Here is a 112,200-nt window from a genome sequence, read left to right on the forward strand (position 1 = left end):
TGCCCGAGGACGTGACGGGTCTGCTGCGGGACCTGCTGGGCGTACGCCCGGCCGAGGCCCCGGCGAAGGAGCTGGCGGCCGTCGCCCCCGGCCCCTCCCGGCTGACCGACGCGGCCAGGGCCGCTCTCCACGCGGCGGTCGGCGAGGCGCACGTCCGCGGCGACGACGAGACGCGGGTGCGCCACACCCGCGGCAAGTCCACCCCCGACCTGCTGCGCATCCGCTCCGGCGAGGTCACCGACGCACCCGACGCCGTGGTGCTTCCCGCGGACCACGACGAGGTCCTGGCCGCCCTCGCGGCCTGCACCGAGCACCGCGTGGCCGTCGTCCCCTTCGGCGGCGGCACCTCCGTCGTGGGCGGACTGGCCCCCCGGGCCCCCGGCGGCGACGGTGGACACACCGCGTTCGTCGCGCTCGACCTGCGCCGCATGAACCGCCTGCTCGATCTCGACGAGGTCTCGCGCACCGCCACCCTCCAACCCGGCCTGCGCGGCCCCGAGGTGGAGGCGCTGCTCGCCGAACGGGGCTACACGCTCGGCCACTTCCCCCAGTCCTTCGAGTGGGCGACGGTCGGCGGGTTCGCGGCCGCCCGCTCCAGCGGCCAGGCCTCGGCAGGCTTCGGGCGCTTCGACGACATGGTGACGGCTCTCCAGGTGGCCACCCCGCGCGGCACCCTGGACCTCGGCCGGGCCCCGCGCTCGGCGGCCGGACCGGATCTGCGCCAGCTCGTCCTCGGCTCCGAGGGGGCGTTCGGCGTCATCACCTCGGTGACCGTACGGATCCACCCCACGGCCGCGACGAAAATCTACGAGGGCTGGCGCTTCGCGTCCTTCGCCGAGGGCCGGGCCGCCCTGCGCACCCTCGCCCAGGACGGACCGCTGCCCACCGTGCTGCGGCTCTCCGACGAGACCGAGACCATGATCGGCCTGGCCAAGCCGGACGCCATCGGCGGCGGCCTCTCCTCCGACGCCGGCTGCCTGGCGATCGTCGGGTACGAGGGCACCGCCGAGGAGGTCGCCCACCGCAGGACGCGCGTGCACGCGGCCCTGGGCGCGGCGCGGGGCGAACCGCTCGGCGAGGACCCCGGCACCGGCTGGGCCCACGGCCGCTACAACGCGCCCTATCTGCGTGACGCGCTCCTGGACGCGGGCGCGTTCGCCGAGACGCTGGAGACTGCCGCGTTCTGGTCGGACATCCCGGCCCTCTACGAGGCCGTGCGCACCGCCCTGACCACCACCCTCACCGAGGCGGGCACCCCGCCGCTGGTGATGTGCCACGTCTCGCACGTCTACCCGGCGGGCGCCTCCCTGTACTTCACGGTGGTCAGCGCCCAGGGCGAGGACGCGGTGGCGCACTGGGCCCCGGCCAAGCGGGCCGCCAACGACGCCATCCTCGCCGCGGGCGGCACCATCAGCCACCACCACGGCGTCGGCACCGACCACCGCGACTGGTACGCGCGGGAGATCGGCCCGCTCGGCGTCGAGGTGCTGCACGCGGTCAAGGACCGGCTCGACCCGGCCGGCATCCTCAACCCCGGCATCCTCCTGCCGCCGCTGCCCGCCCGCTGAGGCGCGCGGCCTCCCACTCCCCCGCCCGCAAGCACACCGTCGTCGCCCATCGGAGCGTAGCCATGCGACAGTTCACGGCCGTCGTCAACCCCACCGCGGGCGGGTCGCAGGGCGCCGCCGCCCTGATCCCGCTGGCCCGGCTGCTGCGCGAAGGAGGAGCCGGGCTGGAGGTCGAGTACAGCCGCGGCCTCGACCACGCGCGCACCCTCGCCCGCCGGGCCGCCGAGCAGGGCCGGGTGGTGCTCGGGGTCGGCGGCGACGGCATGGCGGGATGCGTGGCGGGGGCCCTGGCCGGAACGGACGCCCTGGTGGGCATCGTGCCGGCCGGGCGCGGCAACGACTTCGCCCGCGCCCTCGGACTGCCCTCCGAGCCCGCCGCGCTGGCCGGGATCCTGCTGCGCGGCGAGCCGAGGAAGGTCGACGCCATCGAGGTCGAGTCGGCCGCGCACGACAGGATCGCCGTCCTCGGCAGCGTCTACGCCGGGGTCGACGCGGTGGCCAACCGCCACGCCAACGCCTCGCGGCTGCTGCGCGGCGCCGCCTCGTACTACATGGGCGGACTTCGCGCGGTGGCCGGCTGGCGCACCGCCCACTACCGCGTGACCATCGACGGCACGGTCCACGAGCGCAGCGGCTACACCGTCGTCGCCGCCAACTCCGGGTACTACGGTTTCGGCCGGCACATCGCGCCGGGCGCGGCCGTCGACGACGGGCTGCTGGACGTGGTCATCCTCCACGACTCGCCCCGCCGGCTGTTCTTCACCGTCATGCGGGAGCTGGAGGACGGCAGCCACGTCCGCCGCCCGCAGGTGGAGGTCCTGCGCGGGCGCGAGGTGCGCATCGAGGCGGACCGACCGCTGCCGTACGGGGCGGACGGCGAGGTCGAGGCCGTCCTGCCGGTCACCGCGCGCGTCCTGCCGGGAGCCCTCACCCTGCTCGCGTGAGGCGTGCCCGCACGCCGGGGCGTACCGTCCGCGTTACGGGGAATCCGCTCGGCATGACCACTCGAGCCGATCGGGCACAGACACGAACGGACAGGCGGGTCACGGCAGTTCGGGTCCTGATCATGCTGGTGGCGTTCGCGGCGCTGGTGGCCTTCTCCGTCGTGCTCGCCGAGCTGACCCTGACCCCCTCGCCCGCCTCACGGGACATCGCGGGAGCCAACCTGCGGCCGGGGCACTCGCTGCGCGAGTACGCCGACGACTACACCTTCCTCGCCGCCTGCCGGCAGGTCGGCGGCAACCTGCTGCTGGGCGTGCCCTTCGGGCTGATCCTGCCGGTGCTGGTGCGCCGGCGGCTGCGGGCGGTGCGCGTCCTGCTGTACACGGTCGCCGTGATGGTCTTCGTCGAGCTGGTGCAGGGGGCGCTCGTCGAGGGGCGCGCCTTCGACGTGGACGACGTCATCCTCAACACCACCGGGGCGCTGCTCGGCTATCTGCTGCTGGGCCGCCGGATGGGGCGCGGCTTCCACCACCTCGGGGAGCCGCGGCAGGAGGACGAGAAGCCGGTCCGCACGCGCCGCCCGTGGCACTTCGGCGAGCGGCGGGCCGCGGCACCGCGCCGTTGAGCGGCGCGGCCCCGTACGGGCGCGCGGCCCGTCCGCCCCGTGTCCGTTCGGGGCCGCTCCCCGGGGCCGTCACCCGTTCCGCCCTTCCGCGTGCCCGACGCGCGGCCCTGTCACTACGATCCGATAGGGGCTGGTTCGTCCCGGGAGGACACCGGCCCGGCCGCGGACTCCCCCGCCCGTACGGCCGGATCCGCGAGAGGCAGGCACGCACCCATGCTCAGTACCGACTTCGTCACCGGCGCACCCAACTGGCTCGACCTGGGCAGCCCCGACACAGCCGCCTCCGCCGATTTCTACAGCGGTGTCTTCCGTTGGGACTTCCAGTCGGCCGGCCCCGACGCCGGCGGCTACGGCTTCTTCCAGAAGGGCGGCAGAACCGTCGCCGCGCTGGGCCCGCTCACCGAGGAGGGCGCGCAGCCGGCCTGGACGGTGTACTTCCTGACCCCGGACGCGGACGCCACCGCGAAGGCGGTCGAGCAGGCCGGCGGGACGGTACGGGCGGAGCCCTTCGACGTCATGGACGTGGGCCGGATGGCGTGCCTGACCGACCCGGGCGGCGCCGAGTTCTCCGTCTGGCAGCCCGCCGCCACCCGGGGCCTGGAGCAGACGTCCCAGGAGGACGCGCTGTGCTGGGCCGAGCTGCACGCCAGGGACGTACCGGCCGCGCTCTCCTTCTACCGCTCGCTGTTCGGCTGGCGCTCCCAGGAGATGGAGGCGCCGGGCATGACCTACACCGTGCTCTCCACCGCCGAGGGCGACCAGCAGGACGCCACGTTCGGCGGCGTCGCCACGGCCCAGGAGGGCATGGAGCCGCGGTGGATCCCGTACTTCGCGGTGGCCGACGCGGATGCCACCACCGGCCGGGCGCGGGAGCGCGGCGGCTCGGTGCTCATGCCCCCGGCCGACGTGCCGGGCGTCGGGCGGATCGCCTGGCTGTCCGACCCCCACGGCGCGCCCTTCGCCATCCTCAAGCCCGCTCCCCAGCACGGCTGACTCCGCCCCCGGTCCTCACATCGGGTACGAGAGCAGCCGCACCGGGCCGTCGGGCCAGGGCTCGTCGTCGTGCAGCGGTGTCCACATGGTCCGCAGGGGCATGACGACGGGTCCCACGGGCTGCTCCACCTCGACGGGCCGGTCCAGGGCGCGCCAGCCAAGGCGTTCGTAGAAGGCGGCGAGCGGCGGCCGGCAGAACAGGAGCGCGTGCCGCGGCCCCCTGGTGCGCGCGTGGTCCAGCGCCGCGCCCACGACCAGCCGCGCCAGGCCGTGTCCGCGCAGACCGGGGGCGACCGCCACCCCGCCGACGCCCATCACCGGTGTGGTGGCACCGCCGATCGACATCCGCAGCGGCAGCAGTCCCGCGTGCGCCACCAGGCGGCCCTCGTGGCGTATGCCGAAGTGGTCCTCCTTGGGCAGCCAGGTCAGGCCGGTGTGAGCGACCCCGAACGGGTCGGCGCCGTCACCCAGGATCTCGCGCTGGTCCGCCGGGGTGTAACCAGCCAGCCGCTCCACGGCGGACGGCGAGAACAGCGGGGCGGGCGACGGGGAATGGGGGCCATCAGTCATCTCGACATGATCCACTACGGGCCGGCTCCTGGCCAGGGCCGCTCGGGACGGGCCCGGCCGCGGCCGTTCCCGCCTGCTCGGGGCGGCGCGCGCGGACCGGGGTGAACAGCGCGAGGACCGCGACGAGCAGACAGCACACCCCGGCGAGGAAGCACACCGGGCCCGTGCCGTACCGCTGCGCGGCCCAGGTGAGCACGGCCGCGCCGATGGGCGCCGCCGAGTAGTGGATGGTCCAGAAGGCCGAGGTGACCCGGCCGAGCAGATGGTCCGGGGTCACCTCCTGCCGCAGCGACATCGAGCAGGTCCCCGACACGCTCACACAGCCGAGGAATACGGCGGTCAGGGCCGCGATCCCCGCCACGCTCCCGGCCGACCCCACCGCCGCCAGGGCGAGCCCGCAGACCGCGACCCCGCCGGTCCAGGTCACACCGAAGCCGAGCCGGTGGCGGATCGGGGCGACGAACAGCGCCCCGGCGACCGTGCCCAGCGCGCCGACCGCGAAGACGGTGCCGACCGCGCCGTCGCCCTGCTCCAGATCGTGCTTGAGGTGATAGATGATCAGGTCGTTGAGGCCGAGCGTCAGGAAGCTGAAGACGGACAGCAGGATCGTCAGGCTGCGCAGCACCGGATGGCTCCGCAGGAACGACACCCCGGCGGCCAGCTCCTTGCCGATCGGCTCGCGCCGCCGCTCCCGCACCCCCGCGTCGCCGGACCCGGCGCGCCCGGTGAACCGTACGAAGGTCAGGCAGGCGGCCGACACCCCGAAGCTCGCCGCGTCCACCGCGACGGCCGCCGCCGGGCCCAGCCAGGCCGCCACGACCCCCGCGAGCAGCGGCCCGACGACACCGGCCGCCGCGGCCGTGGCGTTCAGCCGCCCGTTGGCCTCGGTGATGCGGTCGCCCGGTACGAGGGACCGGACGACGGTGACGTAGGTGACGGAGAAGAACATGACGACGGCCTCGGCCAGCGGGAGGACCACGTACAGGAGCCAGATCCGCGGGCCGAACGCCCAGGCCACCGGGATCAGCGCGTACAGCACCAGCCGCACCAGGTCGGACGCGATGAGCAGTTTCCTGCGGTCCAGCCGGTCGACCACGACCCCGGCGAACACCCCCGTGCCGACCGCGGCCACTCCCGCCGCGCCCGTCAGCAACCCCATCTGCGCGACGGAGCCGGTCGCGTGCAGCACCAGGAGCGGGAGCGCGACCAGGGCGAACGAGTCACCGACGACGGAGAGGGTCTGCGTGGCCCAGAAGACACCGAAGTCACGGTCACGCCACAGGGAACGCGAACGGGCCGACACGGACTCGTCACCGATGAGTTCAGGCATCCGGGGAGGGTAGTACGGGTGCGCACACCGGGTCCCCTCAATTTCCGTGCGCCCCGCAGGACTCGGGCCCCCCGTGCGGCGGCGCCACGACACCGCGGGCCGCGCGGCGCCTCACAGGTCGTGGACCGCCGTGCGGGCGGCGGAGACGAAGGCCAGGACCGACTCCCAGAACGGGTCGTAGCACTGGTCGAAGTGCGCCGCGGCGTCCGGCTCGCCCCCGATCGACGCCCCAAGTGCCCGGTGCGGAGGGCGCGTCGCGAGCCGGAGCCTCTCGGCGGCGGCGGCCACGTTGTCCGGACCCTCCAGGTTGATCACCCAGATGAAGTGGCGGAGCCTGCCGTACTCCACCCGCAGACTGGCCTGCACCTCCCGCAGCGCGGGCAGCTGTTCGGCGTGCGTGCCGCCCGACTTGTGGATGTCCGACACCGTCCAGTACAGCTCCGCCATCTTGTGCGCCTGCTCGATCAGGCTCACGTACGCCGACCGACGCGCCTCGCCGACGCGGAGGGTGCGCTGGGTCCGTTCGGCAGCGGCGGCCTGGATCTGGGCCGCGCGGGCCGTACCGCGGCTGGTGACCCAGCTGGCGAGCACCGCCGTGCCCGCGGTCAGCGACGAGATCCAGAGGGCGGAGTCGGTCACGCCCGGGACCCTTCCCCCGCGCGCTCCCCCCGATGCGCCCGCGGCCTCACGAGGCCACCCCGCCGTTGACCCACGGCTGCGCGTGCCGGGCGGTACACGCGCCCCATCCCTCCGGAACCGAGCCTTCCGACGAGCGGGAACGAGCCGATCCGTCGAGGGTCGTCCGGCGCGAGCGGCTCCGCCCCGCTGCCGCTCAGATCGACCCCACGCTCCCCGCCCACCGGCGTGCCCCCTTCACTCGTCCACCCCTGGTGCCCCACCCGTCACTCCGGGGAGATCGACACCTTCCCATGGAGGACAGGCTCGCGCAGGGAAAGGTTCCCGTGAGCAGGGAAAGGGCGCACCAGAAAAAGTGTCAAGTGGGCGTGTCCGTAGGCCATTTCAGGACGGCCTCCCCCCCCCTCGGGGCACGGGCCGACGGCCTCTTCTGCCGGAACCCCTCCTACCGGTGCCCCTCCCTCCGCTCGTCCGCCGACCGCACCGCGCAGTCGGGGCCCGGCGACATGATCGACTCATGTCCGTCGGGGAAGCGGACCCGGTAGGGCGGTGTGCCGCCCTCCCCCAGGATCTGGACGATCTCGCCCGTTCGGTCGTGCTGGCCCACGACCCTGCCGTGCTGCACCAGCTGGTCACCCTCGGTCGCTCGCATCGAGGCCTCCCTCGGAAGCGGACTGGTCGGTACCTGCATTTTATGACCGTTTATGACCTATGGCCCTGATAAACCCGTTCTTGCCTCCTTGCCCTGTCGGAAATCTCCGCCCAAACTGCTCCCGACCGAGGAGGACGCGGATGACCACCCTGGTGATCGGAGCACGCGGCAGCGTCGGACGGCAGGTGCTCGACCAGCTCCTCGCCCTGGGCGAGCCGGTCCGGGCCTCGGCACGCGACCCGCGGAGGGCGGACCTGCCGCCCGGGGTGCCGGTGGTCGCGGCCGACCTCGACAGGCCCTCGACGCTTGCGGCCGCGCTCCGGGGCGTACGCCAGGTGTTCGTGTACGCGACCGGGGCGGGCATGGCGGACTTCGCGGCGGCCGCCCGCACCGCGGGCGTCGAGCACGTGGTGGCCCTCTCCTCCGGGAGCGTCCTCCTGCCGTACGCCCACGGCAACGCGATCGCCGAGGAGCACCGGGCGATGGAGGCGGCACTGGCCGCCTCGGGGGTGCGCTGGACCCCCATCCGGCCGCTCGTGCTCGCCAACAACGCGCTGACCTGGTCGTCCTCGATCCATACCGAGGGGGTGGTCCGGCTCCTGCACCCGGACGCGGTGACGGCGCCCATCCATGAGCGCGATGTGGCGGCCACCGCCGTCGCGGCGCTGACCGGGGTCCCCGCGACCGGGCTCAGCGATCTGCTCACGGGTGGCGAGCTGCTGTCGCAGCGCCGCCAGGTGGAGCTGATCGGCGAGGCCGCGGGCCGGCGCATCCGCGTCGAGGAGCTCAGCGAGGCGCGGGCACGACGCGAGTTCGCGCGGTTCGGGTCGCCCGAGGCGGCCTCGATCGTGCAGTTCCTCACCGCCGCCGCCCGGGGCGGCTCCCCGGCGACCGGGACCGCGCGCCGGGTGCTGGGCCGGCCCCCGCTGCCGTTCGCGCGATGGGCGGCCGACCACGCGGCGAGGTTCATCTGACGGCGGCGGGCCGCAGGTACCGCGCCACCTGTCCGCCCCTCGTCGTCGCCATCACCACCGTCGGCGTCGACGACGGCAGGCTCGGCACCGGCGAGGGCGCGGCACTCGTCGGCGCGGCCATCCTGTCCGTACCTCTCCTGCCGCTCACTGCCCTGCGCCTGCGGCCGACGGGCGAAGCCTTGGAGCGAGAACGCGGCGAGGCGGCGGAGTCCTGGTGCCGGCCCCCTTCCACCGTCCTCACCGTCTCGCGGCACACCCCGCGGTTGTCCGGGGCCAGGCGGGGTTGTCCGGCGCGGCCCGGGGCACCCGCACTTCGGGAGGTGGGCCGTGGAGGTGGGAACGGTGGCGGGGTCCGGTCGGATGCGGGCGCGGCGGGCGGCGCGGGGTCCGGTGGTGGAGGGCGCCGCGCGGGCCGGGTTCGTGGCGCGGGGCGTCATCTACATGCTGGTGGGGCTGCTGGCCGCCCGGGTGGCCACGGGCAGCGACCGCGGCCGGCAGGCCGACCGGGAGGGGGCGCTCGCGGAGATAGGGCAGCGGCCCATGGGGACGTTCGTCCTGTGGGCGCTGGCGGTGGCGCTCGCCGGTATGGCGCTGTGGCGCCTGTCGGAGGCGGTCTTCGGGGCCGCCGGGACCGACGGACGCAAGGCGCGCAAGCGTCTGCTCTCCGCGGCGCGCTGTGTCTTCTACGGTTTCGTCGCGTACACCGTCTCGACGTACGCGCTCGGCGACCGCCGGAGCGAGGGCGGCTCCAGCGACCGCGCGTCCCAGGACGTCACGGCCCGGCTGCTCGACCTGCCGGGCGGGCGCTGGATGGTCGGCGCGGCCGGGGTCGTCGCGATCGGGGTCGGGGTGTGGATCGCGGCCCGCGCCGCGCTGCGCAAGTACCACGACCGGATGCGGCTGGACGAGATGTCGGAGCGCACCCGCCGACTGGTGGACTGCACGGGCGTGGCCGGCGGGATCGCGCGGGGCGCCGTCTTCACCACCGCGGGCGGCTTCGCCCTGTGGGCGGCGGTCGGCTTCGACCCGAACCGGGCCAAGGGCATGGACGACACCCTGCGCTCCTTCACCCACACCCCCGTCGGGCCGTGGCTGCTGATGGCGGTGGCCGCGGGCCTGGTGCTCTTCGGGCTGTTCTCCTTCGCGATGGCCCGCTGGCGCAAGTTCTGAGCCGACGGACCGCGCCGAGCGGGGCTCGGGCGCACTTTGCGGGTCGGCACCGCGCGCGAGGCGCCTACGGCGAGGAGCGACAGGCCGCTCTCGACATACGCGTAGCCGAAGTCGTACAGCGCGCGATCGCCGTCGGGGCGGGCCGCCACCGCCGCGGCCGCCCGGTCGAGGTCGTGGACCCGGCCGCCCGCGCGGCGCGGCGGGCCACGAGCGCCGCCTCGTCCGCGCGCAGGTCCTCCCCCGGGTTCCACAGCCTCCGCACGGCGTGGCTCGCGTGAGACCATGGTCATGATCTTCCCCGCGGGGGGCGCCGCTCTGAACGGGATTCCCATCGGATCGAAAATTCACCGTGTGGGATGTGGGTTCGCGGGTACACGCTCCTCGCGTTGGTACGCGTTGGAAGCTTGTACAGGTCGATCGAGGGAGAGATCATGACGACGGTCGAGGTCAGCACCATGGCGGGTCCGCGGAGCCAGGTGGCGCCCGAGCTGCCCCTGGTGGAGTGCCCCGACAAGCTCGCGCCGCGGGACGCACGGGAGCTGTCGCGCCTCTTCTTCGAGCAGCTCGCGGTTCTGGAGGAGGGCACGCCCGCCTACCAGTACGCGCGCAACACGCTTATTGAGATGAACATGTCGCTCGTGCGCTTCGCTGCCCGGCGGTTCCGCCAGTACGCGGACGAGATCGAGGACGTCGTCCAGGTGGGCATGATCGGTCTGATCAAGGCGATCGACCGGTTCGAGCTGTCGCGCGAGACGCAGTTCGCCACGTTCGCCGTGCCGTACGTCGTCGGCGAGATGAAGCGCTTCTTCCGCGACACCACCTGGGCCGTGCACGTTCCGCGCCGCCTCCAGGAGCGCCGGACGGAGCTGGGGAAGGCGCGGGCCGAGCTGGAGAGCCGTCTCGACCGCTCCCCCACGGTCAAGGAACTGGCCGCCCTGATGGACATCAGCGAGGAAGAGGTCCTGGAGGCCCAGCTGGCCGCCAACGGCTACCACTCCTCGTCCCTCGACGCCGCCCTGTCCGGCAACGAGGAGGAGGGTGAGGCGGCGCTCGCCGACATCATCGGCTGGGAGGACCCGGCCATGGAACTGGTCGAGGACTTCCAGGCCCTCGCACCCGCGATGGACACCCTGACCGAGCGCGAGCGGTTCGTCGTGCATCTGCGGTTCGTGGAGGAGCGCACCCAGGCGGAGATCGGTGAGACGCTCGGTGTCTCGCAGATGCAGGTGTCCCGCATCCTGCGCCGGATCCTCACCAAGCTCCGCACCGGTATGGGCGTCGTCGCGGAATGAGCCGGCCGGCGCCCCGGCGCCGTAGTCCTTCACCGACGTAAGAACGTCATAGCGCGAGCGAGCCGGCGTCAGGACGCACACCAGCGTCCTGGCACCGGCTCGCTCGCGCCTGTGCCCGCGTCGCTCGGAGCACCAGCACTCACGGAGAGAATCGCTCGGGAAAGGAAGAGGGCGGCGGCACCGGGCCCGTGGAGGTCACCGCCCATGACAAGTCACCGGGGAAGAGCAGAGGGAACCACCTCGGCAGGGCGCCTGAAGCGCCGCTCACAGCGGCAGGAAGACCTGGATGCGCTTGCCTCCGGCAGGCAGCAGGCTCACGGTGACGCTGGTCGCCAGGCGACAGATCATCGGCCAGCCGTAACCGCCGGGGGTGAAGTCCGCGGTGGGCTCCTTCGTGGTGGGAAGCGCGTCGCTCGCGTCCTCGACCACCAGCCGCAGCCCCACCCGGTCCGCCATCGCCTCGAAGGCGGTCACACCGCCGGCGTGCCGCAGCGCGTTCGTCACCAGCTCCGAAGTCACCAGGAGAGCGTCCGCGACCTCGGGGGCCTGCGTCGACGGCCGCTCCAGCGCGGCGCCCAGCAGGTCCGTCACACGCCTGCGCGCCTCCGCGGCGTCGACCGGTACCAGACCGGTCCTCCACATCGGAGCCGTTTCCTCACTCACGTCACTGCCCCCGTCCTGCATGCGCAACCGCCCGCACTAGCCCCTGCGCACCTGCCCAGGGTTCCCACACGTCAATCCCCTCGCTCTCGCCAGGGGCGGCCCCGTCGCGACGGGGGACGCGACGGGGCCTTGGGTTCCAGGTGCCCTGAGGTACCGGGATCATGCTCGTGATGCCCGTCACACCGGCGTGACAAGGCGGCGGCCGTTATGAGGACGGTGCCAGCATCCGCTTGCTGATCCACTCCAGAGGACCGTCGCCGAGGGACTTCGCGTACTGCCGTCCGCTGTGGTGACCGTTCTGGATCATATACAGATTCGTTCTGACCGGTCCCTTGCCGTACTTGGCGAGGAAGTCCTTCACCTTGGCCTGGCCCGATTCCTTGGTGCCCAGCATGATCGAGAGGTTCACCGTGGGGCCGCCCTTGTTGATCAGATCCTGGGCGAGCTGCTCCGGGTTGTTGGCCTGCTGCTCCTTCTCGTGGCCCTTCCACAGCGGGGAGTCCGGGCGGGTGTCGGGGCCGCCGGCGATCGCGGCGCCGAACCGGCGGGGGTATTGCAGCATCATCTTCATCCCGACATAGCCACCGGAGGAGGACCCGAAGAAACCCCAGCCCCGGGGATCCTTGAACGTACGGAAGTTCTCCCGCACCAGGTCCGGGACGTCGTCCGACATCCAGGTGCCCATCTTCGGCTGGCCGGGTATGTCACTGCCGTCGTAGTAGTTCTTCTTGTCCGCGTTCAGCACCGGCATGACCACCACGAACGGCAGGCTCCTGCCCCGCCGCGCCTGTTCCGCGATGGTTTCCTGGAGCTTGAGGTCGGCGCCGTACCAGTAGTTGGTGGGATACCCGTTGCTGCCGGGGAGTGCGATCAGTACCGGAAAGGCGCTGTTCTTGTACTTCTCCTCGAAGTACTGCTTCGGGGCCCACGCCCACACCTTCCCCTCGAAGCCCGACTTCCGGCCCTTCAGCGTCGTGCGCACCACCTTGGTGCCGTCGGCGAGTTCCCGCTGCACACTCCACTCGCGCGGATTGGTCGGCAACTGCACCTTGCTGTTCCCGGGCGCCCGGCTGCGGCTCGCCGGCTTCGCGGCCTGGTCGCCGAAGCTCACCGGGTCGCTGCCTTCGGAACACCCGGCGACCAGCAGGGCCGAGCAGAGAGCGAGCACCGCAACCGGTGCCGTGGACGGGCGCTTCATACACCAACTCCGAATTCGATGGGCGGTGCGCCGCGCAGGACGGCACCGGACGGGAAAGGGCCACCCGCGCCGTACCTCCGCACACACGCCGATCGAAATCCCCGTTCCGGGCGAACAGATGCGCCCGGGGCCCTCGGCGTTCCCCGGAACACCCTGTGATCCCACTCACCCGTGTCCGTGGACGACGTCGACGGCGGCCACCGCACCGGGTTCCAGGGGGATATGGGGGTTTCTCTCATCAACTCTTTAGTGTGCAGGCGAATCAGACGGGCTGCGGTTGTTTGGGTAAGGTGTGTATCTTTTGCCTACTCGCCTGTGCTGTGCCCGCAGCAAGGGCCGGCATCCGGCGGCATCATTCAGCACGAGGAAAGCGACATCCCATGGCGGACGAGCCGGACACCACCACACTCAAGGACCAGTACGCGGCGCGGGTCACCGCCGATCTGGAAGCCAACCAGCAGGACCAGTCACGTATCCGCGCCGAACTCGACGCCCTCAAGGGCCGGCTCGAAGCCCTGGAGCGGGACCACGGTCTGCTCCAGACCATGCACCACACCCTCACCGGTGCCGCCGCCGCGGCGGGCAGGACGGCCACCGCCGTCCAGCGCACCCCCGCGAAGAACGCCACCCCGAAGGCCGACACCCCGAAGGCCGGCAAGGCCGACACCGCGAAGGTCGTCACCGCGAAGACCGCGACGACGAAGACCGCGACGTCGAAGAGCGCCTCCGGCAAGTCGGTGAAGACGGCCGCCCCGGCCAAGGTGCCCACCCCCCGCTCCAAGAAGACCGAGGTCACCTCCGAGGTCACGGCCACGGTCAAGTCCCCGGCCAAGTCGGCGGTCAAGTCCGCGGCGAAGCCCGCCCGCACCCTCCGCAAGAACACCGCTCCGGCGAAGACCGCTTCCCGGGGCAAGGCGGAGACCTCCGGCCCCACCCTGCGGGAAGTCGTCCTCGGCCTCTTCGCCGGTCACCAGGAGCCGCGTACGGTCGCCGACATCCTCACCGAGCTGACCACCGCCCACCCGGACCGCGCCACCAGCCCCCAGGTGGTCCGCAACACCCTCGAAGCACTCGTTGCCAAGGGCGAGTTGGAGCGCGAGCGCAAGCAGGGCTCCGTCTTCTACACCGCTCCCGACAAGGGCACCACCGGGACGGCCGGTACACCCACCGCCGACGCCGTCCCCGTGAAGGCCTGACACTCCTCGTCCACCGGGGTCGGATCGGGTCGACGACCTTCCCCCGGGTCGACGGCCTTCCCCGGGTCTACGACCTTCCCGGGCCGACGACTTTCCCGCCGTACGGCATCAGCCACGCAGAGCCCGGCGGACAGCACCCTGTCCGCCGAGCCCCGTGCCCCGAGTCCCGAGCCCGTGCCCCTATCCACCCCTCGTCGGCTCCGGCCGGGAAGTCGAGCCGCAGCGGGAGGAAAGAACCTCCGCGGTTTTCGTTATCCGCCACTCCCCCGTCCGTCTCCCACCGTGGAGAAGCAGTCGGTGGAGGCCCCGGGACCGCCCGGGCCCGGGGAGAGTGGACGAGGCGTGGATATGGAGTACGGGACGGCGACGGTCGCGGCGGCGCGAGCCGGTGACCAGCAGGCCCAGGACGAGCTCGTCGCGGCCTGTCTGCCGCTGGTCTACAACATCGTCGGGCGGGCGCTGAACGGTCACGCCGACGTCGACGACGTGGTCCAGGAGAGCGTGCTGCGGATGCTCGACGGCCTGCCGGGGCTGCGCGACCCGGCCAGCTTCCGGTCATGGGTGGTGGCCATCACCATGAACCAGCTGCGCGCGTACTGGCAGCGCGCCCGCACCCGGCCGGACGGCACCGGCATCCAGGAGACGAGCGACCTGCCCGACCCGGGCGCCGACTTCGTCGACCTCACGATCCTGCGGCTCGGGCTCTCCGGGCAGCGCAGGGAGGCCGCCGAGGCCACCCGCTGGCTGGAGCCCGAGGACCGGGGGCTGCTCTCGCTGTGGTGGCTGGAGACGGCCGGACAGCTGACCCGGGCCGAGGTGGCCGCGTCCCTGGAACTGTCCCACCAGCACACCGCCGTACGCGTCCAGCGCATGAAGGAGCGGCTCGACGCCTCGCGCCAGGTGTGCGGACGTTGGCGGGTGCCTCGCACTGCCACGAGCTGACCGGGCTCCTGTCGCTGTGGGACGGAGTGCCCTGCGCGCTGTGGCGCAAGCGCATCACCCGGCACACACGTGCGTGCCCGGTCTGCTCGGGGCTCGGCAGCGGACTCGTACCGCCGGAGGGGTTGCTCGCGGGGCTCGCGCTGGTGCCGGTGGTCTCGGCGGCCGGTCTGTTCGCCGCCCTGTCCGCACACCGGGCGGCGGCCCCCGCCCCCATGGCGCACACCGACGCGCCCTCCACGGACCCCGGCCCGGCACCGCGACCGCAGGCACGCGGCCGCCACCGGCAGGCTCCCCGGGGCCGGAACGCCCCGGCCGAACCGGTCACCCGCGGCGAGCTGCGCCGTGACCGGGACCGGGCCCGACGGCGCCGCCGTGCCGCCGCAGTGCTCGCCGGCGCCACCGCGATAGGCGGTCTGGCCGTGGCCATCCACCTCTCGACCGAGCCGTCGGCCCCCGGCCACACCGTCGCCGACGCCCCGGCCGGCACCACGGTCACGGCCGGGAGCCCCCAAGGCGCCACCACCACCGCGCCCGCCCCCACCCGCTCGGCCACCTCACCCTCGCCGAAGGCCAGTGCGTCGCCGTCGCCCAGCCGCTCGGCCACCTCGTCCACACCGGCCGCGCACCGCCCCGCGCCGCACAGCGCCGCCGCACGGCCCCCCGCCCCGCACACCCCCGCCGTACCGAAGAACGGTCTCGCCCGGCAGGGCTCGGACGCCCAGCAGGTGATCGCCCTCGTCAACAGCGAGCGGGCCAAGAACGGCTGCGGTCCCGTGACCGACAACGCCCAGCTCGCCACCGCCGCCCAGCGCCACTCCGACAACATGGCGGCCCAGGGTTTCTTCGACCACACCGACCCGAGCGGGGCGGGCCCCGGCGAGCGCGTCCACGCCGCCGGCTACCAGTGGTCCACCTACGGCGAGAACATCGCGCGGGGCCAGCAGAGCCCGGCCGACGTGATGACATCCTGGATGAACAGCCCCGGCCACCGCGCGAACATCCTCAACTGCGCCTTCAAGGAGCTGGGGGTGGGGATCCACAGCGGTCCCGGCGGCCCGTGGTGGACCCAGGACTTCGGCACCCGGATGTGAGACCCCGCCGCCCGCGTGCTCAGGCGGGCCCGAGCGCGCGGGCCCGGGCGATGAGCAGGGCCACGTCGTCATGGGTGTCCGGGCGGCGCAGGGCGGCGAGCAGGAAGTCGCAGGCGTCCTCCAGCGGGCGGCTCGGGCCGGTCAGCAGGTCGGTGAGGGTGGCCAGCCGGGTGTCGATGTCCTGGTCCCGGGTCTCGATCAGACCGTCGGTGTACAGGACGAGGTCGTCCCCCGGGTCGAGGCTGACGGCGGTGGTCGAGAACGGGACACCGCCCACGCCCAGCGGCGCTCCGGTGGGCAGGTCGAGCAGCCGGGGCGGGCGGCCGGGCCGCAGGTGCACCGGCGGCGGGTGCCCGGCGACGGCGATGTGGCACAGGTGGGTGTGCGGGTCGTACAGGGCGTACACACAGGTCGCCGTGGCGTCTCCCAGGTCGGCGGTGGCGGCGTCCAGATGGGTCAGCACGGTGGCCGGGTCCAGGTCGAGGCGGGCCAAGGCGCGGGCCGTGGCGCGCAGTTGGCCCATGGTGGCGGCGGCGTTGATGCCGCTGCCCATCACATCGCCGACGACCAGCGCCGTACGGTCGCCGCTGAGGGCGATGACGTCGAACCAGTCGCCGCCGGTCTCGTCGTCGGCGGCGGCCGGCTGGTAGCGGTAGGCGATGTCCAGCCCGCTGGGGTCGGCGGGGCGCTGGGGCAGCAGATGGCGTTGGAGCATCAGCGCGGTGTCACGCTGGCGCTGGTACCAGCGGGCGTTGTCGATGGACACCGCCGCGCGGGCGGCGAGTTCGGTGGCGAGCAGGACGTCGTCCTTGCTGAAGGGGGCGGGGTTGCGGGCCCGCTTGAGGTCGAGCGCGCCGAGGACCTGGCCGCGGGCGATGAGGGGGACGGCCAGGTAGGAATGGACTCCCGCGGCGGCGAGGAGGTGCACGGCGTCCTCGTTGCGCGCGATGCGCGGCAGGTCCTCGGGGCGCACCTTGGGGACCAGGACCGGGCGGCCGGTGCGGGCGCACTGGGTGACCAGCCGGGTGGGACCGTACAGGGCGACGTCGCCGACCGGGTCGGCGGCGGAGGTGGCCTCGGTGGGGTAGGCGGCATTCAGCGCCAGCGCGCGGAACCGCACGGCGCCGTTGTCCGCCTCCCCCGGCCGGGGCCCCGCGAGGACGGTGTCGAGCACGTCCACGGCCGCGATGTCGGCGACTTCGGGGACGGCGACCTCGGCCAGCTCGCGGGCGGTCACCTCCAGGTCGAGGGTGGTGCCGATCCGCACCGAGGCGTCCGCGATCAGGGAGAGGCGGCGCCGGGCCTGGGCCGCGGAGACGGCGGCCTCGTGCTGCTCGGTCACGTCGACCACGGACACCGCGGCGCCGAGGACGTGCCCTGCCTGGTCGTCGAGCCGGTACACCGACACCAGCCAGGCGTGGTCGCGCTCGGGGTCGGCGGCGGTGCGCCCGGTGGTGAACTCGTCCAGTACCGGCCGCCCCGTCGCCATCACCTCGCGCATCCGCTCCTCCACGGCGGCCCCGTCCAGGAACGGCAGCACCTCGACGATGCGGCGCCCGAGGTGCTCCTCGGCCGAGATGCCGTTGATGCGTTCGAGAGCGGGGTTGACCAGCACGTACCGCAGGTCGGTGTTGAGGACCGCTAGGCCGATGGGCGACTGGTCCACGAGCCGCAGCGACAGCGCGAGGTCGCGCTCCACCCGCCGTACGGTCGCCTGTTCGGAGGCCAGGCCGAGCGCGAACATCCGGCCGTTGTCGGCCTCCAGGCGTACGTTGCGGAACTCGACGAGCTGCGTACTGCCGTCCTTGTGCCGTACGGGGAAGACCCCCGCCCAGGTGCCGTCGCCGGACATGACCTGGGCGAACAGCTCCAGCACCACATGGCGGTGCTCCTCGGCGACCAGGAGCTTGGCGGCGTACTGCCCCAGCGCCTCCGCGGCGGTGTATCCGTACACCCGTCTCGCCTCGGGACTCCACAGCCGGATACGGCCCTCGTCGTCCAGGACGACCGCGGCCACCCCGAGCACGTCCAGGAGGCCGCCCGCCACCAGCGACGGGTCTCTCGCCCCCGAACGGGCCGGGAAGGACTGCGCATCAGCCATCACCGGCCTCCTCACCCGTACGCCCCTGCGCGGGACACGCCCGCTGACCAGGTCCAGGCCGATCGGCACGACTTTCCGCCTTCCATGCTGCGCCCCGGCGCCCGGGGGTGCGACCGGGCGGGGGCCGTTCGGCGCGGCCCGGCGGAGCCCGGAAGGGCCGTACGCCCCGGTCGGGACACGGCCCTGGTCAGCCTCCGGCCGGATACGCCGAATGGTGCGGGCGGCGGAACGGGGGGCGGCCCGTGCCGCCCGCGGTCACTTCCCGCGGCCGCCGCGGCGCCGCAGCACGAGGAGCGCCGCCGTCACGCCCGCCCCGGCCGCGACGAGCTGCCGGGGCCGCACGCGTACGGCCATCACCGCCACCGTCGCCGCCCGGCGTACGGGCGCGGGGGTGAGGTCCCGGGCCGTGCGGCCCGCCTGGCCGACCGCCCGCTGGGCCCCGGACGCCGCCGTGCTCGTCCGGTGCGTGGCCCCCTCGGCGCGCTGCTTCATGTCCGCCTCGGCCGCGAGCCTGGCCGCACTGTCGCTGATGCCCATCGGTGCCTCTCTCTCGATCCACGGGTTTCTCACGCTCTCTTCCGGGTCACCCTGGGAGAGCGGCTCAAACCGGGTGCGGGCCGGTGCTCACCCGGCTGCCGCACGGATCGCGGACGCCGGACCGGCCGGGGACGATGGGGCGCCGGACCCATGTCGGGCCCGGGCGGGCACGTGGGCCGCCGCGGCACTAGAGCGCCGATCATTGGGCACTCTCCCTACGGGCGCCCACCGGCGCCCGGAGCACCACCAGCAGGGGCGAAGGACGGGTGAACCCATGAGACCGCACACGAGCGACGCGTACGACGGGTCCGCCGCCGGGGACAGACGGTTCGCCGTCACGGCGAGGCGGACCGGCGACGCGGCGGTGCTCTCGCTCACCGGCGAGCTGGACCACGACACGGTGGAGCCGCTGCGCACTGCTCTGGCCGAGCAGATCGCGGCGGCCCCGGCCCGGATCGTGGTCGACTGCACGGGTCTGCGGTTCTGCGACTCGACCGGGCTCAACGTGCTGCTGCGGGCGCGCGCTTCGGCCGCGCACACGGAGGGCGCCGTCATCGAACTGGCGGCCCTCCAGCCGCCGGTGGCCCGGATGTTCGAAATCACCGGTGCGGCCGCGGTGTTCCGCGTCCACACCGACCTGGACCAAGCGCTCGCGGGCCGGCCGCCCGGGTAGCGGAGGAGTTGATGGGCGACACGAGCCGGACCGGGCGGAGCCAGATCCGCCGACTCGAACTCTTCGGGACGAAGGGTGTGGTGACACGCTGCCGCGACTTCACCGCGCGGGCGCTGGCCGACTGGGGGTGGACCTCGGCGGAGCCGGAGGGGGACCGCGAGCGCGCGGACGACGTGCTCCTCCTCGTCTCCGAGGTGGTCACCAACGCCTGCCTGCACGCGGGCGGGCCCCGGGAGCTGGTGCTGCGCCACGACGGCGGCCATCTGCGGGTGGAGGTCGCCGACGGCAGTCCCCTCGCGCCCGCGCGCCGCCCCCGGGCGCCCTCGCTGCCCGGCGGCCACGGTCTGATGGTGCTGGACCGGCTGGCCGAGGAGTGGGGCTCGACACCGCTGGGGGCGGGCAAGGTGGTGTGGCTGGAGGTCGCGCTGCCGTCGTGGGCGGAGGGGACGCACACACCGTAGGCCCTGATTCCCGCAGAGCCGCGCCCCGGCGGCGGCTAGCCGCGGCCGTCCGTCGCGGGGGCGTCTTCCAGCAGCCCCGTGCGCAGCCGGTCCAGGATCTGGGCGAGCAGCCGTGAGACGTGCATCTGGGAGAGGCCCACCTTCGCGCCTATCTCCGCCTGCGTCAGCTCCTCGCCGAACCGCAGCGAGAGCAGGGTGCGCTCGCGGTCCGTGAGGCCCGCGATGAGCGGTTTGAGGGACTCCAGCGCGTCGATGACCTCGAAGGCGCCCTCCTCCTCCGCCAGCCTGCGCGACGCGCCCGTACCGGCGCCGCTGTCGTCGTCGGGGAAGTCCAGCGACCGCGTCATATAGCCGTTGGCCGCCTTCTCGCCCTCGACCACCTCGGCTTCCGGCACCCCCAGGCGCGCGGCGAGCTCCGCCGTCGTCGGCGGGCGCCCCAGCTCCTGGCCGAGCGACTCCTGCGCCCCGGCGAGCCGCAGCCGCAGCTCCTGGAGGCGGCGGGGCACCTGCACGGCCCACGTGGTGTCCCGGAAGAACCGCTTCATCTCACCGCTGATGGTGGGCAGCGCGAACGAGGAGAACTCCACCCCCCGCTCCACGTCGAAGCGATTGATCGCCTTGATCAGGCCGATGGTGCCCACCTGGACGATGTCCTCCATCGGCTCGGCCCGGTTGCGGAACCGGCGCGCCGCGAACCTGACCAGGCTGAGGTTGAGCTCGACCAGGGTGTTGCGTACGTACGCGTGCTCCGGTGTGCCCTCGTCGAGCTCGGCGAGGCGGCGGAACATCGCCTCGGAGAGGGACTGGGCGTCCCGGGTGCTGAGCTCCCGGGGCCGGACGGTCTCGGGTATGCCGTCCAGCGCACGGCGCCGTACCGCCGACGCGGGCGCCGCCGACGGCGGCTGCGTGCGGGAGGTGGCTTCACGGGCGGTGCGCATGGTGCTCCTTCGACGGGGCGGGGCCTGAGCCGCCGGGGTGGCGGCGGGTCCGTCGGCCGAGCGTTCTGACTGGGTGATGCCCGTTTTGCCGCAGTTTGATGCCGATGGCGATTGATTCGCCGCAAGGCGGGGCACCCGCCCGGTATGCATCGTGGCCAAGCCAAGGAGCGCGTGACCGAGAGTCGCCGGTTCAGCCTGGAAAAGGGACCCGGCGTAGTGGGCCAATGCCGCGATCTCACCCGTCAAGTCCTGGAGCAGTGGCTCGGTCCCCGTGGTGCCCGCGAGCGCACCACGGTGGACGACGTACTGCTGCTGGTCTCCGAAGTGGTCACCAACGCGTGTACGCACGGTGACGGACCTTATGAACTCCGGATCGACCACACGGACGACAAGGTGTGGGTGCAGGTCAGCGACAACAGTCCCGAACGACCACAACCCCACGGCAGACACCGGCCCACCCGGTCCTCGGGGCACGGCCTCTATCTGCTGAAGAGGCTCTCGTCGGCCTGGGGCTGGGTGCCTCGCGGGCGCGGGAAGACCGTGTGGTTCGAGGTACCGGTGCCCCGCCCGCACGGTATGGCCCTCTGAGGCCGTCGGTCGTACGGGGCCGTCGGCGAGGGCGGGTGGGGAGTGACCGCCGAGGGCCGCACCCGGGATGTCGGGGCGGGCCGATCGTGCCAGAGTGGAGGCGCCCGTCGAGTTCGCCGCACGCGCGAACCCCCGCACGCGCGCCGCTCCCGGGCCGTGCGTGCCGACGGTTCGATGCGAGGTTGCGATGGACGTCCCCGCCCCCGGCGACGGCTCCCCGGACACCCCGGCGGGCCCGGCCGAGGACGCGCTGCGCCGACTCCTCGCCGGGCTCACCGCCGTACGGGACGGGGATCTCTCCGCGCGTCTGCCCGCCGAGGAGGGCGGCCTCCTCGGCGAGATCGCGACCATCTACAACGGGATGGTGGAGCAACTGTCCCTGGTCACCTCCGAGGTCACCCGGGTGGCCCGGGAGGTCGGCGGACAGGGGCTGCTCGGCGGCCATGCCCGGGAGCCGCGGGTGCGGGGGGTGTGGCTGGAGCTGACCTCCGGTGTGAACACCATGGCCGACAACCTCACCTCCCAGGTGCGTTCCATCGCGCAGGTCGCCACGGCGGTGGCGCGGGGCGACCTCACCCAGAAGATCCGGGTGGACGCGCGCGGCGAGATCCTGGAGCTGAAGGAGACCATCAACACGATGGTCGACCGCCTGTCGTCGTTCGCCGAGGAGGTCACCCGGGTGGCCCGCGAGGTGGGCACCGAGGGCAAGCTCGGCGGCCAGGCGACCGTACGCGGGGTGTCGGGCACCTGGAAGGACCTCACCGACAACGTCAACTCCATGGCGGGCAACCTGACCAGCCAGGTGCGCAACATCGCCCAGGTCACCACGGCCGTGGCGGGCGGCGACCTCACCCGCAGGATCGACGTGGACGCCCGGGGCGAGATCCTGGAGCTCAAGACCACCATCAACACGATGGTCGAGCAGTTGTCGTCGTTCGCCGCCGAGGTCACCCGGGTCGCCCGCGAAGTGGGCAGCGAGGGGCGGCTCGGCGGGCAGGCGGAGGTGGAGGGTGTCTCCGGCACCTGGAAGCGGCTCACCGAGAACGTCAACGAGCTGGCCGGGAACCTGACCCGGCAGGTCCGCGCGATCGCCGAGGTGACCAGCGCCGTCGCCGAGGGCGACCTGACCCGCTCGATCACGGTGGACGCTCCCGGCGAGGTGGGTGAGCTGAAGGACAACATCAACGCGATGGTCGAGTCGCTGCGGGTCACCACCCGGGCCAACGAGGCCCAGGACTGGCTCAAGACCAACCTCGCCCGGGTGTCCGCCCTGGCGCAGGGTGCGGCGGGTCTGCCGGAACTCGCCGAGCTGATCATGAGCGAGGTGCCGCCGCTGGTGGGCGCGCAGTACGGCGCCTTCTTCCTGACCCATGACAGCCCGCACGGCACCGAGCTGGTCATGACCGCCTCCTACGCCTCCCCCGACGACCCCGCGGCGGGCCCCCGGCGCTTCCTGCTGGGCCAGTCGCTGGTGGGCGAGGCGGCCCGCCGGCGGCGTACGGTCGTGGTCGACCGGGTCCCGCCCGGTTACGCCACGATCGCCTCCGGCACCGGGCACGCCGACCCCGGCCAGCTGATCATCCTGCCGGTGGTCGTCGAGGAGCAGGTGCTCGGCGTGGTGGAACTGGCCGCGCTGCGCCCCTTCAGTGAGCTGCACCGGGACTTCCTCGACCAGTTCATCGAGACCGTCGGCGTCAACGTCGGCTCGCTCATCGCGAGCGTCCGCACCGACCAGCTGCTCGGGAAGTCGCAGCGGCTCACCGCCGAACTGCGGGCCCGCTCCCAGGAGTTGCAGGAACAGCAGCAGGAGCTCCAGCGCTCCAACGCCGAGCTGAAGGAGAAGGCCGCGCTGCTCGCCGACCGCAACCGGGACATCGAGGGCAAGAACCTGGAGATCGAGCAGGCCCGCCAGGAGCTGGAGGTGCGGGCCCAGCAGTTGTCGCGCACCTCGATGTACAAGTCGCAGTTCCTCGCCAACATGAGCCACGAGCTGCGCACCCCGCTCAACAGCCTGCTCATCCTGGCCCGGCTGCTGGCCCAGAACCCGGAGGGGAACCTGACGGAGAAGCAGGTCGACTACGCCGAGGTCATCCACTCCGCGGGCTCCGACCTGCTCCAGCTCATCAACGACATCCTGGACCTGTCCAAGGTCGAGGCCGGGAAGATGGACATCCGGCCCGAGCCGTTCGCACTGCCGCAGTTGCTCGACTACCTGGAGGCCACGTTCCGGCCGGTGGCCGCCGAACGCGCGCTGGACTTCCGCATCGTGGCGGCTCCCGGCATCCCGGACGAGCTGACCACCGACGAGGCCCGGCTGCGCCAGATCTTGCGCAACCTGCTCTCCAACGCCCTGAAGTTCACCGAGACCGGCCATGTGCAGCTCGACATCCACACCGCCGAGGGCGACGAACTCCCACAGGTCCTGCGCGCGTCGGGCCCCGCGCTCGCCTTCCGGGTCACCGACACCGGGGTGGGCATCCCCGAGGACCGCCTGGAGAGCGTCTTCGGCGCGTTCCAGCAGGGCGACGGCACCGCCGCCAGACGCTACGGGGGCACCGGCCTCGGCCTGTCCATCAGCCGCGAGGTGGCCCGGCTGCTCGGCGGAGTGATCGTCGCGGAGAGCGCGGTGGGACGGGGCAGCACCTTCACGCTCTACATGCCGCTCAGCGGTCTGTCCGGACGGCACGAGGACCCGCTCGCCGAGGAGCGGCCCGTACCGCGGGCGGAGGAGGCGGGCGCGCCGCCCGAGCCGTCCGGGCACACCGTCCTGGTCGTCGACGACGACGCCCGCAACGTCTTCGCGCTCACCCAGATCCTCGAACACGCCGGGATGGTGGTGCTCACGGCGGCCGGCGGCCAGGCCGGGATCGATCTGCTGTCCTCGCGGGACGACGTGGACCTGGTGGTGATGGACGTGATGATGGCCGGGATGGACGGCTACGCGACCACCGCGGCGATCCGCCGCCGGCCGCGCTTCGCCCACCTGCCCATCATCGCGGTGACCGCGAAGGCCATGCCCGGGGAGCGCGCCAAGGCGCTCGCCGCCGGGGTCGACGAGTACGTCGCCAAACCCGTGGACGCGGACCGGCTGCTGGCGGTGATCCGCGACCACCTCACGAGGCGGTGACGCCACGCCAACTCCTTTGCACTGAGGGCGCGTTCAGTCCCGTACGCGTATCGCGACGACGCTGGTGTCGTCGTCGGTGTCGCCCGTCGCCGCCTCGAGCAGCCGCTCCACCTGTTCGTCGACCTCGCGGCCGCTCCACCGCTCGGCGAGGCCGACCAGCGTCGCGAGGCCCTGGTCGAGTGCGTCGTGGCGGCGCTCGATCAGACCGTCCGTGTAGAGCAGCAGGGTGTCACCGGGGCGCAGCGGTGTGTGGATCTCCCGGTACGTCACGGACGGGACCGCGCCGAGCAGCAGGTCGTGCGGCCCGTCGAGCAGCCGCGCGCGGCCGTCGCGCAGCAGAAGCAGCGGCAGGTGCCCCGCGCTCGACCACCGCAGGGAGCGGTCGCCCGGGTCGTAGAGGGCGCACAGGGCGGTGGCGGTCGGGCCGCCGCTCGTGCGGAGCGTGACCTCGTTCAGCCACTCCATCAGGCGTCCCGCGGTCTGGCCGCTGAAGGCCAGTCCCCGCAGCGCGTTGCGCAGGGCCACCATGCCGGTGGCGGCGTCGATGCCGTGTCCGGCGATGTCGCCGACGGCCAGCAGCACATGGCCGCTGGGCAGCGGCAGCGCGTCGTACCAGTCGCCGCCGACGCGGTACTCCTGCGCGGCCGGCCGGTAGCGGGCCGCGACGATGAGGCCGGGCAGCTCCTGGGTGCCCGGGGTCTCGGGCACGATGGCCTGCTGGAGCCGCAGCGCCATCTCGTCGCGGATGGCCGCCTGCTTCTGCACGGCCGTGAGCTGGTCGAAGGTCGCGGTCAGCGCGGCCTCGGTGCGCCGGCTCGCGGAGACGTCCTGGTAGACGCCGCTGATGCCGGTGACCACGCCGTCGTCGACGAGCGGTTCCGCCGCGACGCGGACATGGCGCATCGTGCCGTCGGCGCGGATGATCCGCAGTACCGCGAGCGCGCCCCGCTGGTGTTCGGTGAGGGTGGTGAGCAGGTGGGTGAGGGCGTCGCCGTCGTCGGGGTGCAGCCACGCGCGCATGGCGAGCAGCGGGACGGGGGCCGCGCCCCGGTCGATGCCGAAGATGCGGTAGGCGGGCGCCGACCACACCGACTCGCCGCCCACCACGCTGTCGCGGAACAGCGCCACCCCTTCGAGGTGGCCGACGGCCCGGGCCGCGGACATCTCGGGGTCGCTGCTGGCGTGCCAGAGCACCACGGTCCGTTCGCTGCCCGCGGGCAGCACCCGTACGTCCAGGAGCGGGGCGGTCGCCGCCTCGCCCGCGATCCGGGGCAGCCGGGCCACGCTCTGGCGCCGGGCCGAGCCGTGGGCGCCCCGGGCCAGCCGGGCCAGCTCGGCGTGGACGTACGGGAACGCGAGGGCGAGCGGCTGGCCGACGGGCGGCGCGGAGCCGCCCAGACTGCGGATCGCGGGCCCGTTGGTGTACTCGACGGACAGCGCGGGGAAGTCGGGCGCGCCCCGCAGCACCATCGCGGGATGGCCGAGCGCGTCCAGGACGTCCATCAGGACCGGCATCTCGGACGGCTCGCCCTCGACGCCGGCGAGCACGGTCGCGGCCACCTCGGTCAGTCCGGTGAGGGCGCGGCGCAGCCGGGGGTCGAAGTCCACCTCGTCGGGCCAGACGACGAGGGCCAGTCCCACGACCGTCCCCGGGGTGCCCAGCGGCAGCAGCGCCCGGCCCGCCGGCCTCCCGGGGCCCGGCAGCGGCTCCCCGGGCGGCGGGCCGGAGCCGAGCCAGCAGGGGGCGCCGTCCGTCATGACCGTGTGGAAGACGGCCGGGGCCCCCGGCGGGATCCACTGCCACACCACCGCTTCGGCGGCGCCCACCCCGGCGTGTCCGGCGAGCCGCAGGCAGCCCGTCTCCGTGCGCCGCCACAGCCACAGGCTCTGCGCGCCCAGGGGTGCGAGCCCGCCTTCCAGCAGGGCCCGTGCGGCCTCGTCGACGCTCTCGTAGGTCTCGGCCGCCGCCAGGGCGCGGCGGTTCCTGCGGGCCTCGTCCGGCGGGGCGCTGGCGGCGGCCGGGACGGCGCCGGGGTCGCCCCCGATGCCGTTCAGCACGTCCGCGGCCAGGTCTTCCGGGCCGACGCCGGTGTCCGCGGAGAGTTTCTCCAGGTGTTCCCGGGCCTGGGCGGGGCCGAGCCGGAGCTGCGCGGCGAGGACGCCGGTGGCCAGGTCGAGCAGGTGCTGCCGGGCGCGGTCGGCGCGGAGGCGTTCGGCCTCGGCCCAGAGCGCGGCGATGGTGGAGGCGGTCTGCGCGCCCACCGTCCCCGAGGTGTCCGGCACCGGCTTGATCACGGCATCTCCCGTCCCGAGCGGTCGGAGAGCGGGCCAACGTGTCCTTACGGGATTTTACGCGTGCGGCGCCCCCGGCTCTCGGGCAGCCGCCCGGCCCCCGGGCCCGGCCGGCCTCACTCCGTGGTGTGCCGGTGCCGGACCCACAGGGGCAGCACGAACCAGCACACCAGGTACCAGGTCGCCACCCCGCCCACCAGCCACGGCCAGTACCCGCCGTGCGAGGCCACGCGCAGCACCAGGACCAGCGAGGAGGTCATGGTGGCGAAGAGCAGCACCAGGCCGGTGAAGGTGAGCCGGGACGCCCAGACCACGGCGGTCGGCTTGATGTTGCGGCCGGAGAGGATCCGGTGGAAGGAGACCGGAGCCACCAGGGCGCCGGTGGTCAGCGAGCCCAGGACGACCGTGCAGATGTAGATCCCCTTCTCACCGTCTCCCAGCTGGTGGAAGAGCGGGGTGAAGGCGACCGTGAGGAGGAAGCCGAAGAGGATCTGCACACCGGTCTGGGCGACGCGGATCTCCTGGAGGAGGTCGCCCCATTTGCGGTCCGCGCGGTCCGCCGCGCTCTCGTCGCGCCCGTCGTCCACGCGCCGCCCGCCGTCGCCGCTGCCCATGACATCCTCCTGCTGCTGTTTCCGTCCCCGAACCACCGCCCGCAGCGCGTGTGGTCACGCATCGGTACCCGGTCCCCCGGATCGCAATCCGATGCGTACGACCCGGGGGACTCCCGGGGCACCCGTTGCGGACGGCGTTGAACGGGTACCCACAGATCATGACTATCGATCAACGAGGCCCCGCCCTGCCGGACGCCCGCGGGGAGCTCTCCGCCGCGGTCATCGGCCACCTGCGCGGCGAGGGCACCCCGCTCCCGGACACCCGGGCCGTCGACCGCGCCGAGCCCTACGGCGAGGACCTCCAGCTCGCGCTGTACGTCAGCTACGAGCCGCACTACCGCGGCTTCGCCGGGGTGGACGACGGCTGCGAGTGGGACCCCGCGCTGCTGACCGCGCGGGCCCTGCTGGAGGGGCGCTTCCTGACGGCACTGCGCCGGGACGCGGCCCGGGAGCACGACCTGGACGACGCCCTGGGCGAGCTGCTCGTGGAGCCCGTCCACGGCAGCGGGGTCTCCCACTACCTCCAGGAGGAGGGCCATCTGTGGCAGCTGCGCGAGTACGCCGCCCAGCGCTCGCTGTACCACCTGAAGGAGGCCGATCCGCACGCCTGGGTGCTGCCCCGCCTGTGGGGGCGGGCGAAGGCGGGGATGGCGGCGGTGGAGTTCGACGAGTTCGGCGGCGGGCGCGCCGAACGGGTGCACGCCCGGCTCTTCGCCGACCTGATGACCGACCTCGGCCTCGACACGGCGTACGGCCGCTATCTGGACGCGGCGTCCGCCGGGATGCTCGCCACGGTCAACCTCATGTCGCTGCTGGGGCTGCACCGGAGTCTGCGGGGCGCCCTGGTCGGCCATTTCGCCACGCTGGAGATCACCTCGTCGCCGGGTTCCCGGCGGATGGCGCTGGCGCTGAAGCGCGCGGGCGCGGGCGCCGCCGCGGAGCTGTTCTACACCGAGCACGTGGAGGCCGACGCGGTGCACGAGCAGGTCGTGCGGCACGAGGTGATCGGCGGCCTCCTGGAGGAGGAACCGCGGCTCACGGCCGATGTCGTGTTCGGTATCGACGCCACCGTGTTCCTGGAGGACCGCTTCGGCGAGGAGCTGCTCGGCCACTGGCGGGCGGGCCGCTCCTCGCTGCGCGTACCCCTCGATGACGGGCCGGGGCACGGCTCCGAGGGATAAACCAGGATTTAGTGGGATCTTTTTCGGATTCCCGGGCACTCGGCGCACATGACTCTTCTCGCCCCACCCGGCGTCTACGCCCCGCAGGCCGACACCGCCCTGCTGGCCGAGGCTCTGTACGAGGAGCCGCTGTCCCCGGGCGCCCGGGTCCTGGACGTGGGCACCGGCACCGGCGCGCTGGCCATCGCCGCCGCCATGCGCGGGGCCGAGGTGACCGCGATCGACATCTCCCGGCGCGCCGTCCTGACCGCGCGCGTCAACGCGCGGCTGGCCCGGCTGCCGGTCCGCGTGCTGCGCGGAGACCTGCTGACACCGGTCGTGGGCGGCGCCTACGACCTCATCCTGAGCAATCCGCCCTACGTCCCGGCGCGGACCGCCACCGCCCCCCGGCGCGGCGCCGCGCGGGCGTGGGACGCCGGGTACGACGGGCGGCTGCTGGTGCGCCGCATCTGCGGCGAGGCGCCGCCCCTGCTGCGCCCCGGCGGAGCGCTGCTGATGGTCCACTCCGCGCTCAGCGACCCGGACACCAGCCTGCGGGAGCTGCGCGCCGAGGGGCTGAAGGCGGCCGTCATCGCCCGCCGGTTCATCCCCTTCGGGCCGGTGCTGCGCGAGCGCCGGAGCTGGCTGGACGCGCAGGGCCTGATCGAGGACGACGAGACGACGGAAGAGCTGGTGGTCATCCGTGCCGAACGACCCGAGTGACGAGCCGCGCCGCATCCGTGTGCGGCGCGAGGGCCCCGTCCTGGTGGAGGGGCCGGTGGAGGTCGTCCTGGAGGACGGCAGCAGCGCGTTCTCCGACCGCTGTGTGGTGGCGCTGTGCACCTGCCGCCGCAGCCGGACCTACCCGTGGTGCGACACCAGCCACCGCCGCCGCGTCTGACCGCGAAGGACGAGCCGGGGGTCAGCGGCGTGCGGCGTGCACGCGGTCGGGGGTGAGCGGCAGTTCCCGGAAGCGGACGCCGGTGGCGTGGTGGACGGCGTTGCCGATCGCGGCGGCCGTCCCCACGATCCCGATCTCCCCGATGCCCTTGCTGCCCATCGGGTTGAGGTGGGGGTCCTCCTCGTCGATCCAGTGCGCCTCGATCGCGGGCACGTCGGCGTGGGCGGGCACGTGGTAGCCGGCCAGATCGCTGCCGATGAACGCGCCGGAGGCCGGGTCCACGCTGCCGCTCTCGGTGAGCGCCATCCCCAGGCCCATGACCATGCCGCCGATGAACTGGGAGCGGGCCGTGCGCGCGTTGAGGATGCGCCCGGCCGCGTAGACCCCGAGCAGTCGGCGCACCCGCACCTCGCCGGTGTCGGTGTCGACGGCGGCCTCGGCGAAGTGGGCGCCGAAGGCGTGCCGCGCGTACGGGGACTCCGCGTCCGCCGTGCCCTCGGTGTCGGCGGACGCCGTCAGCCCGCCGGGCGGCAGCGGGCCGGGGCGGGCGGCGAGCTGCCGGGTCAGGTCCCGGCACGCCTCGTGCACCGCCCAGCCCCAGGACGAGGTGCCGGAGGACCCGCCCGCGAGCGGGGCCTTGGGCAGCCCGGTGAGACCGATCTCGGTACGGACCGAGTCCACGCCCACGCCCAGCGCCTCGGCGGCGACCTGGGCGAGTACGGTACGGGCGCCGGTGCCGATGTCGGTGGCGTTGATCCGTACGACGTACAGCCCGTCGGTGTGGGCGGTGACCGTCGCGCGGCTCGGTGAGATCAGCACCGGGTAGGTGGCGGCCGCGACCCCCGTGCCGGTCAGCCACGGCCCCGAGCGGCGCACGCCCGGGCGCGGGTCGCGCTCGGCCCAGCCGAAGCGCGCGGCGCCCTCGCGCAGGCACTCGACGAGGTGCCGGCTGCTGAAGGGGTGCCCGCTGTCCGGCTCGGCCGGAGGCTCGTTGCACACCCGCAGCTCCACGGGGTCCATCCCCAAGGCGCTCGCCAGTTCGTCGACGGCCGACTCCAGGGCGTACATCCCGGGGGTCTCGCCCGGTGCGCGCATCCAGGACGGGGTGGGTACGTCCAGGGCCACCGCCCGGTGGCTGGTGCGGCTGCTCCCGCTGGTGTACATCACCCGGGCGGGCACCGCCGCCTGCTCGACGAACTCCTTGACCCGGGAGGTGTGGGTGGTCACCTCGTGGATCAGCGAGGTGAGGGTGCCGTCGGGCCGGGCGCCGAGCCGCAGGCGGTGCAGGGTGGGGGCGCGGTGTCCGACGAGTTCCGTCAACTCCCTTCGGGGCAGGGCGAGTTGGACGGGACGCCCGGTGTGCCGGGCGGCGAGCGCGGCCAGGACGACATGGGGACGGGGTGTGCCCTTGGAGCCGAAGCCGCCGCCGACGTGCTCGCTGACGACGCTGACCCGCTCCTCGGGCAGCGAGAAGAGCCGCGCCAGCACCTGGCGCACGGTGTCGGCGCCCTGGCTGGAGTCGAACACGGTGAGGGAGTCGTCCTGCCACATCGCGGTGGCGCCGTGCGGCTCCATGGGGTGGTTGTGCAGCGGGGGAACCGTGTACGACACGTCCACCCGCACCGCCGCCTCGGCGAACGCGCCCTCGGGATCACCCTGCCGGCGCTCCCCGGGGTATCCCCCGTTGACCTCGTCGGGCTCGTAGGCGTCCGGGTGGTCCCAGGCCAGGGCGGTGTCGTGCGGCTCGCTCGCGTACCCGACCCGTACGGCCCGGGCGGCCTCGCGCGCCGTCTCCAGGGTCTCGGCGACGGCCAGCGCCACCGGCCACCCGTGATGCGGCACCCGGGCGTCCTGGAGGACGGCCAGTGTCGGGTCGTCCCCCTCGGCGAGCCGGGGCGCGGTGTCGGGGGTGAGGACGGCCAGGACGCCGGGGAGCGCGAGAGCGGCCGAGGTGTCGAGAGAGGTGACCTTGCCGCGCGCGACGGTGGCGGGCACCGGCCAGGCGTGGACCCGTCCGGGCGGCGCGTACTCCGTCGCGTACTTGGCGGCGCCGGTCACCTTCGCGCGGCCTTCGCGGCGCTCGACCGGCGCGCCCAGGGGGCTCGGGCTCGATCCCACGGCGGCTCTCCTCTCGGGGTGTTCAGGACCGGGCGATCAGCGAGCCGAGCACCTCGCGGGCGAGGTCGCGGGCGAGTGTCACCTTGTAGGCGTTGTCCCGCAGCGGGACGGCGGCGGAGAGTTCGGCGTCCACGGCCCGAGCGATCGCCTCGTCGGTGGCCGGGCCGCCCAGCAGCGCGGCCTCCGTGCGCCGGGCGCGCCAGGGGCGGTGGGCCACTCCCCCGAAGGCGACCCCGATGTGCTCGACCACCCCCTTCTCCACCTTGACGGCGGCGGCGACGGAGGCGAGCGCGAAGGCGTAGGACGCGCGGTCGCGCGCCTTGCGGTAGCGCGAGACGGTGCCGCCGGGCAGGGCCGGCAGCAGCACGCTGGTGATGAGTTCGCCGGGGCGCAGCACGGTCTCCTGGTCGGGGGTGTCCCCGGGCAGCCGGTGGAACTCGGTCAGCTCGACCGTCCGGCCTCCGCCGGGCCCGGCCACCTCGACCACCGCGTCCAGGGCCGCCAGCGCGACGGCGAGGTCGGAGGGGTGGGTGGCGACGCAGTGCGGGGAGTGGCCGAGCACCGCGTGGTCGCGGTTGACGCCGTCCAGGGCGCCGCAGCCGCTGCCCGGTACCCGTTTGTTGCAGGGTTTGCCCAGGTCCTGGAAGTAGGCGCAGCGGGTGCGCTGGAGGAGGTTTCCCGCCGTGGTGGCCACGTTGCGCAACTGCCCCGAGGCGCCGCTGAGCACGGCCTGCGAGAGCACCGGATACCGGTCGCGGACCAGCGGGTGCACGGCGAGGTCGGTGTTGCGCACGGTCGCCCCGATCCGCAGGGCGCCGTCGGGCAGCTCCTCCATCCCGTCGAGGGGCAGCCGGGTGATGTCGACGAGCAGGTCGGGCCGCTCCACGCCGAGCTTCATCAGGTCGACGAGGTTGGTGCCGCCGCCCAGGTACTTGGCCTCCGGGCGGCCCCCGTGGGCGGCGGCCGCCTCCGCGACGCTCCGGGCGCGCACGTAGTTCAGGGGCTTCACGCCGTCACCTCCCGGGCCGCCAGGTCCCGTACGGCGACTTCCTGGACGGCCTCCACGATGTGCGGATACGCGCCGCACCGGCACAGGTTGCCGCTCAGGCGCTCGCGGATCTCGTCGGCGGTCAGACGCACCGGGCCGTCGCCGGGCGGGCGTTCGGTGTCGGTGACGACGGAGGGCTGGCCGGACCGGGCCTCCTGGAGCATGCCGACGGCCGAGCAGAGCTGGCCCGGTGTGCAGTAGCCGCACTGGAGCGCGTCCCGGTCGAGGAACGCCTGTTGCAGGGGGTGCAGCTCACCGTCGGAGCCCGCCGCGTCGGCCAGCCCCTCCACGGTGACCACGTCGCAGCCCTCCAGGGCGACGGCGAGCAGCAGACAGCTGTTGACCCGCCGCCCGTCGAGGAGCACGGTGCACGCCCCGCACTGCCCGTGGTCGCAGCCCTTCTTCGAGCCGGTCAGGGCGAGGTGTTCGCGCAGCAGGTCCAGCAGGGTGGTGCGGTGGTCGAGTTCGAGGACGTGGACGGTGTCGTTCACGCGCAGGCTCACGCGCGAGTGCGTCGGCGGGAGCAGGGCTCCGTGCTCGGCCGGTCCGGAGCCGGGTTGGGGGTTGGGGTCACGCGGGCCATCGCTTGCTTCCATCCTCACGGCTCCTCGGTCCGACGGGTCGGCGGAGTCTCCACCCTCGTACAGCCGACGCGCTCCGGCATCCCGGGCGCGTCCGTCCGGCCGGTCCGAACGCCGCCCGTGCGGCGGTACACCGGGCCCGTACCGGCCGAGTGGCGCAAACCCATGCCGGTTCGCGCGGTCCGCGGACGGGTAACCACCTGTCATGCTCACCTTTGGGGTCGAAGAAGAGTATTTGCTGGTGGACCCCGTGACGGGCCGGCCCCTGCCCCGCGCGGAAGAGGTACGGGCGCTGACCGGCCCGGACGCGGTCGGAGAGCCGGAGGTGCAGCTGGAGCTGCTCCAGGCTCAGGTGGAGGTGGCGACCCCGGTCTGCCTGACGCTGGCGGAGCTGGGCGGCCATCTGACGCGGCTGCGGCACCTGGTGGGGACCGCCGCCGAGCGGCTGGGCTGCCGGGTCGCCGCCGTGGGGGCCGCCCCCGTCAACGGCACGGGACCGGTCGCCGTCACTCCGCGGCCCCGCTATCTGGCGATGCGGACGAACGCGGGGCAGCTGGTCGAGGAGCAGTTCATCAACGGGATGCACGTCCACGTCGGCGTGCCCGACCGGGAGGTCGGCGTCGCCGTGCTCAACCGGATCCGGGTCTGGCTGCCCACGCTGCTGGCCATGTCGGCCAACTCGCCGCTGTGGCACGGCCGCGACACCGGGTTCGCGAGCTGGCGCACCCTGGTCTTCGGCCGCTGGCCCGTCAGCGGGCCGCCGCCGCGCTTCGCCGACCTCGACGACTACGAGAGCCGGGCGGAGGCGCTGATCGCGGCCGGGGCGGCGTGCGACAGCGGGCAGCTCTACTGGCACGCGCGCCTGTCCGAGCGCTATCCCACCATCGAGGTGCGCTGTCTGGACGTGCAGGTGCGGGTGGACGAGGCGGTGATGCTCGCCGGGATCATCCGCGGTCTGGTCGCCACCGCGATCCGCGAGCACAAGGACGGCGACCCCGTTCCGGAGTGCCCGCTCGAAATACTCCAGGCCGCGACCTGGCGCGCGGCCCGGGAGGGGCTGAACGGCGTCCTCCTCGACCCCGACGGGCAGCGGCGCAGCTGCGGCGAGGTGCTGTGCCGGCTGGCCCGGCACATCGGCCCCGCCCTGGAGGCGGCCGGCGACGGGCTGGAGGTGAACTCGCTGATGCAGCGGCTGCTGCGGCGCGGCACCGGCGCCGACCGGCAGCACCGGGCCTTCACCGAGGGCGGGATCCCGGCGGTCATGGAGCTCGTCACGAGCCAGAGCCACCGGGTCTGAGCTCCGGAACCCGTCGGGGCCCGCGCGTTCCGCCGCGCCCGCCGCCGCTCAGGGGGCTCAGGCGCCCACGTAGGCCGCCAGATGCTCGCCCGTCAGGGTGGAGCGGGCGGCCACCAGGTCGGCCGGGGTGCCCTCGAAGACGATCCGCCCGCCGTCGTGACCTGCGCCCGGGCCCAGGTCGATGATCCAGTCGGCGTGCGCCATGACCGCCGGGTGGTGTTCGACGACGATGACCGACTTGCCGGAGTCCACCAGCCGGTCGAGCAGGCCCAGCAACTGCTCGACGTCGGCCAGGTGCAGCCCGGTGGTGGGCTCGTCCAGGACGTACACCCCGCCCTTCTCGGCCATATGGGTGGCCAGCTTGAGCCGCTGGCGCTCGCCGCCGGAGAGCGTGGTGAGCGGCTGCCCGAGGGTGAGGTAGCCGAGCCCGACGTCCGAGAGCCGGGTGAGGACCTTGTGCGCCGCCGGGGTGCGCGCCTCGCCGTCGGCGAAGAACGCCTCGGCCTCGTCCACCGGCATCGCCAGCACCTCGCTGATGTCACGCCCGCCCAGACGGTAGGCGAGGACGGAGGCGTCGAACCGCTTCCCGTCGCAGTCCTCGCAGGTGGTGGCGACCCCCGCCATCATGGCCAGGTCGGTGTAGACGACTCCGGCGCCGTTGCACCCCGGGCAGGCGCCCTCGGAGTTGGCGCTGAACAGCGCGGGCTTCACGCCGTTGGCCTTGGCGAACGCCTTGCGGATCGGGTCGAGCAGCCCGGTGTACGTGGCCGGGTTGCTGCGCCGGGAGCCCTTGATGGGTCCCTGGTCGACCGGGACCACGCCCGCGCCGGGCGGGATCGAGCCGTGGACCAGGGAGCTCTTGCCGGAGCCCGCCACCCCGGTGACCACGCAGAGCACGCCCAGCGGCAGGTCGACGTCGACATCGCGCAGGTTGTGCGCCTTCGCGCCGCGGATCTCCAGGGCGCCGCTCGGGGTGCGCGGCTTCTCCTTGAGCGAGGCGCGGTCGTCGAGGTGGCGGCCGGTGACGGTGTCGCCCGCCCGCAGCCCCTCGACGGTGCCCTCGAAGCAGACGGTGCCGCCTGCCGTACCGGCGCCGGGCCCGAGGTCGACGACGTGGTCGGCGATCGCGATGGTCTGCGGCTTGTGCTCCACCACCAGCACCGTGTTGCCCTTGTCGCGCAGCCGCAGCAGCAGGTCGTTCATCCGCGCGATGTCGTGGGGGTGCAGACCGGTGGTGGGTTCGTCGAAGACGTAGGTGATGTCGGTGAGCGCGGAGCCCAGGTGGCGGATCATCTTGACGCGCTGCGCCTCGCCGCCGGAGAGCGTGCCCGAGGGCCGCTCCAGCGCCAGGTAGCCGAGACCGATCTCCACGAACGAGTCGAGGGTCCGCCGCAGGCTCGTGAGCAGCGGCGCGACGGTGGGCTCGTTCAGCTCCCCTGCCCAGGCGGCCAGGTCGCTGATCTGCAGGGCGCAGGCGTCGGCGATGCTGATGCCCGCGATCTTCGAGGAGCGGGCCGCCTCGCTCAGCCGGGTGCCGTCGCACTCGGGGCAGGTCGTGAAGGTGACCGCCCGGTCCACGAACTCCCGGATGTGCGGCTGGAGCGCCTCCCGGTCCTTGGACAGCATCGACTTCTGGATCTTCGGGATGAGCCCCTCGTAGGTGAGGTTGACGCCCTCGACCTTGACCTTGGTCGGCTCCCCGTAGAGGAAGTCGTGCATCTCCTTCTTGGTGAACCTGGCGATCGGCTTGTGGGGGTCGAGGATGCCCGACTCGGCGTAGACCCGTACGGTCCAGAAGCTGTCCGACTTCCATCCGGGGATGGTGAACGCGCCCTCGGCGAGGGACTTGGACGCGTCGTAGAGCTGGGTGAGGTCGATGTCGGAGACCGAGCCCCGGCCCTCGCAGCGGGTGCACATGCCGCCGGTGCGGTTGAAGGTCGCCTTCACGGCCTGGGTCCTGCCGGCGCCCCGTTCGACCGTGATCGAGCCGCTGGCCCGGACCGAGGGGACGTTGAAGGAGTACGCGTTGGGCGGGCCGATGTGAGGGCGGCCGAGCCTGCTGAAGAGGATGCGCAGCATCGCGTTGGCGTCGGTGGCGGTGCCGACGGTGGAGCGGGGGTCGGCGCCGATGCGCTGCTGGTCGACGACGATCGCGGTCGTCAGTCCTTCGAGGACGTCGACGTCGGGGCGGGCCAGCGTGGGCATGAAGCCCTGGATGAAGGCGCTGTACGTCTCGTTGATCAGCCGCTGCGACTCCGCGGCGATCGTGTCGAAGACCAGCGAGCTCTTGCCGGAGCCGGAGACGCCGGTGAACACCGTCAGCCGGCGTTTGGGGATCTCGACGCTGACGTCCTTGAGGTTGTTCACGCGCGCGCCGTGCACGCGGAGCACGTCGTGGCTGTCGCCGTCCCGTGGCGCGGGCGAGCCCGTGTCCGTCCTCCTGGCCGTGCCCATGGTGTCTCCCTCTGCCGTCCGGAGCGCCTCGCGCGGTCTGTGCCGGGACCGCTTCCGGACCGATCTAACCAGCTTCGGCCGACGGCGTCGCCCTGTTCGGTGGAGACGGGCGCCGACCGGGCGGCCGGCAATTCCCCCTTCGCGCCCCACGCACTCCCCCGCGCACACCACCACGTTCTCCGAATGGGACTCCGCCGGACGCATACGGCCCGTTTCAGGGAAATCCGTGCCATCTCTTTCGACGGGAATCCTTTGCCCCACGAAGGAACAACCGTCATATCCGTTCACCAAGCGAGGAGTTGCCGCCGAATTCCGTCGCACACACAGCGGGGCCGCCCGGACTCCTGGTCCGGGCGGCCCCGCTGAGGCAGGACTCGCTCTCGCTCGACGGTCCTGAAACCGGTGTCAGACGACCGGCGGACGACCGCTGTAATAGCCACCGACCTGGTCGTGGTACCCGGCGTCGCCGAGGTGCTTCTCCCTGTCGAACTCGGGGGCGGCCTTGATCTCGGCCTTCGTGCGGTTCACGTAGACCTTCTTCTCCTCCGCGTCCAGCTGCGTCACCGTACCGGCGGGCAGGAGCACGTGCTTGCCGAAGATCCACACACCGGTGTCGACCACGATGTACGCGGAACCCACTTCGTCGGAGTGCTTGTCGACCTTGCCGATGCTGCCGTCGGTCGCCTCGACGCTCCATCCCCGCAGGTCCGCGCCGGCGAGGTGGCCGCTGGTGTCCGGGTAGCCCCAGATGTTCTCCGTCATGAAACGTGATTCCTTTCGTTTGTACGCCGGAAGAGCGTCGCCGTGTACGTCATTTCGGTGACGCCCTCTCCCGACGGACCGGGTGCCCGAATCCTCCCGGTCGACACATGGCGTTCCGGGCGGCCTTCCGGTCTTGCCGGAGCCTTCGCGCGGAAGGGCCGCTACCAGCGATACCAGCGGCCGGACCCTCCCTTGGGCCGGGCGACGAAGCCGATGAGCCACAGCACCAGTACGGCGATCGCGACCCACCACAGGATCTTGAGTGCGAAGCCGGCGCCGAAAAGGATCAGGGCCAGCAGAAGAACGAGGAGCAACGGGACCATGGAAATCAACCTCCAGCTCTTCGTGTGCCCTCATTGGCGGGGCACACACATTCAGGGAGACGCTTTATCGGTGGCCGCTTTCCGGGGGTTCAAACGGTCCCGGTCGAAGAGAATGAGAAAGCTTGTGCGGGGTACCCCTTCGCGGGGCTTCGCAGAGGTCCGCCGGGGCCCACCGGTAGGAGGCCGGGCCCACCGGCACGAGGGAAGAAGAGAACAGGACGAGACCATGCCGCAGACCGTTGTGATCACCGGCGCCAGCGCCGGGGTCGGCCGCGCCACCGCCCGCCGGTTCGCGCGGCGCGGCGCCCGGGTCGTCCTCCTCGCACGCGGCAGGGCGGGGCTGGAGGCCGCCGCCGCCGAGGTGGAGGAGGCCGGGGGGCGGGCGCTGGTGCTGCCCACCGACGTCGCCCACCACGAGGAGGTGGAGAAGGCGGCCGAGCTGGCCGAGGCCGAGTTCGGCCCGATCGACGTATGGATCAACGTCGCCTTCACCTCCGTCTTCGCGCCCTTCACCGAGATCGGCCCCGAGGAGTTCCAGCGCGTCACGGACGTGGCGTACCTGGGCTTCGTCAACGGCACCCGCGCCGCCCTGGCCCGGATGGTCCCGCGCGACCGGGGCGCCGTCGTCCAGGTCGGCTCCGCCCTCGGCGAGCGCTCCATCCCGCTCCAGTCGGCCTACTGCGGCGCGAAGCACGCCGTCAACGGCTTCACCTCGTCCGTACGGACCGAACTCCTGCACCGGGGCAGCCGCGTGCGCGTCACCGTGGTGCAACTGCCGGCGGTCAACACCCCGCAGTTCTCCTGGGTGCGCTCCCGGCTGCCGAAGCATCCCCGGCCGGTGCCGCCGATCTACCAGCCCGAGGTCGTCGCCGAGACCATCGCGTACGCCGCGGACCATCCGCGCCGCAAGCAGTACTACGTGGGCGCCTCCACGGTCGCCACGCTCTGGGCCAACCGGTTCGCCCCCGCGGTGCTCGACCGCTATCTGGCCCGTACGGGCTACGCGTCGCAGCAGACCGACACGGTCCCGCCCGTGGACGGGCCGGGCAACCTGTGGCAGCCCCTCGACGACCGCCCGGGCGACGACCACGGCGCCCACGGCGTCTTCGACGACAGCGCGACCGCCCGCTCGCCCCAGGCGGCGCTGGCCCGCCACCCCGCGCTCGCGGCCGGGGCGGGCGCTCTGGCGGGCGCCGCCGCGCTGCGGTGGGCGAGGGCGCGGCGCGGGGGCGGCTGAGGCACCCACCCCGTACGGTCGGATCAAGGCAGGGACAGACGAAAGGCAGCCGGAATGACACGCGCGGCGATCTTCGACGTCGACGGAACGCTCGTCGACACCAACCACCTGCACGTGGTGTGCTGGTGGGAGGCGTTCCGCCAGGCAGGACACCGGGTGGCGACCCACGCCGTCCACCGGGCGATCGGACTGCCCTCGGAGGATCTGATCGCCCATCTGCTGGGCGAGGACCGCGACAAGGACCAGGACTCCGAGCTCAGCGCCGCCCACACGGCCCTGTACGCCACCTACTTCGAGCGCCTGGCTCCCATCGCGGGCGCCGCGGACCTCCTGCGCGCACTGGACGGACGGGGCTGGCGGGTGGTCCTCGCCACCTCCGCGGGCGGCGCCGAACTGGGCGCGCTGCGCAAGGCCATCGACGCCGACGACGTGATCGCCGGAGTGGCCAGCGCGGACGACGTCGCCTCCGGCAAGCCGGCCCCCGACCCGGTCCACCAGGCACTGGAGCTGGCGGGCGCGGACGCCGCCTGCTCGGTGTTCGTCGGCGACACGGTCTGGGACATGAAGGCGGCGGCGAAGGCCGGGGTGCGCCCCCTGGCGGTGCTGGCCGGCGGCATCCCGCGCCGCGATCTGGAGGAGTCGGGCGCGCAGGCCGTCTACGACGACCCCGCCGACCTGCTGGCCGCGCTCGACGACAGCCCGGTGGCGGAGCTCGAACGGCGTAACTGAGGGGACGCGGAACGGCGGACGCGAAAAGGCGGACGCGGACGGGCCCTGGGCTCCGTCCGCGTCCGCCGTCGGTTCCGGGCGCTCCTACCGGCCTCGGAGGGTCAGCTGGAGGTCCACCTCCTGGTCGCCCGAGGCCGTTCCCGCGTCCTCGACCTCGAAGGTCCGGTGCAGGACGTCCCGGAGGCGGGCGACCGCGACGGGGCCGCCCTGGACGTCGATGGTCACCTTGTCGCCCAGCTCGGCGGGGCTGACGTCCTCCGGCACCTGGGAGGTGTCGAACGTCGCGGTCCACACGGTGGGGCGCGCCGGGTCGGGGGTCGTGGGGCCGTGGATCGTGCCACCGGCGGTGTCCGTCGAGAAGTACCGGCGCAGCGCGTCCAGCACCGTCTCGGCGTCAGCGGCCGAGCACGCGCTGAGCACCACCTGTACGCGCTGCTCGGGCGGCGCCTGGGATGCGGCGGTGGGCTTCATGGGAGAACTCCTCCTGCTTCGATCACTTCGGGTCTGCTTCGTTCACTTCGGGCCCTGCTTCGGATCTGCTTCGGTCGGTGACGGCCCGCGTCGGTCACCCGAGGCCCTCGTTCACTCCGGGCGGCTTCGCGTCGATCGCGGTGCCCGCCGGCCGGCGGGCCGCGTCGCCCGTGCCCGGGCGCCGGAACCCGCCGTTGCCACTCTGCCCGCCTTCCCCGGTCGCCGCCTCTTCAACGGCGGCGGCGACGACGGGTTCAGGAACCGGCGTCGGCGCCCGGCCGGTCCTCCCGGTGCCTGCCGCCCGGCAGCATCTCCTGGACCTTCGCCTTCAGCCCCTGCCGGATCATGCCGACGCGGTCGCTGTCGCCCTTGACGATCGACGCCGCGGCGGCCTCGATCTGGTCCAGCGAGGCGTGCGGCGGGATCGGCGGCACGGCCGGGTCGGTACGGAACTCCACGACGCACGGCCGGTCCGCGGCGAGCGCCCGCCGCCAGGCGCCCTCGACCTCCTCGGGCTTCTCCACCCGTACGCCGTCGAGCCCGATCGAGCGCGCGAAGTCCGCGTACGGAACGTCGGGCAGCTGCTGCGACGGCAGGAACTGCGGGGCGCCGGACATGGCGCGCATCTCCCAGGTGACCTGGTTGAGGTCCTGGTTGTTGAGCACGGCGACGACCAGACGCGGGTCCTCCCACTCCTGCCAGTACTTCGCCACGGTGATCAGCTCCGCGAGGCCGTTCATCTGCATGGCCCCGTCACCGACGATCGCGAGGGCCGGGCGGCGCGGGTGGGCGAACTTGGCGCCGATCACGTACGGGACACCGGGCCCCATCGTGGCCAGCGTGCCGGAGAGCGAACCGCGCATCGTGCCGCGCATCCGCAGGTGCCGGGCGTACCAGTTGGCGGCCGAGCCGGAGTCCGCGGCGAGGATGACGTCGTCGGGCAGCAGCGCGTCGAGCGCGTGCACCACGTACTCGGGGTTGATCGGGTCCGCGTCGACCGCCGCGCGCCGCTCCATCACCTGCCACCAGCGGGCGGTGTCCTTCTCGATCTTCTTGCGCCACTTGTCGTGCTTCTTGCGCTTGAGCCGGGGCAGCAGCCGCGTCAGCGTCTCGCGGGCGTCACCGACGAGGTTGACCTCGAACGGATAGCGCAGCCCGACCATGAAGGGGTCGATGTCGATCTGCACCGCCCGTGCCTGACCGAACTCCGGCAGGAACTGTGAGTACGGGAAGCTGGATCCGACCACGAGCAGGGTGTCGCAGTCCTGCATCAGCTCGTACGAGGGCCGGGTGCCGAGGAGGCCGATGGCGCCGGTGACGTACGGCAGGTCGTCGGGGAGCGCGTCCTTGCCGAGGAGCGCCTTGGCCACACCCGCGCCCAGCACGTCCGCGAGCTGCTCGATCTCGGCCCGGGCGCCCCGCGCGCCCTGCCCGATCAGCACGGCCACCTTCTCGCCCGCGTTCAGCACCTCGGCGGCGCGGGCGATCTCGTCGTCCACGGGCACCGGGGCGTAGTGGGCGGCGCCGAGGCTGGAGGGCACCATCTTGAAGGCGTGGCCCGGGGGTTCGTAGTCGAGCTCCTGCACATCCGCCGGGATGATCACGGCGGTCACGGTGCGCCGGGCGGCGGCGGTGCGCATGGCCCGGTCGATGACGTTGGGCAGTTGCTCGGGGACGGTCACCATCTCGCAGTACTCGGACCCCACGTCCTTGTACAGGCTCAGCAGGTCGACCTCCTGCTGGTAGGAGCCGCCCATGGCGCTGCGGTTGGTCTGCCCGACGATCGCCACGATCGGCACGTGGTCGAGCTTGGCGTCGTAGAGGCCGTTGAGCAGATGGATCGCGCCGGGGCCGGAGGTGGCCGCGCACACCCCCACCTTCCCGGAGAACTTGGCATAGCCCACCGCCTGGAACGCGGCCATCTCCTCGTGCCGCGCCTGGATGAACCGGGGCTTGTCCTCGGCCCGGCCCCAGGCGGCGAGCAGGCCGTTGATGCCGTCGCCCGCGTAGGCGAAGACATGCTCGACCTCCCATTGCCGCAGCCGTTCCAGCACGTGGTCGGAGACCTTCATCGACATGGGGTGACCTTTCGGGATGAGGAAACGGGAGTCCAGGGCGACGGGCGGTCGGCGGCCCGTTCGTGGGTCCGCACGGTGGCGGCGCGGCTCCGGCGGTGCGGCCGCGGCACACCGGACGGCTCGACACGGCGACACGGAAGCCGGCGTCCTCCAGGACCTTTACGGCGGAGCGGCCGGGTCCGGTGGACGGCGCGGACTGCGCCGTCCACCCGGTCGCGCGGCGCGTGCTCAAGCGAGGGATGTTCGTCATGACGCTCGCCGTCGCGCGGAGCGGTCCCGCCGGTAGCGCCCATGGCACACCCTCTCCGTCGACACCTCTTCGGCACCGGCCCGGCCGCCGCGGGGCCCGACCGGGCGCGTTTGGCCCCGTACCCCCGCGAGGACGCCTCACACGGGCGTGCGGGCGATGTTTCCTTTCCCGTCCACCGGTCACCCGGCGTGCACGAGCGCACCGTGAGGAGCGGCCATGACCGAGTACGGCTACTTTCTGTCGAGCGAGGAGCACACGCCCGCCGAGCTGGTCAAGCAGGCCCGGATGGCCGAGCAGGCGGGATTCACCTCGTTGTGGATATCCGACCATTACCACCCCTGGAACGACAGCCAGGGCCAGGCGCCGTTCGTCTGGTCGGTGGTCGGGGCGCTGTCCCAGGCCGTGTCCCTGCCGGTGGAGACCGCGGTGACGTGCCCGACCGTGCGTATGCATCCGGCGGTCGTGGCGCAGGCCGCCGCCACCAGCGCCGTCCAGCTCGGTGGCCGCTTCCGGCTCGGGGTGGGGTCGGGTGAGGCCCTCAACGAGCACATCCTCGGCGACGTCTGGCCCGAGGCCCCGGTGCGTCTGGAGATGCTGGAGGAGGCCATCCAGGTGATGCGCCTGCTGTTCACGGGTGACCAGGTGAGCCATCGGGGCAAGCACTACACCGTGGAGAACGCCCGGCTGTACACCGTCCCGGACGAGCCCGTGCCCATCGACGTGTCCGCCTTCGGCCCGCGGGCCGGGGAGCTGGCGGGCCGCGCCGGGGACGGTCTGGTCGCCATGGCACCGGACACCGCGCTGATCGAGCGCTTCCGGCGGAGCGGGGGCGGCGGCAAGCCCGTGTCCGCCGGGCTGAAGGTGTGCTGGGGCCCCGACCGCGAGAAGGCGGTCCGCGAGGCGCACCGGTTGTGGGCCAACGAGCAGCTGCCGGGCGAGCTGCCGCAGGTGCTGCCGACGCCCCGCCACTTCGAGCAGGCGTCCGAGCTGGTGACGCCCGAGCGGGTCGCCGCCCATGTGACCTGCGGGAACGATGTGGACCAGCACGTCGCCGCGGTGCGCGAGTACGCCGACGCCGGATTCGACACCGTGTACGTCAACCAGATCGGCAAGGAGCAACGCGGCTTCTTCGACTTCTACCGCACCAAGGTCCTGCCGCGACTGGCGTAGGACGCCGGCCGCCCAGGACCACCAGCACAGCAGGTTTAGGAGCCATCCATGAACACCGTCACGCTGTCCCAGACCCTCGCCGCGAGCACCTCGTCGTCCTGGCTGTTCGTGATCGTGGGCGTCCTCGTCGTGGCCGTCCTGATCGGGGCCTTCTGGTACGGCAGCCGCCGGGCCGCGCGACGCCCGGCGCCCCCGCAGGAGCCCCAGCCGCGCGCGGATTCCTGGCAGACGCCGGACGCGGAGGCGCCTCCGGGGCATCCGCAGGGTCCGGACGCCCCGGAGCACGACCACCACATCTGACGCCCCGGGGGGCGGCCGGTGTCAGGCGTTCTCCGCCTGGAACATCCACGCGTGCTTCTCCAGCTCCCCGGTCAGGGAGATGAGCAGGTCCTGGGTGACGGGGTCCGGCTTCTCGGTCGCGGCGATCCGCTCGCGCATGCGCTCGACGACCTTGCCGAGGGCCACCACCAGCACCTGCACGGCCTCGTTGTCCTTGATCCAGCCCTCCGGGACGGTGCCGATCGCGGAGGTCTCGGCGACGGTGGCGGCCCGTCCGTCGGGGGCGATACCGAGTGCGGAGGCGCGCTCGGCCACGATGTCGGAGTGCGTGCGCGCCGTGGTGACCACATCGTCGAGCTGGAGGTGGACCGAGCGGAAGCGGGGGCCCACCACGTTCCAGTGCACCTGCTTGGCCGCCAGCGACAGGTCCACCAGGTCCACCAGGGCGCCCTGCAGCGCGTTCCCCACGACCTTCAGGTCGGCATCCGGCAGCGAGCTCTTCACGGCAGCCATGGCGTTCTCCATTCCTCAAATACTGGTCCCGGTGTGCGGGAGGTGTGCGGGAGGCGTGTTGTGCCGTCCCATCGCTGCGCCTTCCTTGAAACGCGAGGCTCAAACCGGGCGCAGGCCGACGGCACGCATCGGACGGCACACATCGGACAGCACACCTCCCGGCCGCCCGCGCGCACCCGCCCCCGCCGCCCGGGCCCGGAACCCACGCAAATACCCTGGTCCCCATGGACCTCTCCGGACACATCGCCACCGATCGCCCGCTGCTCGTGCTGGCCGTCAAGGAGGAGGCGCAGTTCCTCGACACGGATCTGCCCGTCCTCCTCACCGGCATCGGCAAGGTGAACGCGGCGAGTGCGCTGGCCACCGTCCTGGCACGCGGCCCGCACCCCTCCCGCGTGGTCAACCTGGGCACGGCCGGGGCGCTGCGCCCGGGCTGGACGGGCACCCACGTCATAGGTTCGGTGCTCCAGCACGACCTGGACAGCGACGTCCTGGCGGCGCTCACCGGGGAGCTGTACGGCCCGCCGCTCGACGTGTCCGGTCCGGGCGGCCCGACGCTGGCGACCGGTGACACCTTCATCGCGGACGAGGAGACGCGCGCCCGGCTGGCGCTGCGCGCCCACCTCGTCGACATGGAGGGCTACGCGCTGGCCTCAGTCGCCCAGCGGGCCGGGCTCCCCCTCCAGATGGTCAAGCACGTCAGCGACGAGGCGGGCGAGGGCGCGGCCAGGACCTGGCGCGAGTCGGTGGCCGAGTGCGCCCGCGTTCTCGCCGCCTGGGCACAGGAGAACATTCCGGAGTACGCCGCCTGAGCCGGGCGGACGCCGGGCGGATCCGCCTATGCCTGCCCGCCCGGCGTCCGGCCGGTGAGCGGCGGGTTGAGCCGGGCGAAACCCTCCTGGCGCTCGTAGGGGAAGTACGGGTAGGGCGCGGTCCGGGCGCTCGCCGCGTCGAGACGGGCGACCTGTCCGTCGGTCAGGGCCCAGCCGACTGCGCCGAGGTTCTGCCGCAGCTGCTCCTCGTCGCGGGCGCCGATGATGACGGAGGAGACGGTGGGGCGGCGCAGCAGCCAGTTGAGGGCGATCTGCGGGATCGTCCTGCCGGTCTCCTCGGCCAGCTCGTCGAGTGTGTCCACGACCCGGTAAAGCAGCTCGTCCTCGACGGGCGGGCCGTAGTCCGCGGTGCGGTGCAGACGGCTCTGCTCCGGCAGCGGCTGCCCGCGGCGGATCCTGCCGGTGAGCCGCCCCCAGCCGAGCGGGCTCCACACCACCGCGCCGACGCCCTGGTCGGCGGCGAGCGGCATCAGTTCCCACTCGTAGTCCCGGCCCACCAGGGAGTAGTAGACCTGGTGGGCCGCGTAGCGCTGGTAGCCGTAGCGGTCGGCGGTGGCCTGTGACTTCATCAGCTGCCAGCCGGAGAAGTTGGAGACGCCGGTGTAGCGGATCTTTCCGGCCCGTACGAGATCGTCGAGGGTGGACAGGACCTCCTCGACCGGGGTTCCCGCGTCGAAGGCGTGGAGCTGGAAGAGGTCGATGTGGTCCGTGCCCAGCCGGCGCAGCGCGTCCTCGACGCCGCGGATGAGGCGTGAGCGGGAGGTGCCGGCGTCGCCCGGCCCGTCGCCCATCGGCAGTCCCGCCTTGGTGGAGATGAGCACCTCGTCCCGCCGCCCCTTGATCGCCGCGCCGAGTACCTCCTCGGAGGCGCCCGCGGAGTAGACGTCGGCGGTGTCGAACATGGTGACCCCGGCCTCGAGGCAGATGTCCACCAGCCGGCGCGCCTGCTCCGCGTCGGTGTCGCCCCAGGCGCCGAAGAGCTCGCCGCGGCCGCCGAACGTCCCGGCGCCGAAGCTCAGTGCCGGAACCAGCAGTCCCGACGCGCCCAGCCTCCTGTATTCCATGACAGATTCCTCTCCGTGCACAGCCGGCGCGGCCACCGAGCGGCAGCCACTAACGGTTCTGCTGTTCCGTTAGGATGTGCCCTCACCGTAGCAGAGCACGACCCTTTAATGGAACAGGAGTCCCGTTATGACGTCCGCAGCCGACGCAGACCCAGGCACCGTCCGGCCCGGCGGCCGGACCGCGCGCGTACGGGCGGCGGTCCTCGCCGCCGCCGGTGACGCCCTGGCGCGCGGCGGCCTCGCCGGTCTGGACCTCGCCGAGGTGGCCCGCCGCGCCGAGGTCGGCAAGACCACGGTCTACCGGCGCTGGGGCACTCCGGCCGGTCTCGTCGCGGACCTGCTGGCGGAGATGGCCGAGCAGTCGCTGCCACGTACGGAGACGGGGACGCTCCTGGGCGATCTGCGCGCCAACGCCCGGCTCGTCCAGGGCACCCTGGCCGACGCCCGCCAGGGCGCCCTCTTCAAGGCGGTGATCGCCGCCGCGACCTGCGACGAGCAGACGGCCGCCGCCCTGCACCGCTTCTACGAGACGCGTGTGGAGGAGTGGGCCGTGTGCGTCCAGCAGGCTGTCGACCGGGGCGAGTTGGCGGAGGGGACCGACACGCGCGAGGTGATCCGCGCCGTCTCGGCCCCCCTCTACTACCGCCTCCTGACCACCGCCGCCCCCCTGGACGAGGCGGCCGCCGACCGCGCCGCCGAGGCCGCGGCCGCCGCCGCGCGCGCGGGGGTGTTCACGGCCGCGCGGGACTGAGACGCAGAGCGGGCCCGGCCGGGGCAACCGTCGACCGCCGGGGTCCCGCGTCGAACCTCGGGGCCGCCGACAGGAAGGGCGGGTTGCCGACGGAAAGGGCGGGTTGCCGGTCGCCGGACGGGCACGCCCAGGACCCGTCCGGCACGGTCGAGGCCGTATACGCGACGCACCGGGTGCGGCCGCGCGGGCCGCACCCGAAGCGCCACGTATGCGCGATCATGCTCGCTACAGCGGACTTTCGAGCATCTATTGACATGTACGCGCTACTGCGCTGCACTGATGCGCCACCTGCCCCGCACCGCCCGCTGCCCCTCCCACGACCGGGGATACGCCATGCGACTGCTCAGATTCCTGATCGCCGCGGTCTGCGCACTGGCCGCACTCACCCTGCCCGGCGTCGCCGCCGCGCCCGCGCGGGCGGCCGCCGCTCCCCCGCAGACCGTCCCCGCGCTGCGGCAGTGGACGGCCGGCTCCGGCGCGTACACCTTCACCGACACCAGCCGCATCGCCGTCGACCCGGCCTCCGCCGCCCGACTCGGCGACGAGGCGGCCACCTTGGCGGACGACCTGGCCGCCCGGACCGGGCGGACCGTCGCCGTCGTCACCGGCGCCCCGGCCACCGGCGACATCGCACTCGGCCTCGGTGACACCACGCTGCCCGCCGAGGGCTACCGGATGACCGTGGGCGCGGCCGTCACCATCCGGGCCGGGACCGACACCGGCGCCTTCTACGGCACGCGCACCCTCCTGCAACTGCTGCACCAGTCCGCCTCGGTGCCGGCCGGAACGGCGGTGGACTGGCCCACCAAGCCCGAGCGCGGACTCATGATCGACCAGGGCCGGAAGTTCTTCACCGTCGCCTGGGTCGGGCAGCACATCAAGGAGCTGGCCTACCTCAAGCTCAACTACTTCCACTTCCACCTGTCGGACACCTTCGGCTTCCGGCTGGAGAGCTCCACCCACCCCGAGATCGTCTCCACCGACCACTACACCAAGCAGGACATCGCCGATCTGGTGGCGCTGGGGCAGAGGTACCACGTCACCATCGTCCCCGAGATCGACACCCCCGGGCACATGAACGCGATCCTGGCCGCCCACCCCGAACTCAGGCTCAAGAACCGCTCCGGCACGGCGAGCGCGGAATTCATCGACCTCTCCCTGCCCGGCTCGTACACGTTGATCAAGGACCTGGTGAACGAGTACCTGCCGCTCTTCCCGGCCCGCTACTGGCACATCGGCGCGGACGAGTACGTCACCGACTACGGCAGCTACCCCCAGCTCCTCACCTACGCCCGCGCCCACTACGGGCCGGGCGCCACCGCCAAGGACACCTACTACGGATACGTCAACTGGGCCGACGCGCTGGTGCGCGCGGGCGGGAAGACCACCCGGATGTGGAACGACGGCATCAAGTCCGGCGACGGCACCGTGACGCCCAACGCGGACATCGTCGTCGAGTACTGGTACAACTACGGCCTCACGCCGCAGCAGTTGGCGGCGGCCGGGCACACCGTGGCCAACGAGTCCTGGACACCCACCTACTACGTCCTCGGCGGCGCCAAACCCGACACCAGGTGGATGTACGAGACGTGGACCCCGGACCTCTTCCAGGGCGGCGCCACCCTCAGCGACCCCGTCCGCAACCCCGGCTCGCTGATCCACGTGTGGTGCGACAACCCCGGCGCCGAGACGGAGGACCAGATCGCGGGCGGCATCATGTACCCGCTGCGCGGCCTCGCCCAGCAGACCTGGGGCTCCCCCAAGCCGGTGGCCTCCTACGCCGCGTTCACCCCGATCGTCGCCGCCGTCGGCCACAACCCCGCCTGGCCGGGCCTCTCCCAGCCCGGCAACCTCGCCCGCAACCGTCCCACCACCGCCTCCAGCACCGAGACGGCGAACTTCCCGCCCGCCTCGGCCACCGACGGCGACCCGGCGACCCGCTGGTCCAGCGCCTACAGCGACCCGCAGTGGCTCCAGGTCGACCTGGGCTCCGCCCAGAGCGTCAGCCGGGTGGTGCTGCGCTGGGAGGCGGCGTACGGGAAGGCCTTCCAGATCCAGCTCTCCGACGACGCCACCGTCTGGCGCACCCTGTACTCCACCACCGGCGGCAGCGGCGGCGTCCAGGACCTCACCGGACTCTCCGGCTCCGGGCGGTACATCCGCCTGTACGCCACCCGGCGGGGCACCTCGTACGGGTACTCGCTCTACGAGTTCGAGGCGTACGGAGGGCAGCTGAGCGGTACGCACACCCTCACCGCGGCCGGCCAAGCGCTGGACGACCCGGCGAGCTCCCCCGCATCCGGGGCGCCTGACGGTTCGGCCCACCAGCGGTCGCAGGTCGGCTGAGCCGTCGGACAGGGCCTAGGCAGGTGGTTCCGGGGGGAGCGGGGGGAGCGTCGTGACCCCCGGGGCCGGTTCGGGCCAGACGAGCAGGACGGGGCAGGGGGCGTGGTCGAGGACGAAACGGGAGGCGGGACCCAGGCTTCTCGGCCCGAGCCGGGAGCGGTCGCCGTCGCGGGCGAAGATCAGCAGGTCGGCGCCCTCGGCGGCGGCGACGACCTCCCGCTCCACCCGACCGGTGCGCTCCTCGCGCCGGCACGGGAGGCCGAGCCGGTCGGCCGCGGCGTCCAGCAGGTCGTGGGCGGAGGCGTCGGCGAGGTGCTCCAGGCGGGTGCCGGGGTCGCGCTCGCGGTGGCCGCGGCCGAGGAGCCCGGCGAAGGCGCCGTGGGCCACGCCGGGAACGTCGTGTCCGGTGACATGGAGGAGCATCACGTCGGCGCCTTCCCCCGTGTGGGCGCGGGCGGCGTCGACGCACGCGGGCCAGGAACCCTCGGTGATCCAGACGACGACGGTCATGGTGCATCAGCCTCCGAGCGCGTGCAGCGACCCCCACAGTGCCAGTACGGCGAGCGCCAGCGCGAGGGGCACGACGAGAAGACCGAGGACGGTGAACTCCCGCAGGTCGACGTCGCTGTCGTGCTCGCGGACGATGCGGCGCCACAGCAGGGTCGCCAGCGAGCCGGCGTAGGTCAGGTTGGGCCCGATGTTCACCCCGAGGAGCACGGCGAGCACCGCGCCGGGGCCGGTCGGCGCGGTCAGCGGCAGCAGGACCAGGACGGCGGGCAGGTTGTTGATGACGTTGGCCAGGACGGCGGCCAGCGCGGCGACGCCCAGCAGCGCGAGCAGCCCGGTGCCGCCCGGGACCAGATGGGCGAGGCCCGAGGCGAGGCCGTTGTCGACGACGGCGCGGACCACGACGCCCAGGGCGAGGACGAACGCGAGGAACGGCAGGGCCGCGGCCCCGACGAGCGCGGCGGGCGTGGTGCGGCGCCGTACCAGCGCACGGGTCGCCAGGACGAGCGCCCCGGCCGCCGCCGCCCAGGCCGGGTCGATCCCGACCGCCGAGGTGAGGACGAACCCGGCCAGGGTGCCCACCACGGTCAGCAGCGCGAACAGCGGCAGTTCGGGCGGCTCGCCCCCGGACGGGACCGGCGCGCCCGCGTCCAGATCGGTGGCGAAGAACCGCCGCAGCACCACGTACTCGACGCCGATGGCCGCCAGCCACGGCAGGGTCATGAGCGCGGCGAAGCGGGTGAAGCTCAGCCCGCTGGCGGTGAAGGCGAGCAGGTTGGTGAGGTTGGAGACGGGCAGCAGCAGCGACGCGGTGTTCGACAGATGGGTGCAGGCGTAGACATGGGGCTTGGGCCGCACCCCGAGCCGCGCCGCGGTGGCGAAGACGACCGGGGTGAGCAGCACCACGGTGGCGTCGAGGCTGAGCACCGCGGTGATGACCGAGGCGACGGCGAACACCTGCGCGAGAAGGCGGCGTGGTTTTCCGGCGGCGGTACGGGCCATCCAGGCCCCGCAGGCCTGGAACAGCCCCTCGTCGTCGCAGAGCTGGGCGAGGACCAGCACCGCGGCCAGGAAGCCGACGACGGGACCGAGCCGGGCGGCCTCGGCCTGCGCGTGCCCCCAGGAGATCGCCCCGCAGGCGATGACCACCCCCGCGGCCGGGACCGCCACGACCGCTTCGGGCCAGCCCCATGGGCGTACCACCGCGCACACCAGGACCGCCAGCAGCAGCCCGGCCGACACAACCTCCGCACCCCAGGTGTTCAGGGCCAACTCCTCGCAGACAGCTCCGGTGATCAGCCTCTATGGAAACAGATGCCGAACCGTCACTGCGGCAGCCCGCCCCCCGGCAGCGGGCCGGGCTGGAGTCCGCGGCGGCCCGCCGCCCAGTTCCGCAGCTCGGTGGTCGCCACGTCCTCGATCTCCTCCTGGAGCCGTCCGCGCAACTCTTCGTCCCGCTCCGCCTCGGGGACCAGCCGGTAGCGGCGGACCGCCAGCCGCAGCCTCGACCAGGCCTCGGCGGCGAGCACATGGCGCTCGGCGTGGTTGAACACCTGGCGGAACCCGCCGATGAAGACGGTGAGTCCGGCCAGGGTGGCGGTGGTCGCGGCCGGCGCCCGGATACCCGCGGCGACGACCGTGGCGGCGCCGGTGAGCAGGGCGCTCAGCTCGGTCGCCCAGTGCCAGCGGCGGGCCCGGTCGCGGGTGCGGGCGTACCAGTCGAGATCGGCGAGGGCCTGCTCCAGGAGCGGGTCGTCGGCGGCGGCGGGCTGCGGTGGTGTTCGTCTGCGTATCGGCACGCCCCCATGGTCCCCCCGCCATGCCCGTGTTGAGCACGGTGGGTGTCCCGTTGCGCAACCGGCCCGGTGAGCGTCTGAGTACGGAACTGAGTACGACCGCTCAGGTCCGCGTGCCACGGTGGGAGGGAGGCTGGTGCCATGACTACGCCGCCCTTCGTCAGCCCGCCGCCGCTCCTCCCGACGCCCCCGCTCCGGCCCGGACCGTCGCGCGCCAGGCGCGCCGGGATCATCGGTGCCGTCTGCGCGCTGGTCCTGGCGCTCGCCGCCGGGGCGGCGTGGTGGCTGACACGGGACCACGACGGCTCGCCGCTGGCCGGGCGGCCGCGCGTCACGGACACCGCGGCCGGGCTCTCGTACGCCGTGCCCGAGGGCTGGAAGAGCAACGAGGGCAAGGACCTGATCCAGGCCTTCACCTCCTCGATCACCACCAAGGGCGCCGACGGCACCGGCGGAGCCGCCGTGCTCGCGGGCCGGGGCGCTCCTCTCGACGAGTCCGCGCTGCGGGCGCGCACCGAGACCGCGGCCCGCTCCAACGCGGAGTTCTTCTACCCGGACGGCAGGTCCAGCGTGGAGGAGTCCCGGGCGACGGAGGTCAGCGGCCGTCCCGCCTACACGGTGGTGCTGCGCACCCAGGACGAGAACGGCAGGGCGGGGCGGCTGCGTCTGACCATCGTCGCGAGCGGCGAGGACCGGTCGGCCTTCCTCCTCGGTGTCACCGAGTCACCCGCATCACCCGCATCAGGCGCACCGGGCGAATCGGCCGAGAGCCGCGAGGTGGACGAGGTGCTGGCCGACGCCGCCGTACGGTGACGGCACCGCCCGCCACCGGTCCGGGCCGCTGTGACAGGCTGCCCGGGGAAAGAACCGGTCTGCCAGGAGGCGCGACACCATGAACACAGCCGAACCGCTCGACCACCGCGCGGCCGTCGCCGCGGAGAGCGCCCGCTTCGCGGGTCTGGTCGAGGGCGCCGACCTGTCGCTCGCCGTCCCCACCTGTCCGGGCTGGACCCTGGCCGACCTGATCAGGCACACCGGCGGCGCGCAGCGCATGTTCACCGCGCTCGTGCGCGCCCTCGTCCAGGAGCGGCCCGCGAGCCGGGGGGATGTGCGGCTGCCGGAGCGGGAGGACGGCTACGCCGACTGGCTCGCGGCGGGCGCGGCCGAGGCGGAGCGGGTGTTCGCCGGAACCGACCTCGACGCGCCGATGTGGGTGTGGGGCGCGGACGGCCACGCCCGTTTCTGGGTGCGCCGGATGCTGTTCGAGACGCTGGTGCACCGCTTCGACGCGGAACGGGCGCTCGGGCTGCCCTCCGCGATCGACCCGGCGCTCGCCCGGGACGGCGTCGACGAGTTCCTGGTCAACCTGCCCTTCGCCGCGTTCTTCGCGCCCGGGGTCGCCGAGTTGCGCTCCGCCGGGCCCGTCCAGCACATCCGGTTCGCCAGTACGGACACGGACGACGAGTGGCTCGTCCGGTTGCGTCCCGACGGCTTCGGCCTCGTGGACGGCCAGGACGGTCCGGGCCACGGGGGTCCGGGCCACGGGGAGATGAGCGCCGACGCCACCGTCCGGGCCGGCGCCGCCGACCTGCTGCTGCTCGTCTACGGCCGCCTCGACCGCTCGGCCGCAGCGGTGCGGAGCAGCGGGGACGAGGAACTGCTCCAGCGCTGGTTCACCCACTCGGCCTTCTGATCCCGGGGGGAGAGGATCGGCCGGATTTCCTCCGGTGAGGCGGCGTCGCGCGGTGGCGCGGCGCCGCCTCACGGTGTTTGGCCCCGCCGACCCAGGGCACGCGGGAACCCTGTCCGCCTGCACCCAGCCCACGGGAGCCGAACGTGACCACCCCTACTCCGGACCGTCCCCGCATCCTCGTCGTCGGAGCCGGGTTCGCCGGGTACCAGGCCGCTCGCACCCTCTCCCGCCGCATGCGCGGCCGGGCCCGGATCACCCTGCTCAACCCCACGGACTACTTTCTCTACCTCCCCCTGCTGCCCCAGGTGTCCGCCGGGATCCTGGAGCCACGCCGCGTGACCGTCTCGCTCAGCGGGACCCTGCCCGGCGTACGGCTCGTCCTCGGTGAGGCCGGGCGCGTCGATCTGGACGCCTCGACGGTGCACTACACCGGGCCCGAGGGCCGGGCGGGCGAGCTGGAGTACGACCGGCTCGTGCTCGCCGTCGGCAGTGTCAACAAGCTGCTCCCGGTGCCGGGCGTCACCGAGCACGCGCACGGCTTCCGCGGGATGCCGGAGGCGCTGTACCTGCGCGACCACATCACCCGGCAGATGGAGCTGGCCGCGCAGGGCACCGACACCCTTCGGGAACAGGGCGCGCGGCGCACCTTCGTGGTGGTCGGCGGCGGCTACACCGGCACCGAAGTGGCCGCGCAGGGAAAGCTGTTCACCGACGCCCTCGACCGGCGCCGGCCCGCGCGCTGGGTCCTGCTCGACATCGCCGACCGGCTGCTGCCCGAACTCGACCGCAGGATGTCCACCACCGCGGGGCGGGTGCTGCGCCGCCGCGGTGTCGACGTCCGCACCGGGACCTCCGTGAAGGAGGCGACCGAGGACGGGGTGCTGCTGGACGACGGGGAGTTCATCCCGACCCGCACCCTGATCTGGTGCGTCGGTGTGCGCCCCGATCCGCTGGTCTCCGAGCTCGGTCTCGCCGTGGAGCGCGGACGGCTGCTGGTGGAGCCGCAGTTGAGCGTGCCGGGCAGGCCCGAGGTGTTCGCCTGCGGCGACGCGGCGGCCGTGCCCGATCTGACGCGGCCGGGCGAGTTCACCCCGATGACCGCGCAGCACGCCGCCCGGCAGGGCAAGACGGCCGCGCTCAACGTCGCCGCCTCGCTCGGCCACGGCGAGCAGCGGCCGTACAAGCACAACGACCTGGGGTTCGTCGTGGACCTCGGCGGGGTGCAGGCCGCGGCCAACCCGCTCGGCATGCCGCTCTCGGGGCCGCTCGCCGGGGCCGTCACCCGCGGCTACCACCTCGCCGCCATGCCCGGCAACCGGGTGCGCGTCGCCGCCGACTGGCTGCTGGACGCCGTACTCCCCCGTCAGGGCGTCCAGCTGGGCCTCGTGCGGTCCTGGTCGGTCCCGCTGGACACGGAGACGCCGGAGCTGGCCCGCGTCCCGGGCGGCCCCGCACCCACGACCCGAAAGGACTGACCATGAAGAGCGACCGTACGGCCGACCTCGCCCGACTCGCGGAACTGGGACAGCAGTTGCGGGTCGACGCGGTCCGTGCCGCCGACGCCGCGGGCTCCGGCCACCCCACCTCGTCGATGTCCGCGGCCGATCTGGCGGCCGTACTCCTGGCCGGGCACCTGCGCTACGACTTCGACAAACCCGAGCACCCCGCCAACGACCGGCTGATCCTCTCCAAGGGGCACGCCTCGCCGCTGCTGTACGCGATGTACCGCGCGGTCGGCGTCGTGGACGACGAGGAGCTGCTCACCTTCCGCAAGCTCGGCAGCCGGCTGGAGGGACACCCCACACCCCGTCTGCCGTGGGTGGACGTGGCCACCGGCTCGCTGGGGCAGGGTCTGCCGGTCGGGGTCGGGATGGCGCTGGCGGGCAAGCACCTCGACCGCCTCCCCTATCGCGTCTGGGTGCTGTGCGGCGACAGCGAGCTGGCGGAGGGATCGGTGTGGGAGGCGGCCGAGCACGCCGGGGACCAGCACCTGGACAATCTGACGCTGGTCGTGGACGTCAACCGGCTCGGCCAGCGCGGTCCCACCCGCCACCAGCGCGACCTCGCCGCGTACGCGCGCAGGTTCCGCGCCTTCGACTGGCACACCATCGAGGTGGACGGCCACGACGTGGAGGCGGTCGACGCGGCGTACCGGGAGGCGGCGCAGACGTCGCGCAGGCCGACCGCGATCCTCGCGGGCACCGTGAAGGGCAAGGGCGTCGCCTCCGTCGAGGACCGCGAGGGCCTGCACGGCAAGCCGCTGCCGGACGCCGTGGCGGCCGTCGAGGAGCTCGGCGGCCCCCGCTTCATCCGCGTGGACGTCCAGGCCCCGCCCTCCGCCCGCGCGCCCCGGCCCTCCTCCGGCCGGCTGGAGCTGCCCCGCTACGAGGTGGGCGAGAAGGTCGCCACCCGCACGGCGTACGGGCAGGCGCTCACCGCGCTCGGCACGGCCCGCGGCGACGTGGTGGTGCTCGACGGCGAGGTGGGCGACTCGACGAAGGCGGAGCTGTTCGCCAAGGAGCACCCCGAGCGGTACTTCGAGTGCTACATCGCCGAACAGCAGATGCTGGCGGCGGCCGTGGGCATGGCGAGGCGCGGCTGGCGGCCGTACACGTGCACCTTCGCCGCGTTCCTGACCCGCGGCCACGACTTCCTGCGGATGGCCGCGATCAGCCGGGCCTCGCTGACCGTGGCGGGCTCGCACGCCGGGGTCGCCATCGGACAGGACGGGCCCTCGCAGATGGGCCTGGAGGACCTGGCGATGTTCCGTGCGGTGCACGGCAGTACGGTGCTCTACCCCTGCGACGCCAACCAGACGGCGAAGCTCGTCGCGGCGACGGCGGACGGCGAGGGCATCCGCTATCTGCGGACCACCCGGGGCGAGAGCCCGGTCATCTACGGGCCCGACGAGGAGTTCCCCGTCGGCGGCGCCAAGGTGCTGCGCGCCTCCCCGCACGACAAGGTGACCCTGGTCGCGGCGGGCGCCACCGTCCACGAGGCGCTGGAGGCCGCGGACGCGCTGGAGGCGGGCGGCATCCCGGTACGGGTGATCGACCTGTACTCGGTCAAGCCGGTCGACGAGCAGGTGCTCCAGGAGGCCGCCGCCCTGACGGGGTGTCTGGTGACGATCGAGGACCACCACTCCCAGGGCGGCATCGGCGACGCGGTCGCGGAGTGCTTCGCGGACGGCCGCCCCATGCCCCGGCTCGTCCGGCTCGCCGTCGAGAACATGCCGGGGTCCGCGACCCCCGAGGAGCAGCTGGCCGAGGCCGGCATCGACGCTGCGTCCGTCACCGCGACCGTCCGCGTGCTCTACGAACGCGTCGTCACGAGCTGATCGGCGGGTTTGCTCCGCCGTTGCGGGGCAACCCGGAAAGCATCACACGCGAGGAGCCATGGCGAACACATCTGAGAACCAGTCCGGAAACAAGCGCAAGGCCCAGGAGGACCTGCCCGGCGCGATGGACGTGCTGCGCGGCGCCCGGGCCCAGCTCGCCGAACTCACCGGCATGGAGGCGGAGTCGGTCTCCTCCTTCGAACGCTCCGAGGACGGCTGGCTGCTGCGCGTCGAGGTCCTGGAACTCGCCCGGGTCCCGGACACCATGAGCCTGCTCGCCTCGTACGAGGTGGAGCTGGACCCGCACGGCGAGTTGACCGGATACAAGCGACTGCGCCGATACGAGCGGGGACGGGCCGACCGCAACACGTGACCCCGGGCGGAACACCTTCCCCCGGGGCCGCACGGCCCCATCCGACCCGCACACCACTGACAGCGAAGGAGGACCGGACACCATGACGGTTGTCCCGGCACAACAGGGCGGCAGCGGCGGGACCAGTGGTCTCTACGACGTCCTTGAACTGGTACTGGACCGAGGGCTCGTGATCGACGCGTTCGTGCGCGTCTCCCTCGTCGGCATCGAGATACTCAAGATCGACGTCCGTGTGGTCGTCGCGAGCGTCGACACCTATCTGCGCTTCGCCGAGGCGTGCAACCGCCTCGACCTGGAGGCCGGCCCGCGCAAGAGCCCGGGGCTGCCCGACCTGGTCGGCGAGATCACCGAATCCGGCGCGCGCGGCAAGTCCAAGGGCGCGCTCTCGGGCGCCGCGCAGACCATCTCCGACGCCTTCCAGCAGGCGCGTGAGGAATCCGAGCCGGAACAGCGACCCCGCAGCCGGCGGACCGCCGCGCGCCGTAAGGAGGAGCAGGAATGACCACGTACGTCTACGGGATCGCCCACCGCACCCACACGCGGCTGCCCGAGGAGATGGGCGGCGTCGGGGATCCGCCGCGTCCGGTGCGTACGGTGGCCGAGGGCGAGCTGGTGGCCCTGGTGAGCGACGCGCCCGAGGACCTGCGGCCCAAGCGACGTGACCTGATGGCCCATCAGAGCGTGCTGGCCGAGGCGGGTGCGGGCGGCGCGGTCCTGCCGATGCGCTTCGGCGGCGTCTCGCCCGACGACGAGGCCGTCCGGGCCGCGCTCGCCGAGCACGGCGAGCGGTACCTGGAGCGCCTGAAGGCGCTGGAGGGCCGCGTCGAGTACAACATCAAGGCCGCCCACGACGAGGAGGCGGTGCTGCACCAGGTGCTCTCGGAGAGCGCGGAGCTGCGCGCCATGAGCGAGGCCAACCGCAAGGCGGGCGGCGGCACCTACGAGCAGAAGCTCCAGCTGGGCGAGCGGATCGCCGCGGCCGTGCAGCAGCGCGAGTCCCGTGACGCCACCCTGCTCCAGCAGGCTCTGGAGGGCGCCGCCGAGGAGCAGCGGCCCGGCCCGCAGTCCACCGGCTGGCTGGCCAACCTCTCGTTCCTGGTCTCCCGCGACCGCGCCGACGAGTTCGTCGCGGCGGTGGAGTCCCTGCGCAAGGAGGCGCCGCACCTCGTCGTCCAGGTACACGGCCCGCTGCCTCCGTACAGCTTCACGGAGTGATGGGCCCGACCGACGGGAGGCCCGCGTGGGCCTGATCAAAGAGCTGCTGCTGCTCCCCGCGGCACCCGTGCGCGGCACCTTCTGGGTGCTGGAGCAGGTGGTGTCGCAGGCGGAGCAGCAGTACTACGACCCCTCGGCCATACGTAACGAACTCGCCGCGCTGGAAGAGAAGTTGATGGCGGGCGAGATCGACGAGGCCGAGTTCGACCGCCGCGAGGACGAGCTCCTCGACCGGCTGGAGAACAGGAATCCCTCACGATGAACAACCGGCTGGCAGTAGGGCTCGCGGTAGGCGCGGGCTATGTGCTAGGTCGCACCAAGAAGGCCAAGCTCGCTTTCGGCATCGGCACCATGGTGCTCGGCAAGCGCCTCAAGCTCAGCCCCGGGGCGCTCGCACAGTTCGCGGCCGGGCAGCTGGAGAACAACCCCCAGTTCAAGGAGATCGGCGACCAACTCCGCCAGGACCTGCGCGGGGTGGGCAAGGCGGCGACCGGCGCCATGGTGAACCGGCGCCTGGAAGGGCTCGCGGACCGGCTGCACGACCGCACCCTCGACGTCCAGGACCGTATGTCCGGGGTGGCGAAGGAGGGGACCGACAAGGCCGAGGAGGCCTCCGCCCCCGCGAGGAAGACCGCCGACCGGGCGAAGCGGTCCGCGCCGGCGAAGAAGGCGCAGTCGGCGGCGAAGAAGTCCGAGCCGGCCCGCCGGGCCGTCGGCGCGAAGAAGACCGCGGCTCGCCGGACCTCCGGATCCAAGACCCGCTCCTCGGAGCGCGCCGAGACGAAGGAGGGTCGCGACCGTGAGTGAGAACGGCAAGAAGCAGGGGACGGGGCTGATCGACAGCGCGGTCACCGACCGCCTCAAGTCCGAACTCCAGTCCCTGGCGCTCGCCCAGGTCGAGCGGGCCCTGGTCGGCATCGGGCGCAAGCTCGGCGAGTCCACGGTGAAGCTGAACGACATAGCCGAGGGGCGCAGCCCCGGATTCGCCGAGCTGGCCCTGAAGGGCGGGCGCAAGCTCACCGAGGGCAAGGGCCCGATGCGCACCGCCCTGGAGCTGGGCGCCGACCACCTGAAGGAGAATGTCACGGACGCGTTCAAGAACCTGGGCGGCAAGCGCGGCAAGAGCGGCGGCGGCCGCAAGCCGACGGTCATCATGGAGTCGGTGGACGTGGGCGTACCGGTCCGCGACGCCTACGACCAGTGGACGCAGTACCAGGAGTTCTCCCACTTCGCGAAGGGTGTGCGCAGCGCGGAGAGCGCGGACGACACCACGTCGGACTGGAAGCTGAAGGTCTTCTGGTCCACCCGCAGCTGGAAGGCGCACACCACCGAGCAGATACCGGACGCGCGGATCGCGTGGACCTCGGAGGGCGCCAAGGGCACCACCAAGGGTGTCGTCACCTTCCACCCGCTGGGCGCCTCGCTCACCCGGGTGCTGCTGGTGATCGAGTACTACCCCAAGGGCCTGTTCGAGAAGACCGGCAACATCTGGCGCGCCCAGGGCCGCCGGGCCCGCCTGGACCTGAAGAACTTCGCCCGCCACATCGCCCTGCGCGGGGAGGCCCCGGAGGGGTGGCGCGGTGAGATCCGCGACGGCGAGGTCGTCCTGAGCCACGAGGACGCGCTGGAGCGCGAGGAGAAGACGCGCGAGGCCTCGCACGAGGGGGACGCGCACGAGGAGGACGCGGACGGCGGCGGCAAGGCCTCGCAGGAGGACACCTACGAGGAGGCCTATGACGACGAGGAGCCGCTGGAGGGCGAGTACGACGAGGAAGCCGAGGAGGCCGAGGAGCCCGAAGAGATCGAGGAGCCCGAGGACCCCGAAGAGGACGAGGACGTCCCGGAGGACGCCCACGACGAGGCTCCCGAGGACGACTCCGTCGAGTACGCGGACGAGTGGGAAGAGGACGAGGCCGAGGAGCCCGAGCCCGAGCCTGAGCCGGAGCCCGAGGAATCCGGGCGGCGGCCCGCCAAGTCCGGTTCGCGGAGGCGTTGATGACGACCCCGGGACGGCTCTCCGATCCGTATGCGTCGGACGGCGGCAGCGCGAACCTCGCCGATATCCTCGAACGCGTCCTCGACAAGGGAATCGTCATAGCCGGGGACATCCGCATCAACCTCCTCGACATCGAGCTGCTCACCATCAAACTGCGCCTCATCGTGGCCTCCCTCGACAAGGCGAAGGAGATGGGAATCGACTGGTGGGAGGACGACCCGGCGCTCTCCGGGGCCGCCCGACGCCGTGAACTCGCCCGGGAGAACGAGCAGTTGCAGGCCCGGGTTGCCGAGCTGGAGAGCCGCTACGGCTCCCGGGGGGCCGAGCGCGAGGAACAGGCGGAGGCAGTACGTGATGAGTGACGCGCTCTGGTACGTGTACGCGGTGGTGCGTCCCTTCGAGGGGGTGTTGCCCGAAGGGGTGCGCGCCCTGGACGGCGAGCCGCCGCGGCTGATCGACCACCGCGGGCTGTGCGCCGCGGCGAGCCCGGTACCCGCCGAGGACTTCGACGCGGCGCCGCTGCGCAGGCATCTGGAGGACCTGGACTGGCTCTCCGGCACCGCCCGCGCCCATCAGGCGGTGGTGGCCGCGCTGTCCTCGGTGACGTGCGCGGTCCCGCTGCGGCTCGCGACGGTGTGCCGCGACATCAGCGGGGTGCGCCGGCTCCTCGACTCCGGGTACGACAGCTTCACCGCGGCCCTGGACCGTCTGGACGGGCGGGTGGAGTGGGGCGTCAAGGTGTACGCGGACGCCCGTGGCCCCGAGCCCGCGGCGGCGCCCGCGGGCAGGCCCGCGTCCGGGCGGGACTATCTGCGCCGCAGGCTCGGCCAGCGCCAGGCCCGGGACGACACCTGGCGCCAGGCGGGCATCCTCTCCCGCGATCTGCACCAGGAGCTGTCCGGGCACGCCGAGGCGGAGCGGCTGCACCGGCCCCAGAGCGCGCAGGTCTCGGGGCAGCCGGGCGAGAACGTGCTCAACGCCGCCTATCTGGTACCGCGCGAGCGCAGCGCGGAGTTCATCGCTCTGGTGGAGCGGCACAGGTCGCGGGTCGAGGGTGTGCGCGTCGAGGTGACGGGGCCCTGGGCGCCGTACTCGTTCGCGGGTGACCTGGACGCGGAAGGAGGAAGTGGTGACCCGGACGGTATCGGCTGAGGCCGTACCCGCCGAGCGGCAGGTCGCCCTGGTCGACCTGCTCGACCGGCTGCTCGCGGGAGGCGTGGTCCTCGCCGGCGACCTCACCCTGCGCATCGCGGACGTGGACCTCGTCCGGATCGACCTCAACGCCCTGGTCAGTTCGGTGAGCGCGCGGGTCCCCTCGCCGTTCGAGGAGGGCGGCGAGAGCGACGCGTCCGCGCTGCCGGCGCCCGGTGAGAGCCGCGGCCTTCCCGGGGAGGGCGCGTGAGCGGGCCGAGGCGGGTCGAGCTGGACCCGGACACGGTGGAGCGCGATCTGGCGCGACTGGTCCTGACGGTGGTCGAGCTGCTACGGCAGCTGATGGAACGTCAGGCCCTGCGGCGGGTCGAGACAGGCGAACTGACAGAGGATCAGGAGGAGCGCATCGGGCTGACGTTGATGCTCCTGGAGGACCGGATGGGCGAGCTCAGGTCGAAGTTCGGCCTGCGGCCGGAGGATCTCAACATCGACCTGGGCCCGCTCGGCCCGCTGCTGCCCGTGGAGCCCTCCGCCGGTGGCGACGGATCGCAGGAGGGCGGGCGGTGAGCGGCCACGGTGACGGCAAGTCCACCGCGGCGGTCGGCAGCAAGGACTCCGGCGGGACGGGCGGCAGCAAGGACTCCGGCACCCGGCTCACGGTCTTCGTCGCGCTCGGCGCGAACCTGCTCATCGCGGCGGCGAAGGGGGCCGGCGGTGTCGTCGCCGGCTCCCCCGCGCTGCTCTCCGAGGCGGCGCACTCCGTCGCGGACAGCCTGAACGAGGTGTTCCTGCTGGCCGCGCTGCGCCGCAGCCGCCGCCCGCCGGACCGCCGCCACCCCTTCGGCTACGGCAAGGAGCGCTTCTTCTGGTCCCTGCTCGCGGCCGTGGGCATCTTCGTGATGGGCGGCTGCTTCTCCGTCTTCCAGGGCATCGAGGCCCTGCGCTCGGGCGCCCACGAGACGCACTCCGGATACATCGCCGGGCTCGTCGTCCTCGCGGTGGCCCTCGTCGCCGAGGGCGCGTCCCTGTGGCGGGCTCTGCACCAGGTACGGACGCAGCCGGGCGGCATCGGGAGCGACCCGGCGCTGCGCACGGTCGTCGCGGAGGACGGCACGGCTGTCCTCGGCGTCGCCCTCGCGATCATCGGGATGGCGCTGCACATGGCGACCGGGCAGTCGGTGTGGGAGGGCTCGGCCTCGCTGGCCATCGGCGTGCTCCTCGGATACGTGGCGTACCGGCTCGGCAAGGAGGCCCGCGACCAGCTGATCGGCGAGGCGGTGGACCCCGAGATGCGCGACCGCATCCGGGCACTGCTGGCGGCGCAGCCGGAGATCGACAGCGTGGAGGCCCTGCTCACCATGCGGCTGGGCACCGACTCCGCGCTCGTGGCGGCCCGGGTGGACCTGATGCCGGGAATGGAGAGCGAGGAGATCGAGCTGGTCTGCGAGCGCATCAAGGCATCGGTGGCCAACATCTGGCCGGACGCCGATCAGGTCTTCCTCGATGTCACCGACGCGCCCACGGCCGACGCCCGGGCGCGCGGCGAACGGATCGCCTGAATCGTCTGAACCGCTCGTCACCCGGCCGCGATTGACCGGGAAAAGGCCTGGAACACAGGCCGGGACGTGGCCCGGGGCAAGGCCCGGGACAAAGCCCCTGTCCGGAATTCACCGTGCATGACACGGCCGGGCAGGGGCACTCGACTGGGTGGAGGTGCATAAGCATGGTTCCCCTGCTTGTCGTTCTGCTGCTCGCGCTGCTTCTCTTCGGCGCCGGCTTCGCACTCCAGGTTCTGTGGTGGGTCGCCCTCGTCGTCCTCGTCCTGTGGCTCGTCGGTTTCGTCGCACGTCCCGCCGCGGGCGGCGGCCGTGGACGGCGGGGCCGCTGGTACCGCTGGTGACGCGCCCTTCGGAGCAGTTCCCCGGGCGCGCCCCGCGAAGGTGAGGTACACGTTGTCGCTGTACGCGTTCGAGGAACGGCCGAAAGGTCTGGCCCGGACGTGACCGCTGAATTCCGAGAGATCAGGGTGTGAGTACCGTGACCGCAAAGAACGAGAAGGCCAAGGCGAAGGCCGAGCAGGCCAAGGGAAAGGTCAAGGAGACCGTGGCCCGCGCCGTCGGCAACGAGAGCAAGACCGCCGAGGGCCGCACGGAGAAGTCCAAGGGCGATCTCCGCCAGGCCAAGGAAAAGGCGAAGGACGCTTTCAAGAAGTAACCGTCTCCCGGCCTTGCGGGGCCCCGCGACCCACGCGTCGCGGGGCCCCTTTTCCATGGCTCGTCACGGAGCGCAGTCCTACGGCTCGCGCGGTTCGCCGAACCCGGTCAGGATGGGTGGGCTGGGCCCGCCCCATGTTCAGGAGGACATGATGCTGCTGCCCGACAAGGAGACCCTCGCGCGGCTGCTCTCGCACTACCGGGCGCACGAACGCGCGGTCCTCGTCCAGCCCCACGAGCCTGCCCTGCGCAGGCGCTTCGAGGACACCGCCTACACGCTCTGTGTGCTCATGGGCGAGCGCACCGCACGCGAGGCCGTACACGCCGCCGAGCGCTATCTGGCCCTCGGCCGCCCCGCGCCGCGCCCCCCGTTCGCCCCGACGGCTCCCCCGCCGTCGGCGTCCAGGTAGCGCTCCCCCGGCGTACCCGGTCGTACACCGTACGACCGGGTACGTCAGGACGCGTCCGTCCCGGAGAAGGGGTGTCGGCGCGGTGTCACAGCTCGCGCAGCGCGGGCAGCAGCTTCGCCTCGGCCCACTCGATGAAGGGGAGCTGGTGCTCGCCGCCGATCTGGACGAGGGCGACCTCGGTGAAGCCCGCCTCGACGTACGGCCGTACGGCGTCGACGAAGGCCCCGACGTCGTCGCCGCACGGAATGGACTCCGCCACGTCCTTCGGGGTGACGAACTGCGTGGCGCCCTCGAAGCCGGACGGTCCGGGCAGCTCGGAGTTGACCGGCCAGCCGGAGGCGAACCACCGGAACTGGTCGTGGGCGCGGGCGACCGCCGCATCCCGGTCGGGGTCGTAGCAGACCGGCAGCTGCCCCACCCGGGGCTTGCCGGCCCCGCCGTGCCGGTCGAAGGACTGGAGCAGCTCCGCCTTGGGCTCGGTGGCGATGACGAGGTCGGCGGAGCGGCCCGCCAGCGCGCAGGAGACCTCGCCCGATACGGCGATCCCGATGGGCGGCGGCTCGTCCGGCAGGTCCCACAGCCGGGCGTTGGACACGTCGAAGTGGGCGCCCTGGTGGTTGACGTTGCCGCCTTCGAACAGGGCGCGGATGATGTCGACGGCCTCGTCCAGCATGTCGAGGCGGACCTGGGGCGAGGGCCATCCGGTGCCCACCACATGCTCGTTGAGGTTCTCGCCGGAGCCGAGGCCGAGCCGGAACCGCCCCTCGGACAGCAGCTGCATCGTCGCCGCCTTCTGCGCGACGACGACGGGGTGGTAGCGGAAGGTGGGGCAGGTCACGTACGTCATCAGCGGGATGCGCGTGGTGGCCTGGGCGGCCGCCCCGAGCACGCTCCAGGCGTACGAGGCGTGTCCCTGGGACTCCAGCCAGGGGAAGTAGTGGTCGGAGGTGACGGAGAAGTCGAAGCCGGCGCGCTCCGCGGCGACCAGGTCGGAGACGAGGGCGCGGGGGCCGGTCTGCTCGGTCATCATCGTGTAGCCGATTTGCACCATAACCTCACGTTTACCTGGCTCCTCGGATCGAAAACCTCCCGGCTGCGCCATCGCGGTCACCCTCTTGCGGGAGGCCCGCGAATGGCCCACTCCACACCGCCGTGGTCAGTCCGGCTGGAGCGAGCGCCACACACGGTCGGGCAGGAGCCGGTAGGCCTGGGCGAGGTCGATGTCGTACGTACTGGACAGCCAGCGGCGCGCTGTTTCGGCCGGGGGTCCGAGGACGAGGACGTCGATCAGGGGCGAGGGCAGCGGCACGATCTCGCCCGCTTCGATCCGGGGCCCCAGCCAGGCGGCGATCGCGGCCAGCTTGTCCGCCTTGACCCGGCGGATCTCGTCGGCGTGGGCGGCGAGGTAGCCGGAGTAGGCGGAGGCGTGCAGGAAGAGCGCCACGTCGGGGTGCTCCTCGGTGAAGCGCAGATAGCACTGCACGAGCGCGCGGATGCCGGTGCGGGCGGTGCGGGCCCGCATCAGCACGGCGGTCATCTCGTCGAAGAGCTGCTCCATGCAGCGGGTGTAGAGGGCGGCGGCGAGACCGTCGAAGCTGCCGAAGTGGTGGTAGAGGCTCCCGAGGCTGACCCCGCTGGCCCGGGTGACGGCGCTGACCGTGAACCCCTGCTGGCCCGACTCGGCGAACACCCGCAGCGCCGCGGTCAGCAGCCGGTCGATCGTGGCCTCGCCGCGCTGCTGCCTAGGCGACACGGCCGTGCTCCGCGCGGTGCCTGCCGGGCCCGTTCCGTCGCGCTCGGGCCGTGGGGGTGCTCCAGGGGGCACCGGTCGGGACGCTGTCTGCCATGGCGGCAACCCTAGCGCAGCGATCTCCACCGACCTGTAGAAGACTGTTCTAGAAATCGACTCCCCAACGCCCCTTCCAAGTACCACACTTGCCGTTATGACTCGACTGACGCGACGCCCGACCGGCGAACGGCCGGAGACCGACGCAGCCACCGAGGACGGCATCCTGGACGACTTCTGGTGGCCGGTGGCCACGCTGCCCGCCGCCGGTGAGGGCACCGAGGCGCAGCACCCGGCCGACTCGCTGACGGCGGGAAAACGGTGATGCGCGGGGCGGAACCGGTGTCTACTGTGGCGCGGTGACTCTTTCCCATGATGTGGCCGGAAGCGGCCCGGCGGTTCTCCTGCTCCACTCGACGGTCTGCGACCGGCGGATGTGGGAGCCCAACGTCCCCGCGCTCGTCGACGCCGGTTACCAGGTGGTCCGCTGCGACCTGCGCGGCTTCGGCGAGACCCCCATGCCCGACCGCCCGTACAACAACGCGGAGGACGTCGTCGCCCTCCTGGACACCCTCGGTATCGAACGCACGGCGCTGGTCGGGTCCTCCGGCGGCGGCCGGGTCGCGCTGGAGATCGCGGCCCGCATGCCCGAGCGGGTCACCGCCCTCGCGCTGCTCTGCACCGCGCTGGCCGGGCACGAACCCGGCGCCGAGCTCCAGGCGTTCGGCGAGCGCGAGGACACCCTGATCGAGACCGGTGACATAGCCGGGGCGACCGACCTCAACGTGGACGCCTGGGTGGGCCCGGAGGCCGACCGGGCGGTCCGCGAGCTGGTGCGCCGGATGCAGCGCAACGCCTTCGACGTCCAACTGGCCGCCGAGGAGGAGTTCGGGCAGATCAGGGTGGAGACCGACCCCGCCTCGATCAAGGCCCCGACGCTGCTGGTCTCGGGCGACCACGACTTCGCGGACTTCCACGACATCGCCGTCCGCCTCACCGGTCTGCTCGGTGACGCCCGGCACGTCGCGCTGCCCTGGGCGGGCCATCTGCCCAGCCTGGAGCGCCCGGACGAGGTGAACTCCCTGCTCGTCGGCTTCCTGCGCGAGACACACGCGGCGGGCTGAGCCCCGGCGGGTCCCCGCGGGGCCCCGGCGCCGTCAGCCGCCCGCCGCGTAACAGCGGACGGCCACGGTCCGCCGGGGCCCCCACTCCTGCTCGACCTCGGCCAGCAACTCCCAGCCCAGCCGCTCGTACAGGGCGATCGCGGCGGTGTCGGAGGCCACCACGTCGAGCACCGGATGCAGCCCGCGCGCCCGGGCCTCGCTGACCGCGCGGGCCAGGAGCAGCCCTCCGATGCCGTGGCCGCGCGCCCCGGGAGCGACGAAGAGCCGGCCGACCACCGCGGTCGCGTCGGGGCCCACACCCGCGCGGGCGCTCCACAGGCCGGGCGCCACATCACCGGTACCCCTGAGCGCCAGACCGACGTGCCCGGCCACCCGGCCGTCCAGTTCGGCCACCCAGGCCGAGAGGAGCGAGGGCGGGGCGAGCCAGTCGGCGGGGCGCTCGGGCCAGTTGACGGGGTAGCCGTCGCGCTCGTGCACGGCGGCGAGCGCCCGGACACAGGCGTCCAGGTCGCGGTCGGTCCGGGGGCGGAGGTACGGGTGGGCGTGGGACGGGACGGGGCTCTCGCTGTTCACCGCGTCATGGAAACACGGGCCCGGATCCGGTCGATTCGCCGCCTCCGGATGCCGGGGGCATGACGGGGGCCGTTGCCCATGAGGTGGGACGGTCGGCATCGGACCGGGGAGACGACGGACGGTCGCGGGGCCGCGGGTCAGACCAGGGCGTCGTGGACGAAGCACCAGCGCCAGTCCTCGCCCGGCTCGAAGGACCGCATGACGGGGTGCTCCTCGCTCGCGGCGTGCGCGCGGGCGTGCCGGCGCGGGGAGGAGTCGCAGCAGCCGACATGACCGCAGACGAGGCAGAGCCGCAGATGGACCCAGGGGGAGCCCTCGCGCAGACAGTCCTCGCACCCCTGCGGAGTGCGGGGCTCCACATCGCGGATCATGGCCAGATGCGGGTCGGGCTCGGTGGTCATCGCGTCCTCCGTCGGGGGGTGGCCTCCTGCGTCCTCCAGGGTAGGAACGCCCGGCACCGGCCGCACTCCGTCGCCGCTCGCTTCCGGGGCGCCGCGGAGGGACCCTGGGAGTACGTGGGCGAGCCCTGGAGGTGACCGCCATGACCGCACTCGCCGGGTGGCACGTGGAGCTGGAGTTCTCCCAGGTCGGGGACCGCACCAGCGCCGTGGGCCTCCTCAGACTCGCCGACGGCACCGAGATGAGGGGGCGCGGCTACGCCATGCGCCACCCCCTGGACCCCGAGCAGGTGCGGGTCGGCGAGGAGATCGCGGGTTCCCGGGTCCTGATGGACCTGGCGTCCCAACTGCTCCAGAAGGCGCACACCGAGATCGACGAGGCGGTGGGACACCGGACCCGCCCGCTGACGCGCTGACCCGCCGATGCGCTGACGCGCTGACCCACTGATCCGCCGACCCGCTGTCGCTGCGGCCACTGGCCGCGAGCACCGTCGAGAAACCCTCTCCGGACCCTCGGTCCACGCCCCCGTGACGGCCCTGGCGGGTGGGCGCGACGGCCCCGCGCCCCCGCCCCGGGGCGGGCCCCTCTCCCCCGCCGCCCCAGGCTCGCACGCGGCCCCGTACGCCCTCCACGCACCCCCTCTGATCTGGCCTTTCGTACGCGGGAAATTTACGATCACAGGACAGGGAAAGGGGGGACCGGATGGACCGGAACATCCGCACCATCGACGACGTACTCAAGCTCATGGACGGCCTGTTCGCGCCCGAGGCCGACCGGTGGACCGCCGGTGCGGCGTCCTGGTGGGACGAGTTCTACGCGGACCACGCCAAACCCGTGCCGTTCTTCGTGGCCAAGCCGGACGAGAACCTCGTGACGTATCTCGACCGCGGTCTGATCACCCCGGGCCGGGTGCTCGACCTGGGCTGCGGGCCGGGCCGCAACGCGCTCCACCTCGCCTCGCGGGGGTTCGAGGTGGACGCCGTCGACCTCTCCGCGGGGGCCGTCGAGTGGGCCGAGGAGCGCGCCAAGGAGGCGGGGGCCGACATCCGGTTCCACCGCGGCGACGCCTTCACGCTCGCCCACACGGTGCTGAGCGGTCCGTACGACCTGGTCTACGACTCCGGTTGCTTCCACCATCTGCCGCCGCACCGCCGTATCAGCTACCTCGACCTGCTCGACCGGGTACTGGCGCCGGGCGGCCACCTCTCCCTCACCTGTTTCGCGGCCGGTGAGATGGGCTCCGAGCTGCCCGACGGCGACTTCTACCGCCAGAAAGGGCTCCACGGCGGACTCGCCTACACGCCGCAGTCCCTGCGCTGGATCTTCTCCGACCTCGCGGAGGTCGAGCTGCGCCGGATGCGCAACGAACCCCCGGACTCGCCGCGCTTCGGTGAGCCGTTCCTATGGACCGCGCTCTTCCGCCGCGAGCCCGTGGCGTCGTAACGGACAGACGGAATCAGGCCGTTCACGGCACGGCACGCCGCGGCGCACCGCATCCCCTCCGGGTGGAAGGGGCGCGGTGCGTCCGGGGGTGCGGGGTCGTGCCGTGCGTACGGCTACCGCTTCGCGTAGTCCGAGTAGCCCATCCAGTCGATGATGACGCACGGCTCGTCGCCGAGGACCCAGGCGTCATGGCCGGGTGCGGCGTTCATGTAGTCGCCGGGGCCGAAGTCCTCCTCCTGGCCGTCGTTCATGACGACCTTGATGCGCCCGGAGATCACATAGCCGGCGTGGGCGACCAGGCAGCTGTCCGTCTGCGCGATCGGTTTGATGTGCTCGGACCAGCGCCAGCCGGGCTCGAACGTCGCCCGGCCGACCTGCCCCCCGCCGACGTTGACCAACTCCAGACGCCCCTTGCCGTCCTCGAACGGACGGACCTCCTCCGGCGCTTCGAAACTCTTGCGTACGAGACCGGCCATGAGTGCTTCTCCTCGGGCGGCGGGGTGGGTGGGGAACGAACGACGCTCCGAACGTAACCAGGGCCGGGGAGGGCCGCACACGGCATGGGCCGTCCGGGTGACGCGTGTGAAGGGTGAGGGGCGAAGGGCGGGGGACGGCGGGTGAGGGGCAAGGATCCGGGGGCGTCCGGCGGACGCGTACCGTCCGCCCCCGCGAATTCCCCCGGGCAGTGGTCCAGTGCGCGGCACCCCCGGTGACCCACGCTGTGGCGACCCCGCGCCCGGAATTGGTCTAGTCCTGTTTTGGTCCAGTCCATTGACATGTCTCTGATCACAGGGATATCCCATATCCAACACCGCTGCGCCCCACGGGAATTGGCGGGCCCTCCCCTCACACCTTGGACAGACATGAGACGCATGCGTACCCTCCGCGCGGTTCTCACCGCGACCGTCACCGCCGTGGCCACCGCGGGCCTCGCCGTGCTCGGCGGCGGCTCCGCCCAGGCCGCCACCCCCCTGCCGGCCCATGTCTTCGCCCCCTACTTCGAGGCCTGGACCGGCGACAGCCCCGCCGCCCTGGCCGCCCAGTCCGGCGCGAAGCACCTGACGATGGCGTTCATCCAGACGGCGTCCAAGGGCTCCTGCACGCCGTACTGGAACGGCGACAGCGGTATGCCGATCGCCTCCTCCACCTTCGGCGCCGACATCAAGACCATCCAGTCGCGCGGCGGGGACGTCATCCCGTCCTTCGGCGGCTACACCGCGGACACCACCGGCACCGAGATCGCCGACAGCTGTACCGACGTCAACCAGATCGCCGCCGCGTACGAGAAGGTCATCACGACCTACGACATCTCCCGGCTCGACATGGACATCGAGGTCGACTCGCTGGACAACAGCGCGGGCATCGACCGGCGCAACAAGGCGATCAAGCAGGTCCAGGACTGGGCGGCGGCCAACGGCCGCAAGGTGGAGATCTCGTACACCCTCCCCACCACCACCTCCGGTCTCGCCTCCAGCGGCCTCGCCGTGCTGCGCAACGCCGTGAGCAACGGGGCACGCGTCGACGTCGCCAACCTCATGACGTTCGACTACTACGACAACGCCTCCCACAACATGGCCAACGACACCCAGACGGCGGCCCAGGGGCTCTACAACCAGCTCGCCCAGCTCTACCCGGGCAAGTCCCCGGCCCAGCTGTGGGGCATGATCGGCGTCACCGAGATGCCGGGCGTCGACGACTTCGGCCCCGCCGAGACGTTCACGCTCGCCAACGCCACGCAGGTGTACAACTGGGCGGTCTCCAAGGGCATCAACACCCTCTCCTTCTGGGCGCTCCAGCGCGACAACGGCGGCTGCCCCGGCGGCGCCGCCGCGGACAACTGCTCCGGCATCCAGCAGAACACCTGGGACTTCAGCCACATCTTCGAGCCCTTCACCTCGGGCAGCACCGCTCCCGCCAACGACTTCTCCGTGGCGGCCTCACCCGCCACCGGGTCGGTGACGGCCGGCGGTTCGGCCACGACGACGGTCAAGACCGCGGTGACGGCGGGCCAGGCGCAGTCCGTGAACCTCACCGTCAGCGGCGCCCCGGCCGGGGTGACGGCCTCGCTCAGCCCCGCCTCGGTGACGGCGGGCGGCTCGTCCACGCTGACCGTGTCGACGACCTCGGCGGCCGTCTCGGGCACGTACACCCTCACCGTGACCGGCTCCAACGCCGCCGCGAGCCACTCGGCGACGTACACGCTGACCATCACCGGCGGCAGCGGCCACCAGTGCACGGCCACCCCGTGGAACACCACCTCCGTCTACACCGGCGGGACACAGGTGTCGCACAAGGGCCACACCTGGAAGGCCAAGTGGTGGACGCAGGGCGAGGAGCCCGGCACCACCGGCGAGTGGGGTGTGTGGCAGGACCTCGGGGCCTGCTGAACGCGGCGCGGCTGAGGCAGGGGTGTCCGGTGCGGTGCTCCGCGCCGGACACCCCCGCGTGCGGGCGCGGTGCGCCCTCGGTGTCTCAAAAGCGTCTGCCACGGGCCACCGGCCCGGCAAGCTTCTCGGTGATCGTCCGCAGCGGACGACATCTACATGTGCCGTGTGTGCCGAATGGAGCCCGAGCATGTCGAACATCCCCGCCGACCTGCGCTACACCCTGTTCCACCAGTGGGTCCGAGACGAGGGCGACGGCGTGCTCGCGGTGGGCCTCACCGACTATGCCCGACAGGCCCTCGGCGACATCGAGTTCCTCGACCTGCCCGACGCGGGGAAGACCGTCTCCCGCAAGGAGGCGGTCGGCACGGTGGAGTCGGTGAAGGCCGCGAACGACATCTACGCGCCCCTCGCGGGCGAGATCGTGGAGACCAACGCGGACGCGGTCGCCACCCCGCAGAAGGTCAACACCGAGCCGTACGGCGTCTGGCTCTTCAAACTCGCCCCCGCCGAGGGTGAGCCGGTGGATGAGCTCCTGACGGCGGAGCAGTACCGGGCGGCCACGGGCGCCTGAGCGGGCGCAACTCCGGTCGCCGCGGCGGGCGGTGGCGACCGGTGCCGGGACGCCGTCCCCCGCCCGTGTGCCGGGCGGCGGGCGCCGGGACGTGCGCGGGCGCCGGGACGTGCGCGGGCGCCGGGACGTGCGCGGGCGCCGGCCCCGGTCGTGCCGGGGCCGGCGCCCATGCGCTCGGGTACGTCACGCCACGGGCGGAGTGTTCTGCCCCCCGCCCTGCTCGCCCTCCGAGCCCAGCTGCTGCTTGAGCCTGTCCTGGGCCGTGTCCACCTGGCCGCTGTACTTGCCCTGCGTTTTGTCGTCGACGAAGTCACCGGCGCGGTCGACACCCTTACCCGCCTGGTCCTCGTGCCCCTTGAGCATTTGCTTGAGCTTGTCCATGACGGACATGTCGTGTCCTCCTAGAGCAGGCAGCCCCCGGACTCCAGGATCACCCCTTCCCCCGCCACTCCGCATCCGGGCGAAGGAACGCGGGAGGTCACCGGCCGGGCAGGGCCCCACCACCGCGGACGCGCTTCGCGAAACCACCGGGCCCCGGGCGGTCTCGTGCGGTCTACCGGCGTGCCGCCGCCACGAAGGCCCGGATCAGCCGCTCCGACTTCACCCCGCGTGCGCTCTCCACCCCGCTGGAGACGTCCACCCCCCACGCCCCCGTGGCCTCGACCGCCTGCCGGACGTTCTGCGGGTGCAGGCCTCCCGCGAGCAGCCAGCGGCCGGTGGGGGCGGTGAACCCGGGCGAGGCCCAGTTCCAGGGCTTGCCGGAGCCGGGGTCGGGGGCGTCGAGCAGCAGCATGTCCTCCTTCAGCTCCCCGCAGCGCACCGGGGTCCGGCCGGCGGAGGTGGCCCGGATCAGGGTGCGGCCCGGTGCGCGCAGGGCCCGGTAGTACTCGGGGCCCTCGTCGCCGTGGAACTGGACGGCGCGGATCCCGCTGTCCCGCGTCAGCCGCACGACCTCCTCCACCGGCTGCCCCCGGAAGACACCCACCGTGAGCACGTGCTCCGGGACCCGTTCGCTCAGGCGCCGGGCGGTTTCGGTGTCGACCGTGCGCGGGCTCTCGGCGAAGACGAACCCCACCGCGTCGGCCCCGGCCTCCACGGCCGTGTCCACGTCGCGCTCGGTCCGCAGCCCGCAGATCTTGACGAAGAGATCACTCATGGCCCCAGTCAACCAAACCCCCGGCCCCGGGCCGGCCCGCCTGGTCATGGGGGCGCGCGAAGTGCCGTACAGTTGTGTTCACCGACGCGGGGTGGAGCAGCTCGGTAGCTCGCTGGGCTCATAACCCAGAGGTCGCAGGTTCAAATCCTGTCCCCGCTACTGCCGAAGAGGCCCGCATCCCCTGGATGCGGGCCTCTTCGTTCGTCCCCTCGCGTCTACGGGTCCGTACGCCTCACAACGCGCGGTCCAGTAGCGCGAGCAGGGCCTCCCAGTGCCGGGCGTCGGCGGCCGCGTCGTAGGCCGCGGTGTCGGCCTGGGTGAAGCCGTGCTGGGCGCCCGTGTAGACCTCGGCCCGGTGGCGTACCCCGGCCGCCGAGAGCGCCTTGTCGAGGCGGTCGATCTGCTCGGCGGGCATGCCCGGGTCCTGGTCGGCGTGGCCGAAGTACAGCTCCGCGGTGATCTTCTCGGCGAGCAGGTGCGGGCTGTCGGGGGCGTCGGTGGCCATCCGGCCGCCGTGGAAGCCGGCGGCCGCCGCGACGCGCTCGGGGAAGGACCCGGCGGTGCGCAGGGCGAGGCTCGCGCCCATGCAGTAACCGGTGACGCCCACCGGCCCGTCCGTGGTCAGCGGGGACCGCGCCAGCCAGCTCAGATACGCGTCCGCGTCCCGTACCACCAGCTCGGAGGTGAGGGCGAATATGTGCGGGCCCAGGGTCTCGAAGAGGTCGGGGCGCTGCTGGGGGTCGATGAAGTCGGGCAGCTCGGCGATCGGCGCGCGGCCCGCGCGGTAGAACACGTTGGGGACCAGGACGGTGTATCCGGCCGCCGCGATGCGGTCGGCCATCCCGTTGAGATGGGGGCGGAGCCCGAAAGCGTCCATGTAGAGCAGGACCCCGGGGTGCGGGGTGTTGTCGTCGGGGTGGACGAGGTAGGCGTCGGCGGTGCCGTCCTGCGTGGGGATGTCCACGGAGGATCCGAGCACTGTGGTCATGAACGTCTCTCTTCTCGTTCGGTGTTGCACGCGGGACACCTCGCCAGCGTGTCACAACGACCGGGACGCGAAGATCCTTTTCTTGCCGTTCCGCACCGGTTGGGCGGATCCGCTGTGCGGCGTTTTCCGGCCGTTTCCCGTTCCACGGGCCGGAATTGACCCCGCCGGGGCGGTGGCGGCGGTGGGGCCGCCGCACACCGTCCCGGCGCGTCCGCCGGCCCGGGGCCGGTTCGGATGCCACAAGGCGTCAGGTCAGGACCACGACCTTGTGCATGCCCTCGGCGACGTGCGGGATGCCGGTCTTGTCGTCCGGCACGAAGCAGAGCAGCGCGTAGGTGCCCGGCGGCAGGTGGTGGGTCTGCAGCAGGGCGGTGCGTCCCGGCGAGATGGCGCCGAGGCCGAGCGAGGGCCCGGTGAAGGGCGGCCGGCCGGAGGGGGTGGAGGCGAAGAACTTCTGGAGCTGGGCGTCGGTGGTGCCGCGCTTGACGGGCTGGAGGCCCATCTCGTGGATCTCGTCCGAGGCGTTGTGGACGAGGACGTTCTCCCCGGCCCGGCGCAGGCCGTTGACGTCGAAGCGGGGGCCCTTCGCGGTCTCGCGGGTGATCACGATGCTGTCGGGGAAGTCCGCCAGGTCGCCGGACGAGCCGTCGCGCAGGTGCAGCACGCGGGTGACGGGGTGGGCCGGGTCGGCGAGGAAGGCGGTGAAGTCCAGGAGGACGACCGGGCCGGCGCCGACGGGGGTGGTGAAGGTCTCCGGCACGGACGGGGTGACCTGGGCGCCGCCGAGCAGCTCGGCCTCGTCCCGCACCGCGGAGATGCCTCGCGCGGCGGCGGCGGGCTTCCTGCTGACGGCCTTGCCCAGATCGGCGAGGACCTTGCGTACGGAGACACCGCGGTGCGGCCGGAAGGCCTGGAGGAAGTGGCCCTTGGGGTCGTCGGTCCGTACGTGGAAGGCCACCAGGCCGGCCTGTGCGGTGTCCGGGGCGTGGATGCCCGAGGCCCCGATCGCCACCTCCACCCGGCTGCCGTGGTGGCCGCCGTGCTCCTCGCCACGGGCGGTGGCATCGGCGGTGGCGGCGCCACCGAGGGCGGTGGCGAAGGCCAGGGCGGCGGCGGCCGCCGCCCTGGTCCCGCTGCGCAGCAGTGCGGTACGCATGAGTCTCCTGTCGTCGTGTGACCCCCTGTCACAGAGCAGCACCTCGGGCGCTGAGTGACCGTCAGCCACGCAGACGACGGGGCCGATCGGGGTATCCCCGCACCGGCCGGGCTCAGAGCCTGTCCTTGAACCCCCGTCGCCCGCCCGGAGGGCGGGCGCAGCGGCGGTCGGTGCGTGCGATCGGCGTGCGGCGTCCCAGGTCATGTGGCGGAGCCACCTGTCCTGGGACGCCGTGCGGTGAGCGTGCGTGCCGGGCGTCGGGGCGCAGACGGGGGTTGAAAGACAGGCTCTCAACGCGGGGTGTCCACCGCCCGGTCCACGAGGGCCGCGGCGGCGCCGGTGTACCGCGCCGGGTCGCAGAGCTCGGTCAGTTCCGCTGGGGTGAGGTGGCCGCGCAGCTCCTCGGACTCGGCGAGCACCTCCGCCAGCGGCCGGCCGGTGCTCGCCGCGAGGTGGGAGGCCCGGGAGAGTGCTTGCTTGGCCTCCGCCCTGCCGAGCCGCGGCGCCAGGACGGCGGCGATCCGCTCGGAGACGATCTGGCCGCCGGTCAGCGCCAGGTTCCCGGCCATCCGCTCCGGCCGCACCTCCAGCCCCTCGGCCAGTTCGACCAGGGTGTGGGTGGCGCCGCCGGTCAGCCGCAGGCACTCGCGCAGCAGCTGCCACTCCGCGTGCCAGGCCCCGGCGGAGCGCTCGTCCTCGCAGAGCACGCACTGGGTGACGCCCGCGGCCAGGACGGGCACCTGGAGGGCCGCGCTGCGCAGCAGGGTCGCGAGGACGGGGTTGCGCTTGTGCGGCATGGCCGAGGAGCTGCCGCGGCCGGTGACGGCGGGCTCGGCGACCTCCCCGACCTCGGTGCGCGTCAGCGACTGCACATCCACCGCGATCTTGCCGAGGGCGGCGGCGGTGAAGGCCAGCGCGGCGGCGAGGTCGGCGACCGGGGTGCGCAGGGTGTGCCAGGGCAGGCCGCCCGCGGCGAGCCCGGTCTCCTGGGCGAACGCCTCGGTGAGCCGTGCCGCGTACTCCCCCGGGTCCGGCGGGGCCGCCCCGTCCAGGCGCGCGTACTCCAGATATCCGGCGAGCGTTCCCGCCGCCCCGCCCAGGGAGACGGGCAGCCCGCCGTCCAGGACGCGCTCCAGCCGCAGATCGGCGTCGAGCAGCAGTTGCCGCCAGCCCGCGGCCTTCAGCCCGAACGTGGTGGGGACGGCGTGCAGGGCCAGGGTGCGGCCCGCCATGGTGGTGTCGCGGTGGCGCCGGGCGAGAACGGCCAGCGCGTCGGCGGACCTGGCGAGGTCGGCGCGCATCAGGGGCAGCGCCCGCCGGGCCACCAGCATCGCGCCGGTGTCGAAGATGTCCTGGCTGGTGGAGCCGCGGTGGACGTAGTGCGCGGCGGCCGGGTCCACGGCGGCGACGCGCCCGCTCAGCGCCTGCACTAGACCCACGACCGGGTTGGCGCTCTCGCGCGCGGCCAGCGCCAGCGCCCGCAGATCGAGGTGCTCGGCGCGGGCCTGGGCGCCGATGACCTCGGCGGCCTCCTTCGGCAGCGTGCCGAGGCGGGCCTGGGCCCGTGCCAGCGCGGCCTCGGCGTCGAGCATCGCCTGGAGCCACGCCACGTCGCCGACGGCCTCCTCCACCGGGGTTCCGGCGCGGACCGGTGAGAGCAGACCGGAGTCGGGCGGGCTGTCGGGGCGGCCGGTCATACGAGGGCTCCTTGGAGACGGTCGGCGGCGGCCGACGCGACGGGACGGGGGGCGAGGGCGAGCACCGCGCGGGCGATGGCGTCGGAGTCGGCCAGGGTCACGGAGTCCACCCCGGGCCGGATCCCGGCGGCGGTCACCCAGTGCACGGCCTCCGTGGGCACCCCGTAGGCGAACCGGCGCGGGTGGGCCCGGCCCCGGGCGTCACGGACGCGGTAGGGCCGCTCGGCCACGGCGAGGCCGCCGGTCTCGTACCAGGCGCCCCCGGCGGTGGGCACGCGGTGGTTCACGGCCTGCCCGGTGGCGACCAGGTGCTGCAGGAGCGGGTCGGCGGCGCGCCGCAGATCCGCCTCGGGCAGCCGTGCCTCGATCAGCACCCGGGCCCGCAGGGGCGGTCCGGGGACGGCCCGGGAGTGGGCGACGAAGGCGGGGTCGACCGTGTCGATACGTATCTCGGTCGCCGGGCCGGTCAGTTCCAGGACGCCCGCCTCGATGAGCGCGATCATCTCCTCGATGCGCGAGGTGGGCGGGCCGATGGAGAGGAAGGCGTTGAGCGGTGTGTACCAGCCGTCGAGCTCGTCGCGGTGCGAGTCGCCGTGCAGTCCGCAGTGGTCGACCGCGAGCCGTACCTCGTTGCGCAGGTCGCGCAGGACGTCGAGGGCGGCCTTGAGGGGACCGCTGAGGTTGCCCCGCCGGGCCTCGCGCACATCGGCGCGCAGATAGCGCAGGAGCCAGTCGCGGAACGCGTCCCGGTCGCCGAACTCCTGCTCCCCGTACGGGTGCGAGAGCCGCTCCCAGCTCCAGCGCTCCGCCTCGGGGATGCCGGCGGCGTCGAGCAGCGCGCCGCGGCCTTCGGCGCTCTCGCACGCCAGGAACCGGTCGACCAGGTCCGGGCGCTCGGCGTCGCGGCCGTGGGCGGTGAGCCAGGTGCCGTAGTAGACGCTCTCCACCTCACGGGCGATCAGCGGCCATAACTCCTCCCGGAGACCGATCCGTTGGCCGTGTGCGGCCCGCTCGCGCAGCTTCTCGACGTGCTCGGGGGTGAGCAGCCGGGGGAGATGGCGCTCGGAGGCGCCCTTCTCGTTCTCACCGCGGGCGTGGTACGGCACACCCCGGCGCGACGTGGCGTACATCCTGGGCTCCTGCCCCGAGGGCCGGTACACCAGCCGTCCCCCGACCCGGGCGAAGGAGCCGCCGCGGCCCTGGGTGAGCAGGGTCATGTGGTCGAAGAAGGTGAGGCCGAGCCCGCGCAGCAGGACCGGTTCGCCCGCGGCGACGGCGCCGAGGTCGAGGTCGGCGGGGTTGGCGGGCTGGAGGTAGCGCAGACCGTGGACCCGGGCGAGGCTGGCGGTCCGCTCCTCGCGGGCGGTGGGCCGCACCGGAACGTGGCCCTGGGCGAGCACCACCGCGTCGAGACCGCTGAGCCAGGTCCCGTCGGAGAGGCCGACGGCCTGCTCGCAGTCGGCTTCTCCGTGGCTGTCCGCGAGGGCGACGGCACGCGAGCGGTGGATCTCGACTCTGACGTGCGCCGGGGCATGCCGGACGACCTGCTGGAACATCGCGGAGAGGTAGCTGCCGTAGAAGGCCCGGCTCGGATAGGTGTTCGGCCCGAGGTCGCGGGCCTCGGCGAGGGTCTGCTCGTCGTGACCGGCGCGGTCACCGGACGCGGCGATCTCGCGCGCCCACTCCTCCAGGGTGGGACCGGGCTCGATGGGCCCCTCGATGCACGAGCCTGCGTCGGTGTGGACGGTGATCTGCGAGGCCACCGTGTTCATCAGCAGCAGCCGGGACTGGTCGGTGCGCCACACGGCGCCCGCGCCGGGCTCGCAGGGCTCCACCACGTGGATGGTCACCGCGGAGTGCGCGGGCCGCCCGCGTTCGTTGGCGCACAGCCGCTCCAGCACCGACAGACCGCGCGGACCGGCGCCGACCAGGCACACCGTCCTGGGAACCTCACTCCTCATACCCACACTCTCCTGTCGTCCTGCCCGGTGCCTTCGGGGGTGGCGCGGAGCGACTTGCGGGGAACCGGGTGGTTCGGCGCCGCTTGTCGTTCCTCACAGCGGGACGATAGCCACGGTGAGGTCGCGGGATCCAAGGAGGCCGATCAACTGCGGCATGGCGCACGCGCGTTGACGGGACCGCGTCCGGCTCGGCCGGTCACAAAGAAGCGCAGGTCACCGCGGTGGAGCCGGGCGCACCCGGATGGCGGCGGCGTATCGCGCGGGCGGTCGCCGGCCCGCACGATGGACAAGCGGAAGCATGCGGTCCGCACAGCAGAGCCGTCCGTGTGGAGGTGCGGGAGCGATGTGGCGACCTGATGGCTGGGACGTACGGGTGCGCGTCGGCGTGCTCACCCCGCACGCCGACGTGGGCCCCGAGTCGGAGTTCCGCGCCATGGCGCCGCCCGACGTGGGTGTGCACACCGCCCGGGTGCCGTTCGGCGCCATGCGGTCCGGCGGCGCCATGGACGCCACGATCCCCCTCGCGCCGGTACGGGCCTTCGCCGAGCCGCCGCACGTGGACGAGGCCGCCGCCCGGCTGGCCGCCGCGCCGCTGGCCGCCATCGGCTACGCCTTCACCAGCTCCGCGTACGTCATCGGCGCGGACGGCGAGGCGGCGATGCTCGACCGGCTCGCGGCCGGCGCCGACGGGCTGCCGGTGGTCGCCACGTGCGCCTCGACGGTGGAGGCCCTGCGCCTGCTGGGCGCCACCCGGATCTGCCTGGTCGACCCGCCCTGGTTCGACCGCGAGCTCAACGACCTGGGCCGCGCCTACTACGAGGCCGCGGGTTTCGACGTGCGTTTCTCCGCCCCCTGCGACCTCCCCAGCGGGCAGTCCCTCATCCGGCCGCGCGCACTGCACGACTGGGTGGCCGCCCACACCCCCGAGGAGTCGGAGGCCGTCGTGGTGGGCGGCAACGGCTTCCGCGCGGTGGGGATGGTGGAGTGCCTCGAATCCACCCTGGGGCGACCGGTACTGACGGCCAATCAGGTACTGCTGTGGGCGGTCCTGCACGCGGCCGACAGCCACACCGAGGCGATCACGGGGTACGGAAGGCTGTTCGCCCTGGACACGCCGTCCCTGTAGGGGGAGGGCGCGGCCCCGGTGGCATCCTTCGCACACGGAGAGCACCAAGCCCCTCCTGCGCCGGACACCCCAGGGCCGCACCCCTTCACGGCCGTACGCTCACTCGGCCACCCGCAGGACGATCTTGCCGCGGGTGCGGCCCGAGGCCTGCTCCCGGTGGGCCCGCGCGACCTCCGCCAGCGGCAGGACCGACGCCACCTCGACCTTGATCGCACCGGCGTCGATCAGCCCGGCCAGGGTGGTCAGGGCCGCGCCGTCCGGCTCCACCAGGAACGGCCTGGCGCGCACACCGGCCGCGGCGGCCTTCTCGGCGAGTTCGCCGGACACCCCGGAGGGGACGGCGACCAGCAGGCCGTCCGGGCGCAGCACGCCGAGGGAGCGCGTGCTGGTGCTGTCGATCTCGTCACCGACGAGGTCGACGACCACGTCGACGCCCGAGACCGCCTTCTCGAAGGGGGCGGCGGTGTAGTCCACGACCTCGTCGGCGCCGAGCTGTCGCAGCCAGGCGTGCTTGCCCGCACTGGCGGTGGCGATCACGTGGGCGCCGAGGTGCTTGGCGATCTGGACGGCGAAGTGGCCCACACCACCCGCCGCGGCGTGGACGAGCACGCGCTGACCGGGGCGTACGTCGGCGGTGTCCACCAGGATCTGCCAGGCGGTGAGCGCGGCCAGCGGGACGGCAGCGGCCTCGTCGTGGCTGAGGGAGGAGGGCTTGCGGGCGAACTGGCGGGCGGGGGCGGTGACGTACTCGCCGTACCCGCCGGCGGCGCGGGGGAACCACGGCATGCCGTACACCTCGTCGCCCACCTCCAGGGTGTGCACGCCGAAGCCGACCTCCTCGACCACACCGGCGACGTCCCAGCCGAGGACGAACGGCGGCTCCCCGAGGATGCCCGCCATACCGCCGCCCTCGCGCGTCTTCACGTCGACCGGGTTGACCCCGGCGGCGACGACCCGCACCAGGACCTCGGTCGGCAGGGGCGCGGGCCGGGGCGCCTCGGTGACCTCCAGGACCTCGGGGCCGCCGAAGACGGACTGGGTGACGGCGCGCATCGTGGGGGTGGGGTGGGACATGGCTGACTCCTCGGATGCGGGCGACCGGCGCCCGCGCGGTGAACGATGCGGCAAAGCTATGGGAGGGGTAGTAGTAACCTGCAAGGGCGCCTACTATCTTTTGGATAGCATCGACTCGATCGCGCCCCGCGCGGAGGAACCATCCATGAGCACGACATGCGGCACCGGCACCCACGACAAGCACGACGTCTACGCGGCCCTGTGCCCCTGCCGGAACGTGCTGGAGCTGCTGGCCAACAAGTGGAGCGCGCTGGCGATCGGTGCCATGGAGGACGGTCCCGTACGGTTCGGCGCGCTCCAGCGCGTACTCCAGGGAGTCAGCCCCAAGGTACTCACCCAGACGCTGCGCCGCCTGGAGGAGGCGGGACTGGTGTCCCGCACGGTCTACCCGGCCGTGCCCCCGCACGTCGAGTACGCCCTGACCGAGCTGGGCCGCAGCGCCGCCGAGCCGCTGGCGCACATGCGCGACTGGGCGGAGCGGAACGTGGATCTGCTGTACGCGGGGCAGTAGCGCGGGCGGAGGGCGGCGAACTCCCTTGCCATGATCGTCGCGGGGCCGTGAGGATGACGCCATGCCTCACTTCACCGCTCCCGACGGGACCCGGCTCGCCTACCACGTGCGCGGCGAGGGCGAGCCGCTGCTCTGTGTGCCCGGCGGGCCGATGCGCGCCTCGGCCTACCTCGGCGACCTCGGCGGGCTCTCGGCACGGCGCCGCCTGATCCTGCTCGACCTGCGCGGGACCGGCGACTCGGACGTCCCCGCCGACCCGGCGACGTACCGCTGCGACCGGCAGGTGGCGGACGTCGAGGCCCTCCGCGAGCAGCTCGGCCTCGACCGCGTCGACCTTCTGGCGCACTCGGCGGGCGGCGACCTCGCCCTGCTGTACGCGGCCCGCCACCCGCACCGCGTCCGTACGCTCACCCTGGTCACCGCCCGCGCGCGTGCCCTCGGCATCGACTTCACCGAGGAGCACCGCCGGGAGGCGGCCGCCCTGCGCGCGGCCGAGCCGTGGTTCGAGGACGCCCACGCGTCCTTGGAGCGGATCCAGGCCGGATCCGACGCGGACGCGGACTGGGACGCCGCCGGCCCGTTCTTCTACGGCCGCTGGAACGCGGCGGCCCGGGCCCACGCCGCGACCGAGGTGGAGCAGACCAACGCCGAGGCCGCCGAGGCGTACGCGTCGCCCGACGCCTTCTCCCCCGCCGCCGCCCGCGCCGCGATGGAGTCACTCGACGCACCGGTCCTGCTGCTCACCGGGGAACTGGACAGCGGGCCGCGGCCCCGGGTCGCGGCGACGATCGCCGCGCTGTTCCCGAAGGCGCGGCTCACCGTGCAGCCGGGTGCGGGCCACTTCCCGTGGCTCGACGACCCCCAGGGTTTCACGCGGACGGTGACGGCGTTCCTGGATTCGGGCGGTGGCCGGCACCGGTACGCGGAAGGTCACACGTCCGGCAGCCACTCCACCGCGTAGTACTTCAGCCACGCGTCCTCCGCGACCAGGCTCATCCCCGCGGCGGTCATCACCCGCTGGGAGGCGAGGTTGGCATGGGCTGTGTCGCCCTTCACACGGGTGACGCCCTGGGCGCGGGCGAACAGCAGCAGGGCGCGCAGGGCTTCGGTGGCGTAGCCCCTGCCCTGCGCCGACGGGACCAGGCCGTAGCCGATGGTGACGGTCCCGTCGAGGTCGGGGGCTCCGTGGAAGCCCAGACCGCCGATGGCGCGGCCGTCCTCGCGACGGAGGATCTCGTACGCGCCGAACGGCTGCGGGTCGCCCGCGCCCTCGTACGTCTCCAGGTAGCGCAGGGCCCCGGCGGTGTCCGCCTCGGTGGGGTATCCGGGTGCCCAGTGCGCGTTCCCGCCCGGCTCGTCCGCCGTCAGCTTCAGCGCCTCCTCGACGCTCATGGGGTGGAGGACGAGCCGTGGTGTGACGAGACATTCCATACCCGGTGGGATATCACCGGGTATGGCGTGTCGCAATCGTATGGCCCGAGGCGCCTGCCCACAGGGGCGCGCATACCCCTGCCTGCTAACGGAGTTCATCGACTGGGCCGACGGTCGCGCGGATGCCGGGCAGCACCTTCTCGCCGAGGGTCTGCCGGAGCTGCCACTCGATCAGGTCCACGCCTCTCGCGCCGGTGACCGCGTTCATGGGTACGCCGACGCCGGTGCGCAGACGTGTCGCGGTGACGCGCGGTCCGTGCCCGGTGAGGACGACCTCGGTATGAGTGGGGCCGAACTCCACGCCCAGCGCGTCCAGCACGGCGCGGACATGCCGGTCGATCGCCTCCGTCTGCGCCGCCTCCAGCGGCACGGGCGTCACACGCTCCCGCGCGAGCGGGTCGCCGGGATCGGAGTGTGTATGGGTGATGGCGACGACCACATGTTCGCCCCGCTCCGAGAAGGCCTCCACGCTGTACGGGACTCCGGCACGCCCCATCGCCGTATCCGCTTCGGCCTGCACACCCGCCTGCATACCGGCCTGTACCCCGGCCTGGGCGAGCCGCCGTCTCATCGCCTGCTGGTCCATGACGAGGTCGACGAGTTCGGGGGTGTGCCAGTCCAGCCCCAGTACCTGGGCGACCAGTGCGGCCTGCGGCAGGCAGTCGTCGAAGAAGCAGCCGATCCTGGTCACCGGCTCGACGGCGTCGACGGCCCGGGCCAGCGCGATCCACTCCTCGTCGGAGGCGTCCGGACGCAGGACGACGATCCGGCCGTGATCCTTCGGGTCGTCCATCGCGGCGAGGTGCCCGGGCCAGCACAGGACGGACGTGGCGACCTTCTGTCCGGCCGTCTCGCCGAACGCGCGCATACGGGCCGGTATACCGCCTCCGACGCCGAACACCAGCACATGCTCCGTCACGGCAACCCCTCCCCTCCGTGATCTTTTCCGTAGCCCCCTCAACTGTCAAGCGCCGTAGGTCGCTTCACGCCCTGGGTGGCCCGGGACGCTCTGAAGTCCTCACGGCTCGACGCCCGAACATACGGCGGAGCCCCGCGCGTGCCGTGGTCCAGCGGCACGCGCGGGGCTCCCCTGCGCCGGTCCGTCGCCTTACGGCTTGACGTTGACGACCTTCATCTCCAGCGGGTAGCCGGACGAACCGCAGTTCAGCGTCGACGCCTTCTCCGTGCCGAGCTTGCGGTAGCCCTGGTCCCCCTTGTACGGGCCGTTCACCCGGCCCGGACCGGCGCACTTGGCCTGCACGTACCAGGTGCCGTTGCCGTGCGAACACCAGCCGACGGCCACGTGGTCGTTGGTGTGCGACACATAGGCGCTGCACCCCGTCGGACCGACGGCCGCGTTCGCCGAGGAAGCGGTGCCCAGGATGACACCGGCCGCCACCAGACCCACCGCCGACGCCATGCCGCCCAGCTTCTTCACCATGTCGTTCATACGTTCTCACTCCCCGCGTAATTTCGACTTGCGTGAGTGAGACTAGTGCGATTGTCGTGTACGCGCGTCCTCCTGAAAGACGATGACGAACTGCGCTTCATGCCCCTCGCATCGCGCCAACCATCGCCTTTCCGACCGTAGTTGTACGCATACGTCACATCAGTGCCTGGGGGGGGCCGACGCCGCTCGGCCGGGAATCCCGCCTCGGAAAACGGAGCGCGGCGCGTCCGGCGGCCCAAGTGGCCGCGGGACGCGCCGCGCGGGAGTGCGAGCGTGCGGTGGTGCGGAGGTCGCGCGCGGTGAACCGCCCCTGTCGCGGGGCGGTTCACCGACCGGCGTCAGTGGTGCCGGTTGCCCTCGTGGTGGGCGCGGCCCCACATGGCGGTGTCGAGGATCCGGCCGTTGTCGTTGCGCAGGGTGGCGGTGTCGCGGTGGTTGTCCCAGACGTAGTTGTGACGGTCCTGGTAGACGTCGCGGCTGGTGTCGTGGCCCACGCCCGTGTGGACCTTGACCGCCGAGTGCCCCTCCAGGCGCATGGCGTGGAAGCGGTAGCGGGCTCCGTCGCCGGCGGTCAGGGTGAAGCCGCGCAGGTTGACGGCGTGGCGCCCGGTGTTCATGACCTCCACCCACTCGCCGTTGAGGCTCCGGTTCGAGCGGTCGTCGCGGCCGGGGCTGTTGTACTGCACCTTGCCGATGACCACGGTGGAGCGGTCGGCGTGCCGGTGGTGGCCGTCCGCAGCGGCGGGCAGGGCGGCGGCGCCGATCAGGGCGCCCCCGGCGAGGACGGTGGCGAGGATACGGCGGCTGGTGCGCGAAGCAGTCATGTGCGTGCTCTCTCAAGGACAAGCCCCGGACCAGGCTTTGGTCGGACCGGTGACGGGGCGGGCCAGGTTCCCGGCTGGTGCCGAGGAGCCACACTCTGGCCCGCCGGAGCGATCAAGACCCGTCGACCCGACGTTCTTTACGAATTCCGGACATTTCCGTAACCACCACTTATGTCAACTCCCCAGCGTCTGTACGCCACCCGCTCGGCCGCCCCGCCCTTCTGTAACAGGGCCGCGTGTCGCGCCTCGCCCCGAGGGGCGACCCGGCCCGGGCTGGGGCCGGGCGTCAATCCCCGACCGCCACCGTTACCACCGGCGGTGGACGCCCCCTTCCGCACACGGCACCGCCCCAACACTCAGCCCACCGCCGCCACCCCACGTTCCAGCCTCGCCACGTGCCTGCGCAGGCCCAGCGAGAACACCCAGGCCGCCAGGAACAGGGCGGTCGCGATGGCCAGGGTGCACCAGCGCAGATCCTTGGAGACCACGAAGCCCGGACCGAGGCCGGGGTGTACGGAGTTCAGCAGGACGTGGAAGAACAGTGTCAGGGCGAGCAGATACAGGCCGTACCACGCCGGTTTGCTCCAGCTCTTCAAGGCGCGTCCGTCCATGCCGGAGAGCGGCAGCATCCCGAACACCACGACCTCGATACCGCCGACGACCACCAGCCCCACCGTGTACGCGAGCGCGTGGTGCAGGCCGTCGGGCCCGGCCTTACGACCCGCCTCGATCAACGGTGTCCCGAGGACCCACACCAGCAGGGAGGCGCTCAGGACGCAGATCCCACTGATCATCACCGCCTGCCCCTTCGGCATGGTGTGGCGCGGGGCGGGAGGTGTGGTGCCGAGCACCATGTAGACCGCCACCAGCCCGTACACGTACGGGACGGGGAACGCCAGGCCGCGCGAGAGGGTCGCCATCAGCACCGCCAGGACAAGGCCCGCCGGAACCACCCTCAACTCGGCCCGTATACCGCCCCGCCCGGGGCGCAGCAGGGAGTCCTTCGTCTTCTCGTACGTCACCAGGACCAGCAGGGTGCCCACCGCCGCTCCCAGTACCTTGCCCACCGTGGACCCGTTCCAGTGGGCCGTGGCGTCGGCCCAGACGATGAGCGCCCCACCGAGCAGGGCGAAGCAGCCCATCCGCAGCCAGCCCGGCAGCCGGGCCGCGCCCGTCGACACCGAACGCTCGGACCGGCGTTGGCGCCACCAGCGGCTGAGCGCGTTGTCCGCCAGCTGCGAGGGGAAGGCCTTCTCCAGCAGCAGCACGAGCAGCAGGAACCACGCGGCCATACCCACCGACCCCGCGATGTCCTTGAGCGCCCAGGACACGTCCGCCGGTGTGCGCATACTGCCCACCAGTCCCGCCGGGTGGCCACGGTGTCCGTCCTGCCCGCCCTCGTCCGGTGGTCCGGCGGACCCACTGGGCCCTGGGGACGCCTCGGGGCCGGCCACTCCGTCGTGCGAGTCGGTGCGGTCGGGGTCGGGGGTGTGCGAGGCGGGCGTGGTGGCGGTGGGGGTGGGAGGCAGAGGTGTGATCCCGGGCAGGTCGGGTTTGGGCAGGACACCGGACCTGGACTCCTTGTGGTGTTCGACCGGAGAGCCCTGGGGCAGGAAGTACGCCGTGAAGGGTTCGGGCGGCAGGTCGATGGTCCCCGCCCGCTCCACCGCGCGTTCCGGACATTCGAGGTCCACCGGCTGGTGGCCCCTCATGTCCGGGGGAATGTAGGCATGGAGGTCGATGAACCTCCAGTGGCCGGGCGCGGCGTCGCCCTTGTACGAGTCCGCGTCCAACCAGGGGTCGAGCAGCCCCTTTCCGCCGATCAGGATCCTCCCCCAGGTGCAGGCGGCGGGGTAGTCCGTCATATGGATGGTGATCTCGTACTTACCCGTGGGCGGCGGGGTGACAGGGGGTGGGGTCACCGTGAAGGTCTGCGCGGCGGAGAGTGCTTCGGCGGCCCCCACCTGGGCCTCCCCCGGCCGAGCACCGGTGGCGCCTCCGCCAATGGCGGGCGCGGCTTCGCAAGTCGCCGTCACCCGGTACGTACCCGCGCCGGCGCCCGGCGTGACGGTGAAGGAGCCGGATAGTCCGCCATCCGTCCCGGCGGTCGCGCTGGAACCCGGCAGGTCCGCCGTGTCCCAGAGCAGACGGGCGGGGCTCCCGCACAGGAATCCCTTCCCGGACACTTCCACCTTCGTCCCGGGAGTCCCGGTGCCGGGCGAGAGGGTGAGGGACGGGGTGGGACGCGGGGGTCGGACCACCGGATCCGCCGCCGCCACTTCATAGGTGACCTTCTGCGTCATCGCGGGGCGCGCGTCACAGGTCGCGACCACGCCGTACCGTCCGGGCGGTGCCTTCGCGGGCACCTTGACCGGCTGCGAGAACCCGCCGGACGCGTCGGTGCGGAGGGCGATCGGGGCCGGCAGGTCGCCGGTCAGGGTGAGCGGGCCCGCCGGTGTCTCGCCGTCCGCCCCGCAATCGAAGCGGCTGCCGGACACGACCACGGTCCCGCCCTGCTTCACCGTCTTCGGCTGAACCGAGAGCAGCGGAGACAGGGGAGGGTCGGTCACCGTCACCGTCGGCGTGGGCTTGACTGGTTGTGCCGTGGACTTGGACGGGGCGGGTTGGGACGGGGTCGGTTTGGACGGGGTCAGTTTGGACGGGGCGGGCTTGGACGGGCTTGGCTTCGGTGTGACCGGATCCGGCTCCGCCGCCGGTGACGTCCGCACCGCCGGAGACGTGGATCCCGAAGGTTCCTGCTCCGCCCGGGACTTGGCGGGAGCTGGGCCCGACACGGGGGGCGAGAGTGCGTGGTCCGACGGCGATGGTGTCCGTCCGGCCGCCACGGTCGTCACCCCCGCAACCCCCCGCACACCACTCGCGAAGCTCGGCCCCGCCATACCCAGGAGCGACACCCCTGTGAGCAGCACCGTCAGCACTGCCATCGGTAATCCGCACGTCTTCCGCCTGCGTCCCACAGTGTCCCCCTCGTAACCGCACGGCCTCCCCAGCCGTCCCCGTTCGGGTGCACTTGTTTGACGCTCCGGCGCCACCTCTTCGTTTCCCTCGCGGGTACGGCGCACGGGAGTGCAGGGCGGAAAGAGGCACGCTCCGCACGCCCCCAGGGCCGGCAACCGTCTCCGACCCCCCGCCTCCGCGACGGCGGTGTGCGGCCCGCGGTGTCTCCAACGTGTGAATCTTGTGCGCACTCACCTGTGCTGTTGCCGCAGAGATGGGTAGCATCCGGCGGCAACATCCAGCACGAGGAAAGCGAATTCTCATGGCGGACGAGCCGGACTTCACCACACTCAAGGACCAGTACGCGGCGCGCGTCACCGCCGACCTGGAAGCCAACCAGCAGGACCAGGCACGCATCCGCGCGGAACTCGACACACTGAAGGGGCAACTCGAAGCCCTGGAGCGGGACCACGGTCTGCTGCAAACCATGCAGCACACCCTCGTCAGCACGGCCGGCGCGGCGGCGCAGGCGTCGGCGGCGGCAGAAACCGCGAAGGGGACGCGCAAGCGCACCACCAAGGCACAGCCCACCACCAAGGCACAGTCAACCGCCAAGGCACCGGCTCCCGTCGCGGCCTCCGCCTCCGCGGCCACACCCACCGCCGCGGCGGTGCCCAAGCCGCGCAAGGCCCGGTCCCAGAAGCCGGAGGCGCAGGAGGCGGAGGAGGCGACGAAGACCAAGACGGTCAAGGCGGCCAAGGGCGCCAAGACGGCTCCGAGCCCCAAGAAGGCCGCCGCCCGGCCCAGGAAGTCGGCCTCCAAGGGCGCGGAAAGCAGTGGTCCCACCCTGCGCGAGGTGGTGCTCGGTCTCTTCGCGGGCCACCAGGAGCCGCGTACGGTCGCCGACATCCTCACCGAGCTGACCACCGCCCACCCGGACCGCAAGACCAGCCCCCAGGTGGTCCGCAACACCCTCGAAGCACTCGTCGCCAAGGGCGAGTTGGAGCGCGAGCGCAAGCAGGGCTCCGTCTTCTACACGGCCGGCCGTACGTCGGCGCCCGCCGAGAAGTCGGAGGAGAAGGCCGAGGCACCCACCGCCGCGCCCGAAGCCGTGGATGCCCCCGCCACGGCTTCCGCCTCGGCGCCCGCGCCCGCGACCGCCTGACGGAGGCGCGCGGCCCTCACGTCGTAGCCACCCCGGTGCCCAGGCATCCGCAACGGGGTGGCCACGTCCGCCTCAGCCGGCCTCGCTCATCGCCGGTCGCCACCCGGGACGGGGTTCATGGTGATCATCCCGTCCCCCTCGCCGGAGCCGGCCGAGTCATCCGAGCCACCCCAGCCACCCGAGCCGCCGGTGGCATCGGAACCGCCAGAGGCATCCGAGCCACCCGAACGACCCGAACCACCCGAGGCACCTGACCCACCGGTTTCCTGACCCTGGCCTTGGTCCTGGCCTTGGTCCTGGCCTTGGTCCTGCCCGTCGCCCTGGCCCTGGCCCTGGCCTCCGTCCCCGATCGTCGCCCCCGTGGCCGTCAGCGCGGTGGTGACCGGTTGGAAGAACGTCTCGCCGCCGGCGGTGCAGTTCCCGCTGCCGCCCGAGGTGAGTCCGATCGCGCTGCCGTCCGCGGTGAACAGGGACCCGCCGCTGTCGCCCGGCTCGGCGCAGACGTCGGTCTGGATCAACCCGCTGACCGTGCCCTCGGGGTAGTTCACCGTGGCGTCGAGACCGGTGACCGTGCCGTCGTGCAGACCGGTCGTGCTGCCCATACGCAGAACGCGCTGCCCCACGGTCGCGTCGGCCGCGCCGGTGATCTCGACCAGTTTCCCCGCCCCCGTGTCCACCGCGCTGGGAGCCTGCGTGGCGGCGTCGTCGTAGGTGAGCAGGGAGAAGTCGCCGTTGCCGGGGAAGGTCGCCTTCTGGACGGTCGCGGCGGGGGCACCACCCGCGTTCAGGGACCACTTCTTGGCCGCGACACCGCAGTGGCCCGCCGTGAGAAACCCCGGTTTGCCGTCCCGGGTCGTGACGTTGAAGCCCAGCGAGCAGCGCGCGCCGCCGCCGAAGATGGCGTCACCGCCCTCGCTGAACGCCTTGAACTGCCCGGCGGACTTCTGGATCCGGGCCGTGTCGGCACCGAGGGCGCGTACGGCCTTCTCCAGTCTGGCCCACTGCGCGCCCTTCACCGTCCGGTCCGCCGAGACCACGATGCGGTTGGTCCGGGGGTCGACGGCCCAGGCGGTCCCCGGGATGGTCGCCGTACGGGCGAGGGTGTGCGCCGCCGAGCGCAGTTCGGCCGCGCTGTTGCGGACCGCGCGCGGTACCGCCCCGGCCTTCTTCACCTGGGCGTCGGCGTTGCGGTCGTTACCGGCGACGTTCACGATGACCTGCTGCTTGGCGGCGTCGTAGTACGAACCCGCGAACGTGTCACCGAGCTGGTGGGCCAGCCCGCGCACCGCGAGCGCCGCCGCCGCGGTGTTCATCCTTCCGTTCGCGGCTCCGGGCGGGGATGCGGACTGTGGCTGTGACGCGTTCGCACGTGGGAGCAGTACGGCCGCCGCTATGAGGCCCGCGGCCCCCGCTCCCGCCATCACGGCCCGCCGCTTGGGTATGCGCCTGTGAGTCAACTCGCCGCCTCCTGGTATCTGTTCCGTAACCGATCGGAATGGGGTGGAAGGTGTGCGCCCCTAGGTACGGACGGGACGCGTGGGGTGTTCACCTTCGTTGCGAAAGAACACTATTGACGACCAGTCAGCAAAGCCGCACAGCCGTCCCCGGGACCGACCGCTGCCCACGAACCGGCACTCCGCCCCGCCTCGTCACCGGCCCGCGAACCTCCCGCTCACCTCCGTGAGGAGGCGGCGCGCGTCCGCGCCGAGATGGGGTCCCGCGAGCCACGCGGCCGGACGCGAGCCGAGCGAGGTGTTGGAGACGAGGACCAGTCCTCCGTCACCCCGGCGCACCAGCCAGCCCCCGCCGGAAGAGCCTTCGGTCATGGTGCAGCCCATGCGGTACATGTCCGGTTGCTCGGCCGCGACCGAGAACGACCCCGGCCGGTCGGCACAGTGGAAGAGGGACGAGCCGTCGAACGGGCGGCCCGCCGGGTACCCCACGATGTCGACCGGGCTGCTGGACCCGGACAGCTCGGCGTCGAAACCGACGTCCGCCGCCGCCCCGGCCGTCTCCTCCAGCGACTTCACCGCCCCCGCCGCCCGGCGTACGTGCAGTACGGCGAAGTCGAAGGCCGCTCCCGCTCCGGCGCCTGCCGTACCGCGGTCGATCCACTGCTGGGACGTCTGCGCCCAGTCCGCCCACCAGATGCCCAGCGGGGCGGCGCTGTTGGAGGCCCCGGCCGCCGTCGGCCCGCGTTTGTCGAAGCCGGGGACGAAGACGATGTTCCGCAGCCATCCGCCGTCCTTGCCGGAGTGGACGCAGTGCCCGGCGGTCCACACCAGGTCGGACCGGCCCGGGTGGGCGGGGTCGCGCACCACGGTGCCCGAGCAGGCCGCGGGGCCCTTGGGGGTGTCGAAGAAGAGCCGGCCCGCGGTGGGCTCGTGGTCGCCGTAAGGTCGGGCGACGGGGCGGGCGGGCACGGCGTCCGGCTCGGGGTCGGAGACACCGCGGGGCATGTGCCGGCCGTCGAAGGCACGCTCGCCCTCGGTGGCGCCCGCCATCCGCTCCGGCCCCCACAACCCGTCCACCACGGGGTTGACGAAGTCCGCGGCGCCCCGCAGCCACCGCCCCACACTCCAGTCCTGCCGGCCCCCCGGTGTCCGGCCCGGGTCGGCCTGCCGCGCTGCCCCGGCCGGACCGGCGGAGCCGATCGGGCCGGAACCGCCCTGTGGTCCGGTGGAGCTCTTGGTGACGGTGTACGCGAGTCCACCGGCCACCACGGCGACGAGCAACCACACGGCCGGCCCCCGGAGGCGACGGCGAAGACGGCCGACCATGCGAAGACGGCGAAAAGGCACGGGCTCCTCCTCGGGCGCGACACGCTACTGCCCGGTTGATACGGCACCGCGCCCCCGGGCGTTCAACCACCCCTTGGCCGTTCGGCCAACCGGCGCTGCGGGCACGACGGTTGAGGTCCCCCGGCCGTTCGGTCGTCGCGGCTCGGCACCGAGCCGCCACCACGACCCTGTGGACCGCAGTTCGGGCCCACCCCCGCACCCCGGCTCAGCACCACCACGACCCGGTGGACCACAGACCCGGCCCGTCCCCCTCCCCCGGCTCAGACGATGTCCAGCCGCACCGAGATCCGCTTCAGCTTCCGCAGTTCGCTCTCGCTGAGGCCGCCCCACACCCCGCGCTTCTCGTCGTTCGACAGCGCCCACTCCAGGCAGGCGGTGGTCACCGGGCATCTGCGGCAGATCGCCTTGGCCTCGGCCAGCTGCTGGTCCGCGCAACGCCTGCTGTACGTCGGGAAGAACAGCTCCGGGTCCTCGGTGCGGCACGCCGCACGCTTTCGCCAGTTCACAAGAAGACTCCCTCCTCGGCAACGAGTGACGCGATCGACTCCCGTAGGGGTCTTGCGCGTTGTTACGTCGGCCGCTGACGGTCCGTTCAAAGCGGACCGCGTCCGAGGAGGGCGCCTCACCGCCGGGCGAAGACCCCGATGCCGTTGGCGACGGCGCGTTCGAAGCTGCCGGGGGGCCGGTTGCGTACGACGACGCCCGGGTCGCCGGGGCCCCGGGTGGCGAGCGTGGAAGAGCCGCCGCCGTCGAGGTTGACCGCGTCGTCGGCGCCCATGTCCCCCAGCAGCCGGGCGAGTTCGGCCAGGGTGAGGCCGGCGTCGCTCTCGGCGGCGCCGTTCAGGGTGACGAGGTAGAGGCGGTGTCCGTGGCCGCCGATTCCGGCGCCGGTACGGGTGGCGGCCGTACGGTCGTCGAGCCCGGCCAGGGGGGTGCCGTCGCGCAGCACGGGCATACCGCCCACCGCGAAGGTCAGCGGGCCCCGGGTGCCGCGCAGCCGGTGGCCGAGCGTCGCCCGGTCGCCGGGTTCGAGCGCGCGCAGGGCGGACGCGCCCTTCTCACGCCCCACCAGGACCGTCGTACCGGCGGGGATCGGTCCCGCGCCCAGGACGTCCGAGGTGCTGACGACGCGGCCGCGCCGTACCGTCACCTCGTAGGTGTCCGTGGTGCAGGGAGCGCCGCGCACCACGTCGGTGCCGCACGCGGCCCGCGCCCGGGAGGCGGAGCCCCACTTGGTGGTGAAGGCGCCCACCCCGTCCACCGGCACGGCGTACTGGTTGAGGCCGTCCAGGCGCAGCCGTCCCCGGCGGGTGTCGACCGCGCCCTCCAGGGTGAGGCGGTCGAGGCGTCCGGTGCGGGCCGGGCCGACGCCGATGACGTCCCGGGCGCTGGTGCCGGGCGGCAGGGCGGGGCCGAACCGCTGGCCGTCGGGGACGGCGGCCTTCAGCGGGCGGCCGGACGCGACGGCCGGGCCGGAGGAGGCGCCGGTGGCCTCCACACCGGGGTGCTGGCTCTCGCTGATGTTGAAGAAGTCCCCGTTGACGGCCGCGACCGCGCCCTGGGCGTCGGCCATCGCGCTCACCTTCGCCCGGGCGGCCACCGCGCCCGGGGTGAGGAGGTCGACCTCGACGTGGGGGTTGTCCAGCTCCGCCACCACGAGGTGACCGCGCGTCAGCCCGTGGGAGGCGGTGACGGTGAAGCTCCGGTAGGAGACGCCGGGGGCGACGGCCACCGAGCGCCCGTATCCGACGGCCGGTGCGCCCCGGGCGGCGCCCGGGGCGAGCGCGCCCTGGCCCACGACCATGCCCACCGCGGCGATCCCGGTCACCGCCACGCGTGTCCAGCCCCAGGACCACCCCATCGCGCCTCTTCTCCTGAGACCCACTCAGCACCGGCAGCCGCAGCCTAGCGAGGGGCGCGGCGGCCCACGGGCAGGCTCGACACGATGGCCGGGAACGGCCCCCGCGAAGCCGGTGCGGCGGCTCCGGCGGCGGCTTCGGATCGAGCGGCATGCCGCAGTACGCTCAGAGGCGTCCCGCTCCCCCGGGAACGGTGCTGAACCGGGCCGCGTCCCACACGGCGGCGAAGCGGAAACCCAGCAGACCTGGAGAAGCACATGAGCACTTCACCGACCGGCTCCACCCCGGGTGAAGTTCATGGCGGCACGCCCCCGGCGCCCTCCACGGTGGTGACACCGGAGATCACCCACGCCGAGTGCCGCAAGTGCGGGACGCGTGTGGCCGGGCTGGACGGGCGGTACGCCTGTGGCGTGTGCGGGTGGACCAACGACTGGTCCGAGGGGCACCGGCCGCTGCCGCGCGCCGAGGACGACCCCGACTTCCCCGGCCCGGGTATCGTGCCGGGGAACCCGCTGGCGGACGAAGGAGGCGTGTGAGGGCCCTTCGTCCGCAGGTCGTCTCCGTGCTGCGCCATTGGGGCGCGCGGATGTTCCCCGGCGCCCCGGAGCACCACGGCGTGCTGCCGCCGCTGCTCGTCGTGCTCACCTTCGTCACCGGCCTGGTGGACGCCGTGAGCTATCTGGGTCTGCACCATGTCTTCGTCGCGAACATGACCGGCAACGTGGTCTTCCTCGGCTTCGCCCTGGCGGGCGGGACGGGGCTGTCCGCCGTCGCCTCCACCGTGGCGGGCGTGTCGTTCCTGGCGGGCGCGACGGCCGGCGGGCGGATCGCGCCGCGGATCGCCCGGCCGGTGCGGCTGTTCGCCCTGCTGGTGGCGGTGCACGCCGTACTGGTGGCGGCGGCGCTGGTGACGGGTCTGGCGGACCACACCGCGTACGTACTGATCGTGCTGCTCGCGTTCGGCATGGGGGCGCAGAACGCGGTGGTCCGCACGATCGCGGTGCCGGATCTCACCACCACCGTCCTCACACTCACCCTCACCGGCCTCGCCGCCGACCGGCCGGGGCCGGCCACCGTACGCCGGGTGCTCTCGGTGGCGGCGATGTTCGGCGGGGCGCTGGCGGGCGGACTGCTGCAGACGCGGCACGGCACGCCCGCGGCGCTGGCCCCGGCGCTGCTCCTGCTCACGGCCGTCGCCCTGGCGGCCTGGTCCGCGCAGGGGTGAGCGCGTCGGGCGGGCCGCCCTCTCACGCCGACTGCTGGTGCCAGGCGTCCTGGAAGTTGCGGCGGGCGCGGTGCAGCCGGGAGCGGACGGTGCCGACGGGGAGGGCGAGGGTCCGGGCCATCTCCTCCTCGTTCATGCCGTAGACGGCACGCAGTATGAGGACCTGCCGGTGGTGGTCGGGCAACCGGTCCATGGCGTCGGAGATGTGGACGGTGTCCAGGGGGTTGCCGTCCAGGGCGCGGTCGGTCAGGTCGTCGGTGGGACCCTGGCTGAGCCGTTTCGAGGTGCGGACGGCCTCCCGTACGGTGACGGCGCGGACCCAGCCGTAGAAGGCCTCGGGTTCGCGCAGCCCGCGGATGCCGCGGAATATGGCGAGCATGGCCTCCTGGGCGGCGTCGGAGCTGTGGCCCCGGGCGATCGGCAGGCAGAGCCGGCCGACGAAGGGGGCGATGTGCAGGAGGATGTCGTTCATGGCCCGGTCGTCCCCGGCCTGGGCGCGCGGCAGCAGGGCCGTGGTGACGGGGGCCTGCGTGTCGTTCATGGTGATCACCGCGGGAGTACTCCTGGGCTCGGTCTGCTCGTACGAATGCGGGGCGGGTGCGGGCCGGGCGCCGGCCGCGCGTCGCTCACGCGGGCACCGCCACCGCGCCCTCGGCGTCGTCGCGATGGTCGGCGAAGGCGAGCAGGGAGGTGTGCAGGGCGGAGCGCAGCTCCTCCATCTGCTCGTGGGTGAAGCAACCCGCGCTGTAGGGGAGTTCGATGCCGAGCCGGCCCTCGAAGGAGACCACGCACACCATCACCGGCCCGCGTCCCGCCTCGGGGAAGTAGTGCTCGCGGGCGGGGGCGAGGCGTACGTCGGTGACCTGGAGGCCGTCCGGGGTCGCCGGGCCGGGGACGCGGCCCATGTTGGTCACGATGACGCTGGTGGCGAGGAGGGCGGGGTGCTGCGGGACCTGGGGCAGGAGGTGGAGTTCCTGGAGGTGGTCGCCGCGGGTGATGGCGGTGTGCAGGTTCTCCGTGACCCGGCGGGCCAGCGCCAGCGGGTCGGCGTCGTGTGCCACGTCGAGCACGTCCAGGCAGGAGGTGACCGCGGGCACCATCACCTCGCGGGCCAGCGGCGGGTCGAGCCGGGCGCGCAGGTCGACGGGGGACATACAGCCGAGGGTGCGCGTCCCGGGCTCGCCGCCGAGGCGGCGGCGTACGGCGGTCAGGGCGGCGGCGGCGATCAGTCCGTGGACCGAGACACCCTCGGCCTTCGCGAAGCGCCGCAGCCGCTCGGTGTCCTCGGCCTCCAGCAGCAGGCGCCGGACGCCGAGTTCGGGCTCGCCGGGCGGGCGCTGTGCGCCCACGGCCTCGTAGGGCAGGCAGACGACGGGCCGCTGCCGGGTGCGCTCGACGCGGAGCGCGAGATACTCCTCGGCCTCCGTCGCGGAGACGGCGGGCAGCAGTTCGGAGACGGGGGCGGGCCACTCCTCGTTGTACCGGCCCGCCGCGCCCGGCAGGTCACCGGCCAGCCGGGTGTAGGTGTCCCAGAGCGCGTTCTGGAGGGCGATGGCGCTGTGGCCGTCGGTGATGGTGTGGTCGACGCTGAGGATCACGGTGTGCTCGTCGCCGCCGCGCAGCAGGACGGCCCGGGCCAGGGGGCCGCCGACGGGCAGCGGGGTGTTGAACTCCTCGGTGAAGGAGTCGGGTCCGCCCTCGCGCACCAGCAACCGGGGCACCTCGTGCTCCGCCAGCGGCTGAAGCACCGCCACCCCGTCCTCGACGGCGATCCGGCAGCGCAGCGAGGGGTGCTCGGCGACCTTGGCGGCGAACGCGGCGGCGAGCAGCTCCTCGTCGAGGTCGCCGCGGACGGTGCAGGAGAGCACGGCACGGCTCCGCTGCGCCACGTAGAGGGTTTCGACCGGGCATAACCTGCGCTGCATCCCCATGACCTTTCGACTTTCCTTTCCCGGCGGTATACCGGGCCCGGCCGCGCCCCGACCGCCCGCAAAGGGCCGCTCACACGGATCGGCGGGAGCGGGGCGCACGCATACGAAGCACGCATGCGAAACACGTATACGGAGACGGAACCCTTCCCCCGTTGCGCGCCAGCCGTATTGGCCGGTGCACGGATCCCGAATCGCGCTTCAGTGAAGCGGCAATTCCATTCCCTCGCAAGGGTTTCGGAAGAGCCCGCGAAGTGACGTATCCCTCAACCGCCGCGAACCCGGCCCGCTTCCGCAGTCGGGGGAATACCCACCGCGTCCCGACCGCTAACCCGGCCGGACCCCGCACCTCCGTGACGCCGCGCGATATGGCTCAACTTCGGCGTTTGACGAGCCTTGCCGAGCGCTCGTATACCGCGTTTCCCTCAAGGGGCACATGCCAACAGCACGGTCTTGCCTCGCCTCATGGCCGGTTTGTTGACACAAAGTAAATTGCCCAAGCTGGCTCGAATCGTGCGGCCGTGCCCCTGACATAAGACGAGCGAAACCGGTCAACCGGCCGGGTTTTGCCGGTTCACCGGAAGACACGCCCGGCCAGATCATCCCCTTGACCCGCCGACTTCCCCTCATGCAGGGTTGCTGTTCCGAGGAAGGCCGCGCCCCGTCACGGCACTGCCTGCTCTCACCGGAGTTCCGCACCCGCAGCGGTATTCCGGCGACGCATTCCCCCTTTCGTTCCCATGCCCATTTCCGCTCTTCCGGCGGGCGGATCGTCCACGCCTGCCCAGCGGCTTCCCGGTAAGGGCCCGCCGGCTCCTTCCGCGTGCCGAGAATGCCAAAGACGCCTAATAAGGGTTGGTGCCATGTCTGTCCAGGAGGACACCAGTAGCCCGCTGACCGGGGCCCAGCAGGGACTCTGGTTCGCCCAGCGGCTCGACCCCGCGAACGCCGCCTACAACACCGCCGAGTACGTGGAGATCCACGGCCCCGTGGACACCGCGCTCTTCGAGACCGCGCTGCGCCGCACGGTCGGTGAGGCGGACACCTTCGCCCTGCGGTTCACCGACACCGCCGACGGGCCCCGCTCCGCGCCGGCCGCGGACGACGACTGGCCGCTGCACCTGGTGGACGTCAGCGGTGAGGCCGACCCGCGCGCGGCGGCCGAGGCCTGGATACGCGCCGACATGGCGACGGCGGCCGACCTCGGCGAGGGCCCGCTGTTCACCCACGCCCTCTTCACGGTGGCCCCCGACCGCTTCTTCTGGTTCCTGCGGGCCCACCACATCCTCCTCGACGGCTACAGCTACAAGCTCGTCGCCCGCCGTCTTTCCGAGGTCTACACGGCGCTCGCGGACGGCCGGGAGGTGCCCCGGAGTCCGTTCGCCCCGGTCAGCCGGCTGCTCGACGAGGAGGCGGCCTACCGCGCCTCCGACCGGTTCGTACGCGACCGTGCCCACTGGACCGGCCGGTTCGCGGACGCGCCGGGAGCCACCGGGCTCACCGAGGGCACCGCACCGCCCGCCGCCTCCTTCCTGCGCCGTACCACCCTGCTCTCCGCCGCCGACACCGAGCGCCTGGCCGCCGCCGCGGCCCGTCTGGGCGGGGCGCGCAACGACCTCGTGGTCGCGGCCGTCGCCGCCTATCTGCACCGGGTCACCGCACAGCGGGACATCGTGCTGGGCCTGCCCACCATGAGCCGGCTCGGCTCCACGGCGCTGCGCACACCCGGCACGGCGTCCAACATCCTGCCGCTGCGCCTGGCCGTCACCCCCGCCACCACGGCCGGGGACCTCATCAAGGCGGTCGCCGCCGGGTTACGCGACGTCCGCAGGCACCAGCAGTACCGCGCCGAGGACCTGCGCCGCGACCTCAGACTCGTCGGCGGGGCACGGCGGTTGTACGGGCCGGTCGTCAACCTCGTCCCGTTCGACGAGGAACCGCCCTTCGGCGGCCACCGCACCACCTCGCACCACCTGTCCGGCGGCGCCGTCGAGGACCTCCAGATCAACGTCCGGCCCGGCGCGGGCGGCGAAGGGCTGTGGATCGCCTTCGACGCCAACCCCGCCCTCTACACCGAGGCCGAACTCGACGACCACCAGCGGCGGTTGCTGCACCTGCTCGACCAGCTCGCCGAGGCCGACGCCACCCTGCCCCTCGCGCGCACGAGCCTGCTGCTCCCCGGTGAGGGCCGGGCCGACGCCCCCGCCGATTCCATACGCACCGCGCCCGACGCCGATCTGGCCGCCCGCTTCGAGGCCCGGGCGGCGCGCACCCCGCACGCCGTGGCCGTCACCTGCGAGGGCGCCTCGCTCACGTACGCCGGGCTCAACGCCCGCGCCAACCGGCTCGCCCGCCTCCTCGTCGAGCGCGGCGCGGGGCCGGGCGAGGTGGTGGCCCTGGCGCTGCCCCGCTCCCTGGAGCTCGTCACCGCCCTGCTGGCGGTGGTCAAGTCCGGCGCCGCGTATCTGCCGCTGGACCCCGGCTACCCGGCCGAGCGCATCCGCGCGGTGGCCCGCGACGCCGCGCCCGCGCTGCTCGTCACCGACGCGGCCACCGCGCCGACGCTTCCCGGGACCGGCGCCGACATCCTGGTCCTCGGCGAACCGGCTCTCGAAGGCCATCTGGCGGCGCGGCCGGACACCGACCTCACCGACGCCGAACGCGCCGCCCCGCTCACCCCCGGCGCCCCGGCGTACATCATCCACACCTCCGGCTCCACCGGCCGCCCCAAGGGCGTGGTGATCCCGCACTCCAACGTCGTGCGGCTCTTCGAGACCTCCGCCGGCCACTTCGCCTTCGGCCCGGACGACGTGTGGACCCTCTTCCACTCGTACGCCTTCGACTTCTCCGTCTGGGAGATCTGGGGGCCGCTGCTGCACGGCGGCCGGCTCGTCGTCGTCCCGTACGCCACCAGCCGCTCCCCGCGCGACTTCCTGCGGCTGCTGCGCGAGGAGGGCGTCACCGTCCTCAACCAGACGCCCTCCGCCTTCCAGCAGCTCATCGAGGCCGACCGGGAGGCCGGCGACGAGGACGGCCCGCTCGCCCTGCGCTACGTGGTGTTCGGCGGCGAGGCCCTGGAGCCCGCGCATCTGCGCCCCTGGCTGGAGCGCCACGGCGACGCCTCGCCCGTCCTGGTCAACATGTACGGGATCACCGAGACCACCGTGCACGTCACCCACCACCGTGTCACCCGAGAGCTGATCGAGGACCCGCGCGGGCGCAGTGTGATCGGCACCCCGCTTCCGGACCTGCGCGTATACGTCCTCGACCACTGCCTCCAGCCGGTCGTGCCGGGCCGGGTGGGCGAGATGTACGTGGCGGGCCCCGGACTCGCCCTCGGCTACCTGGGCCGCCCCGAACTCACCGCCGAACGGTTCGTCGCCGACCCCTTCGGCGCTCCGGGCGAGCGCATGTACCGCACCGGTGACCTGGCCCGGCGCGCGCCCGACGGCACCCTGGAGTACGCGGGGCGCTCGGACCAGCAGGTGAAGATCCGCGGGTTCCGCATCGAACCCGGCGAGATCGAGGCCGTGCTCGTCGGCCACCCGGACGTGGCCCGCGCCGCCGTGGTGGCCCGGGAGTCGCAGGGAGCGGCCGACCGGATCCTGGTGGCGTACGCCGTCCCCGCCCCGGGGTCGCGTCCCGAACCGGCGGCGCTGCGGGCCCATCTGGCCGCGTCGCTGCCCGAGCACATGGTGCCCAGCGCGTGCGTCGTCCTGGAGGCGCTGCCGCTGACCGCCAACGGCAAGCTGGACACCAAGGCGCTGCCCGCCCCCGACTTCGCGGCCGCGGCGACCGGCCGGGCCCCGGCCTCCGGGTCCCAGGCGCTGGTGTGCCGGCTGTACGAGGAGCTGCTGGGGCTGCCGGAGGGAACGGTCGGCGCCGAGGACAACTTCTTCGACCTCGGCGGGCACTCGCTGCTCGCCACCCGGCTGATGACCCGGCTGCGCGCGGCCACCGGCGCCGAGGTCTCCATGGCCGACTTCTTCGCCCGGCCCACCCCGGCGGCGCTCGCCGGCCGGGTTCCCGCCGAGGGCGGCCCGGCCCTCAGGCCGCCGCTGGTGCGCGCCGAGCGGCCGGACCCGCTGCCGCTCTCCGCGACCCAGCAGAGCATGTGGTTCCTCAACCAGCTGGACGGGGCCGCCGCCACGTACAACATTCCGCTGGTGGTCCCGCTGGAGCGGGAGGTCGACGTGGACGCGCTGCGCGCGGCGCTGGCCGATGTCGCTGACCGGCACGAGAGCCTGCGCACCCTGCTGCCGGAGACCGGCGGCACCCCGCGCCAGGAGATACGTCCGCCGGGCTCCCTGCTTCCCGTGCTGCACGTGGTGGACTGTCCCCCGCGGGAGGTGGAGGCGTATGTCGCCCTGGCGCGCGGACACCGCTTCGACCTGACCCGGGACCAGCCGCTGTGGGCCGGTCTCTACGGGACGGGGGCGGCCCGGACGCTGGTGGTCGTCCTGCACCACAGCGCGGCCGACGGCTGGTCGCTGCGCCCGCTGGCCGAGGACCTGTCCACCGCGTACGCGGCCCGCGCCGAGGGCCGCGACCCGGGCTGGGACGAACTTCCCGTCCAGTACGCCGACTACACTCTCTGGCAACGCGCGCTGCTCGAAGGCACGGACGCCGACGGCGGGTTGAGGGAGCGTCAGCTCGCCTTCTGGAAGGAGGCGCTCGACGGTCTGCCGGTGGAGATACCGCTGCCCACGGACCGGCCGCGCCCCCAGGCCCCGGCCCGCCGGGGCGCCCATCTCACCCTCGACGTCTCCCCCGGTCTGCACCGCGCCCTGCTGCGGCTCGCCGACGAGAGCGGTGCGAGCCTGTTCATGGTGCTGCAAAGCGGCCTCGCCGCCCTGCTCACCCGTTGGGGCGCGGGCACGGACATCCCGATCGGCACACCCGTCGCGGGACGCGCCGACGAGGCACTCGACGACCTGATCGGCCTGATGGCCACCTCGCTGGTGCTGCGGACCGACACCTCCGGCGACCCGGAGTTCCGCGACCTGATCGCCCGGGTACGGGACGTCGACCTCGCCGCCTACGACCACCAGGACCTGCCCTTCGACCGGCTCGTGGAGGAGCTCAACCCGCCCCGCACCCCCGCCCGCCACCCGCTCTTCCAGGTCATGCTGGCCCTCCAGAACAACACCGAGGCCGTGCTGCGGCTCGGCGGCAACGAGGCGCCGCTGCGGCCCAGCGCCACCGGCACCGCCAAGTTCGACCTGTTCGTGGACGTGGTGGAGCACCGCGCCGAGGACGGGTCCGCGGACGGGCTCGCCTGCCACATCGAGTACGCCGCCGACCTGTTCGACCACGCGACCGTGGACCGCGCCGCCCACGCCCTGCACGCGCTCCTGACCGCCGTGGCGGACGACCCCGGGGTGCGCCTGGGTGCGCTGCCCGCCCCCGGGCCCGTCGTACGGGCCGAGGAGGCGGCGGACACCGCGTCCGGCACGGCGGAGCTGGAGCGCGCCCTCCTCGACCGGGGTGACCTGCGGGACGCGGTGGCCGTGCCGGGAGCGGACGGGCGGACGGCCGTGTTCGCCGTGCCCACCCGGGCCGCCGCGGTCGAACAGGCGGCCCGCGCCCTGCGGCGTCCCGGAGCGGACTCCGGGACCGGCCCCCGGATCACCGCCGTCAGCGATCTGCCCAGGCACGCCGACGGCACCCTGGACACCGACGCCCTCGGCAAACTGCCCTTCATCGACACCGAGGCCGCCGAGGAGTGGCAGCGCGGCCTGGCCGCGCTGCCCGGTGTGCAAGCGGCGACCGTGACCCTGGAGGAGGTCACCGAGCCGATCGGCCGGCTCTACATCGGCTCCTCCGGTACCCGCGCCGACGCCCCCGCCCACGCCCCGGGCGACGGCGCCGCCACCGCCGTGCCCGCGCTCAGCGAAGGGCCCGAACTGCCGGAGCCCACGGTGAGCGGCTGGGCCGAGGCGCTGCGGCGGGCGGCCGGGGGCGGCCCGCACGCCGAGGTCGTCCACGTCCGGGCCGACGGCACCGAGACCCGGCGCAGCTACGCCTCGCTGATCGAGGAGGCCTCCCGTGTCCTCGGCGGCCTGCGGAAGCTCGGGCTGCGCCCCGGTGACCAGGTGATCCTCCAGTGCGAGGACACCGAGGACTTCCTCGCCACGCTGTGGGGCTGCGTCCTGGGCGGGTTCGTGACCGTACCGCTGACCGTCCCCGTCTCGTACGCGACGGCCTCGGCGCCCGTGGCGAAGCTGGAGGGCGTGTGGGAGATGCTGCACCGCCCCTGGGTGGTCACCTCCGCCTCCGGTGAGGAGGGGCTGCGCGACCTGGCGCGGCGCCGGGAGTGGCAGGGGCTGCGGCTCACCACGACCGACGCGCTGCGGGCCGGACCGCCCGACGGGGACTGGCACCCCGCGCGGCCCGACGACGTGGTGCTGATGCTGCTGACCTCGGGGAGCACCGGGCTGCCCAAGGCGGTCCGGCTCAGCCACCGCAACGTGCTGACCCGGGCCGCCGCGACCGCCACCCTCAACTCCCTCACCGAGCACGACGTCTCGGTCAACTGGATCCCGCTGGACCACGTCACCGGTGTGGTCATGTTCCATCTGCGCGACGTGTATCTCGGCTGCCGCCAGGTGCACGCGCCGACCTCCTGGATCCTGGAGGACCCGCTGCGCTGGATGGACCTGGCGCACCGGCACCGGGCCACCGTCACCTGGGCGCCCAACTTCGCCTTCGGCCTGGTCAGCGAGCAGGCGCACCGGATGTCCGGGCGGCCCTGGGACCTCTCCCCGATGCGGCTGGTGATGAACGCGGGCGAGGTCGTCGTCGCGGCCACCGCCCGGCGCTGGCTGGAGGTGATGAAGCCGTTCGGGCTGCCGCAGGACGTCATGCACCCGTGCTGGGGCATGTCCGAGACGTCGTCGGTGGTCACCGACACCGTGCTCTCGGCGCAACCGCTGCCCGGCGAGGAGGCGTTCGTCAGCTGCGGGCTGCCCTATCCGGGCTTCGCCATGCGGATCGTGGACGACCAGGACCGTATCGTCGCGGAGGGCACCGCGGGCCGGCTCCAGGTGCGCGGCACCACCGTGACCTCCGGCTACCACGACAACCCGAAGGTGAACGCCGAGTCGTTCACCCCCGAGGGCTGGTTCGAGACCGGTGACCTGGCCTTCCTGCGGGCGGGCGAGCTCTACATCACCGGCCGCGCCAAGGACGTCATCATCGTCAACGGCGTCAACCACTACAGTCACGAGATCGAGACGTGCGTCGAGGAACTGCCCTTCGTGGTTAGGAGTTTCACCGCGGCCTGCGCGGTGCGCACCGACCCGGCGGCGGGCACCGACGAGCTCGCGCTCTTCTTCCACCTGGAGGAGGGCATGGACACCGAGCGGGCGCTGCGGGCGATCCGGGGCAAGGTGACCCGCGAGATCGGCATCAGCCCGGCGCATCTCATGCCGGTCGAGGCGGCCGTGATCCCCAAGACGGAGATCGGCAAGATCCAGCGCACCCAGTTGCGCAAGCGGTTCGAGGCGGGCGAGTTCGACCCGGTCGCGCAGGCCTCGGAGATCCTGCTCGGCAGCACCGCGACCGTGCCCGACTGGTTCCTGCGCCCGGTGTGGCAGCGCGCCGAGCGCGTCCACGCCCCGGCCGCGCCGGGCGGCCACACCTTGGTGTTGGCCGGGCGCCACACCCCGGCCGCCGAGGTCGCGGCCGCCGTCGCGGACCTGCTGCGCGAGGGCGGCGGCCGGTGCACGGTGGTCACCGCCGGGGCCGGGTTCGCCCGGAGCGACGCGGCCACCTACCGGGTGCGCGTGGACGCAGTCGACGACTACGGGCGCCTGCTGGACGCTCTCGCGGCGGACGACCGGCCCGTGGAGACCGTCCTGCACCTGGGCGCGCTCGGCGCCCCAAGCGGTGAGCCGGAGAGCGCGGCCGAGCTGCTGGAGGCCCAGCGCGACGGCGCCGACGCCCTGCTCTGCCTGGCTCAGGCCCTGACAACCCGTCACGAGGATGGCCGCCGGGTCGCCCTGTACGTCGTGGGCGCCGGCTGCCAGGCGGTGGGTGCGCACGAGCGCCCCTCCTACGCCCATGGTGCCGTCGGCGGGCTCCTCAAGAGTCTGCGCGAGGAGCTGCCCTGGCTGAGCACCGTCCAGGTGGACCTGGCGCCCGAGGGCGGCCCCGGGGAGCGCGCCGGGCTGCTGGTGGCGGAGGCCGCCGCTCCCGTGGCCGACGCCGAGGTCGCCTTCCGCGACGGGCAGCGCTGGATCCGCCGCCTGGCGCCCCTGCCCGACCCGCTGCCGCGCGCCGCCGCACCCGCTATCGACGGGTTCCGCCTGCTCAGCGGCGGTCTTGGCGGGGTCGCCGGACGTCTCGCCGAGCATCTGCTGAAGACCCCCGGCACCCGGCTGCTCCTGGTCGGGCGCACCCAACTGCCCGACGAGGACGCCTGGGACAAGCACCTCGCCGAGGGCGGTCCGTTCGCCCGCCGCATCCAGACGTACCGGAGCCTGCGCGAGCTGGGCGAGGTGCGGTACGCGAGCGCCGACATCACCGACCCGGACGCGCTGCGCGCCGTCGTCGACGAGGCGGCCTCGGCCTGGTCCGTCCCGCTCGGCCAGATCGTGCACCTGGCGGGCCGCTTCGAGCAGCGGGCGGTGGCCGACCTGTCCCTGGACGAGTGGCGTGCGGCGCTCGCCGCGAAGGTCACCGGCGGCTGGGCGCTGCACCGCCTCGCCCAGGAGCGCTCCGTCCGCTCCTTCGTCTCGTTCTCCTCGGTCAACGGCTTCTTCGGCGGCTCCATGAGCAGCTCCTACGCCGCCGCCAACGCGTTCCTCGACGCCCTCGCCGCCCATCGGCGCGGAGCCGGCCTGGACGCGCAGAGCCTGGCCTGGAGCATGTGGGACGAGCTCGGCATGAGTGAGGGGTACGGCCTCAAGTCGCTGACGGAGGCGCGCGGTTACCGCGTCCTGGACGCCTCCGCGGCCCTGCGCTCCTTCGACCTGGCCCGCACCCTGGACGAGCCGCACCTGCTGATCGGCACCGACCGGTCGCTGCCCTGGGTGCGCGGCCACATCCGGGCGGCGCCGCGCCCGGTGCACCGCCTCGCGGGCCGGGTGGCCCTGGAGGACGACGCGGACCTCGGCGCGCTGTACACGGCGGCCGGGAAGAGCGCCGAGGCGGCCGGCGCGAGAGGCAACTGGGTGCTGCGGGCGGCCGGTTCGTCACGGACCGAGGCACCCGGGGCCGCCGACGACACGGCCGAGGGGCTGCGCCGGCTGGAGAAGGTCCTGAGCGCCATCTGGTGCCGTGTCCTGGAGCGCGACCGGGTCGGCGTCGAGGAGAACTTCTTCGACCTCGGCGGCCACTCCCTGCTCCTGGTCCGCGCCCAGGGCGCGGTCAACGAGGAGCTGGGCTGCGAGCTGAGCGTGGTCGACCTGTTCAGCCACCCCAGCGTCCGGGCCCTGGCCCGCCACCTCACCGCCCTCGGCGTCGGTGGCGCCGCGCCGCAGGCCGCACCGACGGCGGCGGACAGCGCCCCGCCCACCGGACTCGACCGCGTACGGCAGCGGGCCGAGCGCCAGCGTGCCGCCCGTGCCGCCCGCCGTCCCGCCCCGAACACCCCGCACACCGAGCACGAAGGACCCCGCAACGATGGATGAGACAGACCGGCCGGAGTACGGGCCCGGGACGGCGGTCGCGGTCGTCGCCATGGCGGCACGCTTCCCCGGCGCCGACACGGTCGAGGAGTTCTGGGAGAACCTGGCGGCCGGCCGGGAGTCGATCCGGCCCGTCACCGACGAGGAGTTCCTCGCGGCGGGCGGCGACCCCGCGCACCTGTCCGACCCCGATCTGGTGCGGATGGCCTCGGTGGTCGAGGGCATCGACCGCTTCGACTCCGCCTTCTTCGGCTACAGCCCGGCCGAGGCCGAGGTCGTCGACCCGCAGCAGCGCCTCCTGCTGGAGTGCGCCTACCACGCGCTGGAGGAGGCGGGATACGCGGGCGGGCACGGCGACCTCCAGGTGGGGGTGTACGCGGGAGCGGGCGACAGCCGCTACTACCCCGGGCACGTCCACCCGCGCTTCGCCGGGCAGAGCGCGTCGGTGGCCCTGGTCCACGCGGCCACCAGCAACTCGCTGGGCACCCTGGCCACCCGTATCTCCTACGAACTGGGGCTGACCGGGCCCAGCCTCTCCCTCCAGACGGCGTGCTCCACCGCCCTCGTCGCGATCCACACCGCCTGCCAGGACCTGATCGACTACCGCTGCGACGTCGCCCTGGCGGGGGCCGCCTCGCTCAACCCGTCGGCGCTGCTCGGCTACCGGCACGTGCCCGACGGGCCGTTCTCGCCGGACGGCCGCTGCCGGGCGTTCGCCGCCGACGCGGCGGGCACCTCCTCGGGCGACGGCGTCGGCATGGTCGTCCTCAAGCGCCTGGAGGACGCCCTCGCCGACGGGGACCGCATCCGGGCGGTGGTGCGGGGCTCGGCCATCAACAACGACGGCCGCCGCAAGGTCGGGTTCACCGCCCCCAGCACCGAGGGCCAGACGGAGGCCGTCCTCGCCGCCCAGGTCGCCGCGGGTGTCGACGCCGGCTCGATCGGCTACGTGGAGGCCCACGGCACCGCCACCAGGATCGGCGACCCGATCGAAGTGGCCGCGCTGACCCGGGCGTTCCGCGAGAGCAGCGACCGCGAGGGGTTCTGCGCCCTGGGGTCGGTCAAGAGCAACATCGGGCATCTGGGCGCCGCCGCCGGGATCGCCGGCTTCATCAAGGTCGTGCTGGCGCTCGAACACGGGCAGATACCGCCGACCCTCCACGCCGAGCGGCCCAACCCGCTGATCGACTTCGCGGCGAGCCCGTTCCGGGTGCCGACGGCGCTGGAGGAGTGGGACGCGGGGGCGGCGCCGCGCCGGGCCGCCGTCAGCGCCTTCGGCGTCGGCGGCACCAACGCCCATGTGATCGTGGAGGAGGCCCCGCCCGCCGCACCCGCCCCGGCCCCGCGCCAGGGGGACGGCGAGCGGTGGCACGTCCTGCCGCTCTCCGCCCGCACCACGGGGGCCCTGCGCGGCCAGGCGGCGAAACTCGGACGCCACCTCACCGCGCACCCCGGCCTCGACCTCGCCGACGTCGCCCACACCCTGCGCACCGACCGCCCCGCCATGCCCCACCGGGCCGCGGTGGCCGCGCGGAGCGCCGAGGAGGCCGCGCGGATCCTGCTGCACCCCCTCCAGGCCCCGGCCGAGGTGCGCGGCGAGGAGGCGCCGCCGGTGGCCTTCCTGCTGCCCGGCGGCGGCACCCAGTACACCGGCATGGGCGCCGGGCTCTACCGCGAACTCCCCGTCTACCGGGACGCCGTCGACCACTGCGCCGACATCCTGCGCCCCGCGACCGGCCGCGATCTGCGCACCGCGCTGTACGAGCACACCGAACCCGGCGGCATCGACGCCTTCCTGGCCCTGGTGGTCACCGAATACGCCCTGGCCACCGCGCTGATGGAGCACGGTGTCCGGCCGGCCGCGTTCATCGGGCACTCGCTGGGCGAGTACACCGCGGCGACCCTCGCCGGGGTGATGACCCTGGAGGAGATGCTGCCGCTCGCCGCCGAGCGGATCCGGCTGATCAGCTCGGCCGGAGGCGCCACCGTCGGTGTGGCCCTGGGCGAGGAGGCCCTGCGCGGCTACCTCACCGACGACCTGTCACTGGCCGCCGTCAACGGCCCGGCCGCCTGTACGGTCGCGGGGCGCGCGGAGGCGGTGGCGGCGCTGGAGGCGCGGCTGCTCGCGGACGAGGTCGCCTTCCGCCGGCTGCGGATGCCGGCGGCCGCGCACTCCCACGTCCTGGACCCGATCCTGCCGGGCTTCGCGGACCTCCTGCGGACCGTGGCCCTGCGGGCGCCCACCGTCCCGTACGTCACCAACGTCACCGGGACCTGGGTCACCGACGAGCAGGCGACGAGTGTCGGGCACTGGCTCGACCACACCCGCCGCACGGTCCGCTTCGCGGACGGCATCGCCGCGCTGTGGGAGCGCGGCAACCCGCTGTTCGTCGAGATCGGCCCCGGCGACAGCCTCGCCAAGCTGGCCGCGGCCCGGCTCGCGGACGCCCCCGTGACCACGGTGCCCACCATGCGCCACGCCAAGGCCGCGAGCCCCGACGGGCAGGTCTTCGCGGAGGCGCTGGGCCGGCTGTGGAGCGCGGGCGTGCCCGCCGACATCACCGGCCCCGGCGAGGCGCGCGAACCGCGCCGGGTGCCGCTGCCGGGGTACGCCTTCGACCGGCGCCGCCACTGGATCGACGCACCCGGCGCCAAGGCGCCCACCGCCGGGGACGACGGGACGGACGGGACGGACGGCGCCGGCCGCGCGCCCCGGCCGTATCTGACCACCGCGTACGCGGCGCCCCGCACCCCCCAGGAGCGCGCCGTGGCCGCGTGCTGGGAGGAGGCCCTGGGCATCGAGGGCATCGGCGTCCACGACAACTATTTCGACCTGGGCGGCGACTCGATGCGCGCCGTGATGCTGGCCGGACGGATGCGTACCGAGGGCGTCCTCGACGTCCCGGCCGCCGCGTTCCTGTCCGCGCCCACCATCGCCGGGCTCGTGGCGCTCGCCGGGCGCGCGGGCGCCGCCGGGCGGGACGCGTTCGCGCCGCTGCTGCCGCTGCGCGCCGACGGCGACCAGCGCCCGCTGTTCTGTGTGCACCCGGGCGCGGGCATCGCCTGGCGCTACACCGGGCTGCTGCCCCATCTCGGGTCCCGCCAGCCGGTGTACGGGCTCCAGGCGCACGGCCTGGACGGCACGCTGGAGCCGGCCGCCGACGCCAAGGAGATGGTCGACTCCTACCTCGCCCGGCTGCGCGAGGTGCAGCCGCGCGGCCCGTACCGGCTGATGGGCTGGTCCTACGGCGGCTTCGTCGCCCACGCGATGGCCACCGCCCTGCAACGGCAGGGCGAGGACGTCGAGTTGCTGGCGATGCTGGACGCGCCGCTGACCGGGGACGAGCCCGCCGACCCGGCCGCGACCGAGCGCCAGGTGGCGTCCCTGCTCGTCCGGGTCGCGGGCGTGGAGATGCCCGAGGGCGGTGCGGACGTCGACGAGGTGGTCCGGCTGATCGGCGAGGACGGCGCGGAGCGCGGCCCCTCGCCGGTGACCCGCGAGGAGGCGCTCGCCATCGCCCGGGTGATGCGCAACAACCTCGCCGTCGCGAGCGGCTTCGCCCCCGAGGTGTTCCGGGGCGACGTGCTCTTCTTCAGCGCCACCGAGGGCGCGGGTGCCGCCGACCCGGCCGACGTCTCCCTGGCGGCCGGGAAGGCCGACGGCTGGCGCCCGTACGTGAGCGGCGTCCTCACCGACCACGCCGTGCCCTGCGGCCACTACGAGATGACCGAGCCGGAGCCGATGGCCCGGATCGGTGCGGTCCTGGCCGCCGCCCTGCGGCCCGCCGCCGGATGACCCCCCGCACACCGCGCCGCACACCCGGCTGTGCGGCACCGAAGGGAGCAGCCGTGCCCAGTCCGTTCGACCCCGGCGACGACGACGAGCCGTCGCACCTGGTGCTCGTCAACGCGGCGGGAGAGCACTCCCTGTGGCCCGCGTTCGCCGCCGTACCGGCCGGCTGGGAGGCCACCGGCCCCGCCGCGGCCCACGGCGTCTGCCTCGCCCGCCTGGCGCGGGCCCACGCCCACCCGTCCCCCGCTACCCCCTCAGGAGCCCTCTCGTGACCCAGGACCTGTACGAACTCGGTGACGCGCCGCCGCTCGGCGAGGCGCCCAAGCGCATGTACGCCTCGCTCATCCGGCCCGAGCGCTACGGGCAGCCCATCGACGCCTTCCGTACCGAGGTCGTGGACGTGCCCCCGGTCGGGCGCGGCCAGGTGCTCATCAAGGTGATGGCGGCGGGCGTCAACTACAACAACGTGTGGGCCTCGCTCGGTGACCCGGTCGACGTCATAGCCGCCCGGCAGAAGCGCGGCGCGGTGGAGGACTTCCACATCGGCGGCTCCGACGCGTCCGGCGTCGTCTGGGCGGTCGGCGAGGGCGTACGCCTGAAGCCCGGCGACGAGATCGTGCTGCTGGCCAGTGTGTGGGACGAGAGCGCCGAGGACATCCGGCTCGGCGCCGACCCCTGCACCTCCGCCTCGCAGAGCGTGTGGGGCTACGAGGAGAACTACGGGTCGTTCGCGCAGTTCGCGGTCGTCGACGAGTACCAGTGCCACCCCAAGCCGAAGCGGCTCTCCTGGGCGGAGGCCGCCTGCTACATGGCGACCGCCGCCACCGCCTACCGCCAGCTCTTCGGCTGGGAGCCGCACACCGTCCGCCCCGGCGACGTCGTGCTGATCTGGGGCGGCGCGGGGGGCCTGGGCTGCATGGCGATCCAGTTGGTCAAGCAGCGCGGCGGCATC

The 112,200-nt window shown here is 73.2% G+C and carries 104 protein-coding genes, 1 tRNA gene and 1 pseudogene (2 of these 106 cut by a window edge); 59 read left to right on the plus strand and 47 right to left on the minus strand.

The window, feature by feature from the left end; translation table 11 throughout:
* From ABZ404_RS00280 to ABZ404_RS00295, 4 genes are all read left to right on the plus strand, one after another.
* A protein-coding gene (locus ABZ404_RS00280) for an FAD-binding oxidoreductase (protein ID WP_358837693.1) crosses the window boundary here: on the plus strand, nt 1–1,568 show its 3' portion. The gene continues 49 nt to the left of window position 1, outside the view; the window shows 1,568 of its 1,617 coding nt (coding positions 50–1,617); its start codon lies beyond the left edge, outside the window; the stop codon is at nt 1,566–1,568.
* Nucleotides 1,569–1,630: 62 nt separating this feature from the next.
* On the plus strand, nt 1,631–2,512 hold the full coding sequence (locus tag ABZ404_RS00285; RefSeq protein WP_358989911.1) for a diacylglycerol kinase family protein: 882 nt from the start codon (nt 1,631–1,633) through the stop codon (nt 2,510–2,512).
* Between the two features lie 122 nt (nt 2,513–2,634).
* Nucleotides 2,635–3,135: a VanZ family protein gene (locus ABZ404_RS00290; protein ID WP_358989914.1), complete on the plus strand. Its 501-nt coding sequence runs from the start codon at nt 2,635–2,637 to the stop codon at nt 3,133–3,135.
* 213 nt (nt 3,136–3,348) lie between these two features.
* The gene (locus ABZ404_RS00295; protein WP_358836856.1) at nt 3,349–4,128 is read left to right on the plus strand and encodes a VOC family protein; all 780 of its coding nucleotides are present in this window, start codon (nt 3,349–3,351) and stop codon (nt 4,126–4,128) included.
* A 15-nt stretch (nt 4,129–4,143) separates the two neighbouring features.
* On the opposite strand, the gene ABZ404_RS00300 is transcribed toward ABZ404_RS00295, so the two are convergent.
* From ABZ404_RS00300 to ABZ404_RS00315, 4 genes are all read right to left on the minus strand, one after another.
* Nucleotides 4,144–4,698 (minus strand): GNAT family N-acetyltransferase, encoded by a 555-nt coding sequence (locus ABZ404_RS00300; RefSeq protein ID WP_358836857.1) that lies wholly within the window; start codon nt 4,696–4,698, stop codon nt 4,144–4,146.
* Nucleotides 4,691–6,028 (minus strand): MFS transporter, encoded by a 1,338-nt coding sequence (locus ABZ404_RS00305; protein ID WP_358989917.1) that lies wholly within the window; start codon nt 6,026–6,028, stop codon nt 4,691–4,693. Before ABZ404_RS00305 ends, ABZ404_RS00300 begins: the two co-directional genes overlap by 8 nt.
* 111 nt (nt 6,029–6,139) lie before the next feature.
* Nucleotides 6,140–6,667, minus strand: a complete 528-nt coding sequence (locus ABZ404_RS00310; protein ID WP_358831628.1) for a hypothetical protein — start codon at nt 6,665–6,667, stop codon at nt 6,140–6,142.
* 442 nt (nt 6,668–7,109) lie between these two features.
* The gene (locus ABZ404_RS00315) at nt 7,110–7,316 is read right to left on the minus strand and encodes a DUF1918 domain-containing protein (protein WP_358831627.1); all 207 of its coding nucleotides are present in this window, start codon (nt 7,314–7,316) and stop codon (nt 7,110–7,112) included.
* Nucleotides 7,317–7,456: 140 nt separating this feature from the next.
* Here ABZ404_RS00315 and ABZ404_RS00320 point away from each other — a divergent pair, with 140 nt between their 5' ends.
* The 3 genes from ABZ404_RS00320 to ABZ404_RS00330 all read left to right on the plus strand — a co-directional run bounded on the left by ABZ404_RS00320 (nt 7,457) and on the right by ABZ404_RS00330 (nt 10,752).
* Nucleotides 7,457–8,290: an NAD(P)H-binding protein gene (locus ABZ404_RS00320; RefSeq protein WP_358989920.1), complete on the plus strand. Its 834-nt coding sequence runs from the start codon at nt 7,457–7,459 to the stop codon at nt 8,288–8,290.
* 360 nt (nt 8,291–8,650) lie between these two features.
* Nucleotides 8,651–9,460: a DUF1206 domain-containing protein gene (locus tag ABZ404_RS00325; protein WP_358837904.1), complete on the plus strand. Its 810-nt coding sequence runs from the start codon at nt 8,651–8,653 to the stop codon at nt 9,458–9,460.
* Nucleotides 9,461–9,915: 455 nt separating this feature from the next.
* Nucleotides 9,916–10,752: a SigB/SigF/SigG family RNA polymerase sigma factor gene (locus ABZ404_RS00330; RefSeq protein WP_358837922.1), complete on the plus strand. Its 837-nt coding sequence runs from the start codon at nt 9,916–9,918 to the stop codon at nt 10,750–10,752.
* Nucleotides 10,753–11,016: 264 nt separating this feature from the next.
* Here the strand turns inward: ABZ404_RS00330 and ABZ404_RS00335 are convergent, their stop codons facing one another.
* Together ABZ404_RS00335 and ABZ404_RS00340 are read right to left on the minus strand one after the other, a co-directional pair.
* Nucleotides 11,017–11,394, minus strand: coding sequence for an ATP-binding protein (locus ABZ404_RS00335; RefSeq protein WP_358837442.1), 378 nt, complete (start codon nt 11,392–11,394; stop codon nt 11,017–11,019).
* 226 nt (nt 11,395–11,620) lie between these two features.
* Nucleotides 11,621–12,613 carry an alpha/beta hydrolase-fold protein gene (locus ABZ404_RS00340; protein ID WP_358837443.1) on the minus strand — a complete coding sequence of 331 codons (993 nt, stop codon included), beginning with the start codon at nt 12,611–12,613 and terminating at the stop codon, nt 11,621–11,623.
* 380 nt (nt 12,614–12,993) lie between these two features.
* On the opposite strand from ABZ404_RS00340, the gene ABZ404_RS00345 reads away from it, so the two are divergent.
* Entirely contained in the window at nt 12,994–13,809 is an 816-nt protein-coding gene (locus tag ABZ404_RS00345; RefSeq protein ID WP_358837444.1) for a hypothetical protein, read from the plus strand.
* A 348-nt stretch (nt 13,810–14,157) separates the two neighbouring features.
* Nucleotides 14,158–15,842: pseudogene (locus ABZ404_RS00350) on the plus strand (sigma-70 family RNA polymerase sigma factor).
* Nucleotides 15,843–15,861: 19 nt separating this feature from the next.
* Here the strand turns inward: ABZ404_RS00350 and ABZ404_RS00355 are convergent.
* The gene (locus ABZ404_RS00355) at nt 15,862–17,943 is read right to left on the minus strand and encodes a SpoIIE family protein phosphatase (protein WP_358837760.1); all 2,082 of its coding nucleotides are present in this window, start codon (nt 17,941–17,943) and stop codon (nt 15,862–15,864) included.
* A gap of 255 nt (nt 17,944–18,198) precedes the next feature.
* Nucleotides 18,199–18,480 (minus strand): hypothetical protein, encoded by a 282-nt coding sequence (locus ABZ404_RS00360; RefSeq protein WP_358989924.1) that lies wholly within the window; start codon nt 18,478–18,480, stop codon nt 18,199–18,201.
* Nucleotides 18,481–18,754: 274 nt separating this feature from the next.
* On the opposite strand from ABZ404_RS00360, the gene ABZ404_RS00365 reads away from it, so the two are divergent.
* Complete coding sequence (locus ABZ404_RS00365; RefSeq protein WP_358836891.1) at nt 18,755–19,153, plus strand: STAS domain-containing protein; 399 nt, start codon at nt 18,755–18,757, stop codon at nt 19,151–19,153.
* Between the two features lie 11 nt (nt 19,154–19,164).
* Complete coding sequence (locus ABZ404_RS00370; RefSeq protein WP_358836892.1) at nt 19,165–19,614, plus strand: ATP-binding protein; 450 nt, start codon at nt 19,165–19,167, stop codon at nt 19,612–19,614.
* A gap of 35 nt (nt 19,615–19,649) precedes the next feature.
* Here the strand turns inward: ABZ404_RS00370 and ABZ404_RS00375 are convergent, their stop codons facing one another.
* Nucleotides 19,650–20,552, minus strand: coding sequence for a SigB/SigF/SigG family RNA polymerase sigma factor (locus ABZ404_RS00375; protein ID WP_358836893.1), 903 nt, complete (start codon nt 20,550–20,552; stop codon nt 19,650–19,652).
* 171 nt (nt 20,553–20,723) lie between these two features.
* On the opposite strand from ABZ404_RS00375, the gene ABZ404_RS00380 reads away from it, so the two are divergent.
* Both ABZ404_RS00380 and ABZ404_RS00385 read left to right on the plus strand, forming a co-directional pair.
* Nucleotides 20,724–21,140, plus strand: coding sequence for an ATP-binding protein (locus ABZ404_RS00380; protein ID WP_358836894.1), 417 nt, complete (start codon nt 20,724–20,726; stop codon nt 21,138–21,140).
* Nucleotides 21,141–21,327: 187 nt separating this feature from the next.
* Complete coding sequence (locus ABZ404_RS00385) at nt 21,328–24,267, plus strand: HAMP domain-containing protein (RefSeq protein WP_358836895.1); 2,940 nt, start codon at nt 21,328–21,330, stop codon at nt 24,265–24,267.
* Nucleotides 24,268–24,300: 33 nt separating this feature from the next.
* Here the strand turns inward: ABZ404_RS00385 and ABZ404_RS00390 are convergent, their stop codons facing one another.
* Both ABZ404_RS00390 and ABZ404_RS00395 read right to left on the minus strand, forming a co-directional pair.
* On the minus strand, nt 24,301–26,562 hold the full coding sequence (locus ABZ404_RS00390) for a SpoIIE family protein phosphatase (protein ID WP_358989926.1): 2,262 nt from the start codon (nt 26,560–26,562) through the stop codon (nt 24,301–24,303).
* Nucleotides 26,563–26,675: 113 nt separating this feature from the next.
* Nucleotides 26,676–27,173 (minus strand): DUF6328 family protein, encoded by a 498-nt coding sequence (locus ABZ404_RS00395; protein WP_358837521.1) that lies wholly within the window; start codon nt 27,171–27,173, stop codon nt 26,676–26,678.
* Between the two features lie 158 nt (nt 27,174–27,331).
* Between ABZ404_RS00395 and ABZ404_RS00400 the strand changes: the two genes are divergently transcribed.
* From ABZ404_RS00400 to ABZ404_RS00410, 3 genes are read left to right on the plus strand one after another with little or no spacing between them, the layout of a single operon-like run.
* The gene (locus tag ABZ404_RS00400) at nt 27,332–28,354 is read left to right on the plus strand and encodes an iron-containing redox enzyme family protein (RefSeq protein ID WP_358837522.1); all 1,023 of its coding nucleotides are present in this window, start codon (nt 27,332–27,334) and stop codon (nt 28,352–28,354) included.
* Nucleotides 28,355–28,402: 48 nt separating this feature from the next.
* The gene (locus ABZ404_RS00405; RefSeq protein WP_358837523.1) at nt 28,403–29,056 is read left to right on the plus strand and encodes a HemK2/MTQ2 family protein methyltransferase; all 654 of its coding nucleotides are present in this window, start codon (nt 28,403–28,405) and stop codon (nt 29,054–29,056) included.
* Nucleotides 29,037–29,234, plus strand: coding sequence for a CDGSH iron-sulfur domain-containing protein (locus tag ABZ404_RS00410; protein WP_358837524.1), 198 nt, complete (start codon nt 29,037–29,039; stop codon nt 29,232–29,234). Before ABZ404_RS00405 ends, ABZ404_RS00410 begins: the two co-directional genes overlap by 20 nt.
* Before the next feature lie 21 nt (nt 29,235–29,255).
* Here ABZ404_RS00410 and ABZ404_RS00415 read toward each other — a convergent pair whose 3' ends face one another.
* Genes ABZ404_RS00415 through ABZ404_RS00425 form a run of 3 tightly spaced genes read right to left on the minus strand, consistent with a single transcriptional unit; the run spans nt 29,256 to nt 32,996 of the window.
* Complete coding sequence (locus tag ABZ404_RS00415) at nt 29,256–31,352, minus strand: xanthine dehydrogenase family protein molybdopterin-binding subunit (RefSeq protein WP_358989928.1); 2,097 nt, start codon at nt 31,350–31,352, stop codon at nt 29,256–29,258.
* Nucleotides 31,353–31,374: 22 nt separating this feature from the next.
* Entirely contained in the window at nt 31,375–32,361 is a 987-nt protein-coding gene (locus tag ABZ404_RS00420; RefSeq protein ID WP_358836775.1) for a xanthine dehydrogenase family protein subunit M, read from the minus strand.
* Nucleotides 32,358–32,996, minus strand: a complete 639-nt coding sequence (locus ABZ404_RS00425) for a 2Fe-2S iron-sulfur cluster-binding protein (RefSeq protein WP_358836774.1) — start codon at nt 32,994–32,996, stop codon at nt 32,358–32,360. The genes ABZ404_RS00420 and ABZ404_RS00425 overlap by 4 nt, the downstream gene beginning before the upstream one ends.
* A 190-nt stretch (nt 32,997–33,186) precedes the next feature.
* Here ABZ404_RS00425 and ABZ404_RS00430 point away from each other — a divergent pair, with 190 nt between their 5' ends.
* Nucleotides 33,187–34,278: a glutamate--cysteine ligase gene (locus ABZ404_RS00430; RefSeq protein ID WP_358836773.1), complete on the plus strand. Its 1,092-nt coding sequence runs from the start codon at nt 33,187–33,189 to the stop codon at nt 34,276–34,278.
* Between the two features lie 57 nt (nt 34,279–34,335).
* Here ABZ404_RS00430 and ABZ404_RS00435 read toward each other — a convergent pair whose 3' ends face one another.
* From ABZ404_RS00435 to ABZ404_RS00445, 3 genes are all read right to left on the minus strand, one after another.
* Nucleotides 34,336–36,732: an excinuclease ABC subunit UvrA gene (locus ABZ404_RS00435; RefSeq protein WP_358836772.1), complete on the minus strand. Its 2,397-nt coding sequence runs from the start codon at nt 36,730–36,732 to the stop codon at nt 34,336–34,338.
* 405 nt (nt 36,733–37,137) lie between these two features.
* Nucleotides 37,138–37,494 (minus strand): PRC-barrel domain-containing protein, encoded by a 357-nt coding sequence (locus ABZ404_RS00440; protein ID WP_358836771.1) that lies wholly within the window; start codon nt 37,492–37,494, stop codon nt 37,138–37,140.
* A gap of 161 nt (nt 37,495–37,655) precedes the next feature.
* Nucleotides 37,656–37,817: a hypothetical protein gene (locus ABZ404_RS00445; RefSeq protein ID WP_030931772.1), complete on the minus strand. Its 162-nt coding sequence runs from the start codon at nt 37,815–37,817 to the stop codon at nt 37,656–37,658.
* A 226-nt stretch (nt 37,818–38,043) separates the two neighbouring features.
* Here ABZ404_RS00445 and ABZ404_RS00450 point away from each other — a divergent pair, with 226 nt between their 5' ends.
* Both ABZ404_RS00450 and ABZ404_RS00455 read left to right on the plus strand, forming a co-directional pair.
* Complete coding sequence (locus ABZ404_RS00450; RefSeq protein ID WP_358989931.1) at nt 38,044–39,054, plus strand: SDR family oxidoreductase; 1,011 nt, start codon at nt 38,044–38,046, stop codon at nt 39,052–39,054.
* A gap of 54 nt (nt 39,055–39,108) precedes the next feature.
* On the plus strand, nt 39,109–39,783 hold the full coding sequence (locus tag ABZ404_RS00455) for an HAD family hydrolase (RefSeq protein WP_358837875.1): 675 nt from the start codon (nt 39,109–39,111) through the stop codon (nt 39,781–39,783).
* A gap of 84 nt (nt 39,784–39,867) precedes the next feature.
* Here the strand turns inward: ABZ404_RS00455 and ABZ404_RS00460 are convergent, their stop codons facing one another.
* Together ABZ404_RS00460 and ABZ404_RS00465 are read right to left on the minus strand one after the other, a co-directional pair.
* On the minus strand, nt 39,868–40,254 hold the full coding sequence (locus tag ABZ404_RS00460) for a hypothetical protein (protein ID WP_358836981.1): 387 nt from the start codon (nt 40,252–40,254) through the stop codon (nt 39,868–39,870).
* Nucleotides 40,255–40,508: 254 nt separating this feature from the next.
* A complete protein-coding gene (locus ABZ404_RS00465; RefSeq protein WP_358836982.1) occupies nt 40,509–42,332 on the minus strand; it encodes a thiamine pyrophosphate-requiring protein in 1,824 nt (607 codons plus the stop codon).
* A 466-nt stretch (nt 42,333–42,798) separates the two neighbouring features.
* On the opposite strand from ABZ404_RS00465, the gene ABZ404_RS00470 reads away from it, so the two are divergent.
* A complete protein-coding gene (locus ABZ404_RS00470) occupies nt 42,799–43,752 on the plus strand; it encodes an LLM class F420-dependent oxidoreductase (RefSeq protein ID WP_358836983.1) in 954 nt (317 codons plus the stop codon).
* A gap of 48 nt (nt 43,753–43,800) precedes the next feature.
* Complete coding sequence (locus ABZ404_RS00475; protein WP_358836984.1) at nt 43,801–44,052, plus strand: DUF6479 family protein; 252 nt, start codon at nt 43,801–43,803, stop codon at nt 44,050–44,052.
* Between the two features lie 21 nt (nt 44,053–44,073).
* On the opposite strand, the gene ABZ404_RS00480 is transcribed toward ABZ404_RS00475, so the two are convergent.
* Nucleotides 44,074–44,544 (minus strand): DNA starvation/stationary phase protection protein, encoded by a 471-nt coding sequence (locus ABZ404_RS00480; RefSeq protein WP_358836985.1) that lies wholly within the window; start codon nt 44,542–44,544, stop codon nt 44,074–44,076.
* Between the two features lie 224 nt (nt 44,545–44,768).
* Here ABZ404_RS00480 and ABZ404_RS00485 point away from each other — a divergent pair, with 224 nt between their 5' ends.
* Nucleotides 44,769–45,356, plus strand: a complete 588-nt coding sequence (locus ABZ404_RS00485) for a nucleosidase (RefSeq protein ID WP_358836986.1) — start codon at nt 44,769–44,771, stop codon at nt 45,354–45,356.
* 26 nt (nt 45,357–45,382) lie between these two features.
* Here ABZ404_RS00485 and ABZ404_RS00490 read toward each other — a convergent pair whose 3' ends face one another.
* On the minus strand, nt 45,383–46,441 hold the full coding sequence (locus ABZ404_RS00490) for an aldo/keto reductase (protein ID WP_358836987.1): 1,059 nt from the start codon (nt 46,439–46,441) through the stop codon (nt 45,383–45,385).
* A gap of 127 nt (nt 46,442–46,568) precedes the next feature.
* Here ABZ404_RS00490 and ABZ404_RS00495 point away from each other — a divergent pair, with 127 nt between their 5' ends.
* Both ABZ404_RS00495 and ABZ404_RS00500 read left to right on the plus strand, forming a co-directional pair.
* The gene (locus ABZ404_RS00495) at nt 46,569–47,192 is read left to right on the plus strand and encodes a TetR-like C-terminal domain-containing protein (RefSeq protein ID WP_358989934.1); all 624 of its coding nucleotides are present in this window, start codon (nt 46,569–46,571) and stop codon (nt 47,190–47,192) included.
* A 333-nt stretch (nt 47,193–47,525) separates the two neighbouring features.
* Nucleotides 47,526–49,538, plus strand: coding sequence for a family 20 glycosylhydrolase (locus ABZ404_RS00500; protein ID WP_358989936.1), 2,013 nt, complete (start codon nt 47,526–47,528; stop codon nt 49,536–49,538).
* Nucleotides 49,539–49,553: 15 nt separating this feature from the next.
* Here ABZ404_RS00500 and ABZ404_RS00505 read toward each other — a convergent pair whose 3' ends face one another.
* The 3 genes from ABZ404_RS00505 to ABZ404_RS00515 are packed head-to-tail and all read right to left on the minus strand — an operon-like array spanning nt 49,554 to nt 51,844.
* The gene (locus ABZ404_RS00505) at nt 49,554–50,048 is read right to left on the minus strand and encodes a universal stress protein (RefSeq protein ID WP_358834750.1); all 495 of its coding nucleotides are present in this window, start codon (nt 50,046–50,048) and stop codon (nt 49,554–49,556) included.
* A 6-nt stretch (nt 50,049–50,054) separates the two neighbouring features.
* On the minus strand, nt 50,055–51,311 hold the full coding sequence (locus ABZ404_RS00510) for an SLC13 family permease (RefSeq protein WP_358834774.1): 1,257 nt from the start codon (nt 51,309–51,311) through the stop codon (nt 50,055–50,057).
* 59 nt (nt 51,312–51,370) lie between these two features.
* Nucleotides 51,371–51,844 (minus strand): SLATT domain-containing protein, encoded by a 474-nt coding sequence (locus ABZ404_RS00515; RefSeq protein ID WP_358834751.1) that lies wholly within the window; start codon nt 51,842–51,844, stop codon nt 51,371–51,373.
* Nucleotides 51,845–51,982: 138 nt separating this feature from the next.
* Here ABZ404_RS00515 and ABZ404_RS00520 point away from each other — a divergent pair, with 138 nt between their 5' ends.
* The 18 genes from ABZ404_RS00520 to ABZ404_RS00605 all read left to right on the plus strand — a co-directional run bounded on the left by ABZ404_RS00520 (nt 51,983) and on the right by ABZ404_RS00605 (nt 64,230).
* Nucleotides 51,983–52,654 carry a hypothetical protein gene (locus ABZ404_RS00520; RefSeq protein WP_358834752.1) on the plus strand — a complete coding sequence of 224 codons (672 nt, stop codon included), beginning with the start codon at nt 51,983–51,985 and terminating at the stop codon, nt 52,652–52,654.
* A gap of 79 nt (nt 52,655–52,733) precedes the next feature.
* Nucleotides 52,734–53,534, plus strand: a complete 801-nt coding sequence (locus ABZ404_RS00525; protein WP_358834753.1) for a maleylpyruvate isomerase family mycothiol-dependent enzyme — start codon at nt 52,734–52,736, stop codon at nt 53,532–53,534.
* Between the two features lie 143 nt (nt 53,535–53,677).
* Nucleotides 53,678–55,009, plus strand: coding sequence for an NAD(P)/FAD-dependent oxidoreductase (locus ABZ404_RS00530; protein ID WP_358834754.1), 1,332 nt, complete (start codon nt 53,678–53,680; stop codon nt 55,007–55,009).
* A 2-nt stretch (nt 55,010–55,011) separates the two neighbouring features.
* Nucleotides 55,012–56,871 carry a transketolase gene (locus ABZ404_RS00535; RefSeq protein WP_358834755.1) on the plus strand — a complete coding sequence of 620 codons (1,860 nt, stop codon included), beginning with the start codon at nt 55,012–55,014 and terminating at the stop codon, nt 56,869–56,871.
* Nucleotides 56,872–56,929: 58 nt separating this feature from the next.
* Complete coding sequence (locus tag ABZ404_RS00540) at nt 56,930–57,244, plus strand: gas vesicle protein (protein WP_358834756.1); 315 nt, start codon at nt 56,930–56,932, stop codon at nt 57,242–57,244.
* 82 nt (nt 57,245–57,326) lie between these two features.
* Nucleotides 57,327–57,746, plus strand: coding sequence for a gas vesicle structural protein GvpA (locus ABZ404_RS00545; protein WP_358834757.1), 420 nt, complete (start codon nt 57,327–57,329; stop codon nt 57,744–57,746).
* Nucleotides 57,743–58,459: a GvpL/GvpF family gas vesicle protein gene (locus ABZ404_RS00550; RefSeq protein WP_358834758.1), complete on the plus strand. Its 717-nt coding sequence runs from the start codon at nt 57,743–57,745 to the stop codon at nt 58,457–58,459. Before ABZ404_RS00545 ends, ABZ404_RS00550 begins: the two co-directional genes overlap by 4 nt.
* 25 nt (nt 58,460–58,484) lie before the next feature.
* Nucleotides 58,485–58,721 (plus strand): gas vesicle protein GvpG, encoded by a 237-nt coding sequence (locus ABZ404_RS00555; protein ID WP_358834759.1) that lies wholly within the window; start codon nt 58,485–58,487, stop codon nt 58,719–58,721.
* A complete protein-coding gene (locus ABZ404_RS00560; protein ID WP_358834760.1) occupies nt 58,718–59,266 on the plus strand; it encodes a DNA primase in 549 nt (182 codons plus the stop codon). Before ABZ404_RS00555 ends, ABZ404_RS00560 begins: the two co-directional genes overlap by 4 nt.
* On the plus strand, nt 59,259–60,455 hold the full coding sequence (locus ABZ404_RS00565) for an SRPBCC family protein (protein WP_358834761.1): 1,197 nt from the start codon (nt 59,259–59,261) through the stop codon (nt 60,453–60,455). The genes ABZ404_RS00560 and ABZ404_RS00565 overlap by 8 nt, the downstream gene beginning before the upstream one ends.
* Complete coding sequence (locus ABZ404_RS00570; RefSeq protein WP_358834762.1) at nt 60,455–60,817, plus strand: gas vesicle protein; 363 nt, start codon at nt 60,455–60,457, stop codon at nt 60,815–60,817. Before ABZ404_RS00565 ends, ABZ404_RS00570 begins: the two co-directional genes overlap by 1 nt.
* Nucleotides 60,810–61,607 (plus strand): GvpL/GvpF family gas vesicle protein, encoded by a 798-nt coding sequence (locus tag ABZ404_RS00575; RefSeq protein WP_358834763.1) that lies wholly within the window; start codon nt 60,810–60,812, stop codon nt 61,605–61,607. Before ABZ404_RS00570 ends, ABZ404_RS00575 begins: the two co-directional genes overlap by 8 nt.
* Complete coding sequence (locus ABZ404_RS00580; protein ID WP_358834764.1) at nt 61,585–61,857, plus strand: gas vesicle protein; 273 nt, start codon at nt 61,585–61,587, stop codon at nt 61,855–61,857. The genes ABZ404_RS00575 and ABZ404_RS00580 overlap by 23 nt, the downstream gene beginning before the upstream one ends.
* A complete protein-coding gene (locus ABZ404_RS00585; protein WP_358834765.1) occupies nt 61,854–62,174 on the plus strand; it encodes a gas vesicle protein K in 321 nt (106 codons plus the stop codon). Before ABZ404_RS00580 ends, ABZ404_RS00585 begins: the two co-directional genes overlap by 4 nt.
* Nucleotides 62,171–63,166: a cation diffusion facilitator family transporter gene (locus ABZ404_RS00590; protein ID WP_358834766.1), complete on the plus strand. Its 996-nt coding sequence runs from the start codon at nt 62,171–62,173 to the stop codon at nt 63,164–63,166. The genes ABZ404_RS00585 and ABZ404_RS00590 overlap by 4 nt, the downstream gene beginning before the upstream one ends.
* Nucleotides 63,167–63,330: 164 nt before the next feature.
* A complete protein-coding gene (locus ABZ404_RS00595) occupies nt 63,331–63,507 on the plus strand; it encodes a hydrophobic protein (RefSeq protein WP_358834767.1) in 177 nt (58 codons plus the stop codon).
* Between the two features lie 128 nt (nt 63,508–63,635).
* Entirely contained in the window at nt 63,636–63,821 is a 186-nt protein-coding gene (locus ABZ404_RS00600; RefSeq protein WP_358834768.1) for a CsbD family protein, read from the plus strand.
* A gap of 55 nt (nt 63,822–63,876) precedes the next feature.
* Nucleotides 63,877–64,230: a DUF5133 domain-containing protein gene (locus ABZ404_RS00605; protein ID WP_358834769.1), complete on the plus strand. Its 354-nt coding sequence runs from the start codon at nt 63,877–63,879 to the stop codon at nt 64,228–64,230.
* 85 nt (nt 64,231–64,315) lie between these two features.
* Here the strand turns inward: ABZ404_RS00605 and ABZ404_RS00610 are convergent, their stop codons facing one another.
* Together ABZ404_RS00610 and ABZ404_RS00615 are read right to left on the minus strand one after the other, a co-directional pair.
* Nucleotides 64,316–65,281 (minus strand): LLM class F420-dependent oxidoreductase, encoded by a 966-nt coding sequence (locus tag ABZ404_RS00610; protein ID WP_358834770.1) that lies wholly within the window; start codon nt 65,279–65,281, stop codon nt 64,316–64,318.
* A gap of 105 nt (nt 65,282–65,386) precedes the next feature.
* Nucleotides 65,387–65,983 (minus strand): TetR/AcrR family transcriptional regulator, encoded by a 597-nt coding sequence (locus ABZ404_RS00615; protein WP_358834771.1) that lies wholly within the window; start codon nt 65,981–65,983, stop codon nt 65,387–65,389.
* Between the two features lie 190 nt (nt 65,984–66,173).
* On the opposite strand from ABZ404_RS00615, the gene ABZ404_RS00620 reads away from it, so the two are divergent.
* Both ABZ404_RS00620 and ABZ404_RS00625 read left to right on the plus strand, forming a co-directional pair.
* On the plus strand, nt 66,174–66,341 hold the full coding sequence (locus ABZ404_RS00620) for a hypothetical protein (protein WP_358834772.1): 168 nt from the start codon (nt 66,174–66,176) through the stop codon (nt 66,339–66,341).
* 34 nt (nt 66,342–66,375) lie between these two features.
* Nucleotides 66,376–67,140 carry an alpha/beta fold hydrolase gene (locus tag ABZ404_RS00625; RefSeq protein ID WP_358834773.1) on the plus strand — a complete coding sequence of 255 codons (765 nt, stop codon included), beginning with the start codon at nt 66,376–66,378 and terminating at the stop codon, nt 67,138–67,140.
* A 33-nt stretch (nt 67,141–67,173) separates the two neighbouring features.
* On the opposite strand, the gene ABZ404_RS00630 is transcribed toward ABZ404_RS00625, so the two are convergent.
* Both ABZ404_RS00630 and ABZ404_RS00635 read right to left on the minus strand, forming a co-directional pair.
* Entirely contained in the window at nt 67,174–67,713 is a 540-nt protein-coding gene (locus tag ABZ404_RS00630) for a GNAT family N-acetyltransferase (protein ID WP_358989939.1), read from the minus strand.
* A 137-nt stretch (nt 67,714–67,850) separates the two neighbouring features.
* Nucleotides 67,851–68,114 (minus strand): UBP-type zinc finger domain-containing protein, encoded by a 264-nt coding sequence (locus ABZ404_RS00635; protein ID WP_358837209.1) that lies wholly within the window; start codon nt 68,112–68,114, stop codon nt 67,851–67,853.
* Between the two features lie 140 nt (nt 68,115–68,254).
* Here ABZ404_RS00635 and ABZ404_RS00640 point away from each other — a divergent pair, with 140 nt between their 5' ends.
* Both ABZ404_RS00640 and ABZ404_RS00645 read left to right on the plus strand, forming a co-directional pair.
* A complete protein-coding gene (locus ABZ404_RS00640) occupies nt 68,255–68,527 on the plus strand; it encodes a DUF1876 domain-containing protein (protein WP_358837210.1) in 273 nt (90 codons plus the stop codon).
* 287 nt (nt 68,528–68,814) lie between these two features.
* A complete protein-coding gene (locus ABZ404_RS00645; protein WP_358837211.1) occupies nt 68,815–69,555 on the plus strand; it encodes a class I SAM-dependent methyltransferase in 741 nt (246 codons plus the stop codon).
* A 113-nt stretch (nt 69,556–69,668) separates the two neighbouring features.
* Here the strand turns inward: ABZ404_RS00645 and ABZ404_RS00650 are convergent, their stop codons facing one another.
* On the minus strand, nt 69,669–70,031 hold the full coding sequence (locus ABZ404_RS00650) for a cupin domain-containing protein (RefSeq protein WP_358837212.1): 363 nt from the start codon (nt 70,029–70,031) through the stop codon (nt 69,669–69,671).
* A 387-nt stretch (nt 70,032–70,418) separates the two neighbouring features.
* Here ABZ404_RS00650 and ABZ404_RS00655 point away from each other — a divergent pair, with 387 nt between their 5' ends.
* On the plus strand, nt 70,419–71,942 hold the full coding sequence (locus tag ABZ404_RS00655) for a chitinase (RefSeq protein WP_358837213.1): 1,524 nt from the start codon (nt 70,419–70,421) through the stop codon (nt 71,940–71,942).
* 187 nt (nt 71,943–72,129) lie between these two features.
* Nucleotides 72,130–72,513, plus strand: a complete 384-nt coding sequence (gene gcvH / locus ABZ404_RS00660; RefSeq protein WP_358837214.1) for a glycine cleavage system protein GcvH — start codon at nt 72,130–72,132, stop codon at nt 72,511–72,513.
* A gap of 183 nt (nt 72,514–72,696) precedes the next feature.
* Here the strand turns inward: gcvH and ABZ404_RS00665 are convergent, their stop codons facing one another.
* Both ABZ404_RS00665 and ABZ404_RS00670 read right to left on the minus strand, forming a co-directional pair.
* Complete coding sequence (locus ABZ404_RS00665; RefSeq protein ID WP_358837215.1) at nt 72,697–72,903, minus strand: antitoxin; 207 nt, start codon at nt 72,901–72,903, stop codon at nt 72,697–72,699.
* A gap of 163 nt (nt 72,904–73,066) precedes the next feature.
* Nucleotides 73,067–73,669, minus strand: a complete 603-nt coding sequence (locus tag ABZ404_RS00670) for a phosphoribosylanthranilate isomerase (protein ID WP_358989942.1) — start codon at nt 73,667–73,669, stop codon at nt 73,067–73,069.
* Between the two features lie 85 nt (nt 73,670–73,754).
* On the opposite strand from ABZ404_RS00670, the gene ABZ404_RS00675 reads away from it, so the two are divergent.
* A tRNA-Met gene (locus ABZ404_RS00675) sits at nt 73,755–73,828 on the plus strand.
* Nucleotides 73,829–73,901: 73 nt separating this feature from the next.
* On the opposite strand, the gene ABZ404_RS00680 is transcribed toward ABZ404_RS00675, so the two are convergent.
* From ABZ404_RS00680 to ABZ404_RS00695, 4 genes are all read right to left on the minus strand, one after another.
* Complete coding sequence (locus tag ABZ404_RS00680) at nt 73,902–74,657, minus strand: dienelactone hydrolase family protein (protein ID WP_358837816.1); 756 nt, start codon at nt 74,655–74,657, stop codon at nt 73,902–73,904.
* Between the two features lie 247 nt (nt 74,658–74,904).
* A complete protein-coding gene (locus ABZ404_RS00685) occupies nt 74,905–75,813 on the minus strand; it encodes a hypothetical protein (protein WP_358837817.1) in 909 nt (302 codons plus the stop codon).
* Nucleotides 75,814–76,103: 290 nt separating this feature from the next.
* Entirely contained in the window at nt 76,104–77,510 is a 1,407-nt protein-coding gene (gene pcaB / locus ABZ404_RS00690; protein WP_358837064.1) for a 3-carboxy-cis,cis-muconate cycloisomerase, read from the minus strand.
* Entirely contained in the window at nt 77,507–79,471 is a 1,965-nt protein-coding gene (locus ABZ404_RS00695; protein WP_358837063.1) for an FAD/NAD(P)-binding protein, read from the minus strand. The genes pcaB and ABZ404_RS00695 overlap by 4 nt, the downstream gene beginning before the upstream one ends.
* Before the next feature lie 343 nt (nt 79,472–79,814).
* Here ABZ404_RS00695 and ABZ404_RS00700 point away from each other — a divergent pair, with 343 nt between their 5' ends.
* A complete protein-coding gene (locus tag ABZ404_RS00700; RefSeq protein WP_358837062.1) occupies nt 79,815–80,597 on the plus strand; it encodes a maleate cis-trans isomerase in 783 nt (260 codons plus the stop codon).
* Nucleotides 80,598–80,696: 99 nt separating this feature from the next.
* Here the strand turns inward: ABZ404_RS00700 and ABZ404_RS00705 are convergent, their stop codons facing one another.
* Nucleotides 80,697–81,671 carry an NADP-dependent oxidoreductase gene (locus tag ABZ404_RS00705; protein ID WP_358837061.1) on the minus strand — a complete coding sequence of 325 codons (975 nt, stop codon included), beginning with the start codon at nt 81,669–81,671 and terminating at the stop codon, nt 80,697–80,699.
* 145 nt (nt 81,672–81,816) lie between these two features.
* Between ABZ404_RS00705 and ABZ404_RS00710 the strand changes: the two genes are divergently transcribed.
* Together ABZ404_RS00710 and ABZ404_RS00715 are read left to right on the plus strand one after the other, a co-directional pair.
* Nucleotides 81,817–82,182, plus strand: coding sequence for a helix-turn-helix domain-containing protein (locus ABZ404_RS00710; protein WP_358837060.1), 366 nt, complete (start codon nt 81,817–81,819; stop codon nt 82,180–82,182).
* A gap of 61 nt (nt 82,183–82,243) precedes the next feature.
* Nucleotides 82,244–83,143 (plus strand): alpha/beta hydrolase, encoded by a 900-nt coding sequence (locus tag ABZ404_RS00715; protein ID WP_358989945.1) that lies wholly within the window; start codon nt 82,244–82,246, stop codon nt 83,141–83,143.
* On the opposite strand, the gene ABZ404_RS00720 is transcribed toward ABZ404_RS00715, so the two are convergent.
* The 5 genes from ABZ404_RS00720 to ABZ404_RS00740 form a co-directional block, all read right to left on the minus strand.
* Complete coding sequence (locus ABZ404_RS00720; RefSeq protein WP_358837718.1) at nt 83,113–83,613, minus strand: GNAT family N-acetyltransferase; 501 nt, start codon at nt 83,611–83,613, stop codon at nt 83,113–83,115. The two genes, ABZ404_RS00715 and ABZ404_RS00720, sit on opposite strands and share 31 nt — an antisense overlap.
* A gap of 85 nt (nt 83,614–83,698) precedes the next feature.
* Nucleotides 83,699–84,532 (minus strand): hypothetical protein, encoded by an 834-nt coding sequence (locus tag ABZ404_RS00725; protein WP_358837717.1) that lies wholly within the window; start codon nt 84,530–84,532, stop codon nt 83,699–83,701.
* Between the two features lie 189 nt (nt 84,533–84,721).
* Nucleotides 84,722–85,063, minus strand: a complete 342-nt coding sequence (locus tag ABZ404_RS00730) for a hypothetical protein (RefSeq protein WP_358837716.1) — start codon at nt 85,061–85,063, stop codon at nt 84,722–84,724.
* 338 nt (nt 85,064–85,401) lie between these two features.
* Nucleotides 85,402–85,887 carry a lamin tail domain-containing protein gene (locus tag ABZ404_RS00735; protein ID WP_358835487.1) on the minus strand — a complete coding sequence of 162 codons (486 nt, stop codon included), beginning with the start codon at nt 85,885–85,887 and terminating at the stop codon, nt 85,402–85,404.
* A gap of 356 nt (nt 85,888–86,243) precedes the next feature.
* Nucleotides 86,244–88,457 (minus strand): FGLLP motif-containing membrane protein, encoded by a 2,214-nt coding sequence (locus ABZ404_RS00740; protein WP_358835486.1) that lies wholly within the window; start codon nt 88,455–88,457, stop codon nt 86,244–86,246.
* Nucleotides 88,458–89,167: 710 nt separating this feature from the next.
* On the opposite strand from ABZ404_RS00740, the gene ABZ404_RS00745 reads away from it, so the two are divergent.
* Entirely contained in the window at nt 89,168–90,010 is an 843-nt protein-coding gene (locus ABZ404_RS00745; RefSeq protein WP_358835485.1) for a hypothetical protein, read from the plus strand.
* An 86-nt stretch (nt 90,011–90,096) separates the two neighbouring features.
* On the opposite strand, the gene ABZ404_RS00750 is transcribed toward ABZ404_RS00745, so the two are convergent.
* The 4 genes from ABZ404_RS00750 to ABZ404_RS00765 all read right to left on the minus strand — a co-directional run bounded on the left by ABZ404_RS00750 (nt 90,097) and on the right by ABZ404_RS00765 (nt 94,672).
* Nucleotides 90,097–91,467, minus strand: a complete 1,371-nt coding sequence (locus tag ABZ404_RS00750) for a S1 family peptidase (protein WP_358835484.1) — start codon at nt 91,465–91,467, stop codon at nt 90,097–90,099.
* Nucleotides 91,468–91,659: 192 nt separating this feature from the next.
* Nucleotides 91,660–92,751 (minus strand): hypothetical protein, encoded by a 1,092-nt coding sequence (locus ABZ404_RS00755; protein ID WP_358835483.1) that lies wholly within the window; start codon nt 92,749–92,751, stop codon nt 91,660–91,662.
* 320 nt (nt 92,752–93,071) lie between these two features.
* Entirely contained in the window at nt 93,072–93,317 is a 246-nt protein-coding gene (locus ABZ404_RS00760; RefSeq protein WP_358835482.1) for a WhiB family transcriptional regulator, read from the minus strand.
* A gap of 116 nt (nt 93,318–93,433) precedes the next feature.
* Nucleotides 93,434–94,672, minus strand: coding sequence for a phosphodiester glycosidase family protein (locus tag ABZ404_RS00765; RefSeq protein WP_358835481.1), 1,239 nt, complete (start codon nt 94,670–94,672; stop codon nt 93,434–93,436).
* 255 nt (nt 94,673–94,927) lie between these two features.
* Between ABZ404_RS00765 and ABZ404_RS00770 the strand changes: the two genes are divergently transcribed.
* Together ABZ404_RS00770 and ABZ404_RS00775 are read left to right on the plus strand one after the other, a co-directional pair.
* A complete protein-coding gene (locus tag ABZ404_RS00770) occupies nt 94,928–95,206 on the plus strand; it encodes a hypothetical protein (protein ID WP_358835480.1) in 279 nt (92 codons plus the stop codon).
* Nucleotides 95,207–95,256: 50 nt separating this feature from the next.
* Nucleotides 95,257–95,895, plus strand: a complete 639-nt coding sequence (locus ABZ404_RS00775) for a YoaK family protein (RefSeq protein ID WP_358835488.1) — start codon at nt 95,257–95,259, stop codon at nt 95,893–95,895.
* A 22-nt stretch (nt 95,896–95,917) separates the two neighbouring features.
* Here ABZ404_RS00775 and ABZ404_RS00780 read toward each other — a convergent pair whose 3' ends face one another.
* Together ABZ404_RS00780 and ABZ404_RS00785 are read right to left on the minus strand one after the other, a co-directional pair.
* Complete coding sequence (locus ABZ404_RS00780) at nt 95,918–96,445, minus strand: RNA polymerase sigma factor (protein ID WP_358835479.1); 528 nt, start codon at nt 96,443–96,445, stop codon at nt 95,918–95,920.
* Between the two features lie 76 nt (nt 96,446–96,521).
* Nucleotides 96,522–97,826: a condensation domain-containing protein gene (locus tag ABZ404_RS00785; RefSeq protein WP_358835478.1), complete on the minus strand. Its 1,305-nt coding sequence runs from the start codon at nt 97,824–97,826 to the stop codon at nt 96,522–96,524.
* 860 nt (nt 97,827–98,686) lie between these two features.
* On the opposite strand from ABZ404_RS00785, the gene ABZ404_RS00790 reads away from it, so the two are divergent.
* The 4 genes in view from ABZ404_RS00790 to ccrA are tightly spaced (at most 56 nt apart) and all read left to right on the plus strand, a layout consistent with a single transcriptional unit that may run on beyond the window.
* Nucleotides 98,687–107,458 carry an amino acid adenylation domain-containing protein gene (locus tag ABZ404_RS00790; protein ID WP_358989949.1) on the plus strand — a complete coding sequence of 2,924 codons (8,772 nt, stop codon included), beginning with the start codon at nt 98,687–98,689 and terminating at the stop codon, nt 107,456–107,458.
* Nucleotides 107,451–111,251 carry a beta-ketoacyl synthase N-terminal-like domain-containing protein gene (locus ABZ404_RS00795; RefSeq protein ID WP_358836265.1) on the plus strand — a complete coding sequence of 1,267 codons (3,801 nt, stop codon included), beginning with the start codon at nt 107,451–107,453 and terminating at the stop codon, nt 111,249–111,251. Before ABZ404_RS00790 ends, ABZ404_RS00795 begins: the two co-directional genes overlap by 8 nt.
* A 53-nt stretch (nt 111,252–111,304) precedes the next feature.
* Nucleotides 111,305–111,520 (plus strand): MbtH family protein, encoded by a 216-nt coding sequence (locus ABZ404_RS00800; protein ID WP_358836266.1) that lies wholly within the window; start codon nt 111,305–111,307, stop codon nt 111,518–111,520.
* 56 nt (nt 111,521–111,576) lie between these two features.
* Nucleotides 111,577–112,200, plus strand: partial view of a crotonyl-CoA carboxylase/reductase gene (ccrA, locus tag ABZ404_RS00805; RefSeq protein ID WP_358836267.1) — the 5' portion only. The gene runs 537 nt beyond the window's last position; only the first 624 of its 1,161 coding nucleotides appear in the window; its start codon is at nt 111,577–111,579; its stop codon lies off the right edge, out of view.

Source organism: Streptomyces sp. NPDC005878, from assembly GCF_040629815.1.
Taxonomy (GTDB): Bacteria; Actinomycetota; Actinomycetes; order Streptomycetales; family Streptomycetaceae; genus Streptomyces.

Bases quoted from the DNA above. Each gene is read 5' to 3' on its own strand.
- ABZ404_RS00285 (WP_358989911.1), top strand. From the start codon at position 1,631: ATGCGACAGTTCACGGCCGTCGTCAACCCCACCGCGGGCGGGTCGCAG.
- ABZ404_RS00290 (WP_358989914.1), top strand. From the start codon at position 2,635: ATGCTGGTGGCGTTCGCGGCGCTGGTGGCCTTCTCCGTCGTGCTCGCC.
- ABZ404_RS00295 (WP_358836856.1), top strand. From the start codon at position 3,349: ATGCTCAGTACCGACTTCGTCACCGGCGCACCCAACTGGCTCGACCTG.
- ABZ404_RS00300 (WP_358836857.1), bottom strand. From the start codon at position 4,698: ATGACTGATGGCCCCCATTCCCCGTCGCCCGCCCCGCTGTTCTCGCCG.
- ABZ404_RS00305 (WP_358989917.1), bottom strand. From the start codon at position 6,028: ATGCCTGAACTCATCGGTGACGAGTCCGTGTCGGCCCGTTCGCGTTCC.
- ABZ404_RS00315 (WP_358831627.1), bottom strand. From the start codon at position 7,316: ATGCGAGCGACCGAGGGTGACCAGCTGGTGCAGCACGGCAGGGTCGTG.
- ABZ404_RS00320 (WP_358989920.1), top strand. From the start codon at position 7,457: ATGACCACCCTGGTGATCGGAGCACGCGGCAGCGTCGGACGGCAGGTG.
- ABZ404_RS00325 (WP_358837904.1), top strand. From the start codon at position 8,651: ATGCGGGCGCGGCGGGCGGCGCGGGGTCCGGTGGTGGAGGGCGCCGCG.
- ABZ404_RS00330 (WP_358837922.1), top strand. From the start codon at position 9,916: ATGGCGGGTCCGCGGAGCCAGGTGGCGCCCGAGCTGCCCCTGGTGGAG.
- ABZ404_RS00335 (WP_358837442.1), bottom strand. From the start codon at position 11,394: ATGTGGAGGACCGGTCTGGTACCGGTCGACGCCGCGGAGGCGCGCAGG.
- ABZ404_RS00340 (WP_358837443.1), bottom strand. From the start codon at position 12,613: ATGAAGCGCCCGTCCACGGCACCGGTTGCGGTGCTCGCTCTCTGCTCG.
- ABZ404_RS00345 (WP_358837444.1), top strand. From the start codon at position 12,994: ATGGCGGACGAGCCGGACACCACCACACTCAAGGACCAGTACGCGGCG.
- ABZ404_RS00355 (WP_358837760.1), bottom strand. From the start codon at position 17,943: ATGGCTGATGCGCAGTCCTTCCCGGCCCGTTCGGGGGCGAGAGACCCG.
- ABZ404_RS00360 (WP_358989924.1), bottom strand. From the start codon at position 18,480: ATGGGCATCAGCGACAGTGCGGCCAGGCTCGCGGCCGAGGCGGACATG.
- ABZ404_RS00365 (WP_358836891.1), top strand. From the start codon at position 18,755: ATGAGACCGCACACGAGCGACGCGTACGACGGGTCCGCCGCCGGGGAC.
- ABZ404_RS00370 (WP_358836892.1), top strand. From the start codon at position 19,165: ATGGGCGACACGAGCCGGACCGGGCGGAGCCAGATCCGCCGACTCGAA.
- ABZ404_RS00375 (WP_358836893.1), bottom strand. From the start codon at position 20,552: ATGCGCACCGCCCGTGAAGCCACCTCCCGCACGCAGCCGCCGTCGGCG.
- ABZ404_RS00385 (WP_358836895.1), top strand. From the start codon at position 21,328: ATGGACGTCCCCGCCCCCGGCGACGGCTCCCCGGACACCCCGGCGGGC.
- ABZ404_RS00395 (WP_358837521.1), bottom strand. From the start codon at position 27,173: ATGGGCAGCGGCGACGGCGGGCGGCGCGTGGACGACGGGCGCGACGAG.
- ABZ404_RS00400 (WP_358837522.1), top strand. From the start codon at position 27,332: ATGACTATCGATCAACGAGGCCCCGCCCTGCCGGACGCCCGCGGGGAG.
- ABZ404_RS00405 (WP_358837523.1), top strand. From the start codon at position 28,403: ATGACTCTTCTCGCCCCACCCGGCGTCTACGCCCCGCAGGCCGACACC.
- ABZ404_RS00425 (WP_358836774.1), bottom strand. From the start codon at position 32,996: ATGGAAGCAAGCGATGGCCCGCGTGACCCCAACCCCCAACCCGGCTCC.
- ABZ404_RS00430 (WP_358836773.1), top strand. From the start codon at position 33,187: ATGCTCACCTTTGGGGTCGAAGAAGAGTATTTGCTGGTGGACCCCGTG.
- ABZ404_RS00435 (WP_358836772.1), bottom strand. From the start codon at position 36,732: ATGGGCACGGCCAGGAGGACGGACACGGGCTCGCCCGCGCCACGGGAC.
- ABZ404_RS00440 (WP_358836771.1), bottom strand. From the start codon at position 37,494: ATGACGGAGAACATCTGGGGCTACCCGGACACCAGCGGCCACCTCGCC.
- ABZ404_RS00445 (WP_030931772.1), bottom strand. From the start codon at position 37,817: ATGGTCCCGTTGCTCCTCGTTCTTCTGCTGGCCCTGATCCTTTTCGGC.
- ABZ404_RS00450 (WP_358989931.1), top strand. From the start codon at position 38,044: ATGCCGCAGACCGTTGTGATCACCGGCGCCAGCGCCGGGGTCGGCCGC.
- ABZ404_RS00455 (WP_358837875.1), top strand. From the start codon at position 39,109: ATGACACGCGCGGCGATCTTCGACGTCGACGGAACGCTCGTCGACACC.
- ABZ404_RS00460 (WP_358836981.1), bottom strand. From the start codon at position 40,254: ATGAAGCCCACCGCCGCATCCCAGGCGCCGCCCGAGCAGCGCGTACAG.
- ABZ404_RS00465 (WP_358836982.1), bottom strand. From the start codon at position 42,332: ATGTCGATGAAGGTCTCCGACCACGTGCTGGAACGGCTGCGGCAATGG.
- ABZ404_RS00470 (WP_358836983.1), top strand. From the start codon at position 42,799: ATGACCGAGTACGGCTACTTTCTGTCGAGCGAGGAGCACACGCCCGCC.
- ABZ404_RS00475 (WP_358836984.1), top strand. From the start codon at position 43,801: ATGAACACCGTCACGCTGTCCCAGACCCTCGCCGCGAGCACCTCGTCG.
- ABZ404_RS00480 (WP_358836985.1), bottom strand. From the start codon at position 44,544: ATGGCTGCCGTGAAGAGCTCGCTGCCGGATGCCGACCTGAAGGTCGTG.
- ABZ404_RS00485 (WP_358836986.1), top strand. From the start codon at position 44,769: ATGGACCTCTCCGGACACATCGCCACCGATCGCCCGCTGCTCGTGCTG.
- ABZ404_RS00490 (WP_358836987.1), bottom strand. From the start codon at position 46,441: ATGGAATACAGGAGGCTGGGCGCGTCGGGACTGCTGGTTCCGGCACTG.
- ABZ404_RS00495 (WP_358989934.1), top strand. From the start codon at position 46,569: ATGACGTCCGCAGCCGACGCAGACCCAGGCACCGTCCGGCCCGGCGGC.
- ABZ404_RS00500 (WP_358989936.1), top strand. From the start codon at position 47,526: ATGCGACTGCTCAGATTCCTGATCGCCGCGGTCTGCGCACTGGCCGCA.
- ABZ404_RS00505 (WP_358834750.1), bottom strand. From the start codon at position 50,048: ATGACCGTCGTCGTCTGGATCACCGAGGGTTCCTGGCCCGCGTGCGTC.
- ABZ404_RS00520 (WP_358834752.1), top strand. From the start codon at position 51,983: ATGACTACGCCGCCCTTCGTCAGCCCGCCGCCGCTCCTCCCGACGCCC.
- ABZ404_RS00525 (WP_358834753.1), top strand. From the start codon at position 52,734: ATGAACACAGCCGAACCGCTCGACCACCGCGCGGCCGTCGCCGCGGAG.
- ABZ404_RS00535 (WP_358834755.1), top strand. From the start codon at position 55,012: ATGAAGAGCGACCGTACGGCCGACCTCGCCCGACTCGCGGAACTGGGA.
- ABZ404_RS00540 (WP_358834756.1), top strand. From the start codon at position 56,930: ATGGCGAACACATCTGAGAACCAGTCCGGAAACAAGCGCAAGGCCCAG.
- ABZ404_RS00545 (WP_358834757.1), top strand. From the start codon at position 57,327: ATGACGGTTGTCCCGGCACAACAGGGCGGCAGCGGCGGGACCAGTGGT.
- ABZ404_RS00550 (WP_358834758.1), top strand. From the start codon at position 57,743: ATGACCACGTACGTCTACGGGATCGCCCACCGCACCCACACGCGGCTG.
- ABZ404_RS00560 (WP_358834760.1), top strand. From the start codon at position 58,718: ATGAACAACCGGCTGGCAGTAGGGCTCGCGGTAGGCGCGGGCTATGTG.
- ABZ404_RS00570 (WP_358834762.1), top strand. From the start codon at position 60,455: ATGACGACCCCGGGACGGCTCTCCGATCCGTATGCGTCGGACGGCGGC.
- ABZ404_RS00575 (WP_358834763.1), top strand. From the start codon at position 60,810: ATGAGTGACGCGCTCTGGTACGTGTACGCGGTGGTGCGTCCCTTCGAG.
- ABZ404_RS00595 (WP_358834767.1), top strand. From the start codon at position 63,331: ATGGTTCCCCTGCTTGTCGTTCTGCTGCTCGCGCTGCTTCTCTTCGGC.
- ABZ404_RS00605 (WP_358834769.1), top strand. From the start codon at position 63,877: ATGGCTCGTCACGGAGCGCAGTCCTACGGCTCGCGCGGTTCGCCGAAC.
- ABZ404_RS00610 (WP_358834770.1), bottom strand. From the start codon at position 65,281: ATGGTGCAAATCGGCTACACGATGATGACCGAGCAGACCGGCCCCCGC.
- ABZ404_RS00620 (WP_358834772.1), top strand. From the start codon at position 66,174: ATGACTCGACTGACGCGACGCCCGACCGGCGAACGGCCGGAGACCGAC.
- ABZ404_RS00635 (WP_358837209.1), bottom strand. From the start codon at position 68,114: ATGACCACCGAGCCCGACCCGCATCTGGCCATGATCCGCGATGTGGAG.
- ABZ404_RS00640 (WP_358837210.1), top strand. From the start codon at position 68,255: ATGACCGCACTCGCCGGGTGGCACGTGGAGCTGGAGTTCTCCCAGGTC.
- ABZ404_RS00645 (WP_358837211.1), top strand. From the start codon at position 68,815: ATGGACCGGAACATCCGCACCATCGACGACGTACTCAAGCTCATGGAC.
- ABZ404_RS00650 (WP_358837212.1), bottom strand. From the start codon at position 70,031: ATGGCCGGTCTCGTACGCAAGAGTTTCGAAGCGCCGGAGGAGGTCCGT.
- ABZ404_RS00655 (WP_358837213.1), top strand. From the start codon at position 70,419: ATGAGACGCATGCGTACCCTCCGCGCGGTTCTCACCGCGACCGTCACC.
- gcvH (WP_358837214.1), top strand. From the start codon at position 72,130: ATGTCGAACATCCCCGCCGACCTGCGCTACACCCTGTTCCACCAGTGG.
- ABZ404_RS00665 (WP_358837215.1), bottom strand. From the start codon at position 72,903: ATGTCCGTCATGGACAAGCTCAAGCAAATGCTCAAGGGGCACGAGGAC.
- ABZ404_RS00670 (WP_358989942.1), bottom strand. From the start codon at position 73,669: ATGAGTGATCTCTTCGTCAAGATCTGCGGGCTGCGGACCGAGCGCGAC.
- ABZ404_RS00680 (WP_358837816.1), bottom strand. From the start codon at position 74,657: ATGACCACAGTGCTCGGATCCTCCGTGGACATCCCCACGCAGGACGGC.
- ABZ404_RS00685 (WP_358837817.1), bottom strand. From the start codon at position 75,813: ATGCGTACCGCACTGCTGCGCAGCGGGACCAGGGCGGCGGCCGCCGCC.
- pcaB (WP_358837064.1), bottom strand. From the start codon at position 77,510: ATGACCGGCCGCCCCGACAGCCCGCCCGACTCCGGTCTGCTCTCACCG.
- ABZ404_RS00695 (WP_358837063.1), bottom strand. From the start codon at position 79,471: ATGAGGAGTGAGGTTCCCAGGACGGTGTGCCTGGTCGGCGCCGGTCCG.
- ABZ404_RS00700 (WP_358837062.1), top strand. From the start codon at position 79,815: ATGTGGCGACCTGATGGCTGGGACGTACGGGTGCGCGTCGGCGTGCTC.
- ABZ404_RS00705 (WP_358837061.1), bottom strand. From the start codon at position 81,671: ATGTCCCACCCCACCCCCACGATGCGCGCCGTCACCCAGTCCGTCTTC.
- ABZ404_RS00710 (WP_358837060.1), top strand. From the start codon at position 81,817: ATGAGCACGACATGCGGCACCGGCACCCACGACAAGCACGACGTCTAC.
- ABZ404_RS00715 (WP_358989945.1), top strand. From the start codon at position 82,244: ATGCCTCACTTCACCGCTCCCGACGGGACCCGGCTCGCCTACCACGTG.
- ABZ404_RS00720 (WP_358837718.1), bottom strand. From the start codon at position 83,613: ATGGAATGTCTCGTCACACCACGGCTCGTCCTCCACCCCATGAGCGTC.
- ABZ404_RS00730 (WP_358837716.1), bottom strand. From the start codon at position 85,063: ATGAACGACATGGTGAAGAAGCTGGGCGGCATGGCGTCGGCGGTGGGT.
- ABZ404_RS00735 (WP_358835487.1), bottom strand. From the start codon at position 85,887: ATGACTGCTTCGCGCACCAGCCGCCGTATCCTCGCCACCGTCCTCGCC.
- ABZ404_RS00745 (WP_358835485.1), top strand. From the start codon at position 89,168: ATGGCGGACGAGCCGGACTTCACCACACTCAAGGACCAGTACGCGGCG.
- ABZ404_RS00765 (WP_358835481.1), bottom strand. From the start codon at position 94,672: ATGGGGTGGTCCTGGGGCTGGACACGCGTGGCGGTGACCGGGATCGCC.
- ABZ404_RS00770 (WP_358835480.1), top strand. From the start codon at position 94,928: ATGAGCACTTCACCGACCGGCTCCACCCCGGGTGAAGTTCATGGCGGC.
- ABZ404_RS00775 (WP_358835488.1), top strand. From the start codon at position 95,257: ATGTTCCCCGGCGCCCCGGAGCACCACGGCGTGCTGCCGCCGCTGCTC.
- ABZ404_RS00785 (WP_358835478.1), bottom strand. From the start codon at position 97,826: ATGGGGATGCAGCGCAGGTTATGCCCGGTCGAAACCCTCTACGTGGCG.
- ABZ404_RS00790 (WP_358989949.1), top strand. From the start codon at position 98,687: ATGTCTGTCCAGGAGGACACCAGTAGCCCGCTGACCGGGGCCCAGCAG.
- ABZ404_RS00795 (WP_358836265.1), top strand. From the start codon at position 107,451: ATGGATGAGACAGACCGGCCGGAGTACGGGCCCGGGACGGCGGTCGCG.